We start from the raw sequence: 115,343 nt of genomic DNA on the forward strand, positions 1-115,343 counted from the left end.
GATGGGGAAGATCAGGTCCGAGGCATCACCCTGCACCGGCACACGCACGGTTTCTGCGCCCCAGGCCAGGATCAGGTCGCGGTAGTTCACCGTTTCTTCGCCGATCCACAAGCGTTTGTGGCCCGGATCGATGCCGCTGATGCGGGTGTGGGTGCGCACTTCGGCGTTCAGTTGCTCGGCCATGGCGCCCGGCTCGGCCATGCTCAGGCCGTCGGCGTCTTTGTTTTTGCCAAAGCCTGTGGAGAGCATCGGCTTGGAGTAGGAGCGACCGTCATCGGCGCTGATCAGCAGCAGCGGAGTTTCGCTGTCGAGTTTGCGAAACTCCCGGGCCAGGTTGTAACCGGCAAGGCCCGTACCGACGATGACGACAGGTGCACTCATGTTGCTCTCCATGTAGCTCTCCATGCAGGAAACGATCAGATAGCGATCATTTCGAAATCCGATTTACCCACGCCGCAGTCCGGGCAGAGCCAGTCTTCGGGTACGTCCTGCCAGGCAGTGCCGGGCGCGATGCCGTCATCCGGCCAGCCAAGGGCTTCATCGTAGATCAGGCCGCAGACAATACATTGCCACTTTTTCATTCAGGTACTTCCTCAGGTGTCGGCATTTGCCGGTATGGTTGGGTCGATGTAAAGCTGCCCCTTCCGGCTCAGGGCGTTTTGTACTGATCGGTCGCGATAGATGCAAGCATGATCGACGCTAAGACCGCCCCGCTGAATCAAATTCGCCAACCGACATGGTAAGCTCGCGGCCTCATTTGCTGCCATTCAAGACCTCTGTGCCGCATACAAATTCGATATTTCCTACACTCCAATGGTTGCCCCAGCCCCTGCTGTCGCCTCGCCCTGACGCCTGTGTGCTCGACTGGCTGTTCGACGAAGGGTCCCTGACCCGGCGCCTGACGCGGCTGTCGGATGAGCGTTTCAGCGTGACGCCGCTGTTCGAAGGTTGGCAACCCTTGCGGGCCGACGAATGTGCCGCGCTGGATCTGACCGAGGGCAGCGAAGGCTGGGTACGCGAGGTGTATCTGCGCGGCCATGGCGAGGCCTGGGTGTTTGCCCGCAGTGTGGCGGCGCGTAGCGCGTTGCAGGGCGACGGTTTGCAGATGGACGAGCTGGGCAGTCGTTCCCTGGGCGAGTTGCTGTTTTGCGACCAGGCGTTCCAGCGCCGGGCCATCGAGGTTTGCCATTACCCCGAACAATGGTTGCCGGCTGAGGTGCGCGCCCGTGAACTGTGGGGCCGCCGTTCGCGTTTTGATCGCGGAACGTTGAGTGTGCTGGTGGCGGAAATTTTCCTGCCGCGCCTGTGGACCGTCGCCCGCGCCTATTCGGAGAACTGCTGATGTACGTGCAACTGCTCAAATCCTTGAACCGCCTGAACCCGCGGGCGTGGGACTTCGTGCAACTGACGCGTCTGGACAAGCCCATCGGCATCTATCTGCTGTTATGGCCGACGTTGTGGGCCTTGTGGATTGCCGGCGAAGGTTCGCCGTCCCTGGCCAACATCGTGATTTTCGTGCTTGGCGTGGTTCTGACTCGCGCCGGTGGTTGTGTGATCAACGACTGGGCCGACCGCAAGGTGGACGGCCACGTCAAACGCACCGAACAGCGCCCGCTGGTGAGCGGCAAGATCAGTTCGAAAGAGGCGCTGGTGTTCTTCGCGGTGCTGATGGGCGTGAGCTTCCTGCTGGTGCTGTGCACCAATGCACCGACCATCTTGCTGTCCCTCGGCGGGCTGGCGCTGGCGTTCAGTTACCCGTTCATGAAGCGCTACACCTACTATCCGCAAGTGGTGCTGGGGGCAGCGTTCTCCTGGGGCATGCCGATGGCGTTCACTGCCGAAACCGGGCATTTGCCGGCGGCGGCCTGGCTGCTGTACATCGCCAACCTGCTGTGGACGGTGGGCTATGACACCTATTACGCGATGACTGACCGGGACGATGACTTGCGGATCGGCGTCAAGTCCACGGCCATTCTGTTTGGCGATGCCGACCGCGTGATCATCCTGACGCTGCAGGGCTTGGCCTTGGGTTGTCTGCTGCTGGCCGGGTCGAAATTCCAGTTGGGCGGCTGGTTCCACTTGGGGCTGGTGGCCGCTGCCGGGTGTTTTGCCTGGGAGTTCTGGTACACCCGGAGCAGGGACCGGATGCGCTGCTTCAAGGCGTTTTTGCACAACCATTGGGCCGGTTTGGCGATTTTCGTGGGGATTGTGCTGGATTACGCGTTGCGGTGAGACCGCTGACCCAGCGCTGAACCCACGGTCATGAAAATCTTTGTGGCGGGGAGCTTGCTCCCCGGCCACAAAAGCGTTTTAGCACCGATCAGCTACTTGGGCTTGGCAACCTTCCAGGCACCGCCCATTACGCCGTCACCGGTCTTGTCTCCTTCTTTCTCGTCCTTCACGAAGGTGTACAGCGGCTTGCCGTCGTAGGCCCACTGCGACGACCCGTCGTCGCGCGTAATCACGGTCCATTTACCCATGGGCATGGCAGCGCTTTCAGCCTTGAGCGGTGGCCAGTTCTCGGCACATTTGGCGACGCACGCTGACTTGCCGCCTTGGTCTTTTTCAAAGGTATACAACGTCATGCCCTTGTGGTCGGTCAGCATGCCATCTTTGATCATCGCCGGTTCGTCAGCCGCGTACGCCAGCGCCGGCAGCACCAAGGCAACCGCCAGGCCCAGGGCCTTGATGGATTGGGTAAGGTAAGTCATGGAAACCTTCTTTTGCAGTTGTCAGGAATCGGACTCAAAAGCTTAGTCCAGGATCCTCTACACTGCCGGGTGCCGAAACAAGTGTCACACGACTGCAATAATTCCGTTATCTAATGCGGCGCAAGACAGTTAAATGACAAGAGGATTACCCCATGGTTGGCAGGAGCATTCTGATCGTCGACGACGAAGCGCCCATCCGCGAGATGATCGCCGTTGCGTTGGAGATGGCCGGCTATGACTGCATGGAAGCAGAAAACTCCCAACAGGCCCACGCCATCATCGTCGACCGCAAGCCCGACTTGATTCTGCTGGACTGGATGCTTCCCGGTACGTCTGGCATTGAACTAGCGCGACGCCTCAAGCGCGATGAGCTGACCGGTGATATCCCGATCATCATGCTCACCGCCAAGGGCGAAGAAGACAACAAGATCCAGGGCCTGGAAGTTGGCGCCGACGACTACATCACCAAGCCGTTTTCCCCTCGGGAGCTGGTGGCACGCCTGAAGGCCGTGTTGCGGCGCGCCGGTCCGACCGATGGCGAGGCACCGATTGAAGTCGGCGGCCTGCTGCTGGACCCCATCAGCCACCGAGTGACCATCGACGGCAAACCCGCCGAGATGGGCCCGACCGAATACCGCCTGCTGCAGTTTTTCATGACCCACCAGGAGCGCGCCTATACCCGTGGGCAACTGCTGGACCAGGTCTGGGGCGGTAATGTTTATGTCGAGGAGCGCACCGTGGACGTGCACATTCGTCGCCTGCGCAAAGCCCTCGGCGATGCCTATGAGAATCTGGTACAAACTGTGCGCGGCACCGGTTATCGTTTTTCGACCAAGGCCTGACCCGAGCCCTTACCGCCCGACAAGCTGACAAGGACGCGCGTTCAATTGAATCAAAACTGGCATGGCACCCTGATTCGCCACATGTTGTTGCTAGTGACCGGCTGTCTGGTCGTGGGCCTGATCACCGGCTTCTACGGCTGGAGTCTGGCGGCGGGCCTGGCGCTGTACCTGGCCTGGACGCTCAAGCAATTGCTGCGCATGCATGAGTGGTTGCGCCTGCATAAACCCGACGAGGCCCCGCCTGACGGCTATGGCCTGTGGGGTGAGGTATTCGACAGCATCTATCACCTGCAACGGCGCGACCAGCGCGTGCGTGGCCGCCTGCAAGCGGTGATCGACCGGGTCCAGGAGTCCACTGCGGCGCTCAAGGACGCGGTGATCATGCTCGACAGCGATGGCAACCTGGAATGGTGGAACCGCGCCGCCGAAACCCTGCTGGGCCTCAAGACCCCTCAAGACAGCGGCCAGCCAGTGACCAACCTGGTGCGCCACCCTCGCTTCAAGGAATACTTCGAACAGGAAAACTACGCCGAGCCGCTGGAGATTCCTTCGCCCACCAATGACCGGGTGCGCATTCAGCTGTACCTCACGCGCTACGGCAACAACGAGCACTTGATGCTGGTACGTGACGTGACGCGCATCCATCAGTTGGAACAGATGCGCAAAGACTTCGTCGCCAACGTCTCCCATGAGTTGCGCACGCCGTTGACCGTGATCTGCGGGTATCTGGAAACCCTGCTGGACAATGTCGAGGAAGTGAACCCACGCTGGAGCCGCGCGTTGCAGCAGATGCACCAGCAAAGCGGGCGTATGCAGACCCTGCTCAATGACCTGCTGCTGCTGGCCAAACTTGAAGCCACCGATTACCCCTCGGACAACCAGCCGGTGCCTGTCGACGACTTGCTGCAAATCATTGTTGAGGATGCCCAGGAACTCTCCGGGCCCAAGCAGCAGACCATCACCCTTGAAGCCGACCCTAACGTGCAGCTCAAGGGCAGCGAGGCCGAATTGCGCAGTGCCTTCTCCAATCTGGTGTTCAATGCCGTCAAGTACACGCCGGAACAAGGCCGGATTCACGTTCGCTGGTGGGGCGACGGCCAAGGCGCACACCTGAGCGTGCAGGATTCGGGCATCGGCATCGACAGCAAACACCTGCCGCGCCTGACCGAACGTTTCTACCGCGTCGATTCCAGTCGCAACTCCAATACCGGCGGCACCGGGCTGGGCCTGGCGATCGTCAAGCACGTGTTACTGCGGCATCGCGGGCGCATGGAAATCAGCAGCGTGCCCGGCCATGGCAGTACGTTTACCTGCCATTTTGCCCCGGCGCAGACGGTTCGCGCGCGCCTCACCCGCGCCGCCGATTGAGACCGGCCAGCACTCACCACTAGGCAACGGCCCAGTCAGCCGCTACATTGGCTGACTTGTGCCTGCCTTTTCAGGCACTCATTTCCAATCCTTTCGAATATACGGAACCCGCAAAACTCCATCATGGACCCTTCCCCTGGCTTGTCCCTGGCAACACTCTTCGCCGAATTCGGCATGATTCTTTTTGCTCTGATCCTGGTTCTGCTCAACGGCTTTTTCGTTGCGGCCGAATTTGCCATGGTCAAACTGCGCTCGACCCGGGTCGAGGCCATCGCTGAGAAAAACGGCTGGCGCGGGCATATCCTGCGTACCGTTCACAGCCAGCTCGATGCTTACCTGTCGGCCTGTCAACTGGGTATCACACTGGCCTCCCTGGGCCTGGGCTGGGTCGGTGAGCCGGCGTTCGCCCACGTTCTGGAGCCGCTGCTGGGCGCGGTCGGCGTTGAGTCGCCGGAAGTGATCAAGGGCGTGTCGTTCTTCACCGCGTTCTTCATCATTTCGTACCTGCACATCGTGGTCGGTGAGCTGGCGCCCAAATCCTGGGCGATTCGCAAGCCCGAGCTGCTGTCGCTGTGGACCGCCGTGCCGCTGTACCTGTTCTACTGGGCCATGTACCCGGCGATCTACCTGCTTAACGCCAGCGCCAACGCCATCCTGCGTATCGCCGGCCAAGGCGAACCCGGCCCGCATCACGAGCACCATTACAGCCGTGAAGAACTGAAACTGATCCTGCACTCCAGCCGTGGCCAGGACCCAAGCGACCAGGGCATGCGTGTGCTGGCCTCGGCTGTGGAAATGGGCGAGCTGGAAGTGGTGGACTGGGCCAACTCCCGGGAAGACCTGGTGACGCTGGAGTTCAATGCGCCGCTCAAGGAGATCCTGGCGATGTTCCGTCGCCACAAGTTCAGCCGCTATCCGGTGTACGACAGCGATCGCCAGGAGTTCGTCGGCCTGCTGCACATCAAGGATCTGCTGCTGGAACTGGCGGCCCTGGATCACATTCCCGAGTCGTTCAACCTGGCCGAACTCACCCGCCCACTGGAGCGCGTGTCGCGGCACATGCCGCTCTCGCAGCTGCTGGAGCAGTTCCGCAAGGGCGGCTCGCACTTCGCCCTGGTTGAAGAAGCCGACGGCAACATCATCGGTTACCTGACCATGGAAGACGTGCTCGAAGTGCTGGTGGGCGACATCCAGGACGAACACCGCAAGGCCGAGCGCGGCATCCTGGCCTATCAGCCGGGCAAGCTGCTGGTGCGCGGCGACACGCCGTTGTTCAAGGTCGAGCGCCTGCTGGGCATCGACCTGGACCACATCGAGGCCGAGACCCTCGCCGGGCTGGTCTATGAAACCCTCAAGCGCGTGCCGGAAGAGGAAGAAGTGCTGGAAGTCGAAGGCCTGCGGATCATCATCAAGAAGATGAAAGGACCGAAGATTATTCTGGCGAAGGTGTTGATGCTCGGTTGAGCCCCACCTTTCTACAAGGCATGCACAATCTCTGTGGCGAGGGAGCTTGCTCCCGCTCGGCTGCGAAGCAGTCGTCGCTTTTGGGGCCGCTTCGCGACCCAGCGGGAGCAAGCTCCCTCGCCACAGTAGATCGGCGCCAGCCGCTTACTGCTTGCCCAACGCAAAGTTGGGCAAGTCGCCCACCGGTTGATTGAACTGGTAGGGAATCGACACCAGCCCCAACCCGGTATTGCGCTGCACCACGAAATGCAGGTGCGGACCTGAACTGTTGCCGGTATTGCCAGACAGCGCCAGCGGCGTTCCCACCATCACCCGTTGCCCTTCCCGCACGCTCACCGAGCCTTTTTGCAGGTGCAGGTACACGCCCATGGTCCCGTCATCGTGCAGCACCCGCACGAAGTTGCCCGACGGGTCGGTGCCACGGCCGGTCTGGTGATTTTCCGTCTTGACCACCACGCCGCCGCGCGCCGCGATGATCGGCGTGCCCTCGGGCATGGCGATGTCCATGGCATAACGGTTTTTGGGGCCATAGTGGCTGTATTGACCGTTGGCCCCCTGGCTCAGCCGAAACGGACCACCACGCCACGGCAGCGGGTAGCGATAAGCCTGCGCCGTGCCTGCAGGGTCGCCCAGGGAGTATTCGAACCGCGGGGTATACACCAAAGGCTTTCCGGGGCGCGTGGCCGTGAGCAGCGCCAGACGCAGGTTACTGCGCGCCGGCAGCACCCGCCGGATCGGCCGGCTCGGCGCCCCGCTGACGTTGCGTAGCCCGGCAAAACTCAATTCGATCTCCACCGGCGCGTACAAGTCGTTGCGCACGAACACCGCGTCCGCGCCCTTCTGTTTCTTGATATCGAGAAACACCTGGCGCTCGAGACGTTCGACCATGCGATCACGGAACACGAACACCTGCGCGCCCTTGCTGGGGCGATCGCTGTAGGACACCACGCCATTGGCATCGGTGGATTTGTAGATCGTCATGGCCACGGCCGAGGTGGAGGCCAGGACAAGACCACAGGCAAACAGCAGGGGCAAAAACATGGGCAAAAATTCTGTCGAAATGAAGGCCTGTACAGCAGCCTAGCAGCTGGATGGACCAGCGTAGTCGACGGATGTTTCAAAATGGGTTGGCCGATAGGGCTCTAGTGCCGCTGGTGACCCCATCGCGAGCAGGCTCGCTCCCACACTGGATCTGCTGTGGACACAAATTTTGTGAACAACAGAGATCACTGTGGGAGCGAGCCTGCTCGCGATGACTGACTGAAGGACGCCGCCGAATCAGGCGCCAGGTACGAAGTGCTTCTGCGCTGTACCGCGGGCAATCAGGCGGGAGATGTAGTCGAGCTTCTGTGGGTCTTTATCGACAAAACGGAAGGTCAGTTGCAGCCATTCGCTGTCGGGGGTCTGCTCGTGAGCAACGATGGCGTGCAAGTAACCGTTGAGGCGAGCGGTTTCGGCGTTGTCGCCCTGCTCCATGTCCAGCACGGCGCTTTCCAGCACCTGTGGCAGGGTGTCGGTGCGTTTGACCAGCAGCAGCGCTTCCTTGAGGCTCAGGGCCTTGATCACGCATTGCTGGGTGCCGCTGGAGAGGCGCAACTGGCCCTGACCACGGTTGGCGCCAGCCGGGGCGGTGGAGGCTGAAGGCGCCTTGACCGGCGGGCTGTTGAGCATGCCGCGGGCTGGAGCAGCAACAGCGGCAGGCGCGGCAGCTGCAACGACAGCAGGCTTGGCAAACGGATTGACCGCCGGAGCCGCCGCCGCAACCGGAGCCGCCTTGCCGCCGGTAAGCGCGCTGAGCGAATCATTGCCGAACGCCGAGTTCATCTTGGTCGGAGCGCTGTTCATCAGGGTGTCGAGCTTGCCAACCTTGTGCAGGGCCTGCTTGACCTTGGTCAGCAGTTGCTCGTTGGTGAACGGCTTGCTGACGTAGCCGGAAACGCCGGCCTGGATCGCCTGGACCACGTTTTCCTTGTCGCCGCGGCTGGTGACCATCACAAACGGCATGCCCTTGAGATTGTCCTGCTGGCGGCACCAGGTCAGCAGCTCCAGGCCCGACATTTCCGGCATTTCCCAATCACACAGCACCAGGTCGAACGCCTCACGGGCCAGCAGGGATTGGGCTTTCTTACCGTTCACCGCATCTTCGATGCGGATGCCCGGGAAGTAGTTGCGCAGGCACTTCTTCACCAGGTCACGAATGAACGAAGCGTCGTCCACGACCAACACACTGACCTTACTCATCCAGATACACCTCTAAAAAATCCCGGCAAGCATACCGCTTTTACTGATGGCATATTGCCAAAAAACCTTCAGTCACGCCGGGACTCTTCGTTCGCGGGGTGCTGCTATCGATTAAAAAAGCCGCAAAAAAAAGCCCGACCAGAAGGCCGGGCGCTTTTCTTGGGCAATCTTACTTATCGTCAGTTTCGCCCGGAACATTAGCGGTTTCGGACGAGGTGCCCTCCACTTCGGCCTTCATGCGCTTGAGCCCCAAGTGCCGCACGTCGGTGCCGCGCACCAGGTAGATCACAAGTTCCGAGATGTTGCGCGCATGATCGCCGATACGCTCCAAAGAACGCAGCACCCAGATGATGCTCAGCACCCGGGAGATAGAGCGCGGGTCTTCCATCATGTAGGTCGCCAGCTCACGCAGCGCGGTCTTGTATTCGCGGTCGATGATCTTGTCGTACTGGGCCACCGACAGTGCCAGGTCGGCGTCGAAACGGGCGAAGGCATCCAGTGCGTCGCGCACCATGTTGCGCACCTGGTCGCCAATGTGACGAACTTCGACGTAACCGCGCGGCGCCTCGCCTTCTTCGCACAGCTGAATGGCGCGACGGGCGATCTTGGTGCTTTCGTCGCCGATTCGTTCCAGATCGATCACCGACTTGGAGATGCTGATGATCAGGCGAAGGTCGGAAGCGGCCGGTTGACGACGGGCCAGGATGCGCAGGCACTCTTCGTCGATGTTGCGCTCCATCTGGTTGATCTGGTCGTCGATCTCGCGCACTTGCTGGGCCAGGCCGGAGTCGGCCTCGATCAGCGCGGTCACCGCGTCGTTGACCTGCTTTTCCACCAGCCCGCCCATGGCCAGCAGGTGACTGCGCACCTCCTCGAGCTCGGCATTGAACTGTGCGGAAATGTGGTGAGTAAGGCCTTCCTTCGAAATCATGGTTTTGCTCCGCAAAAGCTGTGAGCTGCAAGCTACAAGCTGCAAGCTGATGTGTGTCGTTACTCGGATCGCTTCTACTTGCCGCTTGCAGCTTGACGCTTGCGGCTCTACGGCTAGCCGTAGCGACCGGTGATGTAGTCTTCGGTCTGCTTCTTGGCCGGGTTGGTAAACAGGGTGTCGGTGTCGCCGAATTCCACCAGTTTGCCCATGTACATGAAGGCGGTGTAGTCGGAAACCCGCGCCGCCTGTTGCATGTTGTGGGTCACGATGACGATGGTGAATTTGGATTTGAGCTCGTAGATCAGCTCTTCGACTTTCAGGGTCGAAATCGGGTCCAGGGCCGAGCAAGGTTCGTCGAGCAACAAGACTTCCGGCTCAACGGCGATGGTACGGGCAATCACCAGACGTTGCTGTTGACCACCGGACAGGCCCAGTGCCGATTCGTGCAGACGATCCTTGACCTCGTCCCACAGCGCCGCGCCCTTGAGCGCCCATTCCACGGCTTCGTCAAGAATGCGCTTTTTGTTGATGCCCTGGATGCGCAGGCCGTAGACCACGTTCTCGTAGATGGTTTTGGGGAACGGGTTAGGCTTCTGGAACACCATGCCCACACGACGACGCAGCTCGGCCACATCTTCGCCCTTGCGGTAGATGTCGTTGCCGTAGAGGTTGATTTCGCCCTCGACGCGGCAGCCGTCCACCAGATCGTTCATACGGTTGAAGGTGCGCAGCAAGGTTGACTTGCCGCAGCCCGACGGACCGATGAACGCGGTGACGCGCTGCTTCGGGATGTTCAGGCTGACGTCGTACAGCGCCTGCTTCTGGCCGTAAAACAGGTTCAGGCCGGGCACTTCGATGGCGACGGTTTCCTGAGCCAGGTCCAGGCTCTGCTTGTCGCGGCCCAGGGCCGACATGTTGATGCCGCGTGCTTGTGTCTCGTGTTGCATGGGAGGCTCCCTGTGCTAACAAATTCGGTTCGGTTGTCTGGGAGCGAGTCTGCTCGCGATTCAGGCAACTCGGTTTGGCTTTAAAACCGAGGTGATGCCATCGCGAGCAGGCTCGCTCCCACAAAAGATCAGTGTGAAATCAGCTATCGAGTGCTTTGTACTTCTCGCGCAGGTGGTTACGGATCCACACCGCCGACAGGTTGAGCGTGGCAATCACCAGCACCAGCAACAGCGCCGTGGCGTATACCAGCGGTCGCGCCGCTTCGACGTTCGGGCTCTGGAAGCCTACGTCATAGATGTGAAAGCCCAGGTGCATGATCTTCTGGTCCAGGTGCAGGTACGGGTAGTTGCCGTCCAGCGGCAGCGACGGGGCCAGTTTCACCACACCTACCAGCATCAATGGCGCCACTTCACCCGCGGCGCGAGCCACCGCGAGGATCATGCCGGTCATCATCGCCGGGCTCGCCATGGGCAGCACGATTTTCCACAATGTCTCAGCCTTGGTCGCGCCCAGGGCCAGGGAGCCTTCGCGCACAGTACGCGGGATACGCGCCAGGCCTTCTTCAGTGGCGACGATCACCACCGGCACCGCCAGCAGCGCCAGGGTCAGGGACGCCCAGAGCAGGCCCGGGGTACCGAATGTCGGTGCCGGCAGGGCTTCGGGGAAGAACAACCGGTCAACCGAACCACCTAACACATAAACGAAGAAGCCCAGGCCGAACACACCGTAGACGATGGCCGGTACGCCCGCCAGGTTGTTCACCGCGATGCGGATCAGGCGGGTCATCGGTCCCTGGCGAGCGTATTCGCGCAGGTACACCGCTGCCAGCACACCGAATGGCGTCACCACCATTGCCATGATCAGGGTCATCATGACGGTGCCGAAAATCGCCGGGAAGATCCCGCCTTCGGTGTTGGCTTCACGAGGATCGTCGCTGAGGAATTCCCAGACCTTGCTGAAATAGAAACCGATCTTGGTGAACGTCCCCATGCCGTTCGGCTGGTAGGCATGCACCACTTTGCCGATCTCGATTTCCAGTTCTTTGCCATTGGCATCGCGGGCGGTCAGGCTGTCGCGGTTGAACTGCGAATGCAGGTCGCCCAGACGCGCTTCGATGTCTTTGTAGCGGGCATCGAGCTCGGCGCGGTCAGCGTCCAGGTCCGCTTGTGCAGCAGCGTCCAGCTTGCCTTCCAGCTCCAGCTTGCGGCCTTTGAGACGAATGCGCTCAAGCCCTGCGTTGATTGCGCCGATGTCGGATTTTTCCAGGGTCTTGAGCTCAGCGGCGAGTTTGTTGACCCGGGCCACGCGAGCTTGCAGTTCCGGCCAGGCCGCTTCGCCTTCGGCGATGACCTTGCCGTTCTCTTTGACGTTGACCAGGTAGCCGTAGAAATTACCCCACTCACGACGCTCGATGGCCATCAGCTCCGGCGGCGTGGTCTGGTTGGTCAGCCAGTCACCGACGATCCAGGTGAAATCCGTGCCGTTGAGGTCCCGGTTGCCGACCTTGATCAACTCGCGGGTCATGAACTCGGGGCCTTCGTCCGGCACCGGCAGGCCAGCGCTTTTCAGACGCTCGCGGGGCACTGATTCCTTCTGCACCACTTCGCCTACAACCAGATGCGCGGGCATGCCCGGCACGTTGTAGCTGGCGTGGATCAGGTCCGCCGGCCAGAAATGGCCCAGACCGCGCACGGCAATCACTGCCAGCAGGCCAATGGTCATGATGACCGCGATGGACACCGCACCACCGCTGATCCAGACGCCGGGGGCGCCGCTCTTGAACCATCCTTTCAGGGAGTTCTGTTTCACAGACTTCTACCTTTCTTAAAGCGACGAATATTTCTTGCGCAGACGCTGACGGATCAGCTCGGCGAGGGTGTTCATGATGAAGGTGAACAGCAGCAGCACCAGCGCCGACAGGAACAGCACGCGGTAATGGCTGCCGCCGACTTCCGACTCAGGCATTTCCACCGCCACGTTGGCCGCCAGGGTGCGCAGACCTTCGAACAGGTTCATTTCCATGACCGGCGTGTTACCGGTGGCCATCAGCACGATCATGGTTTCACCGACCGCACGGCCCATGCCGATCATCAGCGCCGAGAAGATGCCGGGGCTGGCGGTGAGAATCACCACGCGGGTCATGGTCTGCCACGGCGTGGCACCGAGGGCCAGCGAGCCCAGGGTCAGGCCACGCGGCACACTGAACACGGCGTCTTCAGCGATGGAGTAGATGTTCGGGATGACCGCAAAACCCATCGCCAGGCCGACTACCAGGGCGTTGCGCTGGTCGTAGGTGATGCCCAGATCATGGGAGATCCACATGCGCATGTCGCCACCGAAGAACCAGGCTTCCATGTACGGGCTCATGTACAGCGAGAGCCAGCCCACGAACAGGATCACCGGGATCAGCATCGCGCTTTCCCAGCCCTCTGGCACCTTCAGGCGCACGGACTCAGGCAAGCGGCTGAAGACGAAACCGGCCACCAGGATGCCAACGGGCAACAACATCAGCAGGCTGAAGATACCTGGCAGGTGCCCTTCGACGTAGGGCGCCAGGAACAGGCCGGCGAAGAAACCGAGGATCACCGTCGGCATCGCTTCCATCAGTTCGATCACCGGCTTGACCTTGCGGCGCATGCCCGGGGCCATGAAGTACGCGGTGTAGATCGCGGCAGCAATCGCCAGCGGCGCAGCCAGCAGCATCGCGTAGAACGCCGCTTTCAGGGTGCCGAAGGTCAGCGGCGAAAGGCTCATCTTGGGTTCGAAATCGGTGTTGGCCGCAGTCGATTGCCAGACGTATTTAGGCTCGTCGTAGTTTTCGTACCAGACCTTGCCCCACAACGCGCTCCACGAGACTTCCGGGTGCGGGTTATCCAGCAGCAACGGTTGCAACTTGCCGCCTTGCTCCACGATCAGACGGTTGGCCCGAGGTGACATGCCGAACAGGCCCTGGCCGTCGACCACCTGGTCCACCAGCAAGGTGCGGTGAGCGGTACTGTGGAACACGCCGAGTTTGCCGGAAGCGTCCAAGGCCACGAAACCTTTACGCCGTTCCTCGGCGGTGATCTCAACGATCGGCGCAGTGCCCATCTGGAACGTACGAATCTGTTTCAGGCGTTGCTCACCGTCCGCATCGCGGGCCATGAACCACTGAGCCAGGCCACCTGTGGAGTCACCAATGATCAGGGAAATCCCGCCTACCAATTGGGTGCTGGCGGTGACCTGGGCGTCGCCGTTCTCAAGCAGCTTGTAGCGACCGTTGAGGCTCTTTTCCCGCAGGCTGAACACATCGGCCTGGGCACGCCCGTTGACCACATACAGCCATTGCTGACGCGGGTCGACGAAGATGTTTTTGACCGGCTCGGTCATCTGCGGCAGATCGATACGCGTCTGCTCGCTGGTGACTTCACCGGTCATCATGTTTTCTTCGCTGGTGATCGACAGCACCTGCAGTTGCGCGCCCGTGGAACCGGCGAGCAACAGGGTCGAATCAGTGGCGTTGAGCGATACGTGCTCCAGCGGCGCGCCCTGCTCGTTGAGCACAATCGGCGTTTCGCCGTACGGGTACTCGATGGCCGGCGAAATAGTTTTCTTGCCGTCCGGATAGCTGACTTTATAGGTATGACGCACCACCAGTGCCTGGCCGTTGGACAGACCGATCACCACCAGCGGGCTGCCGGGTTGGTCTTCGCCGATGGAGGTCACGCTGGCACCCGCCGGCACCGGCAGGTCGACACGACGCAGCTCTGCCCCGGTGTCTACATCAAAGAACAGCGCCTGGCCCTTGTCGGAAATCCGCATCGCCACCTGGTTCTGCTCTTCGATGGCGATCATCAGCGGTTTGCCGGCGTCCTGCATCCAGGCAGGAGTAATCGAGTCCTTGGAGGTCAGGTCCGCGCCCTGGAACAGCGGGAGGACCACATACGCCAGGAAGAAGAAAATCAGGGTAATGGCCGCCAGCACGGCGAGCCCGCCGACCAGAACGTACCAGCGGGTCAGGCGATCCTTGAGCGCGCGGATGCGGCGCTTGCGTTGCAGTTCAGGCGTATTGAAGTCAATGCGCTTGGGAGGGGAAGTCGTAGTCATTGTGGAATTGGCCAGATCATTCATGCGCACACCCTAGCGATCCTGTATGACAGAAAGATGACAATGCAGTGACGCAACAAATCCGCCGCCCGTGAATACCGGCAGCGGACAGAAATTGGGGTGTGGGGGGCTTGCTCGGGATGGGGTCATCACATTCAAACCTCAATGTTGACTGACCTACCGCTATCGCGAGCTAGCTCGCCCCCACAAAAGCCCGGGTGTGGCCCGGGCTCAGGTATTACTTCTTGGCGACGTTGGAGCCTTCGCCTTCGGACAGACCCAGGTCAGCCAGGGCCTTGGCGGCAACCTTGGCTGGCAGTGGGATGTAGCCGTCCTTGACCACAACTTCCTGACCTTGCTTGGACAGAACCAGCTTCAGGAACTCAGCTTCCAGCGGGGCCAGAGGCTTGTTCGGAGCCTTGTTGATGTAAACGTAGAGGAAACGCGACAGTGGGTACTTGCCGTTCAGGGTGTTTTCTTCGGTGTCTTCGATGAACTCGCCGCCTTCTTTCTTGGCAAGAGCAACGGTTTTCACGCTGGCGGTCTTGTAGCCGATGCCCGAGTAGCCAACGCCGTTGAGCGAGCTGCTGATGGACTGTACAACCGACGCCGAACCAGGCTGTTCATTGACGTTGGACTTGTAGTCGCCTTTGCACAGGGCTTCTTCTTTGAAGTAGCCGTAGGTGCCGGATACCGAGTTACGACCGAACAGCTGGATTGGCTTGTTGGCCAGGTCACCGGTCACGCCCAGGTCACCCCAGGTCTTGACGTCAGCCTTGGCGCCGCACAGGCGGGTCGACGAGAAAATTGCATCGACCTGAGCCATGGTCAGGCCTTTGATCGGGTTGTCCTTGTGTACGAACACAGCCAGGGCGTCCACGGCCACTGGAACAGCAGTAGGCTTGTAACCGTATTTGGTTTCGAAGGCCTGCAGCTCGTTGTCCTTCATCTTGCGGCTCATCGGGCCCAGGTTGGAGGTGCCTTCGGTCAGAGCAGGTGGCGCAGTGGAAGAACCGGCGGCCTGAATCTGGATATTTACGTTCGGGTATTCTTTCTTGTAGTTCTCGGCCCACAGGGTCATCAGGTTGGCCAGAGTATCGGAGCCGACGCTGGACAGGTTGCCCGACACACCGGTGGTCTTGGTGTAGCTCGGGATGGCTGGGTCGACAGCGGCAACCGCGTGGGCGGTCGCAACGCCAGCGGCGACAAAGGTCATTGCCGTCATCAAACGCTTCAGTTTCATGCCTTACTCCTAGCAGATAGGTGTGTTAAGTCGGCCAAGTATCGGTAAGCCGTGTGAACACTCTATGGCTGAAATATGACAATTGGATGAAAGGCCATTATTGAGATTTAAAAGACGATCGAGCAGGCCCAATCGCGAGCAGGCTCGCTCCCACAGGGGATGTGCGGTGAACACAGAATCCAATGTGGGAGCGAGCCTGCTCGCGATGAAGTCAATACAGTCAATAACTGCTTAACGACCTTCCTTCCAGAGATACGCCCCCACCGCAATCCCGATACCGCAGATAACCGCCACGTAATAGGCCGGCCCCATCGGGCTTTCCTTGAGCAGCAGGGTGACGATCATCGGAGTCAGGCCGCCGAAGATTGCATAGGCCAGGTTGTAGGAGAACGATAGGCCGCTGAAGCGCACCACGGCCGGGAACGCCTTGACCATGACATAGGGCACCGCGCCGATGGTGCCCACCAGCAGCCCGCTCAGGGCATAGAGCGGAAACAGCCAGTCGGGGTGGTTGAACAGGCTGTGATAGAAGGTCCAGGAGGTGATCAACAGCAACGCGCTGCCGAACACGAACACTCGTCCGGCACCGAAGCGGTCCGCCAGCACGCCCGAGCCGATGCAGCCAAAGCTCAGGAATACGATCGCCAGGCTGTTGGCCTGCAACGCGGTGGTCGGGCTGAAGTGATACACCGTTTGCAGCACGGTCGGGGTCATCAGGATGATCACGATGATGCCGGCCGACAGCAGCCAGGTCAGCAACATCGAAAGGGCAATGGCGCCACGATGATCACGCAGCACCGCTCGCAGCGGTACTTCCGCAGCCAGGGCCTTGCGCAGTTGCAGCTCGGCGAATATCGGGGTTTCGTGCAGCCAACGGCGCAGGTACACCGAGAACAGGCCGAACACACCCCCCATCAGGAACGGAATCCGCCAGGCGTAATCCGCGACCTCCACCGGCGTATAGATGCTGTTGATGGCCGTGGCCACCAGCGAACCCAGCAAAATCCCCACGGTCAGGCCACACGTCAGCGTGCCGCAGGCGTAGCCGATGTGGCGCGCCGGAACGTGCTCGGAAACGAACACCCAGGCTCCCGGCACCTCACCACCAATGGCCGCGCCCTGGATCACGCGCATCAGCAACAGCAGAATCGGCGCCCACATGCCGATCTGGGCATAGGTCGGCAGCAACCCCATGATGAGGGTCGGCACGGCCATCATGAAAATGCTCAGGGTGAACATTTTCTTGCGTCCCAGCAGGTCACCGAAGTGAGCCATGATGATCCCGCCCAGCGGCCGGGCCAGATAACCGGCGGCAAAAATGCCGAACGTCTGCATCAAGCGCAGCCACTCAGGCATTTCGGCGGGGAAGAACAATTTGCCAACCACGGTGGCGAAGAACACGAAAATGATGAAATCGTAGAACTCCAACGCACCGCCCAAGGCAGAAAGCGACAGGGTCTTGTAATCGTTACGGGTCAACGGACGAGCCGATTGAACGGGTGTCGCCGTGCTCGAAGGCGCAGTGGTCATGGCAAGGGCTTCTCTTATAGTCAGTTCTGCAACCCCGGACAACGGTGGGCAGGCTCGGCACGATAGCAAATTGTTCAAAAAAGCACATAGAGGTGCGTAATTGACAGTCAAAATCGGAACCGGGTGGTCGTCTCGACGTCTATCGCTCGATATACTCGCAACCTTGCAACACTCTGTAAGGGGTTGCTGTGCGAAAACGTCGTTGGCGGCGTAGTAACCTGCCAGCCGGTTTCGCAGAGTTTCCCTTTGGCACGCCTTTACGAAAAACGTGACGAACGCATGTTCGGGCTGAATCGTTTTTTTCAAAGACGGCTATTCACCTGATACATAAGACAGAGTTACGGGTCAGAGGCACCCCCGGCATGATAGAGCTCGAACAGGAAGATCCAATCCCGCAAGGCGACCTGGCCCTGCAAATCACCGCGCTTCCCCGCGAAACCAACGGCTTTGGCGATATTTTCGGCGGCTGGCTGGTTTCCCAGATGGACCTGGCCGGCACGGCCATGGCCAGCAAAGTGGCCGGTGGACGCGTGGCCACCGTGGCGATCGATCGCATGGCGTTTCTGGTGCCGGTGGCCGTGGGTGCCCAGCTGTCTTTTTATACCCAGGCGCTGGAGATCGGCCGCAGTTCGATCCAGATGATGGTCGAGGTCTGGAGTGACGATCCGCTGTCCAGCGAATGGCGCAAGGTCACCGAGGCGGTGTTTGTGTTCGTCGCCATCGATGGCAGTGGCCGTACCCGCTCGGTTCCGCCGCGCGCCCGTTAAACACGGGGGCCGTTTTGCGGTCCATTGCAGTTCATGTTCCTGAGCGAGACTTGCAGTATGCCTACGCCCCATGTCGAAGCCGTCAAACTGGATGAACTGAACGGCTGGCGCATCCGCCACGGTCAGGCCGAGTTGCTGGTGGCCCAGCAAGGCGCGCACATCCTCAGCTATCAGGTCGACGGCCAGCCGCCGCTGATCTGGCTCAACGACCAGGCAACGTTCAAGGCGGGCAAGAGCATCCGTGCCGGGGTGCCGGTGTGCTGGCCGTGGTTCGGTAACCTGACGCGCAACCCCGACAGCGTGCAGGCCATGCGCGTGAGCAACGATCCGGCCACCGCTCACGGCCTGGTGCGGGCCATGGATTGGGAGCTCAAGGGCATCGAAGCCCAGGGCGAGAGCCTGAAAGTGGAATTCGTGCTGCCCTACCCCGAAAACGGCCTCTCGGGCTGGCCCCATCAGGTGGACCTGACGCTGACAATCGTGATGGACGAGCAGTTGCACATCCACCTCACCAGCCATAACCGCGGCAGCGAAACCGTCAGCCTGAGCCAGGCGCTGCACAGTTACTTCGCTGTCAGTGACGTGCGCAACGTGCATGTCGAAGGCGTGGATGGCTTGCGTTATATCGAAACACTGGACGACTGGAATACCGTGACCCAGGCCGGCGACCTGCACTTTGCCGGCGAGACTGATCGCATCTATCTCGATACCCCAGCGAAGCTGAGCATCGTTGACCCGCACTGGGAACGACGCATCGAACTGACCAGCAGCGGTTCACGCTCGGCGGTGATCTGGAACCCCTGGACCGAACGCGCCAAGGCCTTCAGCGACATGGCCGACGATGGCTGGCAGCGCATGCTGTGTATCGAGACGGCGAATGTGATGGACGATGTGGTATCGCTGTTGCCGCAGGCCAGTCATACCCTCGGGGTGAGCATCGGTAGCAAGCCGCTCTAAGCCACACCACAAAACTTTGTGGGAGCGAGCCTGCTCGCGATAGCGGACTGACCGTCAATATCGTTGAGACTGACCCACCGCTTCGCGAGCAGGCTCGCTCCCACATTGGGATTTGTATCAGGCCAGCCGGCCGTTACAGATCCGCCTCCTGCACCACCCTCACCTTTTCCGCTTCCAGCGCGTACGCCGCGCTGGCCAGGTCGTTGTCGACCTTTTCGATCTTCAGCGTGCCGGTCACCCAGAGCGGTGTGTAGATGTCGTCCAGCTTCAAACCCTTGGGATAGCGCACCAGTACCAGTTGATTGGGCGGTGGTGGCGGGACGTGAATGCAGGCGCCGGGGTAAGGCACCAGGAAGAACAGCGTGCTGCGGCCCTTGGCGTCGGACTCCAGCGGCACCGGGTAGCCGCCCAGGCGGATATGCCGGTCGTTCATCGACGCCACGGTCTTGCTCGAATACATGACCGCCGGTAAGCCCTTGCTTTGTTTCAAGCCACCTTTTTCGGTGAAGGTGCCGCTGGCTTCGGGGGTGTTGTGGTCAATCTCGGGCATGGCCTCGAGAGCTTTCTGGTCCGACTTGGGCATCAGTTCGAGCCAGTCGGTTTCCGGCAGTTCGGCGGCGTGGGCCAGGCCGCTGCCCAGCAGAAGGAGGGTCAAGACTAAACGGCGCATGAATGGGCTCGGCAATAAGTAGGAAGTGCGACGCCGGGCATTCTAGCCCTCCCTGCGCGCCAACGCAGAGGGGGCTTTGTCACAGAATCAGTTTCGTTTGATCAGACCGTAGATCACCAGCAACACCACCGCGCCCACCAGGGCACCGATGAAACCGGCGCCTTCGCCAGCCTGGTAGATGCCCAGGGCCTGGCCGCCGTAAGTGGCTGCCAACGAACCGCCGATACCGAGCAGGATGGTCATGATCCAGCCCATGCTGTCATCGCCTGGTTTCAGGAAGCGCGCCAGCAGGCCCACGATCAAGCCGATAAAGATGGTTCCAATGATTCCCATGGCATTTCCCTCTGAGGTAAGTCGCTAGACCAAAGCCCGTTCGGGCTTTGGCACCTAGCCATCAGAGAAGTTAGCCGACCAATGGTTCCACCGACACTGAAGACTATTGTTCGGCGATCAGTGTCTCGACCTTGATGATCTGCTGGGCCAGCGTGGCCCGGTCAGCGCAGCGCAGGTTGGCGTGACCGACCTTGCGCCCGGCCTTGAACGCCTTGCCATAGTGATGCAGGTGGCAATCGGCAATCGCCAGGACTTTCTCGCTGTCCGGCACCTTGCCGATGAAGTTGAGCATCGCGCTTTCGCCGACTTTGGCGGTCGAGCCCAGCGGCAGCCCGGCCACCGCCCGCAGGTGGTTTTCAAACTGGCTGCATTCGGCGCCTTCGGTGGTCCAGTGCCCGGAGTTGTGCACGCGCGGGGCGATTTCATTGGCCTTGAGGCCGCCGTCCACTTCAAAGAACTCGAACGCCATCACGCCGACATAGTCCAGTTGCTTGAGCACACGGCTGGAGTAGTCCTCGGCCAGGGCCTGCAGCGGATGATCGGTGCTGGCAACGGACAGCTTGAGAATGCCGTCCTTGTGGGTGTTGTGCACCAGCGGATAGAAACGGATTTCCCCGTCGCGAGCCCGCACGGCGATCAACGAGACTTCCCCAGTGAACGGTACAAAACCTTCCAGCAGGCAGGCCACGCTGCCCAGCTCGGCGAACGTGCCGGCCACATCCTCAGGATTGCGCAGGACTTTCTGGCCCTTGCCGTCGTAGCCCAGGGTGCGAGTCTTGAGGACCGCCGGCAGACCGATGGAGGCAACGGCGGCCTCCAGGTCGGCCTGGGACTGGATGTCAGCGAACGCGGGTGTAGGGATGCCCAGGTCCTTGAACATGTTCTTTTCGAACCAGCGGTCGCGGGCGATGCGCAAGGCTTCGGCACTCGGGTAGACCGGGACGAACTGGGACAGGAAGGCAACGGTTTCGGCCGGGACGCTCTCGAACTCGAAGGTCACCAGATCGACTTCATCGGCCAGTTGGCGCAGATGGTCCTGATCACCGTAGTCGGCCCGCAGATGTTCACCCAGCGCGCTGGCGCAGGCGTCCGGCGCCGGATCGAGGAAAGCGAAGTTCATTCCCAGCGGCGTTCCCGCCAGGGCCAACATGCGACCCAACTGGCCGCCACCGATTACACCGATCTTCATTCGTCAACCACCTCAGGCAATGCGTGGGTCTGGATTGTCCAGGACGCTGTCTGTCTGCTCAGCACGGAATTTTTTCAGCACGGTATGAAATTGTGGGTGCTTGGCGCCCAGGATGCTCGCCGACAGCAGGGCCGCGTTGATCGCACCGGCCTTGCCGATGGCCAGGGTCGCGACCGGAATGCCGGCCGGCATCTGCACGATCGACAGCAGAGAATCGACGCCCGAGAGCATCGACGACTGCACCGGCACGCCCAGCACCGGCAGGTGAGTCTTGGCCGCACACATGCCTGGCAGGTGGGCCGCGCCACCGGCACCGGCGATGATCACCTCGATGCCACGCGCCTCAGCCTCTTCGGCGTACTGGAACAGCAGGTCCGGGGTGCGGTGGGCGGAGACCACTTTCACCTCGTAAGGGATGCCGAGCTTTTCCAGCATATCGGCGGTGTGGCTAAGGGTGGACCAATCGGACTTGGAGCCCATGATCACGCCAACCAGTGCACTCATCGTCGTGCCTCTTCTCTCTGGGCGCCCGCAGGCGCGTCAAAAAACAACAAGCCACGCAGGAAACCGGCGTGGCTTGTTGTACGAATTATGGCCGATCTGGACCGGCCGAAGGCCGCGCAGTATACCTCAATGAAATAGATAAACAGCCCCTGTCGCGACCATCTGTCATTTGTGGTTAAACGGCGGTTTTATTGACTCTCAGGTCAGCGAAAAAGCACCACAATGCCCCTGTGGGAACGAGCCTGCTCGCGATAGCGGACTGACATTTAACATCATCGTTGCCTGACACACCGCTATCGCGAGCAAGCTCGCTCCGACAGAAGATCTTCGTGGTATCAGGTGCCAGTCACGCCTTGCGCCGCGCCGCCCTCGAGCTTGCGCCACAACAAGCGCACGTTGGCCTTGCGCACCAGCGCGCAGCGGTACAGGCGGATTTCCAGGGGCACGTGCCATTGCGCGCCGCCGCAGACCACCAGTTCGCCCCGGGCCAGTTCGGCACGCACGCTCAGTTGTGGCACCCAGGCGATACCCAGGCCCTCCAGCGCCATGCTTTTGAGGCTGTCGGCCATGGCCGTTTCGTAAACCGTGGTGAAACGCAGGGCCCGCTGGCGCAGCAACTGGTTCACCGAGCGTCCGAGAAATGCACCGGCGCTATAGGCCAGCAAGGGCACGCTGGCCTCGCCTTCAAGGTCGAACAGCGGTTTGCCCTCAGCATCGGCGGCACACACCGGCAGCATTTCGGTCTGGCCCAAGTGCAGCGAGGGGAAAATCTCCGGGTCCATTTGCATGGCCGAATCCGGGTCATAGAAGGCCAGCATCAGATCGCAACCCCCTTCACGCAACGCATGCACGGCGTCGCCGACGTTGGTCGCCACCAGCCGCGTGGCGATGTTCAAGCCTTCGTTGCGCAGTTGTGCGATCCAGCGCGGGAAGAAGCCCAACGCCAGGGAGTGCGCGGCCGCCACTTGCATCACCTCGCCCTGCCCGCCTTCCAGATGGTGCAGATGACGCAGCACTTCACCCAGTTGCTCGACCACGGTACGCGCCGTCACCAGGAACAACTGCCCCGCTGCTGTCAGTTCGATCGGTGTGCGAGAGCGGTTGACCAGGGTCAGCCCCAGCGCCGCTTCGAGGCTGCGGATGCGTCGGCTGAAGGCCGGTTGCGTCACGAAGCGCCGTTCGGCCGCCTGGGAAAAACTGCGAGTCGCGGCCAGGGCACTGAAGTCCTCGAGCCATTTGCTTTCTAGATTCATCACGTCCTCCCAAGGCACGCACCAAAACAGGTCACACGCTCGCCGTACCGTCGGCGTCACACCCGCATTATGCCGAATGTGCATAGGGCAGTGTTTAACAGCATTGGCCCTAATTTTTCTGAAAGCCTAGGATTCACAGCGTTCCGGCTCAGACCGGGTCCTTATCGAGATGATTTCTATCATGTCTTCCGCTGCATCATTCCGCACAGAAAAAGACCTGCTTGGCGTACTTGAAGTACCGGCGCAAGCGTATTACGGCATCCAGACCCTGCGAGCGGTGAACAACTTCCGTCTCTCCGGCGTCCCGATCTCGCATTACCCCAAGCTGGTGGTCGGTCTGGCAATGGTCAAACAGGCCGCCGCTGATGCCAACCGCGAGCTGGGCCAACTCAGCGAAGCCAAGCACGCCGCTATCAGCGAAGCCTGTGCACGACTGATCCGCGGCGATTTCCACGAAGAGTTCGTGGTGGACATGATCCAGGGCGGCGCTGGCACTTCAACCAACATGAATGCCAACGAAGTCATCGCCAACATTGCGTTGGAGGCCATGGGCCACAACAAAGGCGAATACCAGTACCTGCACCCCAACAACGACGTGAACATGGCGCAGTCCACCAACGACGCCTATCCGACCGCGATTCGCCTGGGTCTGCTGTTGGGTCACGACGCGTTGCTGGCCAGCCTCGACAGCCTGATCCAAGCCTTTGCCGCCAAGGGTGAAGAGTTCAGCCACGTCCTGAAAATGGGCCGCACCCAACTGCAGGACGCTGTGCCGATGACCCTCGGCCAGGAATTCCGCGCCTTCGCCACCACCCTGAGCGAAGACCTGGCACGCCTCAAAACCCTGGCGCCTGAACTGCTCACCGAAGTAAACCTGGGCGGCACCGCCATCGGCACCGGCATCAACGCCGATCCGCGCTATCAGGCCCTGGCCGTGCAGCGCCTGGCAACCATCAGCGGACAGCCGCTGGTACCGGCCGCCGACCTGATCGAAGCCACGTCCGACATGGGTGCCTTCGTACTGTTCTCCGGCATGCTCAAGCGCACCGCGGTCAAGCTGTCGAAGATCTGCAACGACCTGCGCCTGCTGTCCAGCGGTCCTCGCACCGGCATCAACGAGATCAACCTGCCGGCTCGCCAGCCAGGCAGCTCGATCATGCCGGGCAAGGTCAACCCGGTAATCCCCGAAGCAGTCAACCAGGTAGCGTTCCAGATCATCGGCAACGACCTGGCCCTGACCATCGCGGCCGAAGGCGGGCAACTGCAATTGAACGTGATGGAGCCGTTGATCGCCTTCAAGATCTTCGACTCGATCCGCCTGCTGCAACGGGCCATGGACATGCTGCGCGAACACTGCATCGTCGGCATCACCGCCAACGAAGCGCGCTGCCGCGAACTGGTCGAGCACTCGATCGGCCTGGTCACCGCCCTGAACCCGTACATCGGCTATGAAAATGCCACCCGTATCGCCCGTGTTGCGCTGGAAAGCGGCCGCGGCGTACTGGAACTGGTGCGCGAAGAAGGCTTGCTCGACGACGCCATGCTCGACGACATCCTGCGCCCCGAAAACATGATTGCTCCGCGTCTCGTCCCGCTGAAGGCGTGATCGACGCAATGACTGCTCACCAGGTCGAGGGACTAGACACCTCTCACCTTTTGAGGGCTTGGGGATTTATTCCCCAAGCCCTTTTTTTTAACTGATAGCTACAAACGCTTAGAGAACCTGTAGGAGCGAGCCTGCTCGCGATAAACGATGACGCGCTGCCGTTTGAAAAAACCGCGTCGCCAACCATCGCGAGCAGGCTCGCTCCCACAAGAACCTGACCGCGAGGCCAGGTGATTCAAAGGTCCGTTTCGTCGCACGCACCACAATCGTGCAGACGGGCGCCGCACTGGTAGGTATAGTGCCGCCCCTCTTCGCGTGAGCGGTCGTCAGAAACGAGACCCCCAACACATGCGAAAACCGAACTAATAACAAACCCGCAATATGGACCGGGACGAAACATCGCCTCACCTGTCGTGCCGCGCGCCGGCCGATGTAACACGATGTTTCCAAATGGCCAGCATTTGCTTAAACAAAAAACAGCGAGGAATACTCATGCTCGAAGTCATCAACGACTTCCTCTCAGGGAAAGTGCTGATCGTGCTCATTGTCGGGCTCGGTAGCTACTTCACGATCCGCTCGCGTTTCGTCCAGTTCCGCCACTTCTTTCACATGTTCGCGGTATTCCGTGACAGCCTCAAAAGCAGCGCCGGCCAGCTCAGTTCCTTCCAGGCCCTGATGCTCAGCCTGGCCGGTCGTGTCGGCGCGGGCAACATCGCCGGTGTCGGCATCGCCGTCACCCTCGGCGGGCCCGGCGCGGTGTTCTGGATGTGGGTGACCGCGCTGGTCGGCATGTCCAGCAGCTTCTTCGAATGTTCCCTCGGCCAGCTCTACAAGCGCTGCGACGCCGAAGGCCAGTTCCGTGGTGGCCCGTCCTATTACATCCAGCACGGCCTGCAGAAGCGCTGGCTGGGCATGATCATGGCGTTCCTGCTGCTGATCACCTTCGGCTTCGCCTTCAACGGCCTGCAAGCCCATGCCGTGACTCACTCGCTGAACAACGCTTTCGGTTTCGACACCACCTACACAGGCATTGGCCTGGCGGTGCTGTTGGGCCTGGTGTTCATCGGTGGGATCAAGCGCATCGCCAAGGTCGCTGACCTGCTGGTGCCGGTCAAAACCCTGGCGTACATCGGCGTCACCCTCTACGTGATCGTGCTGCAGTTCGATCAGGTGCCGGCCATGCTGACCACCATCGTCAAAAGCGCCTTCGGCCTTGACCAGGCCTTTGGCGGCCTGATCGGCAGCGCCATCGTCATGGGCGTCAAGCGTGGCGTGTTCGCCAACGAAGCGGGCCTGGGCAGTGCGCCAAACGTCGCCGCCGTGGCCTCGGTCGAGCACCCGGTGGCTCAGGGTGTGATTCAGGCGTTCAGCGTGTTCCTCGACACCTTTCTGATCTGCACCTGCACCGCGCTGCTGATCCTGCTGTCGGGCTTCTACACCCCGGGCTTCGAAGGTGACGGTATTGCCCTGACCCAGAACTCCCTCGCCGCCGTGGTGGGTGACTGGGGGCGGGTATTCATCTCCGTGGCCCTGTCGCTGTTCGTGTTTACCTCGATCCTCTACAACTACTACCTGGGCGAGAACAACCTGCGCTTCATGGTCGGCGAAAACCGCAAGGTGCTGATCGGCTACCGCACCCTGGTACTGGTGTTGATCTTTTGGGGTGCCATCGAGAACCTCGGCACCGTGTTCGCCTTCGCCGACATCACCATGACCCTGCTGGCGTTCGTGAACCTGATCGCGCTGTTCCTGCTGTTCAAGGTCGGCATGCGCATCCTGCGTGACTACGATGACCAGCGTTCGGCCGGCATCAAGGTTCCGGTTTTCGATTCCAGCAAGTTCCCGGACCTGGATCTGGACCGCAGGGCCTGGCCAGCCAACCCTTCGGCACCGGTAGCCGCGCCTGGAAAGGCTCCGGCAGGCGTGGCCGCCGCGCAACGCTGATCGGTAGGCTGTTGGAAAAACCGGGCGCACCCTCTGCGCCCGGCGTGACACAGCGTAAGGTCGGCGTCATGCTCGACCTTATGTTGTGACAGCCCGATGAGCTGTCGCTTTCGTCCTCGGAGAACACCCATGAATTTCTCGACCTACCCTGCCGCCCAGCACGTCATGGTGCTCTACACCGGTGGCACCATCGGCATGCAGGCCAGCGCCCATGGCCTGGCCCCGGCATCCGGTTTCGAAGCACGGATGCGCGATTACCTGCACAGCCAACCCGAACTCGTCATCCCGCAATGGCGTTTCCGGGAAATGTCGCCGCTGATCGACAGCGCCAATATGACCCCGGCCTACTGGCAGCAACTGCGCGAAGCCGTGGTCGATGCAGTGGATGTACAGGGCTGCGACAGCGTGTTGATCCTGCACGGCACCGATACGCTGGCCTACAGCGCGGCCGCCATGAGCTTCCAGTTACTCGGCCTGCATGCGCGGGTGTGTTTCACCGGCTCCATGTTGCCCGCCGGCGTCACCGACAGCGATGCCTGGGAAAACCTCAGTGGCGCGCTGGTCGCCCTCGGTCAGGGGCTGGCGCCGGGTGTGCATCTGTATTTCCACGGCGAGCTGTTGGCACCGACCCGTTGCGCCAAGGTGCGCAGCTTCGGTCGCCATCCGTTCAAACGCCTGGAGCGTCAGGGCGGTGGTATCAAGGCAACCTCGCTGCCGGCACAGCTCAATTACGACCAGCCCAAGCAACTGGCGAACGTCGCGGCGCTGCCGCTGTTTCCCGGCATCAGCGCCGAAATCCTCGATGGCCTGCTGGGCAGCGGCATCCAGGGCCTCGTGCTGGAATGCTACGGCAGCGGCACCGGCCCGAGCGACAACCCGGCCTTCCTAGCCAGCCTCGAGCGGGCGCGGGACAGCGGCGTGGTGGTCGTGGCCGTGACTCAATGCCATGAAGGTGGCGTCGAGCTGGACGTGTACGAGGCCGGCAGTCGCTTGCGTGGCGTCGGCGTGCTGTCCGGTGGCGGCATGACCCGTGAGGCGGCATTCGGCAAGTTGCAGGCGTTGATTGGCGCTGGGCTGCCGGTGGATGAGGTTCGGCGGCTGGTTGAGCTGGATCTGTGTGGCGAGTTGAGCTGACACCCGGCAAAACCTGTGGGAGCGAGCTTGCTCGCGATGGCTGACTTTCATTCAGCATCAATATTGAATGTTCCACCGCCATCGCGAGCAAGCTCGCTCCCACAGGGGTTCGCTCAAGCCTGGCAATCTTCGTTCGGCATACAACTTGCTCCATCTCCAGCCTCCCCCGGCCGGAAACGAACATGCTTCACTCCCACCTCACCACACTCAACGCCGTCTCCCTGGTACTCAATACCTTCAAGCACGAAGGCCTGCCCAGTGATGCATTGCTGACCGGCAGCGGCATCAGCGCGGCGGATCTGAGCCGGGCCGACACGCGCATCACCACCAATCAGGAGATGCAGGTCTGCGCCAATGCCGTGGCCCTCAAGCGCGACATCGGCCTTGAACTGGGCTTGCGCATGCACGTGTCGTCCTACGGGATGCTGGGGTATGCCCTACTCAGCAGTGCCACTTTGGGTGACGCTTTGCGTTTGGCGCTGCGCTATCCGGCGCTATTGGGAACACTCTTCGACCTGCACTTGGAAGAAGGCCATGAAACGGTCTGGCTCAGCGCCAGCGAATATCGGGAGAACCCCGCCCTGGCGGTGTTCAACGCCGAGTTCTGCATGGTTTCGCTAAAAGTCATCTGCAACGACCTGCTCGGCCAGACACTGCCTCTGCGCGCGGCGCGCTTCGAACATTCGGCGCCCGATTACCAGGCGCGCTACGCAGCGCTCTTCGACTGCCCGGTGCGTTTCGACAGCGTCGACAACGCGTTCGCCTTCGACCGTCACTGGCTGGAACAACCACTGCCCCTGGCCGACCCCATCACCCACCACGCCATGGCCGAACGCTGCCGTCGGCAGAACACCGAGTTCACCGGTCGCCAGGCCTGGCTGGGGCGGATTCGCCAGTTGCTCAGTGCACAATTGAACGCCGCTCCCGGCCTGGAAGGCTTGGCAGAACAGATGAACTGCTCGTCGCGCACCTTGCGTCGTCACCTCAAAAATATGGGCTGCAGCTATCAGGAACTGCTCGACGAACTGCGCTTCGAACGGGCCAAGCAGATGCTGTGCGAGGATAAATTGCCGATCTATCAGATTGCCGAAATGCTCGGCTTCAGCGAAACCGCCAGTTTTCGACATGCCTTTGTGCGCTGGAGTGGGGTGGCGCCGAGTCAGTTCAGGTCCTGAACCTTCGGTAATCGCCGCTTTCACGCACAACACCTATCCCCTGAGGGAGCAAGGCTTGCCCGCGATGGCGTCCGCTCAGACACATCCAGCGCCCTAAAAACTGACGCCAGATAGACCGCAACAACCGGTCTACGACGGCTGCGCCGCCGAGCGGGAGCAAGCTCCCTCGCCACGAATCGCAGAGCGACACGAAGCTCTGTTTACCCACCCGCCGTCACACTTCCACCAACCCACGCAACCCTGCGCAGTTGCCTACAACTACGCCAGAATCCGCCTGCTTGTGCGCCTTGCCCTCACCACCTATCGTCTCCCTGTCGCTGACACCAGCGAACGGGTTTGGCGGCCCGGTTGACGAAAGTTCCTCACGTGAAAGGAGCTTCACTATGTTCAAGATTAAACCAAACCCAGCAGAAGCAGATCCCAACTCCCCCTACTTGGACGGTCTCAACGCAAAAAAGCTCGACGAAGCCTCCAAACGCGCATTGGACTATTACCTGGCGGCCAAACCAGCAAAACCCGCGGAAACCATCCAACCCGGCCAGCTATTCTCCGTCGTAAAAGGCCTCGACAACGAATGCCTGCTGGCCAACCTCAGCGAAACTCTGGCTTCTGCCGACGCGATGGTCAACGAGTTGGCTTTCGATCTGGAAGGCTCGCACCGCCACTTCCTCCTCGGCATCCAGCAACTGATTGAGCTGAGTTCATTGCTGGCGAACCGAGCGCTGGATAACGTCGAGCCACACTAGCCGTTACACCATCAACCCCGTGGCGAGGGAGCTTGCTCCCGCTGGGTGGCGAAGCCGCCCCAAAACAGGCTGACGCATTCTCCAGACAAATCGCATCAGCCGGTTTACGACGGCTACGCCGCCGAGCGGGAGCAAGCTCCCTCGCCACGGACCTCTTACATCCGTTAGACCAGACTGCAATGTGCCGCCGCCATCGCGAGCAAGCTCGCTCCCACAGGGGCTCCATGCCCCAACCCCGCGCGCACCCGCGCCAACAAGGGGCGATTTACGGTCAAACCTTTTGGCCATTTCGATCCCCTTTTGGCCTCTCCTGCCGTTCTCTGAAACGCCGCACGCCGCAAGACTGTGTTCAAACCGACCAGCCTTGCGGAGAACAAAAAAATGCTGACGATCTATTCAGACGATCACCACCTGCACCACGGGCGTTGCGAGTTGATGGACGGGCAATTGATGCCCTGCTTCGAGATGCCGTCCCGGGCCGATCATGTGTTGGAGCGGGTCAAGGCGCGGGGACTGGGGCCGGTGGAGGCGCCGCAGGATTTTGGCCTGGGGCCGATCCAGCGCATCCACAGCGCGGCGTATCTGGAATTTTTCAAAGGTGCTTGGGACCGCTGGGCCAAGTACAACCGCGAGGGCGATTTGTTGCCCTTCACCTGGCCGGCGCGGACCTTTCGCACGGTCATACCCACGAGCCTGCACGGCCAGTTGGGTTATTACAGTTTCGACGCCGGCGCGCCGATCACCGCCGGCACTTGGCAGGCAGCCTACAGCGCCGCGCAAGTCGCCCTCACCGCCCAGGCCGAGATCCAGCGCGGCGCCCGCAGTGCCTTTGCGCTGTGTCGCCCGCCGGGGCACCACGCCGCCGGCGACTTGATGGGCGGCTATTGCTACCTCAACAACGCCGCCATCGCCGCCCAGGCGTTTCTCGACCAGGGCCATAAGAAGGTCGCGATCCTCGATGTCGATTACCACCACGGCAACGGCACCCAGTCGATTTTCTACGAGCGCAGCGACGTGCTGTTCGCTTCGATCCACGGCCACCCGGAAGCCGAGTTTCCATTCTTCCTCGGCTACGCCGACGAGTACGGTGAAGCCGCCGGTGAGGGCTTCAACTTCAACTATCCTTTGCCGGCCGGCTCAGGCTGGGACACCTGGAGCGCCGCGCTGGAGCAGGCCTGCGGGCAAATCCAAGGCTACGACGCCGATGTCATCGTCGTGTCCCTGGGCGTGGACACCTTCAAGGACGACCCGATTTCGCAGTTCAAGCTCGACAGCCCGGATTACCTGGCGATGGGCAAGCGCATCGCCGCGCTCGGCAAACCGACCCTGTTTGTGATGGAAGGCGGCTATGCGGTAGCAGAAATCGGCATCAATGCCGTGAACGTTCTCGAAGGTTTTCAAAGCGCCCAATGAGGAAATAACAGCATGAACAGACTCAAGCGTTTGATGGTTCCCAGCCTGTGCGCCGCGCTGCTGTGCGGCGCTGCCCAGGCCGAAGAGCGCACCCTGCGTGTCTACAACTGGTTCGACTACATCACGCCCAAGGCCCTGGACGATTTCAAGGCGCAGAACAGCCAGGTCAAGCTGGTCTACGACATCTTCGACACCAACGAAGCGCTGGAGGCCAAGCTGCTGACCGGCAATTCCGGCTACGACGTGGTGGTGCCGTCCAACGTGTTCCTGGCCAAGCAGATCGAGGCCGGGGTGTTCCAACCCCTGGACCGCAGCAAACTGCCAAACTGGAACCACCTCGATCCCAAGCTGATGAAGCTGATCGAAGCCAACGACCCCGGCAACAAATTCGCCGTGCCCTACATGTACGGCACCATCCTGATCGGTTTCAATCCGGACAAAATCAAAGCTGCCCTGGGTGACAACGCGCCGGTGGACAGCTGGGACCTGATCTTCAAGGAAGAGAACATCAGCAAGCTCAAGCAGTGCGGCGTGGCGCTGCTCGACTCACCGTCGGAGATCCTGCCCCTGGCCTTGCAGCACCTGGGCCTGGACCCCAACAGCAAGAAGCCGGCGGACTACGCCAAGGCCGAAGCGCTGCTGATGAAGATCCGCCCGCACATCACCTATTTCCACTCGTCCAAGTACATGGCCGACATCGCCAACGGCGATATCTGCGTGGCGGTCGGTTACTCCGGCAGCTTCTCCCAGGCGGCCAACCGCGCCAAGGATGCCAAGAACGGCGTGACCGTGGACATGCGCCTGCCCAAGGAAGGCGCGCCAATCTGGTTCGACATGCTCGCCATCCCTAAAGGGGCGAAAAATCCGGACGACGCCTACACCTTTATCAACTACTTGCTGCAACCGGAGGTGATCGCACCGGTCAGCGATTTTGTCGGCTATCCGAACCCCAACAAGGACGCCACCGAAATGGTCGACCCGGCGATCCGCAGCAACCCCAACCTGTATCCGACCGAGGCGGCGATGGCTACGCTCTACACCTTGCAACCGTTGCCCAGGGACGCCGAGCGCGCGCGGACGCGGGCCTGGACCCGGATCAAATCCGGGCAGTAAGGCACCTGTGGCAAGGGGATTTATTCCCACCCGGGCATAGTGAGGCGGCCTATACATAGTTACCACCTTCCCTGTCTTGTACCTCCCTAGCATGGAATCCCCGAAGCATTCAGCGGCGGGGATTCCACCTATCGCAAGACAGGGAGCGTCAGATGACCAGAACCTCTACAACCACGAACACCACACCTGAAGCCAGCCTCAAGAATGCTGTGCTCAACCAGCTACTCGCAGGGCCTACCTCCCCGGAAGTTGCCGCGGTGCTCCTGCGCAGGGCCCTCAAGAAAATGTATCCGACACTGGACCTCGATCCGCTCAACACAGTCGTTGGTGAGCCTCGCTGGGACATTGTCGACGGCGAAATCCTGGAACTGCCCACCCGTTACGAAACCCTCAGCGATATGGTGGCCGAACGAGTAGGCGTGAGCGATTCGACCATGCTGATTGAAGGCGTGCACTTTTTGACTCAGCTACCGATCAGCACCCCGGAGGTGCATCTGCCGGTACGTATCGAACAGATCGGAGCCCTGATCAACGAACTGGAGCCCGTCATGTTGTCCGCCTGCCAGGAACAGCAACTGGCGTACTGGAACGCTCCAGTGGGCACATCCGGCCCACGCTGGCATGAGCTCTCCAGAACGCTGCGCAAGATCTGGGACGTCAAAGAGGTCAATGGCTGGACCGCGACCGAATGCGACATGGCCAGGCAATTGTTCCTTTACCCCAACCCGGAGGACCGCAAGCAACATGATCGCTACGACACTCACGCGTACCTGATCGACATCGATGAAGTTGACGGGACCAAAGTGAGCCGCCTGAACGAAAATTCGTTGGTGGTACTGATCGGAACCATCGCCAGTAAAGAGGTCATCCTTACGTACTCGCTGCGCGACAGCTATAAAAAATTCGATTCACAGCAGGCGCTGGGGCAATTTCTCCCGACGCAACTGGACACCACGTTCCGCAAGAAAATCCAGTGGCGGCTGTATGAGCCCACCGGCAACATCTTCGATCAAAAGGCCTGCGGCCTGATCGCCATGCAGGTCAAGATCCTCGGTTCCTCCAGCTTTCTGAAAAAAGTTGCATCCATCGAAGACGACCAGCCAGTGACCAGCGGGCTGGACGCAGAAAAAGGTCTTGGCGCGACCTGGTTCGATAAAAAGATCCCCGACTGGCTGCTGGCAGCGTCGATATCCGATCAGATTCTGTTCGCCCAGCACATGAAAAACCTTTCGGCGTTGAGCAGTTCCCATGCCGGCAAGACCTACCTGGACGATATTGCTCCTATCAAGGAGTTTGCGTTGAACGCCCTCAAGAAGCAGATGCAAGCGGACCATGCCGACGCTGCGACACTCGATCCGGAAAAAATCGAGATCCAGATTCGCAGCCTCGTGGCCTGGGGGTCTTTTATCGTTCCGGGCAAATTCGAGACCACCCGGTTCAATCTCGTTGAGCTGGCCTTGCAAAACCTGATTGCACTGCCCCTGGGCAACAAAACCGTCAGGTCCCTCACCGGCAAGGTGTTGCCCACCTGGATGACGACCGACTACATCGAAAGCCTGATCACCAAAATCGATATCGGTCGCGTCTATCCCGATCTGGTGAAGAGCAAACTGCTCGACGATCCGACCGAATCAGCCCGCCGCGAAGAGTTGTACACCTCCCAGTTGCGCATTCAACTGCCCATGCTGGCGCTGGAGGGAAAGATCCGAGGGCGTGGGAACATCGACGAACGGGGTTACCGTTATGTCGCCGCACTGATGGAGCCGGAGGAAGCCGATCGTAAGGTCGACGGACAACCCATCGTCTTGCGCAGGCTGGCCTTCATATCCCAACAGAAACTGATCCCCTCGGAAGACATCGTGACCAACATGTTCGTGATCGGTCCGAAGAATCCAGACGCCGGTCCCTGCCTGCTTTATCGACCGCTGCTTGAGCCGCAGTTGTGCCAGTACCCCTCCTCCAGCAACCTGTTGTATGCGATCAGGCAAATCCCTGAATTGCGCCAATCGGTCCTGGCCTGGCTGCCCGATGAGGTGCGCAGCAATTACAGCCGATACATTTTCTCGGGCCCGCTGCCCTCACCCTGGGTCATCGTTGAGTTTGCGACGGACCCTTTTACATCATGGCTCGATAGCGCCCCCGTCGGTTTGAGCGAAAAAACCCTGGGCCCCGATTTCCTGCCACTGTTGTTCAAGGCCAATGCCAATGCCCTGGTCGAGCTTGCAGACCGGCAATCGGTCTCCAACAGCGAAACCCGCTGGAGTACGTTCAAGCAGGCAGGCTGGCTGATTTTCAACCTGGCCCTGCCTTATCTGGGCGCTGCCGTGGGCACCGCCGTCTGGCTCTGGCAAATTCTGGATGACATTGAAACGCTGATGCAGGACAGCGAACACGCCAACGACCAAGCCACATGGGAGGCATTCGTCGACCTGCTGCTGAACCTGGCCATGGCGATCACCACCCACGCTATCGACCATGCCAGAGAAGGCATACGCAGTCGCAGGGCAGCGGCGCCGGAGGTGTTAGAGGAGCCGGTCAAGCTGGTTAAACCCAAGCTCATTATCGAAAAACTCGCGCCTTCCACCGCTAAGCAACCGCACCCCGAACACTATGAGTCCATCCATTCCAGCGGTGCCTTGACAGGCAAATCGGGAGAGGGTGCCAAGCTCCTTGAGAGTTTCAGTGTCGACGCGCCCGAAACACCAGGGCAGGCCCATACCGAAGGCATGTCCAAAGGGCTCTATCAACGCCAGGGGCGGTGGTACGCCAAAGTGGGAGAAAAATGGTTCAACGTGCTGATGGTGGGCGATAAGGTCTGCGTCGTCGACGGGAAGAATCCCTCGCGCCTGGGCCCTCCCCTGAGGCTGGATGTACACGGCAATTGGCATATCGACATCCGTCTGCGCCTGCGCGGAACGGGCTCAAAAGGTGCGATGGAAAAAGTCATCGCCGACACTCACCGCCGCAGCGTTCAACTGCTGGCCGAACTGAACCGCTTCGAAGAAAAAAAACCGGAGCACCAGGCACTGCTGACAATGAATGCACAAGAATTGAACAGCGCCTCGGGCTCCGCCAAGGAGACCAAGCGCAACGTTTACTTGAGCACCTTGAAAACCCAGCGCGAAAGCTATGAAGAAGCGCTGAACATACTGACGCAATGGCCCGTCTTCCAATCAAGACCCGACGCGCCTAAAGCCAGGCTTGGCTACCTGAACGCACAGATCAACTTCACGTTCGAAGAGATAGACGCGCTGAAAGAGCGGTTTACCCCTGCCCTGAGAACAGCCATGGACATGGCCACCACCGGCGTCGCGGTCGTGGAGCAGCAGCACGTCGATGCAGCCGAAAGCATGATCCGGGTCGGCGAGGACATGAACGAGCGCCTGGATTACATGGAGACCCGTTTTTCCAGGCTCAAGATACTGGGGCGTGAAGGTTTTGAGTTTATCCGGCAGCACCGTGGAAGAATGCCGACCTACAAGAGCGACGGTATTCGTCTTATCCAGTTGGACATGTATCGCCACCTCTGCCTGTCGCTCGACAGCATCAATACAGTGCCCGAAGGTTGGGCGGTCATTAACCAACTGGTTGATAGCGCCACGATCGCCTTCCAAAGCCTGCACGACGCCATCGAGGAACGCAGCGTGATCCGGCTGGATGAGCAAATCGATGCATTTGGCAGTCTCACGGAACAGTTCACCGCCCTTGAAGAACAACTCGAATACGTGGGCACTGAATACAAGGACAGCGCCCGGCCGGCCGAACTCAATCGGCTGAACAAGCAGATCGGCGGCCTGAAAAAACGGGCACTGCAACATTTGGCCCAGGCCCTGGATGAGAGAAGCAACCGGCGCAGCGCGGGCAACCCTTACGAGCCACGCCCCAGGTTCAGGAAGAAGTTCATCAGGGCACGCTTTTGGGGCCTTGTCAGTGGTGAGCCTCGTTTAACGAAAATGCAGGAAGAAACCGATTGGGTCGATGTGAAGAACCCGGTCACGGACAAGATCATCGCCACCTTCCACCGCAAGGGAACCGGTGAGTGGGTGCCCCATGCACTCGCCGACACGCCGCAGATCGTCCCGCCACTGGCAACCAGCCTCGCAAAGGGCCAAGCCCTGATCGATGGGCTGGAGGCGTTCCAGGCGCAGGTCGAGGAGCACATGAATGCGCCAGGCCGATCGCCCACCGGTCTCGGAATGATCCTGAACGCCCATGCAAACAGGATGGAGAAAGTCGGCATTGCAATCAAAAAGGCAGTGGACAGTGCCTCGAACGAAACCGTTGAAGTGTCAGTAAAACAAAAGCGTACCGCCGAAGCCCTGCGCATGGCACTCAAGACGCAAGCGAAGGCCCTGTACGAGGAAGCCTTCGATGCCGTACTGAATGTCATCAAACATCGCCCTCCGACCATGGATGGCGTCATTTGGCTTAAAAGCCGCAACCGTATTTCCATCACCAAACTAAAGAACCGACAAAAAAACAAAGGCCCTCTTCGCGGCTATCTCGACCGGTATGAGATCAGGGACGTGAAGGAAAACAAAACGCTTTGGTTTGCCGATTTCCGTTACTCCACCGACTGGGTCCCCGCCCACGCCTACCTTTCCGGTCGCTTGAAAACACCGGAACAAGTCAGCAAGGGAGCACGCGCCGACGCCACCCAGGATCTCACCCAGCGCCAACTGATCGATCTTTACCGCAGCGAAATTGCGGTGGATCAGGCCAGGGAAGTGTTCTTTCCAAAGCGGCCCTCATAACGGTCAGGGTCTGAATCTGTGGGAGCGGGCTTGCTCGCGAAAGCGGTGGATCAGCCAGCCGCCATGTTGGATGTGCCCACGTCTTCGCGAGCAGGCTCGCTCCCACAGGGATTGTGCCAGGCGCTCAGCCTCCTGTTCTCCAGGCCTTGGCCAGGCTCGCCAGCGCGGTGCCAATCGCTGCTGGCGGGACGGCCGCGAACCCCAGCACCAGCCCGGCTCGCACTGGCGTCGTCGTGGTGGGCAACCAATAGCCACTCAAGCCATTGATTTCGACACCGGCATGGGTCGCTCGGGCTATCAGCTCTTGCTCACGCTCGACGCTGTCCACCGGCACAGTGACGTGCAGGCCCGCCACCACCGTGGGCATGGCGCCAACCCCTGGAACCGCCTTCGGCCAGCCGGCCAGCAGCGCGTCGCGCCTGGCCAGGGCGGCCCGGCGCATACGCCTGATGTGCCGTTGGAAATGCCCGGCGGCCATGAATTCGGCCATCACCGCCTGGGTACTGACTTCAGAGTGGCGTACATCCACCGCACGACGTCGGGCGAAGGCGTCTACCAGGCCGGGTGGCAACACGAGATAACCCAGGCGCAAGGCCGGGAACGCGACTTTGCCGAACGTCCCGACATAAAGAACCCGCCCCTGGCGATCCAGTGCAGCCAGAGGCGCCAGCGGCGCACCGCTGTAGCGATACTCGCCGTCATAGTCATCCTCGACGATCCAGCCATTATTGCGCTCGGCCCAGGTCAGCAGCTCCAAGCGCCGCGCAAGGCTCATGACGACCCCGGTCGGGTACTGATGGGACGGCGTGACATAAGTCAGCCGACAGTGGTTCAACGTACCCAACGCCGCGCAATCCAGACCATCGCCATCGACGGGCACCCCTCTGACCTCGGCACCAGCGACCGAGAACGCATGCCCGGCGGCGCGATAGCCGGGGTTTTCCACAGCCACGACGTCACCCGGGTCCACCAGTAGCTGTGCACAAAGGCTAATGCCCTGCTGAGCTCCGCTGGTGATCACAATTTGTTCAGCTGTGCAGTGCAGGCCTCGGGAGCTGCGCAGATACGCTGCGATAAGACCGCGCAAGCGCGCATCACCTTGGGAATCGCCATAGCACAGTTGCTGCAGATCCGGCTTGCGCCAGAAAGCCGCGTTCAGCTTGGCCCAAACCTCGAAAGGAAACAGATCGAACGCCGGAACACCGACCCGAAATGCCCTTGGCGGACCCAGGGGTGGTTGGGGCAAATGGTGCTTTCCGACCCGTTCCAATGCACCGCTGTGGATAACTTTACTGGATGGACCCACAGGTAAATCCAGCCAATCTGTGGGTAAACCAGTGGATAAGCCTGTTGAAAACCCTGTGGATACTTTTGTGGATATGTTTTTCAGCGGCAGGGCCGTCGACGACAGTTTTGCCACATAAGTGCCGTCACCGACCCGTCCTTCGATGAAACCCTCGGCGTAGAGCTGGTCATAGGCCCGCACCACGCTATTGCGGGAAATCGCCAAGGCCGCCGCCAGATCGCGACTGGCCGGCAGACGCGTACCGCTGGCCAACCGCCCATCCAGCACCCGCATACGCAAAGCCTGGTAAAGCTGGCGACTGAGCCCCTGACGGCGGTCCAGCTCAATGCCGGCGGGGTTGAACGACAGTGGCGGCACGGCATTGTTCATGAGAGTCCTCGCAAATGGACCTATCGAATTGGTCATAAGTGGCTCTTACAACAGACCAATAGCCTGCCTAGGATGCTCGCATTCGCCAAGGAAAATCGTCATGTACAACCCACAAGCCTTTGTCGTCGAAGACCTGCCCCAACTGCATGCCATGATGGGTGATTGCCGCCTGGCTGTATTGATCACTCACGGTGAACACGGCTTGCAGGCCAGTCATTTGCCACTGTTGCTGGACCCGCAACAAGGCCCCAATGGCAGCCTCTACGGCCACATGGCCCGGGCCAATCCACAATGGCATGACCTGGAAGCCGGTGCCGAAGCATTGGTGGTTTTCGCCGGGGCCGACGCCTACGTCAGTCCCGGTTTCTATCCCAGCAAGGCCGAACACGGCAAAGTCGTGCCGACCTGGAACTATCTGGCCGTACACGCCTATGGCCGCGCAGAGGTGTTCAGCGATCCCCATCGCCTGCGTAACCTGGTGGGCGCCCTGACCGATCGTCACGAAGCCGGCCGCGCCCAGCCCTGGAAAATCGATGATGCACCGGCGCAGTACATCGACAGCATGCTCAAGGCCATCGTCGGTTTCACCCTGCCCATCCAGCGCCTGGAAGGCAAACGCAAACTCAGCCAGAACCGCAGCCCCGCGGACATCAGCGGGGTGCGCCAGGGTCTTGCCGCCAGCCTGGACCCGCAGGACCAGGCCCTCGCATACCTGATGCATGACCTATCCTCCAAGGAGTGAACATGAGCCATCCCCAGATCCGCCTCGTCAGCGCTGACGATCACGCCGCCTGGTTGCCGTTGTGGCAGGCCTACCTGCGTTTCTACAACACCGAACTGCCGCAGGCCGTGAGCCAAAGCACCTGGCAACGTCTGCTCGATGACCGCGAACCGACCCACGGCGCCCTCGCCTGGAACGGCGACACGGCGGTAGGCCTGGTGCACTTCATTTATCACCGGTCGAACTGGAGCATCGAAAACTCCTGCTACCTGCAAGACCTGCTGGTGTCAGAGCACAGCCGCGGCACCGGGGTCGGTCGCCAGCTCATCGAATTTGTCTACACCACCGCCAAGGCCGATGGTTGCTGCAAGGTGCATTGGCTGACCCACGAAACCAACGCGACGGCGATCCAGCTCTATGAGCGCATCGCCGAACGCCCGGGTTACATTCAATTTCGCAAAGCCCTGTAAGGAGCGCAGCATGTCGATTTCCCTCGCCGATTGGAAAGGCGCTCCGGCGCCGTCTACGCAGTTGCTCGAAGGGCGCTTCATCCGCCTGGAAAAACTCGATCCGGCGCGTCACGCCGACGGCCTGTGGCAAGCCCTCGAAGGGCCCGGTGCCGACCCGAAACTCTGGGATTACTTGCCCTACGGCCCGTTCAAGGATCGCAGTGCGTTCGATGCGTGGCTGGCCAATCACGCCGCCAACGTCGACCCGTATTTCTTCAGCGTGATCGACCGCGCCAGTGGCGAGGTGCAGGGCATCCTCAGCCTGATGTCGATCGTGCCAGCACAAGGCCGCATCGAGATCGGCCATGTGACCTTCGGCGCGTCGATGCAGCGCTCGCCGAAAAGCACCGAGGCGGTTTATCTGTTGGCCAAGGAATCTTTCGCTCTGGGTTATCGGCGCCTGGAGTGGAAGTGCAACAACGCCAATGCCCGTTCCAAATACGCCGCCGAGCGGCTGGGCTTCACCTTTGAAGGGGTGTTCCGCCAGCATATGGTGGTCAAGGGCCAGAACCGCGACACCGCGTGGTACTCGATGCTGGATTCGGAGTGGCCGGCGATCCGGGCAGGATTCGAGCGCTGGCTGAGTGAGGAGAACCAGAGCGCGGGTGGGCAGGTGCTTGGGTTGGTGGAGTGTCGCTCTTGAATTGTTTCGCCTGACAGTCAGCTATCGCGAGCAGGCTCGCTCCCACAGGAGCCCAGGGCGAATGCAGAATCTGTATTCGCCGCCAATCCCTTGTGGGAGCGAGCCTGCTCGCGATGGCTAGTGGGCAGTCGACACATTCGTCGCCTGCCCACCGTCAAATCACTCCGACTTGCGCTTCACCTCACCAAACTGCTTGAGCGAGTCAGGAGTTACGCCCCGTCGTGCATACTGCCAGGCCCATTGCGGGATGCTCAGATGACTTTCCAGGTACACGGCAAAATCCAGACGGCTATGCCCCAAGCGGTTAGCTGGGAAGTTAAAGTTGTAGAGATAGAGCTGGGCCCGTCGTTGGCCGATGGCGAACAGGGTCTGGATGATTCGATTCGCACGGGCTTCTTCTGCCCCCAGGCTTTCTCTTAATGCCAATCCAAATTCCAGTCCAGTACGCAGCGACCCCGGTCGTCCAAGCGCCTGCCGAATAGTCGCATCGCTAAAATGCGGCCCAATCAGGTCGAGCCAGATCTGCATGGCGTAATCGGCTCGCAGACGCATAAGGTTCCCCACTAAACCCGGGGTATTTAACAAGATGGCCACCCGGTTATTGGACGGCAACTCCCCTGGAGGGCTAAACAATTTCGCGACGGCAGGTACGTCTATGCTCTCAACGTTCTTCCGCGCCCCGCCCAGGAACTTCATGAACGCCATCAAATTAGGTCGATAAACGAGAATGTTTTGCAGGTTCTGATCATTGAACACCTGCATCCAGTCAAGGTCGATGCGTCCCGTACGCTCCAGTTCGGCATAACGGGCGTCTGCATACGCGGCAATGAGTTCAAAGCGCCTGTCGGACAGCGCCGGATTACGGATCCACCTCGCGACGTCACTCACGGACAACATGCCACCGAGGTTGTGAGCGATAACGCGGGATCTCAGGATAATGTTGGCCCGCCGCAGCAGATCAGGGAAACGCCCAAGGGCCGTTCTGAATAAATCAACGGTCCGCTCGACCATGTCGGCATACATGAACTGATCAAACAGCTCAGCATCGTCATCGACGAACTTGTCCCGAACGCGCATCAGCTGGTCTTTTACGTCATCCAGATCATTGCGATCCACGAGATGGGCACCGTCCAGCAGCGTTTCTAGCTCATCCGGGTCCAGATGATCGTGCAGCGCCTCCTCATGCCTGACATAGGCCAGGCTATTGCGGGGATGATGACCGACCAACTGCCGGGCGGTGAGCCCATACTCCAGCATGATGTGGGCCACGTCTTTGGAAACCAGCAGGTACTTGTCACCGAGCAGCCGAAGAATGTTCTGATCATCGACAGGCGGCAGCAGAATGTCCTCGAACAGTTGCTTCATGGTGACTTTTTCCTGCGCGGAAAAAGGGCCGCTGGTGCCTGCCGCCAGATTTGCCGGGGGCCGGGGCGATAACATGCGGCCGACTTCCTGCAGGATCTCAGGAGGTAACTTAGTCCCTGGTGCCGCAGTAATTGCCATACGAACAGTTCTGTTTGCATGCAGGTCCAAGTAATCCAAGGTCGGTTGGAACAAGCGCTGCGGGTTGGGCGTTCCGTAGACGATCCGGGTGAGATCGAGCATCGCCGCATTGTCCAGAAGATTGACCAGCGATGGCGCATTCTCAAAAAGCGCTTGCTGCACTCTGGAGACTGGCGGCGCCACGTATTGACTCAACTCCGGATGTAGATCGACATGATCGGCTGCCGCATCGCGCAGCCCCTGCATCGTGAACGTCTCCTGGGCCTGCCCTTCATTCAACCCAGCCGCCAAGGCCTTGAATAGGCAATCACCATCGGCATCGATATCCACCACGCGCTCACCCAAGAGCAAACTGTAATGGTCATGACCGGTTCGTCTCAAAACGACATCTGTATCTGCTCTATCCGGATGCTCGGCCACCGGATAAATCGTTTCATGTTGCCCCGGGGTAAAACGCACCGACCAGGCACGTTGTGCGGATATTTCATCAATGATCAGCAAGCTGCGGTTTTGTGGCCAGATCGCCAGGCGCGTCATGATTGACGGCACCAGGTCTATGATCCGATTGTTCCAACTGCCCGGCGTGCGTATCGAATTGGAAACAGCGGAAACCGATAGGGCAGGCTTCTTTGACGGGCCCGGTTGGGCAGGCGTCTGCGCCGGCCGTTTGCCGCCGCCCCGGCCAAAGCCCACGGCACGCCACTGCCCATCGGACATGCGCGCCACGGTGCTGCGCATCACCCCACTGGAGCGGATGTCCAGCCCCGTCATCGGGTTGACCAGGGTGGCTTCGGTTGCATCCAGCTTCGTGTGGTCATGCACACGGAACACCGTCCCGTCGGGTTGTCGCACATACACGGGGCGAGCCGTCACACTGCCGGTGGCCACATTGCTGATCGTGGCACGATAAAAGCCTCGCGCGTCCGCGGTCAGCCCACGGATCACCGAGACATCCTTCACCGCATAAGGAGCATAGATCGCCATGTCCAATGGCAACCCGGACAGCGCTTCATCCTGACTCTGGCGCGCGGTCACCGCGCGGAAAAAAGATTGGCCCCGAGAGGGCACGGTGCCTCGGGCAAGACGCGATCCGCCATGGTTCGCTACCGCATGCACAAGCGCCAGAGTCTTCAGGTTCAGCGGAATAGCCCCGGTCCTGTACACCAGCAAGCCGGTCTTGACGGCGCTCTTGAGCATCTGGAAACCCGGCGCCAGGAACATACCGGCCAACTCCATGACAACCTCGATCGCCATCTGCCCGAACCTGCCATAGGTTTGATGACGGACATCGCGGTTACTGTTGGAACGCTGATCGGCATGGGCACTGTGAAAGTTGATGTGCGCCCGGTGGAGGGCTTCAAGAAGATCGCCGGTGATCAACGAACCGCGAATCAGCGGACGCCCCCCCTGTTGCCCCAGCGTGCGTTTTATCTCGGAAGGGTTACGCGTGGAGATACGCGAACGGAAATACGCCTGCCAATCCTCCCGTGACAACAGCTCGGCAACGCCCTCGCTCAGATCGGCAAACTCGTGGAAGTCCTCGCCCTCGGGACTGTCGGGAAAATAAACCCCCACGGTGCCCTTGATATCCGGCCCTTCCTGATCGGAAAACACCAGCACACCATTGATGCTGACCGCATTGCCCATATGGGCGTGTCGGCCGCCGACGGCCATGCTTCCACCCAACATCAGACCGTACACATGCACGCTGCGCCCCATGACGGAGGCGCGGGCCTCTACCGACGGCGAGCTCAGGACAGTGTCCAGCCAGAGGGCGAGTTTCTTCGTTGATTTGGGTGGGTTGGAGGCCTTATCGACCACCATGGCCTTGAACACTGCGTCGCCCTTGAGCGAGGCCTCATAGCCTTTGAATTTCAGATTGGCCAGGTACGCTGTCTGCCAGGCCTTCTTGTAGGCCGGTTTATTCATTTGCTCCCTGAGCATGGCCTCATAACTGCCACCGGCATCGATGCTCGTCACCATCTTGGCCAGTTCGCGCCCGCTCAACGTAATGAAATAGCCGTTGGCCGGGTTGCGGATACGTTCGCCGTCGGAATCGATCAGGTAAGCGCTCAGTACCTCCCTCATTGCATTCGGGTGCTGAGACGGTCGCAGGTTATCCAATAGCAACTGGGTCAGGCTGCTGACACGGGACTGCCCCGGGTTGGCCCTCTTCCCATAGAAAAACGTAACCATGGACAGGTCCGGATCGGGGTCTATGTCCGCGTGCACGACCTTTTGCAGATATTGCCTGATCTTCTGGCGGGTGAACTGCAACAACGTCTGGATATCACTGGCTGCCGATTTATAGGCGGCTTCCAATACCAGCAGCTCCAGACCGCGATAATGCGATTTTTCCGCAGAGGTCGCCGTTTTAAAGAAATCAGGGCGATTGTCTTCAACCAGGGTTTCCTGGCGCGCAGCCAGTGGCCCGGCAAGGGACAGCATGGGCAGGTCCAGCGCATTTTCGACATTCAGGGCAAAGGCAGGCAAGGCGAGTGTTTCGTTTACAGGCGCATTCAGAAACGTTTCCAGCGCGGCACTTTGAAACCGCAGCAGGTCATCTGCGGCGATTTCAAAGGCGTGTCCAGACAATTCAGAGGCGATATCCCGAATCCTGCGTTTTTGTCCCTCATAGACAGGGCTGACCTTGTTGACCAGATCCTTGAAGGAACGGAATTTCTGGATCCCTCCTTCCAGCGAGTACAGGAACAATGCGGACTGATCGGCCCGCTTGATGGTCATTGCAGCGGGCCATTTGCGGGGCGCTGCGGCACCCATGTCGAGCATGACGGCATAAACATGGGGAATGGGCGCCCGCAACAGGCGGTTTCTGTCCGTCATGCGAGGATGGGTCGTGATGAGGTCCAGCAGGCGATCCTCATCGTTCTGCAGGTTGCGCTCACTCAGAGTCAATTGGAGGGCCGGATCCCGATCAGCCTTGTACAGATCGAACAAATACAAGAAGCGCCGGGACAGCAAAAAAGCAAGCGCCGCTTCAGCTGTGGATGGGCTTGGTGTATCGAGCCAGTCCGCTACGTACTTACCCGTGCGAAACGCAAGGAGGTCATCCTGAAACTGCCGCTTGAGACTTTCGTTGGTGGCCGGTTGAGCGACATAGAATGCCGACTCCATGATCGCTGCAGTTTTCCGATCCAATGGGCTGACAAATAGGCTGTCAGCCTCTTCCACCGTATCCGCACGACTGAAGAATCCCACGCCATCGACCGTGTAGGTGGGCCGTGTGTCCGTTGTCAGGCAGCTCAACATGACGTCGGTAAAGCGCTGCGAGGAGATCAACGCACGCTTACCCATCGAGTCGACGCTAAAGTGGTTCACGTAGCAGTGATCCGGGTCCAGGTGCTCAAACGCCGAGGCACGGAATTTCCCTTGCGCAAGCTTTGCCTTGATTCTGCCGACCAGCAGACTCTTGAGTACCGTGTCGAACGTTGGAAGCGCGGCGAGCAACCGGGCCAGCTTCACCTGATTGGCATCCAGAAGCCCCAATTGCCGGAGCTGCTCTTTTTCACGGGCGCCGAGCAGATTGCCGTGAGCATCCACCTCGGTGATGAGGGGCTGTCCAGTGCCCTGATAACCGGGCTCGATGCCGGCTCGCAATTGCTGCAGGACGTCTTGCGAGAGTGCTTTACCGTTGGCCCGCAGTGACGAAAAGTCCAGGGACATCTGACTTCGGTGGGGATAAACCCAGCCCTCTCGCGGGGACAAGGCGGAGGAGGAAGCCCGGCTTTGATGGGCTCTCAGAAAGCCTTGTGTCACGGCGTCCCGCAACGCCACCGCGGCGGTTTTGCGTTCAGCGGCCGAATCAACAGTCTCGACCTCCAGATAAGTGACCTGAACCTGCGCCTCGCCGGTGAGGCCCCATTGGGCTAACCATTGATCGGCAAATGTATGGGGTTGAAATCGGCTCCCGTTGGGTAACAGGCTGATGGGTTTCAAGCGCGCGAAAGAAGGCACGCCACGTTCATTTTCAGAGAAAACAGTCATTTCAGTGTCCGGTTGTGATCAGGGCTGGGACCCTATCGCGCCGTTCGAGCGGAAATGACATACATATGTATGGAGGGGTTAGAGGGTTCGGGGAAAAGCGTAAGTCCAAATGTCAGCAGAATCTCACGACTCCGTGGCGAAGGCGCTTGCTCGCGCTCGGTTGCGCAGCAACCGCAAGTTCTTAGGGCCGCTGCGCAGCCCAGCGCGAGCAAGCTCCCTCGCCATAGAGTTATTACGATGAACCAGGCTCAGACCAGCTTTTGCGCCAGCACCGCAATATGCTCCGGCCCAATCCCGCAGCAGCCGCCCAGATGGCTTGCCCCGCGCTTGCGCCAGTCAGCCGCCCACTGAAGGTACCCTGGTGGATCAAGGTCTTCGCGCAGCGGGTCCAACCCGTCGTTGGCCGTCGCCTCCTTCGGCTGCGGTGGGAACGCGTTGGCGTAGGCTCCAATGTGGATCTTCACCCCCAGACGCTCGAAGGTGTCCCGCGCGGCATCGATTGCTGCGCCGATCACTTCTGGTTGGCTGCAATTGAACAGCAGCGTTTCGACGCCGAGCTCGGCGGCCACTGCCGCCGCGTCCGCCACCGGCTCACCGGAACGCAGGCGCGGCACTTCATCGGTGTCTTCATCTTTCAGGGTGAATGACAGCCAGAACGGCTTGCCGTCCTTCGGCAGCCCGGCGTGGATCGCTCGCGCTTCAACCGTCGAGCTTTGGGTTTCGGCCAACCACAGGTCAACATGAGGCGCCAGGCCTGTCACCAGCGGCGCCAGCAATTCATTGGCACGGCAAGCATCGAACAAATCGGGTCGATAGGAACCGAACAACGGTGGCAGCGACCCGGCAATCCGTACTGATTTGCCTGAGGCCTGTACCGCCCGCTGCGCCAGCTCCCCAGCCAGCGCCGCCAATGCCTGGCCCTCGGCTGCAAAGCGCTCCTCTCCGATGTGAAACGGTACTACGGCGTAGCTGTTGCTGGTAATCACGTTGGCGCCGCTGGCGATGTAGGCCGCGTGTACCGCTTCGACCGCCTGCGGTGCTTCGCTCAAGGCCAACGCCGACCACTCGGGCTGTCGGAACGGGGCGCCCCGGCGTTGCAGTTCGCGGCCCATGCCGCCATCAAGGATGACTATCGTTGCTGCGCCCATATGCGATTCACTCATAAGCTTATGAAAAATACTCACTACCGGAGTCCTTCTTATAACTATTTAATACGCACCCATCGGTTAACCACAACTTATTTTTCAGCCAGGGATCTCTCGTGAAATTTCAACCGCTGCTGGCCCTCGGCCTGACTCTACTGGCCGTTTCGTCACAAGCGCTCGCTGGCGCCACGCTGGATCGCATCGAGCAGAAAAAAGAACTGGTCGGCGTGCTGATGGAAAGCTATCCGCCCTTCTCATTCCTCAACGATCAGAACCAGCTCGACGGTTTTGACGTGGATGTTGCCAAAGCGGTCGCTGAAAAACTGGGCGTGAAGCTGCGCCTGGAAACCCCCTCCTGGGACGTGATTGCCGCCGGGCGCTGGAGCGGGCGCTACGACATCTGCATCTGCTCCATGACGCCAAGCAAGGCCCGCGCCGAGGTGTTCGATTTCCCGGTTCAGTATTACGCTTCGCCAGCGGTGATCGTGGTCAACGCCAAGGACGACAGCATCCATGGCGCCAGTGACCTGAGCGGCAAGAAAGTCGGCCTCACCAGCGCCTCCAGCTACGAGAGCTACCTGAACAAGAACCTGGTGATCGAAGGCGCGGAAGACACCCGTTTGAGCTACCCCTTCGAGGACGTGCAGATCGCCCCGTACGACACCGACAACGTGGCCTTCCAGGATTTGGGGCTGGGTGCCGGGGTGCGGCTGGACGCGGTGCTGACCAATCTGGTGACTGCGCAGCCGCGCCTGAGCGAAGACAAACGCTTCAAACTGGCGGGCGAGGCGCTCTATTCCGAGCCGAACTCGGTGGCCATCGAAAAAGGCGACGCCGAGTGGAACAGCAAGGTGCGTGAAGTGTTCGCCCAGTTGAAACAGGACGGCACCTTGAGCAAGCTTTCCCAAAAATGGATCGGCGCCGACATCAGCCAATGACTTCCTTTCCATCCCCTTCTCGGCCACCGCAACCGGTGGCCGAGTCGCGCCTGAAAAAGATCTTCGGTTTTCGCACACGGTTGTACCTGACCTGGGCAACCATGCTGGTGTTGTTCGCGAGTTTTTTCCTGAGCTTCGACCTGAAATTCTCCATCATCCTGGACAAGCTGCCGAATCTGCTGGGCGTGCACCTGGCACCCAACGGCTTTCTGCAGGGCGCGGCGCTGACGCTGTTTCTATGCCTGTGTTCGATCGTCGCTTCGTCCTTGCTGGGCTTCATCACCGCCCTGGCGCGGCTGTCCAGCAGCGCGGTTGCCTTCGGCATTGCCAGTTTCTACGCGTCGTTCTTTCGCGGCACACCGCTGCTGATCCAGATTCTGCTGATCTACCTCGGGCTGCCACAACTGGGGCTGGTGCCGGGCGCGATTGCCGCCGGGATCATCGCCCTGTCGCTGAACTACGGCGCCTACCTGAGCGAAATCTTCCGCGCCGGCATCCTTGGCGTCCCCCATGGCCAGCGCGAAGCCTCCCTTGCGCTGGGCATGGGTGAAACCGTGATCTTCTGGCGCGTCACCCTGCCCCAGGCCATGCGCACCATCATTCCACCGACCACCAACCAATTCATCTCCATGCTCAAGGACTCGTCCCTGATCTCGGTGATGGGCGTCTGGGAAGTGATGTTCCTGGCGCAATCCTATGGTCGTTCCAGCTACCGCTACATCGAAATGCTCACCACGGCGGCGATCATTTACTGGTTGATGTCCATCGCGTTGGAGCTGATCCAGGCGCGGATGGAGCGGCATTATGGGAAGGCTTATCTCAAGCGCAGCTGACAGGACAGTTCCGAGGATCTTGTAGGGCGACGCTTCAGGTCATGGAAGCCAACGCGACGATCTCTGGATCGCAACACGACCGGCCTACAGATTCCATCTGCTGTGGCTTGCCCAAGGCGCGGCGTTAGCTGGCAGCGTGACCGGGGGTGGAATTTTTAAAGTGCGGACTTCTTTCAAGAGAGGCCGCACTCGATGTCTATCCAACATTTACACCCACCCCAACACCTTGCCCTGGCAATCGCCTTGGCGCTCGGCGGCGCCGATGTTTCGATGGCTCAGCCATCAGCCGATATCCTCACAACCGCCGAGCAACAAGAGCACCTCAAGGCCTTCGCCGAAGCTAAGGATACCAAGCGGCAAAATGCCATCACTTCCCGTAAAGGCGACGCGAAATGGACGGGCAAAAATGACTGGGTCATCATCAGCGCAAACGCAAAATTTCCCGGGATCATTGATGGTGGCGGAGGAAAAAACGTTCTGCGCCTGGACGCCGCCAAGCATCCGATATTGGCTGAAACCCGAAATTTCATGGCTTTGCAGGTTGCGCAAGGCGAATGGCAACACACCGGGAGCTTCGCAGGCTGGGGAGTGATCGAGCCAGACACCACGTTGCTCAATACTGGTCGAATCGACGGGCAGGTAGGGGTTCTCGGCACTCTGGATAACCAGGGCGTGATCGCCAATCGCGTGACTGTCGAGCCAGGTGCCAGCATGACGAACTCCGGCGTGGTCAATGGGCAGGTTCATGTACGCGAGAAGGCCAGCTTCAGCGGCAATGGCACTGTGGAGTTCTTGAGTATCGCGGGCCAGTTGGAAGTCGGCCCCGAAACAGGCGCACCCTCCGTAACTCAGGATTTCTCGTTGGCGGAGACTGCCGAGCTGATCTACGGGGTCAATGCAGATGGTGGTAGCTCCACGATCAACGTTGAAGGCACCGCGCTCCTCAACAACGCGACGCTGACCGTCGCCGGCGTGCCGGGCGAATACATTGAGGCGCGCGAGCACACGGTCATCCGCGCGGGGAAGATCGAAGGAACGTTCGGCACGGTCTCCAGCAATCTGGCCTTCATGACGGCGACGCTGAGCCCCACCGATACGCAAGTCAACCTGACTTACGCGCGCAACGATGTTCCCCTCAAGCAAGCAGCAACTACCGAAAACGGGCAAGAACTTGCGGCCCATATCGAAGCGCTGCAACCGGTCAAACCAGCAGCGCCCGCCCCCATCGACGTGCCTACCGTTGCACTGGCAGCTGGTGCCCGACCAGTGATCGAAGCCCCAGCAATCAAACCCGTCGAGCCACCCAAAATCACCAGCACCGCTCCCAAACCCACCGGCCAATTGCAAACCACCCAGCCAGTCGCAAAACCCAACGCCGCCATCAACGCCTTGCTCGGCAGCGATATGATGACCGCCGCCAGCGCCATCGACCAACTGAGTGGCTACAACACTGCGGATCTGGGCAACGCCACCTTGAGCAGCATCGCGCCGATCAGCAGCGGAATGCTTTCGGCCATGGGCCAGAAAAACCCCGGGAGCGTGCACGCTGACGGTCAAGTCTGGGTCCAGGCCATCGGGAACAGCGGCAGTATCGGCAAACAATTGGGCAGCTATGCCCTGAAACACTCGACAAAAGGTGTGATGCTGGGAACCGACTGGGCCATCAGCCCGGATTGGCGCCTGGGGATAATCGGCGGCAAGACGCAAACCCGGCTGGACGGCCAGCAGTTCGATGGTCGGCTCGACAGTTGGCACCTGGGCGCCTACGCCTTGCGCCAGGACGGGCCATGGGCGCTGCGCCTGGGCGCCGTTTACGGCAATCATGACGGCAGTACCAAGCGTCATGTGCTCTTCAACGGTTTCAGGGATCGCCTCAAAGGTCGCTACGATGCCAATACGCAGCAGGTCTTTGGCCAGCTCGGTTACAACCTGAACATCGGTCACTTCGATATCGAGCCTTATATCGACCTTGGTTACCAACGCTACCAACGCGATCGCTATTCGGAGAACGGTGGCGACGCGGCGTTGCAGTTCAACGGTCAGACCCAGGACTATTTCCACAGCAACCTGGGCCTGCACCTCGCCCGGTCATTCTCTCTTGACCAGGGCATGCGACTGACGCCGCGCTTGAGTCTCGGTTGGAAACATCTCTACGGCGAGACCCGAGGCGCTTCCCGCCAGGGCCTGGCCGGCGCAGGCAAGTCGTATACCGTCGAAGGCGTCGAACTGGACCGTGACAGCCTGCTCTTCGAAACAGGGCTGGACCTGGCCGTTTCGCCCAGGCATACCCTGGGGGTGAGTTATAAGGGTGAAACCGGTCAGGACAACCGTAACGGGGCGTTGATGGGCCAATGGCGAATGATGTTCTGACAGGCAAAAAAAAGGGGAGCACATGCCCCCCCGAGGTTAAACGGTTGTATCGAGGCTGTTAGCTCAGCCTTCGATCTCGATCAGGATCTCGCCCGGATTGACCCGGTCGCCCTTGGCGACATGAATGGCGGTGACCTTGCCGGCGATAGCCGCCTGCACTTCGGTTTCCATCTTCATGGCTTCGGTAATAAGCACCGCTTGGCCGGCCTTCACCACATCGCCCTCCTTGACCAGCACATCGACGATGTTGCCCGGCATGGTGGTGCTGACATGGCCCGGCGCAGTGGCTTGTTTGCGCTTGCTGCTGCCGCCGCCGACAAACTCATTGAGCGGTTCGAACACGACCTCTTCGGGCATGCCATCGATGGACAGGTAGAAGTGACGCTTGCCTTCAGCCTTGACGCCCACGCCGGTGATGTCGACGCGGTAGGTTTCGCCGTGAACATCGATGACGAACTCGGTCGGCACGCCTTCACCACCCGCCGAGCTCACACTGCCCGCCTCAGGGATTGGCAACAGCACTTCCGGGGTCAGGGTGCCGGCTTCGCGTTCTTCGAGGAACTTGCGCCCGATGTCCGGGAACATGGCGTAAGTCAGTACGTCTTCTTCGGATTTGGCCAGTGCGCCGATTTCGCCACGCAGCTTGGTCATTTCCGGCTTGAGCAGGTCGGCCGGACGCACATCGATCACGTCTTCGCTGCCGATGGCCTGACGGCGCAGCTTCTCATTCACCGAACCCGGAGCCTTGCCGTAGCCGCCCTGCAAATAGAGCTTCACTTCGTTGGTGATGGTCTTGTAGCGCTCACCGGCCAGTACGTTGAAGAACGCCTGAGTGCCGACGATCTGCGAGGTCGGGGTCACCAGCGGCGGGAAGCCAAGGTCTTCGCGCACCCGTGGAATCTCTGCCAGCACCTCGTTCATGCGATTCAACGCGCCCTGCTCTTTGAGCTGGTTGGCCAGGTTGGAAATCATCCCGCCCGGCACCTGATTGACCTGGACGCGGGTGTCCACCGCCGTGAACTCGCTTTCGAACTGGTGGTATTTTTTGCGCACCGCATAGAAATACAGGCCGATTTCCTGCAGCAATTCCAGGTTCAGGCCAGTGTCGAACTCGCTGCCCTTAAGGGCCGCAACCATCGACTCGGTGCCCGGATGGCTGGTGCCCCAGGCGAAGCTGGAGATCGCGGTGTCGATGTGATCGGCGCCGTTTTCGATCGCCTTGAGCTGGCACATCGCGGCCAGGCCAGCGGTGTCATGGGAATGGATGAACACCGGCAACGACTGCTCGGTCTTCAATGCCTTCACCAGCTCGCCAGTGGCGTACGGGGTCAGCAAACCGGCCATGTCCTTGATCGCCACCGAGTCGCAACCCATGGCTTCCATTTGCTTGGCCTGGGCTACGAAAGCCTCAATGGTGTGCACCGGGCTGGTGGTGTAGGCGATGGTGCCTTGGGCGTGCTTGCCGGCGGCTTTCACCGCCTCGATGGCGACCCGCAGGTTACGCACGTCGTTCATCGCATCGAAAATACGGAACACATCGATGCCGTTGACCGCAGCCTTGGCCACGAACGCCTTGACCACGTCATCGCTGTAATGGCGATAGCCCAGCAGGTTCTGACCACGCAGCAGCATTTGCAGGCGAGTGTTGGGCAGCGCCGCGCGCAGTTGGCGCAAGCGCTCCCACGGGTCTTCCTTCAGGAAGCGCACGCAGGCGTCGAATGTTGCGCCGCCCCAGACTTCCAGCGACCAATAGCCGACTTTGTCGAGCTTGTCGCAGATCGGCAGCATGTCTTCGGTGCGCATGCGAGTGGCGAGCAGCGATTGGTGAGCGTCGCGCAGGATCGTATCGGTTACGTGAATCTTCTTGGACATTGTTATTTTCCTTACAGGCCTGCGTGGGCGGCAATGGCGGCGGCGATGGCCAGGGCCAGCTCTTCGGGTTTGCGCTTGATCGAGTAGTTGGTCAGCTCAGGATGGCTTTCAACGAAGCTGGTATTGAACTGGCCACTACGGAATTCCGGGTTGCGCAGGATTTCCTGGTAATACGCCGCGGTGGTCTTGACCCCTTGCAGACGCATGTCGTCCAGGGCTCGCAGGCCACGGTCCATTGCTTCTTCCCAGGTCAGCGCCCAGACCACCAGCTTCAGGCACATCGAATCGTAGAAGGGCGGAATGGTGTAGCCGGTATAGATCGCTGTGTCGGTGCGCACGCCCGGGCCGCCGGGGGCGTAGTAGCGGGTGATCTTGCCGAAACTGGGCAGGAAGTTGTTTTTAGGGTCTTCGGCGTTGATCCGAAACTGCAGCGCGAAGCCACGGTGATGAATGTCTTCCTGCTTGACCGACAACGGAAGGCCGGAGGCGATGCGGATCTGTTCACGAACAATGTCGATGCCGGTGATTTCTTCGGTGATGGTGTGTTCCACCTGCACCCGGGTGTTCATCTCCATGAAGTACACCTCGCCCTCGGCGAGCAGGAACTCCACGGTGCCGGCGTTCTCGTAGCCCACAGCCTTGGCGGCGCGCACCGACAGGTCACCAATGTAGGCGCGCTGCTCAGGCGTCAGTTGCGGGCTGGGGGCAATCTCGATCAGCTTCTGGTTGCGACGCTGGATCGAGCAATCACGCTCGAACAGATGCACCACGTTGCCAAAACTGTCACCCAGGATCTGCGCTTCGATGTGCTTGGGATTGACGATGCATTTTTCCAGGAACACTTCCGCCGAACCAAAGGCCTTGGTGGCTTCGGAAATGACCCGCGGGAAAGCCTGTTCGAGCTCTTCGCGGCTGTTGCAACGACGGATACCCCGACCGCCACCACCGGACGTAGCCTTGAGCATCACCGGGTAACCAATGCGGTCGCCTTCGGTCAGGGCCTCTTCGATGCCCGATACGTTGCCTTCGGTGCCCGGCGTGACCGGTACGCCGGCCTTGATCATGCTGCGACGCGCTTCGGTCTTGTCGCCCATGCGGCGAATGACTTCAGCCGACGGACCGATGAATTTGATCCCGCGCTCGGCGCAGATGTCCGCCAGCTCGGCGTTTTCCGAGAGAAAGCCATAACCGGGATGCAACGCATCGCAACCGGTTTCCACGGCCAGGTTCACCAGTTTGCGCGGGTTGAGATAGCCGGCCAGCGGATCGGCGCCGATGCTGTGGGCCTCGTCCGCACGCTTGACATGCAACGCATGACGGTCAGCGTCGGAATAGACCGCGACCGAGCGAATGCCCATCTCGGCGCAAGCGCGCACGATGCGGACGGCAATCTCACCACGGTTGGCGATCAGGATCTTTGTTATCAATTGGAGGTTCCCTTGAGCCGGTGGTACCACGACCTGGAGCTTCAGGTCGACGCGTGACCAGATGTAACAATCGGTCGCAGCACCACACTAGTCCTGGCTGTTGATTAACAAAAATGAATATTTATTGGGTCGTGCATAAGCAAAGACTTATAGTTGACTCATCCGCCCCGCCCGAGAGCCTATAGAAAATGCGTAAGTCATTGATGCGTATGACATTGCGTCAACTGCAGATTTTCAATGAGGTGTGCGACCTGAGGTCCTACAGCCGCGCAGCCGACGAAATGTCTCTCACACAACCGGCCGTTAGCCTACAGATTCGATCACTTGAGGAGCTGATTGGCCAGCCGCTGTTTGAGTACGTTGGCAAAAAACTCTACATGACCGAAGCCGCCGAAGCCCTTCAACGCGCCAGCCGGGACATCTTCGGGCGCCTGGAAAACCTCGACATGCAGTTGTCGGACATGCAGGGCTCGCTGCAAGGCCAATTGAAGCTGGCGGTGGAATCCAGCGCCAAGTACTTCGTGCCGCACCTGTTCGCCGCCTTCAAGCGCCAGCACCCGGAGGTCAACCTGAACCTCACGGTGGTCAACCGCGGCCAAGTGATCCGAAGGCTCTCGGACAACCGCGACGATCTGGTGATCATGTCCATGGTGCCTCAGGACATGGGCCTGGAATTCCTGCCATTTCTCAATAACCCGATCGTCGCTGTGGCGCCGCCCGACCATCCGCTGTGCCACATGGGCCCGTTGCGCTTGCAAGACCTTGAGCCGTATACGCTGCTGCTGCGCGAGCCAGGGTCAGGCACGCGGCTGGCCTGCGAGGAGTATTTCAAGGAGAAACGGGTGCACTTCACCCAGACGCTGGAAGTGGCGTCGGCGGAGGCCCAACGCGAATGCGTTCTCGCAGGGCTGGGCGTGGCGCTGTTGACGCGCCACGCCGTAAGCCGGGAGATGGTGTCCGGCGCTCTCATCGAGTTGCCGGTGGAGGAGCTGCCGCTGTACCGCAGTTGGTGCCTGGTACAAGCCAGGGCGAAACGCTTGTCACCGGTGGCTCACGCCTTCCTGGCGTTCGTTCGCGGCGAGCGTGCTCAGATCATTGGCCTGGTTGAGCGTTTCGACGGGAAGCCGCCGATGTTGCCTGCCAATAGTTGAATTCTGCTGCGTCCGGAAACTCGCTGATTTCGGCCAGCAGCTGGCGCTGCTCACAGCGGTCTTCGATGGCACGACGGAACGCCATGCGGCGCTGGTCTTCCTGCTGACGACGGGTTTTGACGGCGCTGCGTTCTTCGTAGGACTGGGTCATGTCGAGACTCCCAAGACGTATACGGGAGCTTTACGATGAAGGCGCGCGATGACGGTTTGGCGGCGCGAGCGTTACAGAACGATGAATTCGCAGATCCCCTCGCCACAGATGCCCCAACTTCAAGACCAGCGGTCAATCGTCCAGCGCTTTCACCGACTTGGGTGACAACCGCAAGCTGCGCAGGCTGCGTTTCACGCTCTTGAGGTGATTGACCAAACTTGGGCCGCGCGCCATGGCGACGCCCATCGCCAACACATCGATCACCACCAGATGGGCGATGCGCGAGGTCAACGGCGTGTAGATCTCCGTGTCTTCATGCACGTCGATGGCCAAGTTCACCGTGGACAGCTCGGCCAATGGCGTCTGGCTCGGGCACAAGGTGATCAACGAGGCGCCGCTTTCGCGCACCAGGTTGGCGGTGATCAGCAGATCCTTGGAACGGCCCGACTGGGAAATGCAGATCGCCACGTCGGTGGGCTTCAGCGTGACCGCCGACATCGCCTGCATGTGCGGGTCGGAATAAGCCGCGGCCGTCAGCAGTAGCCGGAAGAACTTGTGCTGGGCATCGGCCGCCACCGCGCCCGAAGCACCGAAACCATAAAACTCGACACGCTGGGCCTGGGACATGGCCGTGACGGCTTTTTGCAACGCCACCGGATCAAGCTTCTCGCGAACCTCCATCAGCGTGTGCAGGGTCGTGTCGAAGATTTTCAGGCTGTAGTCGGCGACCGAGTCGTCCTCATGGATCGCAAACTGGCCAAAGCTCGCACCCGCGGCGAGGCTTTGCGCCAGCTTGAGTTTCAGGTCTTGGAAACCCGAACAACCGATGGCTCGGCAGAAACGCACAATGGTCGGTTCGCTGATGCCGACGCTGTGGGCAAGATCGGCCATGGAGCTGTGCATCACGGCCGCAGGATCAAGCAATACGTGATCGGCGACTTTCAGCTCCGACTTGCGTAGCAGATGGCGTGACTGGGCGATGTGTTGCAACAGGTTCAAGGGACTGGACTCTTGTTATTGGCGGAAGCCGGGATGTAGCAAGCTTGTAGTTATACTACAAGAATCGGCTTTTTGCCCGCCCAATCCGTAACTCAATCTCCCGGTTTCATGCCGCATGCACGCCATGTAGCAACGGCGGGCTAGCAATCATCCCGATTAGCCCATAACAGCGCGGCCAACCCTTGTGCTTCAACCGGTCGGCTGATGAGATAGCCCTGAACCTCATCACATTGTTCAGCTTTCAGAAATTCGAGCTGCTCTGGCCGCTCGACGCCTTCGGCCACCACTTTGAGCGACAACCCATGGGCCATTGCAATGATTGCCCGGGTAATGGCTGCGTCTTCGCTACCCTCCGTCAGCCCACGAATGAACGCCTGATCGATTTTCACGTAATCCACAGGGATGCGTTTGAGATAACTCAGAGACGAATAGCCGGTACCAAAGTCATCGATCGCCAGCTTGACCCCGAGGTCGCGCAATTGCTGGAACGTCGCGATGATGTGCTCAACGCTGTCGAGCAACTGGCTTTCAGTCAGTTCCAGTTCCAGGTATTGCGGCGCCAGACCGGTTTCCTCCAGCACTTGCCGAACCAGGCTGACCAGCTTGCCTTGGCGCAACTGATGCACCGACAGGTTGACCGACACCCTGATCGGCGCCAGCCCCTCACGCTGCCATTGGCACGCCTGCCAACAGGCCTGGCGCAACACGAACTCGCCGATCGGCCCGATCAGCCCGGTCTCTTCGGCCAGGCTGATGAAGTCTCCCGGCGGGACTCGGCCCATGACCGGATGATCCCAGCGCACCAATGCCTCGGCGGCGTTCAGACGGCCGGTCGCCAGGCACAGCTTGGGTTGATAGAAAACCTTCAACTGCTGCTCTTCAAGGGCCTTGCGCAGTTGATTCTCCAGTTGCAGGCGCTCCAACGTGCTGGCCTGAAGGCTGTCGGTATAGAACTGGAAATTGTTGCCGCCCAAATGCTTGGCATGTTGCATGGCCATGTTCGCCTGACTGACCAGCGTGGAAATCTCCCGCGCATTGTCGGGCAACATGCTGATGCCGATCGAGGCGCTGACCACCAGTTCGTGGCCCTCGATGGTGAGCGGCAGGCGCAGCTTGGCGGACAATCGGGTTGCCACCCGCGCCAGGCTGGAGAGGTTGCCGTAGGCGTCGAACAGCACCCCGAATTCATCGCCAGACAAGCGGGCGATGGTGTCCGCTTCGGGCAACGCATTGATCAGGCGGCGGGCCATCTTCTGCAACAGTTGGTCAGCAACATCATGGCCGAGGCTATCGTTGAGGAGCTTGAAACGGTCCAGGTCGATATGCAGCAGTGCCAGGCTGCGTCGTCCGCCCTGACGCACCCGCTGGTGGGCTTCGTGCAGGCGCTCACGGAATAACGAGCGGTTCGCCAGCCCGGTGAGTTCGTCGTAATGGGTCAGGTAGCGCATTCGCTCTTCGGACTCGCGCCGGGCCGAAAGATCGGCGAAGAAGCCCACGATATGGCTCACATTTCCCCGAGCATCGCGCACCACGTTCAGTTGCAGCCACTGGGGATACAACTCGCCATTGGCCCGGGCCTCCACCAGTTCACCTTGCCAGGTGCCGTGCTGCTTGAGCGCCTGGCGGATAATCGGGTAGTGCCGGCGGGCATCACGACTGCAGGGCAAATCGACGACATTGCGTCCCAGCATGTCATCGATATTAAAACCGGTGACCCGCGTGAACGCCTGGTTGGCGGCCAGCAGTGCGTAATGCGGGTCAAAAATCACAATGCCTTCGCTGGCGGCCTCGAAAACCGTGGCCGCCAATTGGCGCTGTTGCTCAAGTTCTTTACGGGTGCTGATGTCTCGCCGGGTGCCAACCATGCGCAACACGCGGCCACTCGGGCTGCGCTCCACAGCCCGACCGCGGTCTTCGATCCAGACCCAATGGCCATCGCCGTGACGTACGCGGTATTCGATCTGGTAGTCCTCGCTGCGGCCTTTGAGGTGCTCAACGAGGGCGCGTTTGAGGGCCGGCACGTCTTGAGGATGCAGACGCGGGGTCAGGTGACTGAGCATCGCTGTGATGTACTCAGGCTCCAGGCCGAACAGTTCCTTGAGCTGGGTGTGATGGACTTCGTCGGTTTGCAGGTTCCAATCCCAGAGCCCCAACTCACTGGCCTTGAGCGCCAGGTCAAGACGGGCTTCGCTCTTGCTCAGGGCCTGGCTGGTCGCCTCCAACTCGAGGCTGCGCTGTACCACGCGCGCCTCCAGCCCTACCTGGGCCGACCGCAGTTTTTCCTCGGCGCTGCGGCGTTGTTCGACTTCCCGGCCGAGTGCCTCGTTGAGCTGTGCGCTACGCGCTTGCGCCTGCTGCAAATGCTCGATCAGCGCCTGATTCTGGAACCTTCGCAGCATGCCACTTTGTATCAACCGGTTGACCTGCCAGGCCACCACGCTGAGCGAGACGAGTACGACCAGTCCGAGCCAACCCCATCCGCGCTGGTGCTCATCGCCGCCCCAGAACAGATAACCGATGGCCGGCAACAGGCACGGTAAGGTAAAGGACAAAAACGCCGGAAGGCTCACGGCATAGGCAACGCTGGCTGACAAGGTGGCCGCGCCAATCAGGCCGAATACCCAGGCCTGTTGTTGAAAGCTGTCGGCCGGTACCAGTGCAATACCTGCTCCGGCCAATGTCAGCCCGGTCATCGCCGAGCCGAGCAAAAACATTCGCAACCATATCGGGTGCGCCTGGCGGCTGGGTATCGCCGAATCGAAGGCTGCCACCTGAATGACTCGTAGCGCTACCAGCGAGAGCAACCAGACCAGCCAGACGCTGACCTGAAAATGACGCGAAGGCCCCCACAACAACGCGGCGCAAACCAGGCCGTTGACCAACATGAAAAGCGTGGGCAGCAGCGAACCCTGATACAACAGCCTTGTGCGTTCGACCGCCATTTCCGTGGCGTACTGCTTGCAGATGATCCGTGGCTCCACACAGGGGCCCGCCAGATCGGAATTTAGGGTCATAGGCACTGTTCTTGTTCTTATTCAGCGGAGCATGGAGAACCCGAAACATGCAGCGAGCATACACAAGGCAACGGCCATCCCACACTGCCCAAGCTCATAAAAATGCTGAAAAAGTCGCTATTTCATTGGGTCGCGAGCCCTTCAAGCGAGCCCGGCCAATGCCTGTGGCCCATGACCAACCAGTCATCACCGACCGGTCTTTTATCGGCTGGGGCAAAGCTCGGTTTGCCCGGGCTGCCGCCGCACCCTAGAATGCCCCGATGCGCGATGATCTCTCCCTTCTGCTGAACTCCCTCAACGATGCCCAACGCCAGGCCGTAGCGGCCTCCGTGGGTCGTCAGTTAGTCCTGGCCGGTGCCGGCTCCGGTAAAACCCGGGTGCTGGTGCACCGTATCGCCTGGTTGATCCAGGTCGAGAACGCCTCGCCCCATTCGATCCTGTCGGTGACGTTCACCAACAAGGCCGCTGCCGAGATGCGCCATCGCATCGAGCAACTGATGGGCATCAACCCGGCCGGCATGTGGGTCGGCACCTTCCACGGCCTGGCGCACCGCTTGTTGCGGGCGCATTGGCAGGAAGCCGGCCTGAGCCAGACTTTCCAGATTCTCGACAGCGACGACCAGCAGCGGCTGGTCAAGCGGGTGATCCGTGAGCTGGGCCTGGACGAACAGCGCTGGCCGGCCCGTCAGGCCCAGTGGTTCATCAACGGCCAGAAAGACGAAGGCCTGCGCCCGCAACACATCCAGGCCAGCGGCGATCTGTTCCTGGCGACCATGCGCAGCATCTATGAAGCCTACGAGGCGGCGTGTCAGCGGGCTGGCGTGATCGACTTCTCCGAGCTGCTACTGCGCGCACTGGACCTGTGGCGCGATCATCCAGGACTGCTGGCGCACTATCAGAAGCGCTTCCGGCATGTGCTGGTGGACGAGTTCCAGGACACCAACGCCGTGCAATACGCCTGGTTGCGCCTGCTGGCCAAGGGCGGCGACAGCCTGATGGTGGTGGGCGATGACGACCAGTCGATCTACGGCTGGCGCGGCGCCAAAATCGAGAACATTCATCAGTACTCGGCGGATTTTCCCGACGCCCAAGTGATCCGCCTGGAACAGAACTACCGCTCCACCGCCGGCATTCTCAAGGCCGCCAACGCCCTGATCGCCAACAATACCGGGCGCCTGGGTAAAGAGCTGTGGACCGACAGCGGCGAAGGCGAAGCGATCAACCTCTATGCCGCCTTCAACGAACACGATGAAGCCCGCTACGTGGTGGAAACCATCGAAAGCGCGCTGAAAACCGGGCTGTCCCGCAGCGACATCGCCATCCTGTATCGCTCCAACGCCCAATCCCGGGTATTGGAAGAGGCCCTGTTGCGCGAACGTATCCCGTACCGCATCTATGGCGGCCAGCGCTTCTTCGAGCGCGCCGAAATCAAGAACGCCATGGCCTACCTGCGCCTGCTCGAAGGACGCGGCAACGACGCGGCCCTGGAGCGGGTGATCAACGTCCCGACCCGGGGCATTGGCGAGAAAACCGTCGAAGCGATTCGCGACCACGCGCGCCACAGCCATGTGTCGATGTGGGAAGCCATGCGCCAGTTGGTCACCAACAAGGGCATGACCGGCCGCGCCGCCGGTGCGCTGAAGGCGTTCATGGACCTGATCGACGACCTGGCCACCAAGTGCACGGACATGCCGCTGCATTTGATGACTCAGACCGTTATCGAGCAGTCCGGCCTGATCGCCTACCACGAGGCGGAAAAGGGCGAGAAAGGCCAGGCCCGGGTGGAAAACCTCGAGGAACTGGTCAGCGCCGCACGCAACTTCGAGAACACCGAGGAAGACGAAGAGCTTTCGCCGCTGTCGGCCTTCCTGGGCCACGCCTCTCTGGAGGCCGGCGACACCCAGGCCGACGAGCATGAAGACAGCATCCAGTTGATGACCCTGCACAGTGCCAAGGGCCTGGAATTCCCCTACGTGTTCCTGGTGGGAATGGAAGAAGGCCTGTTCCCGCACAAGATGAGCCTGGAAGAGCCGGGACGCTTGGAAGAGGAACGACGCCTGGCCTACGTTGGCATCACCCGCGCCATGCAGAACCTGGTGTTGACGTACGCCGAGACCCGACGCCTGTACGGCAGCGAAACCTACAACAAGGTGTCGCGCTTCGTCCGTGAAGTGCCCAAAGGCCTGATTCAGGAGGTGCGGCTGTCCAACAGCGTCAGCCGTCCGTTCGGCGGCGGCCAGCAGCAAAGCACCAGCAGTCTGTTTGGCGGCAGCGACATTCCGGAAACCGGCTTCAGTCTCGGCCAGACCGTGCGACATTCGGTGTTCGGCGATGGCGTGATCCTCAACTTCGAAGGCGCCGGCGCCCAGGCCCGGGTTCAGGTGAACTTCAGCGAAGGCAGCAAGTGGCTGATGCTGGGGTATGCCAAGTTGGAAGCGATCTAGGCGTTCTGAAAGCTTTTTATGTGGGAGCGAGCTTGCTCGCGATAGCAGTGGATCAGGCAACATTGACAGTGACTGACCCACCGCGATCGCGAGCAGGCTCGCTCCCACAGGTCGGATTGCTCACGCCTGCTGCCTTTCCGATAGAACTTGTCCCCCTTTCCTACAGCCAAAAGCCAACAAGCCCTCTTGCGCGGCTGAAGCTGAACCTAACCTGTCACGCAAAAGCCCGAAACACTCTGCCGCTAGCCAGCAACAGTTCACCTGTGCAACATGGCGCGCGTGCTATCCACAAATGGGAATGCCCTTATATGAAACGTTTTCTTAGCATCGCCATGGCGTTGTGCATCGGCCTGACGATGGCCATCGACGCCAATGCCGCCAAGCGCTTTGGCGGTGGTAAAAGTTCGGGCGCTGCCCCGACCCACCAGACCAGCCAGATGGCGCCGTCCTCTGCGGCCGGCTCTACCGCGGCTACTGCGGGCGCGGCCGGTGCGGCTGGCGCCGCCACCAAAGCCAGCGGTGCTTCGCGCTGGCTCGGCCCCCTGGCCGGCATCGCCGCCGGTGGCCTGCTCGCCTCCATGTTCATGGGCGACGGCTTCCAGGGCATGCAGATCTTCGACATCCTGATCATGGCGGTCATCGCCTTCCTGGTCTTCCGCTTCATTGCCGCCCGTCGTCGCAAGCAGCAGGAGCAACTGGCTCCGGCCGGTCATGCGCCGATGCAACGTGAGGTGTTCAACCAGCAACCGGCCAGTGGTTCGATCTTCGGCGGTTCGGCAGCACCCGTGGCTGCTCGTCCGGTGATCAACGCGCCAGCCTGGTTCAACGAAGAGCGCTTCATCGAAGCGGCGCGCAACCATTTCATGTCCCTGCAGCAACACTGGGATGCGAACGAAATGGACAAGATCTCTGAGTTCGTGACCCCGCAACTGCTGGAATTCCTCAAGCGCGAGCGGGCCGAACTGGGCGATGGCTTCCAGTCGACCTACATCGACAATCTGCAAGTACAGCTGGACGGTGTCGATGATCGCGCCGACAAGACCATCGCCACCCTGACCTTCAGCGGTGTGTCGAAGGACTCGCGCTTCGACAAAGGCGAAGCGTTCAGCGAAAGCTGGAACATGGAACGTCCCCAGGGCGATGACCAGCCTTGGCTGGTGGCCGGTATCCGCCAGAACGGTTGAACCTCTGCGCGTTTTGCATGTTGAAATAAAAGAACCCCGGCTCAGGCCGGGGTTTTCTATTTCGCGGTTGCATCTATAGCGAGCTACTGTATAAACCGCTCCATATAAACCGCGCCATCGAGAAAGAGGATCCCGGACGTGGAAGAAATCATCGAACAATTGCGTGAAGCCAACGAACCCGTGCCGGTTCCACTGGAGTTACCTGACGAAGACTTGCTGGTGGAGATCGAAGAGCAGCTGTTCATCGATATTCCGTTCGTATTCAGAGAGTTTTTGCTGACGGTCAGCGATGTTGTCTACGGCAGCCTGGAACCCGTGACCGTCACCGATCCGCAGTCCCACACCTATCTGCCAGATGTGGCCGCCAATGCCTGGGATGCCGGTGTCGACCGTAGCCTGATCCCGATCTGCCAGGACGGCGACGACTACTACTGCGTCGAAGAAGACGGGACCGTGGTGTTGTGGCAGGCCGAAGAAGAGCTGATTGCCGAAGAAACCTGGGAATCGGTCTGGCACTGGGCCCGGGACGTCTGGCTGGAAAGCTGATCCGCCGCACGTCCGCCGCCGGTCAATGCCCGGACGATTCCTTGTGATTGTCCAGGGTCTCCAGCAAGGCCACCTGCATCCGCGTATGCAGGCGGACGAACCAGCGCCAGAGCAATGCCGCCACGACCGTGGCCACCACCGCGATCAGTACCAGCAACTTGTTGGTCGGCAGAATACTGGCCGACAAGGCTGCCAAGAGCAGGAAAATCATCAGCAGCGAGAGGATCGGGATCACTTCTGCGATCACTCGACGCACGCGCTGGGTGTGACGGCCGGCCATCTCCGGCTTCACGCCCATTTCCGCCAGCAGCATCGACAACGCCTTGAGCTTGCGATACGCGGCAATCAAAAACGGCAGCGACAACAACAACGCCCCGCCCCAGATCAGTGCTTTGTGCCAACTCGGGTCGCTGATCCAGGCTTGCAGATAGGCCGACATCTGTTCGGCAAAGTAGCCACCGGCGATAAAAATCGCGATGACCAGCGCCAGATTGATGCCCACCTGCAGCAAAATCCGCCGGATCATGGCGGCCACCAGCGCCCCCTCCCCTTGGGGTTGAATGCTGCGAAGCCACTCGCCATACATTCCCAGTACCCTCGACAGCCGTTGTGGCATAACGGCAGCCAGCCTGACCGATAAAGGGTCGGCGGCCCGGATCAGGTACGGGGTCAGCAGAGTGGTCAGTACCGAAACCGCGACCGCTACCGGATAAAGGAAATCGCTGGTGACCTGCAAGGTCATCCCCAGCGATGCGATGATGAAGGAAAATTCGCCGATCTGCGAAAGGCCCATCCCGACTCGCAGCGAGGTCCTCCCGTCGTTGCCGGCAATAAAAGCACCGAGGCCGCAAGAGAGCATCTTGCCCAGCACCACCGCGGCGGTAATCACGGCAATCGGCCAAGCGTATTGGAGCAATATGACCGGATCGAGCATCAGGCCGATGGCGACGAAGAAGATTGCGCTGAACAAGTCGCGTACCGGCTCCACCAACCGTTCGATTTTCAGCAACTGCCGCGACTCGGCCATGATCGCGCCGATCAGAAACGCTCCCAGCACCATGCTGTATTCCAGCTTTACCACCAGCAGGCAAAAGCCGAAACACAGGCCCAGCACGGTGATCAGCAACATCTCGTCGCTGTCGAACTTCGCCACGTAAGCCAGCAGCCTGGGCACCAGCAATATGCCGATCACCAGGGCGACAATCATGAATAACGACAATTTGCCGACCGTGGAGAACACTTCGCCGGAGCTGACCGTCCCGCTGACAGCGATGCTCGACAGCAAGGCGATAATGCCGATGCCCAGGATGTCTTCGACGATCAGGACCCCGAAGATCAGTTGCGCAAAGCGCTCGTTCTTCATCTTCAGATCATTGAGAGCCTTGACGATGATGGTGGTCGAGGAGATGGCCAGGATCGCCCCGAGGAACAACGAGTCCATGGTGTTCCAGTCGAACCAGCGCCCGATTTCGTAGCCGATCCAGATCATCAACACAATTTCGAGAAACGCCGCGATGAACGCCGTGGCGCCCACCTTGAACAACTTGCGCAGGCTGAACTCCAGGCCCAGATAAAACATGAGGAAGATGACCCCCAACTCGGCCAGGGTCTTGATCGTCTCTTCGTCATGGATAAAACCGAAAGGCGGCGTATGCGGGCCGATGATGAAGCCTGCAACGATGTAACCCAGCACCACGGGTTGTTTGAAACGATGAAAGAGTACCGTGACCAGCCCCGCTGCCATCATGATGATCGCCAGGTCTTGAATAAAACTGATGGCATGCATGGTGGGGCTCCCTGTTCAAATGACTCATCACAGAGCTGGACGAGTCCGTTTCCTTTGTAGGAAATACCCTCGCAAGGGGCTTTTGAAGGGTACCACCGCGACTTCCGACAAAAAGACAGTGCAATATATGGAAACAGATCCACCGGAGCGTGACGGCTGCCACAGGCGCAGCGTCCCGATACTGGTAGTTTGAAAACCTTCCAGCACCCGCAGAGGTGCACTCCCGAAATTGCTGCCTTGAACCGTGAGTACGTTATGGAACCCGGAAACGCCCAGCTGTCGATGACGGTGCTGATGACCCCCGATATGGCCAACTTCTCTGGCAATGTGCATGGCGGCACCCTGCTCAAGTACCTCGACGAAGTCGCCTACGCCTGCGCCAGCCGCTACGCCGGGCGCTATGTAGTGACGCTGTCGGTTGACCAGGTGATTTTCCGCGAGCCGATTCATGTCGGCGAGCTGGTGACGTTTCTGGCGTCGGTGAACTACACCGGTAACACGTCAATGGAAGTGGGCATCAAAGTCGTGACCGAAAACATTCGTGAACGCTCGGTGCGCCACACCAACAGCTGCTTCTTCACCATGGTTGCGGTGGACGACCAGCGCAAACCCGCCGCCGTCCCGCCATTGCAACCGCAGAACAGCGAAGAAAAACGCCGTTACGAACAAGCCCAGCAGCGTCGGCAAATTCGCCAGGAGCTGGAGAGGCGCTATCAGGAAATCAAAGCCGACGGCCCTTAACAGATCCGCCCGGCTCGCGCCCACAGGGATTCGCGTTGATCAGAGGCTGATCGGTACAGCTTCGAACCTTACCCTCGGATGGGTGATCCGGTCCTGGGCGCGTACCAGTTCCAACTCGTAACTGGCACACGCCTGGGTTTCCAGCAGTACTTCATGCACGGCTGCGGCAGTGAATTCGAGCGCCGCCACCAGGCTGTCTCCCAGCACCACTCGCGCCAGGAACAGCCCCGAGGTCAGGTCTCCCACCCCCACCGGCTGACGAGGGAATGCGAGTAATGGACGACGCAGGTGCCAGCTACTGTCGGCGGTTACCAACAACATTTCGAAGCTGTCCTCCGGCTTGCCCGGATAGGCCAGGTGTTTGACGAGTATCGCTTTGGGTCCGCGGGTCAGGAGCGCGCGAGCCATGGCCAGGCAGTCCAGCAGCGACTGCGCCTTGCGTCCCGAAAAACTGTCCAGCTCCAGCTGGTTCGGGCACATGATGTCCGCCACACCAGCCGCTTCCTCCAGGAGAAAATCGCTCACCTCGGGCGCCACGATGCAACCCTTCTCCGGATGCCCCATGACCGGATCACACAAATAAATTGCCTTGGGATTGCACGCCTTGATTCGCGCCACGCCCGCCAGAATCGCCTGCCCTTGGGCGGCGCTGCCCAGGTAACCGGACAACACCGCGTCACAATTGCCCAGCTCGCCGATTGCGGCGATCCCCTCTACCAATGCCGGTATCTGCTCAGAGGCAAGCACGTCGCCGGTCCACTGTCCGTACTGAGTGTGATTGGAAAATTGTACGGTGTTGAGCGGCCACACGTTCACCCCCACCCGTTGCATCGGAAAGACTGAAGCGCTGTTACCGGCGTGACCGAAGACCACGTGGGACTGGATGGCAAGCAGATGAGGGGTACGTTTCATGCGGGATGTTTCCGTAAAACGAATGAAATTCAAGCCGCGCAGTATGCGACTAAACGCAACCTGTACGACAGACCGGGGACACAGTTAAGCTGACAGCAACTTGTAGGAGCACTTCGTTCATGCTGACCCTTGGAAATATTTTCGTGCTGATGCTGTTGGCTACCGCCGGCGCCTGGCTGTGGCACAACCATGGTTTGCGCGAACGAGCGTTGGCGAGGGTCATGCAACATTGCGCCAACCTCAAGATCGAGCTGCTGGACGGCAACGTGGCGCTGAAAAAGATTGGGTTCGTCAAAGACGCCAGCGGACGCCGGCGCCTGGCCCGTATTTATAACTTCGAATTCACCGTCACGGGTGAATCGCGCCATTCGGGCACCATTACCCAGTTCGGGGCCCACAGCGCGCAAATCGAGCTGGCGCCTTACCCCATGCCGTTCGAAGAGTCAGCGCCGACACCGATCGAACCGGTCCAGACCAGGCCGAGGGCCGAAGTCATCGAGTTGAGTCAGTGGCGCCAGGAACACAACAAGTGGAAGCCTTGAAGCAAGGCTGACTCACGGGCACCGACAGTTCGCCAGGCCGGCTTGCAGCGCTGCCACGTCTTGAGGCTCATCAAAAATCAATTCGATTCGTGAGTCCTGGCGCCACTCGCTGGCCTGCCACCGCAGCGTCGCGCCCTCCAGCGCATTGGCTGAAACCCAGCCATCGGCGCTGTGGATAACCATCTTCGCCCGCTTCCAGCCCCAGCCTTGCAGCCAGCGCGTCAACGTCGCCGTGTCCAGTCGCTGACTCGGATGCCAGCGCCAGCCAATACTCCAGCCGCCTTCCTGTTGCTGATACAGGCAGATGGGCGATGTCGGGTCGGTCCAGACGGCCGGCATCTGTCCCACGTCCTTGGGTAGATTCACGTTAGCCACAGCCCCGCTTCCGCGAGCCGCAAGACCTGGCAGTCGATCGATCGGCATCACAGCCTGTCGGGTCCAGTACAAGGCAATCTCCGGCAGTTGCGCAATGATGCCCAGGCGTTCGGTTTCGCTCAGGTGCTCGGATTTGTTCAGCACCACCAACCCTGCATCGGCCAGAGTTTGCCGCTGCGCGTCGGGCAACGGCGTGCCATCCACCATCGCTCGGGCATCGAGCACCAACACGCAAGGCTGAACCGCCAGCACGCCGAGCCATGGCGTTTCGTTCAGTTGCCGCATCAACTGCGCCGGATGGCCCAGGCCGGAGGGCTCGATAAACAGTCGATCCGGGCGCGCCTTGCGCAGTAAACGAGCGAGGCCGATCTGAAATGGCGCGCCGTTGACGCAACACAAACAGCCCCCGGCCACTTCGCCCAGTGCGATACCATCGGCAGTCTGGGTCAGCAACGCCGCGTCCAGGCCGATTTGACCAAACTCGTTGATCAGCACCGCCCAGCGCTCATTCGCCGGGCGCTGCGCCAGCAATTGCTTGATCAGGCTGGTCTTGCCAGCCCCCAAAGGGCCTGCGATGACGTGGGTGGGAATGTTCTGCAACATAATCGGCGGCTTTCGAGGGAGGTGAACATGCGGTTGATTGGCTGTTTTTTATTGGCGCTGACGTCGAACCAGGCGCTGGCCCAGGCTTGTGTCGTGCATAGCCAGGCAGAACGGCTCGATGTAAAAGTCTGCCAGCAGAACCGCAATATTCCGCAGAAACTGTTCGCCGACGGCTTCTGCCAGCCAAACCTTGCCGGACAAAAAGTCGAGGTACAGTACGTCGATCAATGCCCTGGCGGCGCGTTTGGCATCTGCAGCAATGCCCAGGTCGCCAATATGCCCTACCGCCAGGATATTCACTATTACGGCGTAGCCACCGATGCGGCCTATTTGCAGCCGTTCTGTGAAGGACAAAGTCAGGGCAACTGGCTCAAACCTTAAGCGAGCCAGTCCAGAGTCAGGATCAATCGCCGCTCCCCCGGCGCCAGCTGCGGCGAGCGATGGATCAGGCCCATGCCCTCATTACCATGCCACTTCTCGCCTTTGAGCAGCGCCACATCGCCACAGGCAAACTGCTGAACCGCATGCGGGTCACCCGGTTCAGCGTCAGGTTGCCCCAGACATCGACGATCCATCACACCTTCCTTTAGCCACTGGCTGCCCACGCCAGCGTACGTGGCGATCAGCCGTACCGGCACATGGTCGACGTGAAAACGCGGGCACATGGCCTTGTCCAGCGTTCGCAGGCGCAGGCCGACACGTTTGGCGCCCAGCAGGCAGGCAAACGCACTGACCAGCCAGGAGACATCGGTGATGAAGCCTTCATAGCCGTGCAGATCGCCAAAGCCTGCGGCGAGACCGTCCAGTGCCGGTTGCGCGTCCTCGTGCGGCAGGTCGAGCACCCGCGATTCGGCCAGAGGCTGATCCATGGAAAGCACCATTGCCGCAAAATCGCTGATGTGCGCCGGCAGTTGACGTTGCCAGACCGCCAGGTTGGTATCGTCGTCCAGAATGTGCGTCAGGATCCGCGGAGTATCGCCCTGAACCTGGCGTACCGGCACTTCCCGCTTCGGACTGGGCGCCAGCATCACGCTGCGGCCTCGTCATGCCAAGGGCCGAACGGATCCGGCAGCAAACGCCAACTGTCGACACCTAGGGCCATTTCCGCGTCACTGAGCAGACAAGCATCCAGCTCGGCGGTCAGTTGCGTGAAGTCGATATTCTGGCCGATGAATACCAGCTCCTGCCGGCAATCACCGGTGGTGGGAAGCCAGTTTTTCAGGATGGCTGCGCTGCTTTCCTCATCTTGCGGCCATTGGCTTTTCGGCACGAACCGCCACCAGCGCCCGGCGAATCCATGTCGCATCAAGCCGCCGGCCTGGGACCAACTGCCCGCTTCCTCATGTTTGCTGGCCAGCCAGAAGAAGCCCTTGGAGCGCAGGAGCTTGCCATTGGTCCACGGACGGTCGATAAAACTGAAAAAACGCTGGGGATGAAACGGCCGGCGCGCCCGGTAAGCTGCCGAAGCGATGCCGTATTCTTCGGTTTCCGGCACGTGCTCACCGCGCAGCTCCTGCAGCCAGCCCGGTGCTTGAGCCGCGCGCTCGAAGTCGAAAAGGCCTGTGTCGAGGATCTTTTCCAGCGGTACTTGGCCCATGACCATGGGAATGATCTGCGCCTGGGCGTTGAGCCGTTCCAGAATCGCGATCAACTCCTCCCGTTCGTGACGGCCAATCAGGTCGATTTTGCTGATCAGAATCACATCGGCGAACTCGATCTGCTCAATCAACAGATCAGTAATGGAACGCTCATCCTCCTCCCCCAGGGTTTCGCCGCGTGAAGCGAGGCTTTCGGCCGCCTGGAAATCCAGCAGGAAATTGACCCCATCGACCACCGTTACCATCGTGTCCAGCCGTGCCACATCGGCCAGGCTGCGGCCTTGTTCATCACGAAAAGTGAAGGTTTCCGCCACCGGCAAGGGTTCGGAAATCCCCGTGGACTCGATCAGCAGATAGTCGAAACGGCCTTCCCTGGCGAGCTGGCCGACTTCTTCCAGCAGGTCTTCACGCAACGTGCAGCAAATGCAGCCGTTACTCATCTCCACCAGCTTCTCTTCAGACCGGCTTAGGGTGACATCTCGCTGGACTTCGCTGCCATCGATGTTGATCTCGCTCATATCGTTGACGATCACCGCGACGCGCAGGTTGTCGCGATTGCGCAGGACGTAATTGAGCAGTGTGCTTTTACCGGCGCCGAGAAATCCGGACAGCACGGTTACAGGGAGACGATTGGGCACCAGGTATATCCTCATCGGGCGGGCCGCGCTGATGCGGTTGAATGCATGTCGCGGCTCTTTTCTTCAGGCTTGGGTTCGGTTCAAGGTCTAAGCCTTTTAATGTTATAGTATAACAACAACATTTAACCAGCCTCTCGGCTCAACCGGTCTGAAGTAAAAACATGCGCAGTTTTCTTAAATTCGTATTCGCAAGCCCGATGCTGCTATTGGCGCTAGATGCTTCAGCCCAGAGCCCTATGTTGGCAAACTGCACTCGCAGCGCGAATTTACTGGCCTGTGTCGATGGGCAAGGTAATGCTTACAGCGTCATGACGGCCGGAAACACCCTGTATCTCCGTGGATTTGAAGTAAATGGCCGCCGCTATTGGGCACAAACCACTAGCCGCTATGGCCAGCTGACGTTCTTTACCGGAATAGCTTCTGACGGAGAGACCTGGGTGGGATACAGTCGGTGCGTCGGCTGGACGACAATCAATCGTTTCTCGAGCTCGGGTGGAAGCACTGGGAAATTTTTATGCGGACGCATAAGCGGTTGCCAGGACGCACCACGCTGATGTTTCACGTGGAACGGTACGAAAAGCCCTCACACCCAGCAAAATGAAACTGCATTCATGAACTAGTGCTCGTCGAACACAATGTTATAGTATAACGTTTGTTGTGTACCTATGACGGACCTTGAATATGAATGCGTTCACTCTGCCGGACGTTGCCGCGCAGGCTTCGCGCCAGGCCTTGCCCCTTGACTGGGTAGGCATGTGCGGCATCGCGGTACCCGTATTGATCGACGGTCAGCGTCTTAACGCGATCGCTGATGCCGGTGTCAGCCTTGACGACGGTGAAGCCCGAGGCATCCATATGTCACGCTTGTACCTGGCGCTGGAGCTGCTCGAAAGCGCAGCGCTGTCTCCCATGCTGTTACGCCGAATCCTCCAGCAATTCCTCGACAGTCACGCCGGTCTGTCCGACGCCGCCTCGCTGAGCATTTGTACCGATCTACTGTTCAAGCGCCCTGCGCTAGTCAGCCCACTGGCTGGCTGGAAGCGCTATCCGGTCAGCATCGAGGCCCACCTGAAAAATGATGTGTTCCACGTGGAACTGACCATTCAGATTGCCTACTCGTCCACCTGCCCTTGCTCGGCCGCGCTCGCTCGTCAGTTAATCCAGCAGCAATTTGTAGACGACTTTGCCAATAAAGCGCTCGAGCACGCCGGAGTCCTGGCCTGGCTAGGCTCATCAAAAGGCATCCTCGCCACGCCTCACAGTCAACGCAGCACGGCCACGGTGAAGCTGAGACTGAACAGCGACGTCGACGAATTGCCGCTGCTGTCGCTCATCAACGAAGCCGAAGCAGCCCTGGGCACGGCCGTACAAACCGCCGTGAAACGGGCAGACGAACAAGCCTTCGCCCTCGCCAATGGTCAAAACCTAATGTTCTGTGAAGACGCCGCGCGGCGGCTGAGCATGGCTTTGAGGCGATCCCCCGATATCGCCTCCCTCGATGTGCGAGTGGTGCACGCCGAAAGTTTGCATGCCCATGACGCTGTGGCACAAAGCCGTTGGGTCAGGGAGGCACTGTGATTCGTTGCCAGTCATTGCGCTGGGGCGCCCCGGGCCACCCCCTCACACCCCCGTTGAACATAGAGCGGCCGGCGGGAAGCCTGACGGCCATCGTCGGAGCCAACGGTGCGGGCAAAAGCAGCCTGCTGAAAGTGCTGGCGGGCCTGCAAAAACCTCTATCCGGCAAAGTCGTGCTGGATGTTCCACGTCGCGGCAGCGTCTCGTTTCTGGCGCAACAGCAACATCTGGATCGGCAATTTCCAATCAGCTTGCAAGAGCTGGTGGCGGCGGGATCCTGGGGTAGCAGACACACGCCAGCGATGCGCCGCCATCGCTTGAAAGCCGTACTGCAAGACTGGGCGTTGGATGGCCTGGAGCATCGCTCGTTGATGGCGTTGTCGGGAGGCGAGCTGCAACGCGCCCTTCTCGCCCGTTTGAGTCTGGCCGAAGCGCCCCTGTTGTTGCTCGACGAACCCCACGCCGCCCTCGACGAGCAAGGCCAGGCGCTACTGTGGAAACACCTTCACGGCTGGCATGCCGAAGGCCGCACCCTGGTGGTGGTTTGTCATGATCTCGCTGCGGTTCGCCAACATATTCCTCATACACTATTGGTCAGCCAGGCCGGTTGCACGCTGGGCCGCAGTGTCGATTTGATTACCCAACAACCCCTCACGCAGGTGGCCTGATGCTCGCGGCCACCCACCTCTGGCAACCCTTTCAGGAATTTGTCTTCATGCGCCGGGCACTGCTGGGCGGCCTGGTATTGGCGTGCAGCACGGCACCGCTTGGGGTGTTTTTGATTCTGCGACGCATGAGCCTGATAGGCGACGCCGTCGCTCATGGCATCTTGCCCGGAGCCGCACTGGGTTTCTGGTTCGCCGGGCTGGGCCTGCCAGCCCTGACGCTGGGCGGACTCGGTGCAGGCTTGAGCATGGCCGGGCTGGCAGCCTGGATTACCCGTCGCACCGGTCTGCGGGAAGACGCCAGCCTTGCGGCGATCTATCCCATTTCCCTGGCCGCCGGTGTGTTGATTCTTGGTATGGCCGGCAAACGCCTGGACTTGCTGCACCTGTTGTTCGGCTCCGCGCTGGCGGTAGATGGCCCGACACTTACCGGCATGCTCTGGGTTTCGGGGGTCAGCCTGCTCGCGATGGCGCTGATTTACCGACCGCTGTTGCTCGACACCCTGGACCCTCTTTTCCTGCAAACCGTCAGCCGGCTGGGCCCTCTGGCCCATGGCGTATTTCTGACCTTGGTCGTACTGAACCTGGTCATCGGCTTCCAGGCCATCGGCGCACTGATGGTGGTCGGTTTGATGATGTTGCCGGCTGCCGCTTCACGATTCTGGAGCCGCCGTTTGCCGGTTCTGATGGGAGTCGCGGCGCTGCTTGGATGTGTGTCGGTGTGGCTCGGACTGCTGTTGTCATTCCACTTCTCGCTACCCAGCGGGCCAGCCATCGTACTGGTGGCGGGCGCGCTGTATCTGCTGTCCGTAGTGTTCGGTCCGGTGCACGGTTTGCTGCGTCGCCCGCCTTTACTCACATCCCAATGAGGTGTTTCCCGATGCGCGTTCTGCTCGTGCTGTTCAGTCTGATGCTGTCCTTATCCACGTCTGCCGCCGAAAAGCTCCAAGTGGTGACCAGCTTCAGCATCCTTGCCGACATGACCCAAGAGGTCGGCGGCGAGCATATCCAGATCACCAACCTGGTGGGGCCGGACGCGGATGCTCACACTTACGAACCCACCCCAGACGACGCCAAGGCGTTGCTCAGCGCCAAACTGATCATCAAGAATGGTCTGGGTTTTGAACCGTGGCTGGATCGCCTGGTCACCAGCACCGAAACCAGCGCACCGGTGATCAGCGCCAGTCGCGGCGTTATTCCTCGTTCGCTGGATGAAGAGGGCGAGACCGTCCCCGACCCGCATGCCTGGCATAACCTGGCAAACGCCGAGCTGTACGTCAGGAACATCACCAAGGCGCTGGAGACCGCCGACCCGGCCCACAGGGCCGACTACGAACGTAACAGCCAGGCGTATCTGAAAAAGATCTATGCGCTGCTCGCCGATGCCAAGGTCAAGCTTGGTGCCTTGCCACCGGGCAATCGCAGGATCGTGACGTCCCACGATGCCTTCGGCTACCTGGGACAGGCCTATGGCATCGAGTTTATCGCGCCACAGGGGTTGTCCACTGAACGGGAGCCCTCGGCCGCCGATGTCGCGGCGCTGATTACCCAGATACGCCAAGCGAAAGTAAAAGCCGTGTTCATGGAGAACATCAAGGACGCGCGCCTGCTCAAGCAGATAGCGGCTGAAAGCGGTGCGCACATCGGCGGCACGCTGTACTCCGATGCGCTGGCGGCCAGCGGACCGGCCAGTACCTTCATCGGATTGTTCGAGTACAACCTGAATACGTTGTACGACGCGTTGCGCCGGCCATGATTTGCAAGCGTCCTTGAACGAACTTTCGTGGGAGCAAAGCTTGCTCGCGACGCGCACGAGCCTTGCTGCCACAGATCAACCAGGTCATGTACGCCAGAGCTGGATTCAAGCCCTCGGCTTGACCGTCCCGCAATCCTGCCCCAGCCACACGGCGCGAGTGTCCAGGCTGCCGTTCTGCTGGATGCCGGTGGCATTGAATGTGCCGTTCACCGCCGTAGTGAATTCCCGATCACTCTGGAATGTTGCCACCCCATTGCCTTGGGCTTTCGGACAACTGAAACGAAACTTCCACTGATTGCCGGTGCGCTCGGTGATCTGCTGCTTGCACCCCGATTGCGGGTCTTGCAGCGGAATGTCATTGGTCTGGACCTGCTCCGGGGTCAGGCATACGCGAATACCCTTGCCACCCATGGTGATGCCCTGCTTTTCCAGCATCGCCCGTTGCTCCGGGGTGATCTGGTTTTGCAGTTGGCCAAGAATCAGTTGCAGGTCCGGCAGATTCTGGTTGTCGACCTTCATATTGCTTGTAGTCAGTTCCCACAACCCTGGTTGAAGCATCTGCGCCTGAGCCGCCACAGAAACCGACAAACCAACCGTCAGGGCCAAACCCAGCAGACAAACTTTCATCACAAGCACTCCAGAGGACAGGTGGCCGTTAGACGTCTCCCACAGGCTTCGGTTCAGGCTCGGCAGGAGTGAATTAATTAGCGACATCCGTCGTGGAACATGGTCTGTTAAGCATTGAAACTTCAGGAGCAAGGCTGCCCCATGGATTACTTCGGCCCGCATGTTTTCGGTTACCTGATCGCACTGCTTCACACTCTGGGTTCCATCGCCGCCGTTCACGCGGTGCTTACGGTGCGCACCGCTCAGGGTTCCATCGCCTGGGCCCTGTCGTTGGTATTTATCCCCTACCTGACATTGATTCCCTACCTGGTTTTCGGCCGGAGCACGTTCGACGGCTATATCAAGGCGCGCCGGCAAGCCAACGAAGAAATGCGCAAAGCGGTTTCCGAGCTGAACTGGCGGCCATGGGTCGAAGAAGCCCTCGCCGCCCGCGCCTCTGAGGCCTACGCCTCGTTACGGGCGATGCCCAAGCTGGGCCGCACGCCGTGCCTGGCGAACAACCAGGTGCGCTTGCTCATCAATGGCTTCGCCACATTCGAGGCGATTTTCGAGGCCATTGAGAGGGCCCGGGAAGCCGTGCTGATTCAGTTTTTCATCATCCACGACGACCGCCTCGGTCAACGTCTAAAAGCGCTGCTCCTGAAGAAAGCCGCCGAAGGTGTTGCGGTGTATCTGCTGTATGACCGCATTGGCAGCCATTCCCTGCCCCACCGCTACGTCCAGGCTTTGCGTGATGGCGGGGTCCATGTCAAAGCCTTCGCCACCCGTAGCGGCTGGCTCAACCGATTCCAGGTCAATTTTCGCAACCATCGCAAAATCGTCGCGGTGGACGGCGTCTTGGGTTTCGTTGGCGGCCATAACGTGGGCGATGAGTACATGGGTGAAAAGCCGCCCTTGGCGCCATGGCGCGACACCCATGTGGAAGTACGCGGGCCCGTCGTGGCGAGCATGCAAGAGTCGTTTGCTGAAGACTGGTTCTGGGCGGCCCGCTCATTGCCGCCGCTCATCCTGCCGGACGCGTACCCGGATGATGGCGTACTCTGCCAGTTGCTGGCCAGCGGCCCGGCCGACGCGTACGAAACCTGTTCACTGTTTTTTGTCGAAGCGATCCATGCGGCCAGCGAACGTGTCTGGATCACCACGCCGTACTTCATTCCTGATGAAGCGGTATTCGCTGCGTTGCGCCTGGCGGTATTGCGCGGGGTAGACGTGCGCATCTTGCTGCCCTCACGCCCGGACCATAAGGTCGTCTACGCGGCGTCGAGCCTGTACGCGTTCGAAGCCGTACGGGCCGGCGTGCGGGTGTTTCGTTATGAGCCGGGCTTCCTGCACCAGAAAGTCGTGCTGATTGACCGGGAAATCAGCGCCATCGGCAGCGCCAACCTGGACAATCGTTCGTTCCGGCTCAACTTCGAGGTGATGCTACTGACCGTGGATATTTCGTTCGCCGCCCAGGTCGAGCAGATGCTCGAGGACGACTTCGCCCAAGCGCTGGAAATAGACAAACAGGAAAGCCGGGAGACCCACCGCCTGCAGAAGATCGGCATGCGGATCGCCCGGCTTATTTCCCCGATACTCTAAGTGGCACACATCTGATCAAGGGGTATAGATGTCGTCGCGAGTCCAAGGCAATTCATGGCTGCCATCGGCGTGCGTCTTCACCGCCAGGATCTGGTGCAGGTTGATCCACCCCTTGGCGAATGCGTAGGCGCATCCGGCCAGATAAAGCCGCCAGATCCGCAGCGCTTGCTCCGGCACTTCTTTGGCGGCGGCCTCAAGGTTATCTTCCAGCCGCTCACTCCAATGATCGAGCGTGCGGGCGTAATGCATGCGCAGGCTTTCCACATCGACAATCTCCAACCCCGCTTCGCTGATCTGGGCGGAAATCATCGACAGGTGCGGCAGCTCGCCATTTGGGAACACATACTTCTCAATGAACTCGCCCGCGCCACGTCCGACCGGGCGACCGTCAGTGTGCTTGGCGGTGATGCCATGATTCATCACCAAGCCACCCTCGCGAACCGCGCCGAAAAGCGTTTTGCAGTACTGCTGGAGATTGGCATGACCGACATGCTCGAACATGCCGACGCTGACCACCTTGTCGAAGCGACCGTCCTGGGGCAGGTCCCGATAGTCGAGCAACTGCAACTCCACTTGATCCTCCAGCCCCTGCGCCTTGACCCGTTCCCGAGCGAGGGTCAGTTGCGCCTGGCTGAGCGTAATGCCGAAGACCCTGGCGCCGAATTCCCGGGCAGCGTAACGGGCCAAACCACCCCATCCGCACCCCACATCCAGCAGATAATCACCGGGTTGCAGACGCAGTTTGCGACACAGATGGCGGAATTTGGCTTGCTGGGCTTGTTCGAGGGTTTCGCTACCGGTCTCGAAATAGGCACAGGAATAAGCCATGTCGCTGTCGAGCCACAGCTGATAGAACGCGTTGGAAAGGTCGTAATGATAGGAAATCGCTTTGGCGTCGGTTTCCTTGTCATGAACTGAACGCACGGGTTGATTCGCGCCATCGTCTTCCATCAGCGCCTGACTCAGTTCATCACAGACGCGAATGACTTCGTTGATCGAACCTTCGAGTTCCAGCTTGCCTTCTACAAACGCCGCACCCAGCGCGTTCAGACTGGGGTGGGTGAATTGCGCGACCATTTGTGGGTCCTTGACCACGATCGTGACGCTGGGGTCGGCACCCAACGTAAACTCATGGCCGTCCCAGAGCCGCAGCCGAAGCGGTAAATGCAGATTCTGTAAGGCCGGTGGAAGTTGCGCGAGCATGAGATATCCCCCTTGTTTCAGACGACTGAAATGAGGGTAGACCATCCTAGAAAAATAGCAGGCTATCGAATTTATAGCCTTTTTCTATCGCCTTCCACATCTACTGTTCTAACCAGTAACTCCCTGAAGGGGTACACCCTCTGCGTAGCTGACTATGAGTATGGCCTACAGTTCGCCGAAATTCCCGTTTGGTCGAGGGTCTCGATTTTCAACAACGGTTCCTGAAACCGCAAAAGACGCCCGGCATTACCCAAGACCAGCAACGTGCTCACGTTATGCAGCAATGCCGCGATCATCGCCCCCGCCGCGCCGAGCCAACCGAATGCGGCGAAAGCGATGATCGCCAGCGTCCAACCCAACCCGATGATCACGTTGACCTGCAACGTGCGCCTGCATCGACGACTCAGGCGCACGCAGGTGCCGAGGCGGCGCAGATCACTGCCGATCAATACAATGTCCGCCGACGCAAGCGCGATGTCCGAGCCACCCGCCCCCATCGCTATGCCCACTACTCCGGCCTTGAGCGCCAGGGAATCATTGATGCCATCCCCCACCACCATGGGTCGCAAGCCGTGGTCGATCTCGGCCATGACCCGTTTAAGTTTGTCTTCAGGCAAAGCGTGAGCCTGCACTTCGCCAATACCGATTTCCCGCGCCAGTCTGTTGGCTACGCTCTGGCGGTCCCCGGTCAGCAACAACTGGCGCCCCAGGCCCAGCGCCCGCAACTCAGCCATGGCCTGGCGCGCTTCCGGCTTGGTGCTGTCGGCCAACAACAGCCAGGCGATGAACGTTCCACCCAAGGCCAGGCCGGCAATAGGTCCGTCATGGTCAGGGATCGGCGAAGTCTCGATCCCCAACCGGGCGAACAACTCAGCCCGACCAAGAGCCGCCTCACCTTGGTCGGTCATCGCCACCACACCCAACCCTTGGTGTTCGTGGATTTCGGTCAGCGGCAGATATTTTTCCGGCGCCACCAACCCAGCCAACGCACGACTGACCGGATGGCTGCTGGCCGAACCGAGGCTGGCGGCCAATGGCAGCAGAAAGGATTCATGCTCGCGGACGCTGTCGATGGATTGCAGGCGAAGGATGCCGTGGGTAAGCGTGCCCGTTTTGTCGACGACCAGCGAGGTCAGGTCCGCCAGTTCCTCCAGGAAGGCCGCACTACGGATCAGGATTCCATGACGCGCCGCGACTGCGATGCCGGCAACCGCCGTCGCCGGAGCTGACAGGACCAGTGCGCAAGGACACGCTGCCACCAACACCGCCAGCATCGCCTGGGCGTCGTTTGTAACGAACCAGGTCACCGCCGCCAACAGCAACACCAGCACCAGATAGCTGGCGGCGTACCGTTCAAGCAACCGGGTGATGGGCGGTTTGGAACGCTCGGCGTTTTGCATCAGGGCAATGACTCTGCCCAGCGTCGACTCATCCCCCGTGCGAGTCACTTCCAGGCGTAGCAGGCCATCGAGGTTGATCGCGCCCCCAAAGACCTCAGTGCCCACCACCGCCTCCAACGGCACCGCCTCACCCGTAATGGGCGCGGTGTCGAGACTGGCCTGGCCAGACAGGACCCGGCCATCTACCGGCACCCGATCACCGGCGCGCACTTCCACCACATCGCCGGGCCGGAGCGTGGCGTTGTCGACTTCGATTATCGAGCCGTCGGCCTGAACCTTGCGCCCCTGGCTTCGGGTCAGTTGAGCGAGGGCATCGATGGCTTCCTGGGAACCGAGGACGCTGCGCTCCTCCAGCACGTGACCGAAGGTCATGATGATCGGCAACAGCGCAGCCGTCAGCAAATCCCCCGTGGCCCAAGCGCCGAGCATGGCCAGGGCAATCAGTTGATCGGTGACGCCATGCAGGCTCGGATATCGCAAGCTGTACCAGGCCGAACGCATCACCGGTACAGCCACCAACACGGAGGCCGCCCCCCACAGTAGTTGGCTGACAGCGTTCTGCTCCGGCGCCCACCCGTGCCATACCAGACCCAACGCGAGCAGACCGAGGGCAATCATCGCCAGCGTCAGTTGCCGCGCAACCGTACGCTGTTCGCTGGAAGACAACATGGGCGCGGTGAGGGTCTCGGCGTTCATTGCTCAGCTCCCTGAATGATCAGGCGGGAATCGTCTTGCGGATCGACCGTTGTCACCGAACCGGCCTGGCGAAGAATGCCGGGTATACGTTCGCGATAAAGGCGCAGCAACATCTGAGGATCGCTCTCCTGAGTCTTCGCCAGGCTGAGGACCGTGGCAGTGTCAGCCGAGGCTTTGGCGAGCCGTTCAGTGGCCTGAGCATGGGCAATCTGAAGGGCACGATCGGCGTCCTCGCGGGCGGTCTGGGTCAGTTTCTCGGCTTCGGTGCGGGCGTTTGCCACGGCTTGGTCCGCCTGCTGGCTAGCGGTCAGTACCGCATTGAACGCACTCACCGCAGCGCCCGGAAGGCTCGATTGCACATCGACGCGCACCACCTCGATCCCTAGCCCCTGCCCTGTCGCGGCAAGATCGGCCAAGCGTCGATTGATGCCCTGGAGCAGATCACTGCGCAAGCGTTCACGGCGCTCGGCCGCCTGGTTATCGCGGCCGATCAATTCGGGACGAGCCACGAGAATCGTATCCAGGTCCCGTGCTGCAGTAAGGCTTATGGCGCTGCGGGTGACCAATCGGTCCAGCGCCGGCAACACATGCTCGCCCTGTACAACGAAGGCATAGGGCTCGCTGACTTTGTAGAACACCCGCACATCCAGCTGCACCACTCCCGCGTCACCGGTCAATAGATAGCCAGAACCGGCCAGCGCATCGCTGACCGGTGAGGCAAAACTGGCGACGCGGTCAGCCTGCAAAGCCGCATCCGAACGCAGCAAGTTTTCCACCCGCCGCTCCAGGACCCGATCCGCCGCCGGCAGCAAGATCACGTGTTCCACCGGACGAGGCCAAGCAAGCAAAAGGCCGGCATTCTGGACTCGATCCAGGGCGCCGAAACGCAGGATCACTGCACGACTCTGCGGATCAATCTGTCGCACATTTGAAAATGCCCAGGCCAGCGCGGCTAAAACCGTGACGGCATAGAGCGCCAGAAAGGCTAGCCGTCCGGCCTGAATCCACGGACTGGACGCATTTGTTCCACGTGGAACCAAACTCATGGCCGTGTTCCACCTAAACGTTCCACGGATGGAGGGCCCTCTACCAAGGCGCGAAACGGTGCGGCGTCGGTGCGCAAAATCAGTTTCGTACCCGGGGAAACAATTGTTCCCAAGGTGTCCAGAGAGCGCAGAAGGTTGTAGAGCTGGGGGGACCCGGCGTATGCCTTGCTATAGATCCCGGCAGCTTCAACACGGGACTGCGCCTCGATCTCAGCCGCTTTCACCTTTGCATCGGCCTGAAGAATCCTCGCATCACGCTCTGCGGCAGAACGAATCTGCGCCGCTTCACGCTTGCCAATGGCGGTGCGCTCAGTAGCAATGGTTTCACGCTCAGCGCGCATGCGGTCCACCGTCGCAGCCAGCGTCACCGACGGTAAGGTCAAGCGCTCGATGCCAACTTGCAGCACCCGAACGCCGTAGGTGCTGAGCAATTGTTGATCAATCTGCTGCCGCAACTGAGCTTCGAAATCGGCGATGCGCACTTGGCTGGCATCGGTGTTGACCAGGCTGGCCAAATCAAAACTGGCGGCGGTGGTTTCCAAGGCTGAACCAACGAACGTGCGAATCTGCCGTGCAGCTTCATCCGGTTGATTCTGCACCGCACGCATAAAGCGCTGAACGTTTTGCGGGTCACCCTGCACCTGCCACGCGACGTAGGCCTGAACAATGATCCGCAATCCGTCGCGGGTACCCACGTCCTGCAGCCCGCTGGAGGTGGTGCGTAATCGCAGGTCCACCGGGATCGCCGCTTCGAACGGTGCCGGCCAGCGCCAGTTCAAACCCGGTTGCAGCAGCACCCGCGCCGGATTGCCGAAACGGGTAATGACCGTCGCCTCTCCCGAGCGCACTTGCACCAGGCTGGCGGCAGCGATAGCAAACGCCACCAGCAGCGCCGCCCAGCCCATCCGGCCCCAAGGAAACGGGCCGGCCACATGTGGATCGTCATGATGGTGATGATGCCCATGGTGATGGTGGTGGCCGGCATGAGCGTGACCGGGATGATCATGGTGATCATGTGAAGAAGACTGGCTCAATGGGCAGCTCCTGGCTGGACCGGGTTAGGCGGCGACGCGGGATCCGCCGGCAGCGTGAACGTACGCAAATCGAGGGTGGGTGCGTTGCTCCCAGCCCCCAGGCGATGATCGAGAATCAGCAGCTTTGCATTGCCAAGTCCCTGGCTTAGCTGGCTGAGATATTGCTCCAGCACAAAAGCATGGCCAGCCGTTGCGTAGGCTTGGCGTTCGGCGTTGAAGCGCAAGTCGGCGGCTTGGGCGGTCGCATTGATTTCTCGGGCGGTGGCTTGAGCCTGGTCATGGACGATGCTGGCTTGCAACTGCGCCTGGTTAGTCTGCTGCGCTGCGGCACCACGCTCCCGGGCGATCAGGGCCTGGGCGCCAATCTGCGCCGCTTGCACGCCGTGATAGGCATTGGCGGCGCCGGCCGGCGGATGAATCGCTTCGACCACCGTTGCCAGAATTTCCACACCGCTGTCGAGCCTCTGCAAGTCAGCCTGTACTGCACGGCCGATTTCATCCGCCAGACTGACCCGATCGACACCCAGCAAACCATCGAGCGTCCGCGAGGCGAACTCATGCACCAGAACGCGGCTGGCGGTGCTGCCGATCAGCGCGGGCACATCGGCACTGTTGTAGGTGGCCGCCAGTGCCGCCGCGTCGGTAAGGCCGATGCGATAAATGAAACGTACGTCCATATTGACGATCTGGAAGCTCTGCTGGTCGGCTCGGCGGCTGGCAATGACTTGGGATTTTTCGTTCACATGACTGGCGTCCCACAATCGATTGGCAGCCGCGGGTGCCGGTCCTTCCGCTGAATCAGCCTCGGTAACCATCCGGTTGCCGCCGACGCTGGTGGCCAGTTCATGCACGACGCCGTTCTCGACGTTCAACACCCTGCCCAACGGCCACGGCAAGCCGACTTGCAGGCCAGGGCCGAATACTTCCACCGGTTTACCAAAACGCTCGTAGATGCCCCGCCCTTGCAACGCAACCTCATGCACGCCGGTCAGCAGCCACCCCACCAAGGACACTAGCGCCAGCACCGGCAAAAAGGCGCGACGCATGTAGTTGAACGCCCAGATCTGACGCAAGTCGATACCGAAATGACTGTGCAGCTCATGTTGCAGCGCCGACAACGGCTGTGGCGGCCAGCGCAGCAACTCGGCGATGACACTTCGGCCCAGCAATGATGGCTCCAGGGAATCCCGGCGCGGGCTGAACAACGACAGCAATGCGCGCAGTAACAATTCCGCCGCCACCAGAGCCGGCAGCACCCCCATCAGCACGGCCAGGCGCACCGGCCAGATGGACGTTTGTGCGGCGAACAGCACGCACAAGGCGCCCAGCACCAGTACGACAATCGCCACCCGGGTCAGCTGAGCCAGCGCCTGGGCCTCCGGCCATTGCTGAGGGGATTGCTGGACCCACTGACGCTCCAATACCAACAACCCGAACGCCAGCAGCAAAGAGAGCACCGCTCCCACACTGGCCGACACGCCGAGCTCGGTCGCAGGTAATTCCAGGTTCCAGGTTTGCTCCAGACTGAACAGCACCAGGAGTGCCCAACCGAGCAGCCACAATGTGGGGCCGCCGATGTGCTTGAGCAGGGCGATCCAACGGACACTGATTCGATCCAGCAGGCGCTCATACCAGCCATGGTCATCCACTGGCGGGGTTTCAGAAACCGGGATATCCATAACCGGCATCAGCGCCATGCCCCGCCACTGGGTGATCCACCAGGCCGATTGCAGACCCGCCACCAGCACCCATACTCCGGCACTTTGACTGACCAGCAGCGGCGGCCACATCGACTGCGGCGAGAACAACCCGATGAAAAACGCCACCACCAGACCCAGGCTCGCTACGCCACCCAACCCGAAGGCGATCCGCCTCAAGCGACGCCCCTGAAAGAGCGCCTGCTGGAACCGCGGCAACTGGGCTACCTCTGCCCCCTCGACATCAAGATCGATTTGCATACCACCCCGACGCGGCTCTGTTACATATCGTTACCTTATAACGACTCTTGTGAAATTTATGTTTGAGCACCTTCTTGCAAATTCTCGACCCTGGCCCTTGACCGAGATATTCGAGAACGCACATATTACGATCATAATTTTTCTCAAGCAGAGCGGGAGAAGCGCCATGAGCAACTACGACGTGATCATTCTGGGCGGTGGCCCCGGTGGGTATAACGCGGCGATTCGCGCCGGACAGTTGGGCTTGAAGGCCGCCTGTGTCGAGGGCCGAGCCACCTTGGGCGGCACCTGCCTGAACGTCGGTTGCATGCCCTCCAAAGCATTGCTCCACGCCTCGGAGCTGTACGAAGCGGCCATGGGAACGCCATTCGCCAATCTGGGCATCGAAGTCAGCCCCACCCTCAACCTCGCTCAAATGATGAAGCAGAAGGACGAGAGCGTGGCAGGCCTGACCAAGGGTATCGAGTTCCTGTTTCGCAAGAACAAGGTCGAATGGATCAAGGGCTGGGGCCACATCGACGGGCCCGGCAAAGTGACGGTCACTGGTGAAGACGGCGGCAAGACCACACTGAGCGCCAAGGACATCGTCATCGCCACCGGTTCCGAGCCCACTCCCCTGCCGGGTGTGGCGATCGATAACCAGCGCATCCTCGACTCCACCGGTGCATTGTCCTTGAGTGAAGTGCCGCGTCATCTGGTGGTGATCGGCGCAGGCGTCATCGGCCTCGAACTAGGTTCGGTCTGGCGGCGCCTGGGCGCTGAGGTCACGGTGGTGGAATACCTCGATCGCGTCTGTCCTGGCGTGGATGGCGAGGCCGGCAAGACCTTGCAACGGGCCCTGGGCAAACAAGGCATCCAGTTCAAACTGAGTTCCAAAGTCACCGGCGCCACGTCTTCGGCCAGCGGCGTGCAATTGCAGGTTGAGCCTGCAGCGGGCGGCGAGACGCAGCTCTTGGATGCAGATTATGTGCTGGTCGCCATTGGCCGTCGGCCGTATACCCAGGGGCTGGGGCTTGAGAACGTCGGCCTCAGCACCGACAAACGCGGCCTGCTCGCCAACAAGGGCCACCGCACCGAAGCGCCCGGCGTGTGGGTGATCGGCGACGTGACATCCGGTCCGATGCTGGCCCACAAGGCGGAAGACGAGGCCATGGCCTGCATCGAACAGATCGTCGGCAAGGCCGGCGAGGTCAACTATGATCTGATCCCCAACGTTATCTACACCCGTCCAGAACTGGCCAGCGTCGGCAAGACCGAAGAACAGCTCAAGGCTGAAGGCCGCGCCTACAAGGTCGGGAAGTTTCCGTTCACGGCCAACAGCCGGGCCAAGATCAACCACGAGACCGAAGGTTTCGCCAAAGTACTGGCCGATGAACGGACCGATGAAATCCTCGGCGTACACCTGGTGGGGCCAAGCGTCAGCGAGATGATCGGGGAATACTGCGTCGCCATGGAGTTCAGCGCCTCAGCCCAGGACATCGCGCTGACTTGCCATCCGCACCCTACCCGCTCGGAAGCCTTGCGCCAGGCGGCGATGAATGTGGAAGGGATGGCGACACAGATGTAATGCGTGAACTTATCCACAACACGCGGGGAGCAAGGCTTGCTCCCCGCGTATCTGGATGTCTACAAAGCTTAACGAGCCGAAATCCGGGCCTTGCGCTGGCGACGGCTGATCAATCCCAGCCCCAGCGCCACCACCAGCAGGCCACCGGCTATTTGCAGCCAAACCTTATAGGGCCGCAACACCGAACGAATCGGCTCCAGCGCCTGGGTCACGTAGCGTTTGTCCGCGTTGCCAAATTCAGGATAAGGGCAGTGGCGGCCAAAATCCCAGGCCCACTCCACGTAAGGGCCGTGCTGCACATAACGTTGATACAACGCACGTTGCTCCGCCAGGCTGGAGTTGTACCCCACCGCGGCGCACAGCACCGCCGCAAACGCATGGCTGGTATGGGGCAGGTTATCGGCCGCCTGGCTCGCCAACGCCGTGGCGACAAAACGATAGTGATAACGCGCGTCCGGTTGCGCGGCGCTGGCCTGCTGGCGTTGCCACTCGCCTTCGCTGATCAGCGGTCCAACCTTCAGGTCGGCGGGTTCAAGGCTGTAGTTGCCGCCAAAGGTGGCGTAGTCCGGCGCCATCTCGTAACCGAGCAGTTCCATACCATGGGTACGCGCGAACCAGGATGCATTGAAATACGCCTCGGCCCGTCGAGTGGGCCACCACCTGGACTCGGCCTCCTGGCGCAACTGCCCATACGCTCGGGCCTGGTTCTGTAGCTCGACGTTGTCGAAGTAGTCCGGCGCCTCGTCGTAGCGTCCTTCTCGCAGCAAGCGGCGCCCCAGCAGATTGCGCAGGTTCGCGGCCACCGGCAGTTGCACGTAATTGTCGCGATCCTGCTGGCTCAACGGCGGCACCGCCGGGACTTGAGCATCGACGTACTGCTTGAGTTCGTCGACGGTCAGCACCCGCTCAGCGACCGTAGCGGCGTCATACCAATAAATGCTCTGGCTGCGGTAGAGCTGATCGAAGGCTTGAAGGTAATCGCCCCGTTGCAAGGCCAGGATCGCGCTTTCGCCTTCGACCCGACACTTGGGTTGCACGGACTCGTAATTCCAATCCGGCGTGCGTCGCTCGCCCCACGACTCGTCTTTGGGAAACGCCTGGGCGGCTTTGGCATAGGCCGCCGCCGCGGCGCCTTTGTCACCCTCGCGCACCGCCAGTTTGGCCCGCAGCCACCAGGCCAGCCCGCTATCCCCGGCCTTTTCCAGGAACGCCTTGGCGGCGGCATAATCGCCTTGCTGATAATTCACCGCCGCCAGACGATCGGCATTATCGAGACTGTCACGGGTGCTGGCTTGCAGCAACTTGACCAGCCGCTTCTCGCCGGCCGGTTGCTCACCGAATGACCAACCGATACGGCTGAGCAACGAAGCGGTGAGCAGTTGCTGCACTGCTTTGCCTTTGAGCTGGCGCATCAACTGCTCGTCCGGCAGCTCGCTCAGGTCACCGACCAATTGTTTCAACGAACTGTAGCCAACCTCGGAGCCCAGCAGGTTCTGGCTGGCGTAGAGTTCAATGGCACTGTTCCAATCGTCACGGGTGTAGGCAACCCGGGCTTCTTCGCCGAGGCTGGCGACACCCAGCTCCAGCGGGTCGCTGAAGCCACTGATGCTCAACTGACGAGCCTGACGGAACGCCTCTTGAGCCTGCTCCAGCAATACGGCCGGTTCACCGTTGCCCGCCTCGCTGCTCATGGCGAACAAGGCTCGTCCCAGGGAATACGCGGCCCATGTGCTGCGCAACCGGCGCTCTTGCGATGGCAACGCGAGCAACTGACGGAACGAATCGACCGCCAGCGCATGCTCGCCGGCGTTGAAGGCTGTCGCGCCGATCGCGTACAACCGCAGTTCGGCAGGCAGATTCGCCGCTTCGGTGGTGACCTGCTGAACGTCGGTCAGCGCCCGCACCCGCTCCACCACCGCTTGCTGCGGCGGGGTCAGGCCAAGCCGTTCGGCCTTGTTGCGTTGTTCGACGTAGGCAGGCACATCACCATAACGCTGATCCGGGTTGGCCGTCGCATCGGTGGCCGACTTGAGCCCGGCTATGGCGTGGCCGAGGCGACTGATCTCGAAGCGAAAGCTGCCTTCGGGCAAATCCGCCAGCGATTGGCTGCGGTTATCCAGCAGGCGCATCGGGAAATCCGGTCCGCAGGCCAGCACCTGGCCCAACGGCAGGCTGAGGCTCAGACAGAGCAGACGACTGGGCCACTTACGGGTGGACATTGAAACCTCCTTGGTCAATTTTCGTACAGCGCGCCCAGCCAACGGCACGCTGGGCGCCGGCGGCCAGGCGGCCTTCCTGAATGCGGGTGAAGGTAAGCAGTCCGGGAGTTTGTTGCAACGTGTACCCCGCCAGCGCATCGGCACCGTCGCAGGCACCAACGACCAAGGTCAGGCGTTGCGGCCAGGGACTGTCGAGATTGCCCTGGTTAACCAACGCAATATCGTAAAGCCCGTCCTGTTCACGCACACGCAAGGCCAACCGACTGTCCAGGCGTTCCCCCCGCGCAACGGCACCGAGGGTGGTCAAGCTCCAGGCACGTCGGTCATCCGCCAGCGGCAGGCGAAACCAGATCAGCCCGGCCAGATGTGTCGGCGGGTCGGCCCGCAGTTCTGCCACCAGCCCGGCCACTTGCTGCGGGTCGGCCAGCAGCTCACGACGCTCGCCGCCTTGATCGATCGGCACTTCGCTTTCAACCACCGGCACACCACTGTCCTGAGTCAACAGCGCCATGCCGTAGGCTGGCAGGGCCAGATAGAACGGTCGCGTGGTAACACCGCTCCAGCGTTCGGCCCAGCGCAAAGCCTGTTTCGGGTCGAACAGCCCCTGCCGGGGATCACTGACCGCGTGGACCTGCAACACGCTGCTGTCCACCGTCCGCAGCAGCCCTGGCAACGCAGGGCTGTCGAGCCAGGCAGGTAATGCCGTGATGCTCAGCCCCAGCGTGGCGGGCAGGGCTTGCCGCAAGCGGTTCAAAAATGCGCCATAGGCAGGCAGTCGCGCACTACCGGCGTCGTGGTCGATCTCGATCCCTACTGGGGCCAGGCCTTGCGCTTGCCAGTCGCTCAGCAGCTGCTGGATCTGCGCGATCACATCGTCCTGATCCAGAAATTTGAGCTGACCGTCCAGGCGTATCACTGCGATCAGCGGTCGACCGTCAGCCTTGAGCAGTTGCGCATCGATCCGCGCGCGGCTCCAACCGGCCCGGGGAAAGGCCTGCAAGGCAAGAATGCGCAGGCTGGAAAAATCCTTATGGCTTTGTTGGAGCGCCAGCACGTGGGCCGGCGTCCACTGGCGCTGCCAGACATAGAGTTGGTGATCGAGAACCGGGGGCGGGGACTGTTCGCAGCCGCTTAACAGCACTGCGGCAAGGATCAGCGATAGCCGGAAAAGAAAAGCCATGGAGTTTCAGCACCCAAAAAAGGCTGGCAGATTAACCCCTCCCGCGCCAGCCACAAATGAATTCATCCTCAGTCCCTGTCATCCAGGCTTGCGCGCAATAATCACCTGACTCTTGGCCACCACCGCGTCCAGTGCCTGCTTGATCTGCGCGCCGCGTGGCGAATTGAGCACCGCTTGCCAGGTGTCTGCCCAATGGTTGAGCAACGGGTGGTCGGCATTGCTGAAATCGACTTTCGCTTCCCAGAACAACAGCATCCACATCGACCAGTAGAAACCGTACTGGCTGTGGCTCAGCACCTCCAGGCCGGCCTCGCTGACCATCGCCTTGAACTGCTCTTCACTGATGATGCGAATGTGGTTGGGCTTCTGGAAATACTCCGGCGCGGCGATGTCCTTTTGCAGGTCTTCGGAGCTGGGGTGCGGCACGCTCAACAGGTACAGCGCGCCGGGCCGGCCGACCCGGACCAGCTCGGCGAGAAACTGCGCCGGGTCGTCAACATGCTCAATGACTTCCGTGGACACCACGCGGGTGACCGTCCCATCGGCAATGGGCAGCGGGTTGCAGTCGGTCACATGGCATTCGACGTCACGCGCCGGAGTGTCGCTCAAGCGCTGGCAGGTGGCCTCGACCTTGGCCGCGTCGATGTCGGCGATGATGATCTTCGCCCCGCGCATGCCACAAAAATGCACGTTGCCACCGTCGCCGCAGCCAACGTCCAGCAATGTGTCCTCAGGCGCAACCGGGAAACCGCTGAACAGCTCTCCGGTTTGCTGATTGAACCAGCCGCTGAGCATCGCATCGTGCAGCCCGAGCATATAGGGATCGACCTTGTCGGCCGTTGGCGTTGCGGGCGTACCCGTGGTGAGTTTCTTCAAAAGGCTCAGCATGAAGGGGCTCCAGAGACGGGAAGGACGGGACGGGCGGCACGCAGGCGTTCAACCAGTTGAGCTCCGCGCTGGCGCATGGGCATTTCAACCATCCGGTAGTTGAGTTCGCTCAACAGCCCGATCAGCGTCAAGGCACAGGCAAGGGCCAGCCAAGGATCACTCGCCACGTCCGGCGACCCCAACGGGGCGAAACGAAACCACAGCTCGCGCAGCAGGAAAAACACCGGGATGTGGATCAGATAGATCCCGTAGGAGCGGCTGCCAACCCAGGTCAACGCGGTTTTCAACGGGCTGCGCGGCAGCAGATAGTCCCGGTCATAGGAGGCCACCCATACCAGCACGGCACTGAGCAGCGCGATGACCCCAAGACGGTAGAACGACAGATTGAAGTGTTCAGTGGCAATCCACGCCATCACGCCCCCCAAAACGACGATCAGCAACATCCCCGCTCCGGGCCAGCGCAGCCACCTGGGCTCGAACCGCCCGTACCCGTGCCGCAAGCTCCAGATCGACAGCAGCACGCCGAGGGCCAGGGCGTCGGTGCGGATCACCGAGAGCCATACCGCACGCCAGGTGAAAAACTGTACCAGCACCACCGCCAGCAACACCCAGACCAGATACCGGCGCGAGACGAACACCAGCAGCGGCAGAATCAAATAGAACTGCTCTTCCAGCGAGAGCGTCCAGTAAACAAAGCTCGCACCATATTCATACCGCATGAATGCATCGGCAAAACGCAAATTGGCGAATTGCAGAAAACCGGCCAGGGTCGCCTGTACGTTGGCTTGCACACTGCCAAACGCACCGGAACGATTAAAAAACAACGCAGCCAGCAGCATCAGCAGCAACCAGAGCCACGCCGACGGCAGCAGGCGAAACGCCCGGCGAATCCAGAATTCCCGGGCGGTGGCCCAGAACTGCCGAGAATTGTCACAACCGCGCAGTTGCGGGATCAGACTGCGGCCAATGACAAAGCCCGATATCGCGAAGAACAGATCCACGCCCCACCATAGTTGGAAGCTACCGGAAAGAGCCGACAGACGCGGCCATCCGCCGGGAAACGGCATGCCTTGTACGTGATGGAACAGCACACCCATCACCGCAACGGCGCGCAACAACTCGATGTCCATGATTCGCTTGCTGCTCATGCTGAGCTCCGGGTGGCAGGATCAGGTTTGCGGGCAATGATGACCTGGCTCTTGGGCATGAATTGATCGAGGACCTGCTTGATCACCAGGCCATCGGGTCGTGTCAGCACGCCCTGCCAGAGAGTCGCCCAGCTCTCCATCAGCGGCGGGTAAGGCGCCTGGATCCGGTCACGCACCGCCCCCTCGAGGGCTCGTCCGGCCGCGCGTTCACTGGCCCAGAAAAAAATCATTCCCATGACCCAGAAAAAGCCGCTGGCCTGGCGATGCTCGATGACCAGCCCCGCGTCCTCCACCAATGCAGCGAATCGTTCGGCACTGAAAATCTGCACATGGTTGGGAGACTGGAAGTAACCCGGCGGTGCGATGCCCTGCTGTAAATGCTCGCCCACCGGGGCCGGCACGCTGAGCAGGTACTGCGCCCCTGGCCGGCCCATGCGCACCAGTTCGGCCAAGAACGGCTCGGGTTGGTCGACATGCTCGAGCACTTCCATGCACACGATTTTGTCAGCGCAGCCATCGGCCAGCGGCAGCGGCAGGCTATTGCTGACCAGACCCAGAAACGGCGCGCGGGTCTGGGCCTCGACCTGACGGGCCAGGCTGCGCACCTTGTCGTGCTCGCTGTCGGTAAAAATCACTGAAGCGCCTTGGCGTACTGCAAACAAGGTCGCCACGCCCTCCCCGCAACCAACGTCCAACAAGGTGTCCTGGGCGGTGATAGCAAAGCCTTTGAGCAGCTCGCCGCTGTCGTTGAGAAACCAGCCGTCGAGCATTGCATCGTAGAGGCCCACGTCACGGGGCGACACGGCGCCAGTCGATGGCGGCGCGGCAGGTACGACGGGCGGCCTGAGCCACGCCAGCAACCGCCCGATCATGGCTGCTGCGCGTTCCGGCGACGCTCCAATACCTGTTCAAAAAACACCCGCAGACGCTGCTCGGCGTTGGCCTGGCTGCAGAACGTTTCCAGACTGCGCACGGCATGGGCCGACATGCGGCGATAACGCTCGGGGTCGTTTTTGGCCGCGTCGTAGCTGGCGCGATAGGCCGAGCACAGCGAGTCCCAATCGGTGACATAGCGCAGGGTTCGAAACGCTGCACGCGGGTCATGGGGCCAGGCAGTCAGTTCCTCGGAGCACTCGACGACGAAGGCATTGTCGCGGTCGATGTAATCAGCCATCGCCGTATTCAAGGGTGCAATTGCCGGCCGACCGCAGGACATGAACTCCATCAGGGGCAAGCACTGGCCTTCGCCGTAAGAGCAGTTGACCACATAGCGAGTGGCCTCCACCAACCGCTCATAGTCCGCGTCCGCCAGGTAACCGTGGATCAGCACGATGCGGCAGCGGTATGACTGGTTCTTGTAGACATGGTGCAGCATGTCGTTGAGTGCGGCAGTGACGTCGTGGTGGGTCAGCTTGAGTACCAGCGTTGCGTCAGGAACGTCGCGGAACGTCGCGCAAAATGCGCTGATCATGTCCTTCCAGTTCTTGCGTCCATCGTAAGGGTTGAAGACCGACGTATACACCACTCCGTCCAGAAGCAGCTCGCAATCCTGGGCCGGAGCATCAAAAACCAGCGCCGTACCGGCCTGGTGCGCTGGCGGGCCGTAGGGCCGCAAGTCGACGGTGCGGCTGTCGATCAACAGCCCGCGCAACTGCAGTCGCATGTGATCGACCGTAGGTCGCTGGGCCAGCATCGCACCGCGCGTGTAAAACCGGTCCCATACCGGAGCGGCAATGGCGACGATGGGGAAGTCCGCTCCCATTACCTCCCGCACGGCGTGGACGGTGAAGCTGGAATGGGTAATCGCCATGCCGGTCGCGCCAAGGACCACCCGCCAGTCGTGCCGCGGCTCACCCTGCCAGCTTTCGGTCGGGATGGTGCTGAACTCCCAGGCGAAGACGGGAATCGTCGGGCAGGCGTAGTGGGCATCTGTGCGATGGGGCGGGGAAAAGGACAGGAAGACACAATCCTCGCCGCGCCCCAGGCAATCGGCATATAGCTGATCGACTTCTTCTTCCGGCCGGGTCACTTCAATGACGTGTCCCAGCCGCTCCAGTACCGGGCGAAACTCCTTGAGCACGAAGTAATAGCTGTATTCGGGTTTGCCGAGGTTCGCCAGAATGTTGCTCTGATTGGTTTCCGAATAAACGATGATCAGCATGATGTGGAACTCACCTGGGCCAGCAGCGGCGCATTCTCGGCACGGCCTTGCGGGGCCAGGAAATCCACCAGGCGCTGCTGCACCGGGGTAAAACCACAATAGCGACGCATGCGCTCATTCGCCGCCACCGCCATGGCCTGGTAGGCCTGCGGCTGATGCCGGGCCATGGCGTAGCTCTGTTGGTAAGCAAGTTTCAGCGATCCCCAGTCGGGCCGATGGCGCAGGGTGCGGTACAAAATGCGCGAATCTTCCGGCCAGATGGTGGGTTCATGGCTGGATTTGACGATAAAGGCCACCTCGCTATCGATGTAGTCACGCATCGCCGTGTGGTCCGGCGCGATGGCCGGGCGCGCGCAAGACATGAACTCCATCAGCGGCAGGCACAAGCCTTCGCAGCGCGAAGCATTGACGTAAAAACTCGCCGCACCGTACAACCGGGCGAATTGCTCGTCCTCCAGATAGCCATGCATCACCACTACCCGACAGCTGAACGGCGATAGCTGGGACAGCAGCGTGAGCAACTCGACGTAGTAGGTCGACAGGTCGTTCTGGGTCATTTTCAGCACCAGCGTGGCGTCCTCGACGTCCCGCAGCGCCCAACAAAATGCCGTGATCAAGTGATGCCAGTTCTTGCGACCGTCATCGGGGTTGAACACGCTGACATACACCACCCCGCTGACTTGGGTTTCCACCATCAGACTGGTGTCCGGTAGAGCCGCCTGGGGGTGTTCCGGTGGCGCCGGTTCTGGGATCGGTTCGACAACATCTGGCACCGGCGCCGCCGGCCCTCTTACAACCCGGCTCACCGAAACCCGCACCGGCACTGGCACCAAGTCGCGAACCGCTTCGCGATACCAGCACAACAGATTGTGCTTGATCAGCCACAACGGCCCTTGATCAGCCTTGCCGGTTACGGCGCGCAGCACTTCGCGCAGGTAATGTCGGGAGATGAAAACGCGGCGCCGCCACGTCAGGGCCGGTGGTTCGACGAGCGCTTGCACCGGCGCCTCTTCGATCAGCGGAGCAATCAAGCCATCTGCCGACAGCCCAAGGGGACGGCTGTCGATGATGCAGCCCTTGATCTGCAAGACCGTGCCCGGATTGACCGGTGTGATGGGATATTGCTCACGAACCGCAGCGAAGCGTTCCCACAGTGGCGTGGGCAAGACCAGCACCGGGAAATCCTCGCCCAACGTACGACGGATCGCCTCGGCCGTGTGGCTGGACAGGGTAATCACCCGGCCATGGCGCGCCAGCGTGCGGCTCCAGTCATGGCGCAGGTCGTCGTCCCAGTGCTCGGCCGGAATCGAATCGAATTCCCAGGCCACCACGCAGACCATGGGGCATAGCAGATCGACGGGCGTCTTGTGGGGAGGTGAAAACGAGAGAAACAGACAGTCCTGCCCCGCCTGCTGCAACGTTTGATAAAGCGGATCGACCTCGGCGACCGATGACACCACATGCACCCGGCCCAGGCTTTCCAGCACGGGGCGATAAGCCTTGAGCACGAAGTAATAACTGTACTCAGGGCGGCCGAGGCTCTGGCTGATGGAGTGATCGTTTACGTCCGAGTAAAGAATGAAATTCATGGCATCCCATCATGGAGCGGCCATCCCGGCGACTCCATCTCATGACGGTCGACTCACGAACCGGCCCGGCCAGGAGGCCTTTGCTCGTCGATTGTCTGCGTACCCGTCTCGTTCTTGTTTTTAGTGGCCCTTGCCCCGTGGTTCGACTTGAAATCGACATCGCAGGGGTCGTGACAAGGGGCATTCTAACCACATCAACCAAGGGTTCGTGAACAGGCGAATGAGAATAAACCGGCTATAAATATGAGAACTGACCGGTCACGATTTACATGGTTGAAATTGCTTCGAAATTGGCACAGATTGGCAACCAAACAACTACAACAAACGCTTCATCTGGGCTGACTTTCGAATAGGTTTCTCCGAACTTACGGAAATATCCTACTCAGATCCGCACCAGACGAAGTTTGCATCGAGAGGGCTGGTGCTTGAAAAAACGTCTGTTCGTAACAGGCCTCGGCGGTTTCGTAGGACGCCACATCAAATCTCGCCTGGATGCCCCCAATTCCAGTTGGCAGGTGATGTCCGTCCCAAGCCGTTATGACCTGACAGACGGTAGATCCCTGGAAGGTCTCTGGCCCGAGATCCCCGATGCCGTGATCCACCTGGCAGGCCAGACATTCGTTCCCGAAGCCTTTCGCGATCCGGCCCGCACCCTGCAAATCAACCTGCTTGGCACCTTGAATCTTCTCCAGGCCCTCAAGGCCCGGGGGTTCACCGGAAAATTTCTGTATGTCAGCTCTGGTGATGTGTATGGCCAGGTCAATGAAACCCAGCTCCCCATTACCGAACTGCACGCCCCTGCCCCGCGCAACCCCTATGCCGTAAGCAAGCTGTCAGCCGAACTGCTGAGCCTGCAATGGGGCATGAGCGAAGGCTGGCCGGTGCTGGTAGCCCGTCCTTTCAACCACATCGGCACCGGTCAGAAAGACAGTTTCGTCATCGCCAGCGCGGCCCGGCAGATCAGCCGCATCAAGCTGGGCCTGCAATCGGCCCAGCTGCAAGTGGGCGATATCGATGTCACCCGCGACTTTCTTGACGTAGGCGATGTGATTTCAGCCTACCTGGCGTTGCTGGAACACGGCGCGCCTGGGCAGACCTACAACATCTGCTCGGGTCACGAGCAAAGCATTCGCAGCCTGATCGAACAATTGGGCGACATCGCCCAGGTCGATGTGCAATTGATCCAGGACCCTGCGCGTCTTCGCCGCGCAGAACAGCGTCGCGTCTGCGGTAGCCCTGCCAAGCTACGCCAGGCCACGGGATGGACGCCTGAAACAACAACACAACAATCCTTGCGGGCGATCCTGTCCGACTGGGAGATACGGGTACAACAAGAATGAAAAGTGCATTGATCACAGGGATCACCGGCCAGGACGGCGCGTATCTGGCCAAGTTGCTGCTCGACAAGGGTTACAAAGTCCATGGCCTGGTGGCCCGGCGAAGCAGCGATTCGCGCTGGCGGCTACGCGAGACCGGGATCGAGAACGACATTGTTTACCTGGACGGCGACATGGCCGATGCCTGCTCGGTACAACGCGCCGTGATCAAGTCTGCGCCGGACGAGGTGTATAACCTGGCCGCGCAGAGTTTCGTCGCCGCTTCCTGGAACCAGCCGGTGACCACGGGAATCGTCGATGGCCTCGGGGTGACCCACCTGCTCGAAGGCATTCGCCAGTTCAGCCCTCAAACCCGTTTCTACCAGGCGTCCACCAGCGAAATGTTTGGCCTTATCCAGGCCGAGCAGCAGGATGAGCACACCCCGTTCTACCCACGCAGCCCCTATGGCGTGGCGAAACTGTACGGCCACTGGATCACCGTCAATTACCGCGAAAGCTTCGGTCTGCACGCCAGCAGCGGCATTCTTTTCAATCATGAATCGCCCCTGCGCGGCATCGAATTCGTGACGCGCAAGGTCACCGACGCCGCTGCGCGCATCAAGCAAGGCAAACAGCAGGAGTTACGCCTGGGCAATATCGACACCAAGCGCGACTGGGGCTTTGCCGGCGATTATGTCGAAGCCATGTGGCTGATGTTGCAACAGGACAAACCCGACGATTACGTGGTTGCCACAGGCGTGACCACCACTGTGCGTGAGATGTGCAGGATCGCCTTCGAGCATGTGGGCCTGGACTACCGTGACTTCGTGAAGATCGACCCGGCGTTTTTCCGCCCGGCTGAGGTGGACGTGTTGCTCGGCAACCCGGCCAAGGCCCAACGGGTTCTTGGCTGGAAACCCCGGACCGACCTCGACACCCTGATTCGCATGATGATGGATGCGGACATGAAACGCGTCGCCAAGGAGTAGGCCATGCTGATTCCCATGATTCTCTCCGGCGGTGCCGGCACGAGGTTGTGGCCGATGTCCCGCGAGGGCCATCCCAAACCCTTCATGATCCTGCCTGACGGCCAGTCGCTGCTGAGCAAGACCTACCGACGCGCCGCCGGGTTGTTCGACGGCCGCGGCGACATCGTTACCGTGACCAATCGCGAGTATTACTTTCAGAGCCGCGACCACTACCAAAGCGCCCATCTGGCACGCCATCGCGGCCATTTCGTACTTGAACCGACAGGCCGCAACACCGCGCCGGCCATCGCCACGGCGACGCTCGCGGTACAAGCACTGCACGGTGACGATGCCATCCTGATGGTGATGCCCGCAGACCACCTGATCCAGAACGAGGCGGCCTTCAAGGCTAGCGTGGAGCATGCCACGCAACTGGCCAAAAGCGGTTACCTGGTGACCTTCGGCGTACTGCCCACGACACCGGAAACCGGCTTCGGCTATATAGAACGGGGCAAACCCCTGGATACCCAGGGCGCTGCCAAGGTCGTACGCTTCGTCGAAAAACCCGACCTGCAAACCGCAACACACTATCTGGAAAGCGGCCGTTTCCTGTGGAACTCGGGCATGTTCTGTTTTTCAGTCAAAACCCTGTTGGCGGAATTGCAGAACCACGCCCCGGCGTTGCTGGAACAGGCTCGCGCCTGCATAGCCGCGAGCACGGCCGTGGAGACATCAGGTTGCGTGCAACAGGAACTGTCCGCCGCGCATTTTTCCGAAATGCCGGACATCTCCATCGACTACGCCTTGATGGAGCGCTCCAGTAATGTGGTGGTGGTCCCTGCCGCATTCGATTGGAGCGACATCGGCTCCTGGAGTGCCGTCGCCGATCTGGTGCCCGCCGATGCACAGAACAACCGCGTCAGCGGTGAGGCGTTGTTCATCGACAGCCAGAACAACTATGTCCAGAGTGAGGGACGGTTGGTGGCCGCGCTCGGTGTGGAAAACCTGATCATCATCGATACCGCCGACGCCATCCTCGTCGCCCATTCCGACCGGGCCCAGGATGTACGCCGCGTCGCGCGCCAGCTCAAGGACAAGGAACACGAATCCTATCGCCTGCATCGCACGGTCAGCCGTCCATGGGGCAGCTACACCGTGCTGGAACAGGGCCCGCGCTTCAAGATCAAGCGCATCGTGGTCAAGCCAGGCGCAGCGCTGTCCCTGCAAATGCATCATCACCGCAACGAACATTGGGTGGTCGTCGAAGGCATGGCCAAGGTCACCAACAATGGCTCTGAAGCTCATCTGGTGGCCAAGAACGAATCGACGTTCATCCCCGCCGGGCACCGCCATCGGCTGGAGAACCCCGGCGTCATCGACCTGGTGATCATCGAAGTCCAGAGCGGTGAGTACCTGGGAGAAGATGACATCGTGCGCTTCGAGGATCACTACGGCAGGGCCGTCTGATGTTGCTGACCTTGCACCGTGCACTGTGGAGCTACCGCGGTTTTGTCCTCGGCAGCGTCAAGCGCGAATTCCAGGCGCGCTATCGCAACTCTTTGTTCGGCGCGTTGTGGACCGTGCTCAACCCGCTGTCGATGATCCTCGTCTACACCGTGATTTTTTCCCACATCATGCGCGCCCGCCTGCCGGGGGTGGACGATGGCATGGCCTACAGCGTCTACCTCTGCGCCGGGCTGCTGACCTGGGGGTTCTTCGCCGAGATCACGACCCGCAGTCAGGGCATGTTTCTGGAAAACGCCAATCTGCTGAAGAAGATCAGCTTTCCCAGGATCTGCCTGCCGGTGATTGTGCTGTTCAACGCCGGGATCAACTTCGCGATCATCCTCGGCCTTTTTCTCGGTTTCCTGTTGATCACCGGCCGCTGGCCAGGGATGACGTTGCTGGCGCTGGTGCCATTGCTGGCCCTGCAGGTGATGTTCGCCGCCGGGCTGAGCATGTTGCTGGGGATTCTCAATGTGTTCTTTCGCGATGTCGGGCAACTGTTCGGCATTTGCCTGCAATTCTGGTTCTGGCTGACGCCCATTGTTTACCCGATGACCATCCTTCCGCCGTCGATCCAGCAACTGCTGGCCCTCAACCCCATGACAGCGCTGATGCAGAGTTACCAGAATCTGTTTCTCTACAACCAGTGGCCGGTCTGGAGTTCGCTGACACCGCTGTTGGTCATCGGCCTACTGATGTGCGTCACCGGTTTGCGGATGTTTCGACGCCGCGGCGGTGAAATGGTGGATGAACTCTGATGGGGCATTTACGCGTCAGTGGCCTGGGCAAGGCCTACAAGCAGTATCCGAACCGCTGGAGCCGGTTGTTCGAATGGCTGATTCCCTTTTCCCGCCCGCGTCATCAATTGCACTGGGTCCTGCAGGGCGTCGATTTCGAGATCCAGCCCGGTGAAGCCGTCGGCATCGTCGGGGTCAACGGCGCGGGCAAAAGCACGTTGCTCAAAATGATCACCGGCACCACGCAACCCACCTGCGGCCACATTCAATTGCGTGGCCGCGTCGCGGCGTTGCTGGAGCTGGGCATGGGGTTCCACCCGGACTTCACCGGCCGCCAGAACGCTTTCATGGCCGGGCAGTTGCTGGGCATGCAGGTGGAGGAAATCGAATCATTGATGCCGCAGATCGAAGGTTTTGCCGAAATCGGCGCGGCCATCGACCAGCCGGTACGCACCTATTCCAGTGGCATGCAAATGCGCCTGGCCTTCAGCGTCGCCACGGCCCGCCGCCCGGATATCCTGATCGTCGATGAAGCCCTGTCGGTGGGTGACGCCTACTTCCAGCATAAAAGCTTTGAGCGCATCCGCAGTTTTCGCAAGGCCGGTACGACGCTGCTGATCGTGTCCCACGACCGCTCGGCGATTCAGTCGATCTGCGACACCGCCATCCTGCTGGAGCACGGGCGCATGGCCATGCGCGGCAAGCCGGAAGAGGTGATGGATTATTACAACGCGATGCTGGCCCAGCGCGAGGGCCAGATCGTCCGCCAGGAAATGCTCGCCAACGGCCAGGTACGTACCATCTCCGGCACCGGCGAGGCCGGCATTGTTGATGTACAGCTGTTGAACAGTCAGGGCCAGCCGGTGGAAGTGGCCGAAATCGGCCAGCCGATGGTGTTGCAGGTGCGGGTCGAAATCCGCCAGGACATCGAGCGGCTGGTGCTGGGTTTCCTGATCAAGGACCGCCTCGGCCAGCCCATGTACGGCATCAACACCCATCGCCAGGATAAAGCCGTGACCGACCTCAAGGCCGGCGAACACGTCACCTTCCGTTTCAGTTTCGACATGCGCCTGGGCAAGGGCAATTACTCTGTCGCGCTGAGCCTGTCCCGACTGGATTCGCACCTGGACCGCAACTTCGAATGGCGCGACTACGGGCTGGTGTTCCACGTCATCAACAATCGCCAGGAAGATTTCGTTGGCTGTTCGTGGCTGCAGGCCCGCACCAGCATCCAGCGCACCGCATTACCAGCGGCCGAGGAACTGACGCAAAAGGAATTGCCATGACCCGCCTGCTGGTGGACTGCACCTATGTGTACGATCATCCGAATGACAATTCCGGAATCCAGCGGGTGGTGCGCAACGTTATCCGCGAGCTGCCGACCATAAATCAGGAGTGCGAATGCATTCCCGTGGTGATGCTGCAAGGTAAGTTGTACGAAGTTAAAAGTCTGGCTCCTCTGCCCACAAAGGGGCTGGATCTGGTCGGCTTGCGAGCAGGGCTGGAACAGTTCGCCAACCTGTTATGGCTCAGACAGCGGACCCTCGAGCGGCGACGCCCATTCAACCAGTCAGTTTGGGCTCGTCGCCTGTTGTACGTCGGCTGCCGGTTGTTCGCTCTGGGGTGCCTGAGCATTCCGATCCGAGTACTCGATCGCCTCCTCAAACGCCAGCAAGTCCCGACACGTAGCGTACCGCTGGAGCATAGAGCCGGTGACCAACTGGTGTTGCTCGACTCCTCCTGGCACTCAGGCTTCTTCCCCTTGGCCGAAAAGCTCAAGCGTGAGGGCGTCGGGATCATCTCGGTGGTCTACGACCTGATTCCCCTGACCCATCCACAGTTCTGCGACGCCGGGCTGGTCAAGGTGTTCAACCATTGGTTCGACTGGATCGCCCGCACCGCCGATGGCTACATCGCGATCTCCACCACCATCCGAGACCAGCTTCGCGAGGAAATGGTACGGCGTATTGGCGAGCAACAGGTACGTGAACGTTGGTTCGACTATTTCCACTTGGGCAGCGAACTGGATTTGGTGGATGCCACCAGCGCCATCGACAGCAAACTGCTGCGAGTATTCACGCAGCCCGAGCCAGTGTTCCTGATGGTCAGCACCATCGAACCACGCAAGAACCACGCTTACCTGCTCGATGCGTTCGAACGCGCCTGGGCTGCCGGCTCAAAGGCAAGGTTATGCATCGTCGGAAAAATAGGCTGGAAATGTGAGGACTTGATCGAGCGCATAAGGCGTCACCCGCAACTCAACAGCCGCCTGTTTATGTTCAACAATCTTTCGGACCATAGCCTGGAACACGCTTACCAACATGCCACTGCGCTGGTGTTCCCCTCCTACGTTGAAGGCTTTGGTCTGCCGCTGGTGGAGGCCATGCAGCGCGGCTTGCCGGCGATGGGCAGCGACATTGAGGTATTTCGGGAAATCGGCGGTGAATTCATGGCCTATTTCAATCTCGAAGATCCCCAGAGCCTGGCAGACCTGGTGACCGGCATGGAAAACAGCGGGGTTTTCCCGGCCAGTCGTCCCCTCGATCAATGGCAATGGCTGAGCTGGCGCCAGGCCAGTGCGCAATTGGTGGAGCGAATCGAGCGACACATTGATGAAGTGATCCTCGACAGGGAAACAGCATGCGAATAGCTCTGAACGCCCGGATCCTCCAGGCGCCACGCACAGGCATCGGCCAATACGTGGCGGAACTGGCCACTGCCCTGGCCCAGGAGCCGGATGTACAGCTGTCATTGTTCCATGGCTGGGGCTGGAGCTCGCAGTTGCCGCAAGCGGCCACGCCTGGTTACTCGCGGCTTACACCTTTGCTGCGCCAGGTACCGGGGGCCTATCGGGCGCGGCGCTGGCTGGAACAGAAACGCTTCGATCAGGGCCGTTCCCGTGCCATCGACCTGTATCACGAACCGAGCCTGTGGCCCCTGGCCTTCGAAGGGCCGACGGTGATGACGCTGCATGACCTGACGCACCTGCGCTACCCCGAGACGCAACCACCGGCACGACTGAGGGAAATCGAGCGTCGGCTCAGCCGTGCGGTAGAGCAGTCGCAGCTGATTCTGACGGACTCGCAGTTCATCGCCGATGAAGCCCGAGAACACTTCGGCCTTTGCGCGGAACGCTTGAGAGTCGCCCCGCTGGGGGCTGCTGCACGTTTCCATCCACGCGAACCCGAAGCCATCGATGGGGTTCTCAAAGCCCATGGGCTGGAAGCGGGCCGATATTTTCTGTGTGTCGGCACCCTGGAGCCACGCAAGAACCTGTCGCTGGCCCTGCGCGCCCACGCCAGGCTACCCGAATCCGTCCGTCAGACGTTCCCTTTGTTCATCGTAGGAATGAGCGGATGGCAGCGCGCACAACTCAGCGACGAGTTGAAAAATGCCCTGGCCGGAGGCCATGTTTGTCTCGCGGGCTACTTGCCCGACGAACAGGTTGCCCAGCTATTGGCAGGGGCACGTGCACTGATTTTTCCGTCGCGCTATGAAGGCTTTGGCCTGCCGGTGCTCGAAGCCATGGCCAGCGGCACCCCGGTGATTACCACCCGCTGCTCGGCGATGCCGGAAGTGGCCGGGGCGGCCGGCAATTATTGCGACCCCGACGATCCCCAAGGCATGCGCGAAGCCATGGGCCGGTTGATCGAAGATCGCCTGCATTGGCAGGCGTGTCGTGAAGCCGGGTTGCAACAAGCAGCGCTTTTTTCCTGGCAACGGTGTGCAAAGGTGACCGCCCAGGCGTATCGCCAGGTTCTGGGAGGTTGAATGCGAGTCCTGCACTTTTACAAAACCTATCTGCCTGACTCCATGGGCGGTATCGAACAGGTTATTTTCCAGCTGTGCGACAGCAGTGACCGATTGGGCATCGATAACACCGTGCTGACGCTGAGCAACGATCCGGCGCCGGGTCCGATCAGCATCCGACAGCATAAGGTTCATCAGGCCCGGATGGACTTCCAACTGGCCTCCACCGGGTTTTCCTACAGTGTTTTCAAGAAATTCCGCGAGCTGGCTGCCGAAGCAGACGTAATCAACTACCACTTCCCCTGGCCATTCATGGACCTGGTGCATTTTTGCAGCGCACTGAAAAAACCCTATGTGGTCACCTACCATTCGGACATCGTGCGTCAGCGGCACCTGCTGAAACTGTATCGCCCCCTGATGCGACGCTTCTTGAACGGCGCGGATCGCATCGTCGCGGCATCACCTAACTATGTGCATACCAGCGACGTGCTCAAGGAGTACCGCGATAAGACCCAGGTCATTACCTATGGCTTGAACAAAGCCAGTTATCCACAGCGTGACGCTGAACGCATCGCACAGTGGAAAGCGAAACTGGGCGAGCGCTTCTTTCTGTTCGTGGGGGTGATGCGTTATTACAAGGGCCTGCACATTCTGCTCGACGCCCTCAAAGGCGTGGATTATCCGGTGGTCATCGTCGGTGCAGGCCCGCTGGAGAAAGAACTGCATGCCCAGGCACAGGCGCTGGGCCTGCGCAACCTGCACTTCCTCGGACGCCTGGGCGATGAAGACAAGGTGGCATTGCTGGAGCTGAGCTACGCCATCGTGTTCCCCTCACACCTGCGCTCTGAAGCGTTTGGCATCTCCCTGCTCGAAGGCGCGATGTATGGTAAACCGATGATTTCCAGCGAGATCGGCACCGGCACCAGCTACATCAATATCCACAATGAAACCGGCCTGGTGGTGCCCCCCAGCAACCCCGAAGCTTTCCGGGAAGCGATGCGTACCCTGTGGGACAACCCGGCACAGGCCAGGGAAATGGGCATCAGGGCCGAAGAGCGTTACCGGCAGTTGTTCACCTCCGAGGAGATGGGCCGCAAATGGCTGCAACTGTATGAGGCGTTGCTGGAGCAAAAGGCGCTTTCCTACGCGTAACATTCGCCGATGAGGCGAGTGGATAAATCCCCTCGCCTCAAGATGGCTCAGTGCATTTTCAGGCGTGCTGTTGCAACCCGGCAACCGTACGCGGCATACCGACGAACCCGGGCAAGGCCTCGATCCGCCCCAGCCATGCACGTACGTGGGGGTAGTCTTCCAGCGACACATTGCCCTCCGGGGCATGGGCGATGTAGCTGTAGCCGGCAACATCGGCAATCGTCGCAACGTCACCTGTCAGATACGCGCTGCTGCTCAAGTGCTGATCAATGACTTTGAGCAGGCTGTGGGAACGGGCGATCACCTCCTCTGCGTTGTAAGGCGCGCCGAACACCGTAATCAATCGCGCCGCGGCCGGCCCTGCATGGAGCGGCCCGGCCGCCACCGACAACCAGCGCTGTACCCGAGCGGCGCCGACCGGATCCGTTGGCAACCAGCGACCCTTGCCATACTTGCTTGCCAGGTACACCAGGATGGCGTTGGAATCGGCCAGCACCATACCGTCATCGTCAATGACCGGCACTTGGCCAAAGGCATTAATGGCCAGGAAATCTGCCTGTTTTTGTTCGCCTTTGGCCAGGTCAACAAAAACCACCTCGACGGGCAACCCGAGCAAGGAAAGCATCAACTGAACGCGATGCGCGTGGCCGGAAAGCGGAAAGTGATAAAGCTTGATGGGATTCATGGTCGACTCCGTTGCAAGTGACGCCATCAGCAGAACGGCGTCGATGGGGTCATCTTCCGCTTCGACTGAAGACTAGAGAATCACCCGAATATGCAATCCATTGTTTCAAACAGCGAAACAATGTCTCAGCCTTTCAAGGCCGGGTGCTCACGCAATGCACGGACGGTAAAGTCAACAAAACTGCGTACTCGCGCCGGCGCTTTGCGTCCACCTTGGTACACCACATGGATCGGCAGGGGCGGCAGTTCGAAGTCAGCCAGAACGATCTCCAGTTCCCCGTTGGCAACGTTGCCCGCCACCTGATAAGACAAGACCCGAGTCAACCCCAACCCCTGACAGGCCGCCGTGATTGCGGCCTGGTTGGCCGTGACCACCAGTCTCGGCGCGGGTCGCACAGAGAGCGGTTGCCCTGTGTCGATGAACGTCCAGTTTCTGATCTGACCGGTGGCCGATGAGGCGACTACCGGCATGTGCTCCAGATCCTGCGGGTGTGCGGGTCGGCCATGGCGAGCGAAGAGATCGGGGGAACCGCAAACCACCCGTCGTACTTCACCCACACCCACGGCGTGCTGACTGCTGTCGGGCAACTCGCCAATGCGTATGGCAATGTCGATGCCCTCCTCGACCATGCTGACGATACGGTCCAGCAATAAGGCATTGATGCCGACCTCGGGGAATTGCTGCAGGTAATCGACCAGCACCGGCGTGACAAACAACTGACCAAACAGCACCGGGGCGGTAATCGTCAATTGCCCGCGGGGCTGGGCGTGACTGCCGACCGCTGAATCCTCGGCTTCCTGCAAATCCGCCAGAATTCGGCGGCAGTCCTCGAGAAAGCGCTGGCCCGCTTCGCTCAGGTATACGTTGCGGGTGGTGCGCACCAGCAAGGGCGTACCGATACGCTGCTCCAACGCCGCCACGGCGCGTGTGACGCTGGCCGCCGACAGGCCCAGGCGTCGCGCAGCCGCCGAGAAACCGGAGTCCTGGGCCACGGCGACAAAAACCTGCATTTCCTGAAACCTGTCCATTCATCCCCCAATGAGAAACCTTGATACAAGTTGGCTGCGCACCTCAAATCAGCGCCGCACCGCCATTGTAGGGGGCTGCGCCAGCGAACCACAGCGCAACGCGATCGGGCATCGGCACATCGACCCGGTCAATTGCGACTATGCTTGGTACCATCGAGCATACTTTCATGACAATTTAATGACTCGAACCATGGCGTAGGTCTTGTGGACACGGGCTTGCTCGCAAGCCCGTGTCCACAAGATGCGTGCCTGACTGGCGTCCATCGGAAGGCCCCTTTTTGTGAATGTTTTTTACCGCGGCTTCACGCACCCCCTTGCCCCCCTCATCGCCCTGGCCGGATGTGTATTAATCATCCCAATGGGCCTGCGCCTCTCGCTGGGATGGTCCGATCCGCTGGGCTATCTGTCTGACCTGGGCATGGGCGGGTTGCTGATCGTGCTGCTTTACCGTCGTCCCTGGTGGGTGGCATTACCCATTTTGCTGATCTGGAGCATGCTGACGCTGGCCAGCATCGAACTGGTCAGTGCTGTCGGGCGCATGCCCACCCCATCGGACCTGCATTACCTGACCGACCCGCAATTCGTCGAAAACTCCACCAGCGGCGGCTTCGCCCATCCCTGGCTGGCAGGGGTGCAACTGGTTGCGTTGATGGTCTGGCTGATCGTCCAATGGCCCCGCCGGTTGTATATGGCGCCTCGCTTGCCGCGCCACGCCTGGGCGCTGCCGGTAGTGCTTTTGCTGAGCCACAGTGTGGTGCAAACCTGGCGACCCAGTGAGGCAGACCAATGGAACCTGTTCAATCTTCCCCACCAACTCGTCACGGCGGCCGTTGCCGCCGGGCAGGATCGAACCCAGCTATGGCTTGAAGATGACACAGTGGTTCAAGCCCCGCCCATGGAGGGTCTTACCCGGCTCGATCTTGAAGGTCAGAAAATCCTGCCTGCACCGGGCCGGGCCCGCAACGTCCTGATCATCACCCTGGAAGGCGTTCCCGGCGCCTACGTGGGCGTCAACCGTCAGGCCCTGAAAAGCAGCTATCAGGAGGACCTGATGCCGCACCTCAGTGCCTGGGCCAAGCGCGGCATGAATACACCCGATTACGTCCTGCACAATCATCAGACCATTCGTGGCCTGTATTCGATGCTGTGTGGCGACTACGACAAATTCGACGACGGCACGCCCAAAGGCGTCGAGATGTTGAACCTGAGCCGGCGCAACCAGGCCTGCCTGCCGGCCCAGTTGCGCCGCAACGGGTTCTCCACGCACTTCCTGCAAGGTGCGGGCCTGCGGTTCATGGCCAAGGACCGGATCATGCCGCACATCGGCTTCGACACCACTCTGGGCATGGACTGGTTCACCAAACCTGCCTACCTGGAATTCCCTTGGGGCAAGGACGACAAGACATTCTTCGAGGGCGCGCTGGATTACGTCGGGCAACTGCAAAAGGCAAAGAAGCCCTGGATGCTTACGCTGCTGACGGTGGGCACGCACCAGCCCTACTCAGCGCCGGATGACTACCTGCAACGCTACGACACCACCAAGCAGGCGGCCGTCGGTTACCTGGATGACGCACTGGACAGCTTCATGTCGGGGCTGGAACGCCAAGGCGTGCTGAAAGACACCCTGGTGATCATCACCTCGGACGAATCCCACGGCATCGACGATGTACGCCTGGCGTCATCCTGGGGTTTCAACCTGACATTGGCGCCGGAGCCATTGCCCCGGGTCAAGTCGGGGGTCTACGGTCATGTGGACCTGAGCGCCTCGGTCCTCGATTACTTCGGTTTCAAAGTGCCCAAGTCATTGTCCGGTCGCTCGTTGTTCCGGGACTACGCAACGGGCCGGGAAATCATGTCGTTCACCAATGGCAAGCTGCGCTACCACGATGGCAAGAGCACTTTCACCGAATGCGATTTCCTGCAGCGCTGCCGCTATTACACCAGCGAAGGTTTCATCACGGAGCGCGCCACTTACGGCGGGCAATACAGCGGTCAACGGGCCAGGTTGATCAGCGCGCGGGCCACGGCCCTGGACCGCACCCTGCTCCATACACCGCTCAACCAGCATTATCAGTTTGGTAGCGCCGATCAAATCCCGCTTCCGGCCCAAATCACCAACGACTGGACCGACAACCTGATCGGTGCCCAATACCTGGAGATGCCCAAGGGCTCACAGACCCGCGTCAGCCTGACCATCCGCGCCCTGGGTCCGGACAATGCGGCCTATATTTCCCTCAAGGCCAAAGAGTTCGAGCAGGATGTAGCGATCGACCTGCCGACGGAAGTGGCGGTGACGCCCGAACAGCCGCTGGTGATGAACATCCGTTTCGATAACCCGCAACCCCGCAAGGCCTTCTCTTTCCATCTGCTGGGGCACGGGGTGGGCGCCATCGAAATCAGTGACTTCAGTGTCGTGACCGAACTGCCGGAGCAGACAGAACCCTCGGATTACCTGAACCTCGTCCAGGAAGACAGTGACGCCCAGTCCAGTTGAATGACATCGCGCAGCCAATGACCTACGCTGCGCCTTACATCGTCCTGGGCTGAATTGATCAATGAAGCAGGCTAATCCAGCAACCCATGCAGCTTGGCGTACTGCAACAGCATGATGGTCTTGCCGTCGCAGATATCCCCGGTTTCGATCATGCCCAGCGCCTTGTCGAGAGACATCTCCAACACTTCGATCTCCTCGCCCTCGGCTTCCAGCCCGCCGCCCTCATGCTGTTTATCTTCGTCGAAGTATTCGCCGACGAAAAAATGCAGGCGTTCTGTCACCGACCCTGGGCTCATGAATGCCTCGAACACCTTGCGTACATCCTGGACGATATAGCCGGTTTCCTCTTGGGTTTCCTTGCGGATGCAGGTGTGCGGGTCGTCGTTATCCAGCAGGCCGGCACAGGTTTCGATCAACAGACCATCGTGGTCATTGACGAAGGCCGGGAAGCGGAACTGCCGGGTCAGCACCACGGTTTGCTTGGCCTTGCTGTACAGCAGGATGGTCGCGCCGTTGCCCCGATCGTAGGTCTCGCGGGCCAGTTCGCGCCACTGGCCATCGCGGCCGAGGTAGTCGTAGGTGGTTTTGCGCAGCACGTACCAGTTGTCCGAGAGCACTTCGACTTTCTTGATGCGCACGCGATCTTTGGTGCTTATCTGAGTCATTCAGCCGTTCCATGTCCAGTGTCTGAAAGCGGCAGAGTGGCCGTAAAGGCCGACGGCCTGCCATGATTGAGGCAGGCTAGCAGAGGCAGGATCGATCACTCCAGCCCGGTGGCAAACACCTTGCCGGGGTTCATCAACCCGGTCGGATCCAGCGTGTGCTTGATGGCACGCATCAACTCGATCTCCAGCGGATCCTTGAAATGAGCCGCCGCGTCCGGCTTGGCTTGCCCCAGGCCATGTTCGGCACTGATGCTGCCATTGAAAGCGCTCGTCATCTGGTAGATGACCTGCATGATCGCTTGTTCCTGGGCCTTGAACGGGGCATCGGCATGGCCCAGCGGCTTGCTGATGTTGTAGTGCAGGTTGCCATCACCCATGTGACCGTAGGAAACAATGCGTACGCCGGGAAACGCCTGTTGCAAGGCGCTATCGGTACGCTCGATGAACGCCGGAATCTGGCTGACGGGCACGCTGATGTCATGCTTGAGGCTTGGACCTTCATGATTCTGCGCCTCGGAAATACCTTCGCGCAGAGCCCACAATGCCGCAGCCTGAGTCTGGTTGCTGGCGATCACGGCATCAATCACCCACCCGGCCTCAAATGCATGGCCCAGGCCACTTTCAAGCAACAGGTCCAAAGGTGCGTCGGGCACCGTGTCGCGCAATTCGATCAGGGCGTACCACGGGTGCCGCCCTTGCAAGTGGTCACAGCAACCGGCCACATGATCCAGGACGAACTCCAGGCTCTGGCGCGACATCATCTCAAAGCCCGTCAGACGGTCGGCGCACAGGCTGCGAACATGCCCGATCAGGTCCACCGCGGCCTGCGGCGTGGGCAGTGCGACCCAAGCGGTGGCCGTGCTATGGGTGGCCGGAAACAACTTGAGTACCGCCGCCGTGATAATCCCAAGCGTACCTTCCGAGCCAATGAATAGATGCTTGAGGTCGTAGCCGGTGTTGTCTTTGCGCAAACCTCGCAAGCCGTGCCAGACACGTCCATCCGGCAATACCACCTCAAGCCCAAGGGTCAGCTCGCGCATGTTGCCGTAACGCAGCACGGCCGTGCCGCCGGCATTGGTGGCCAGATTGCCGCCCACCGTGCAACTGCCTTCGGCCCCCAGTGACAGCGGGAACAAGCGACCGGCCTGGCTGGCGGCTTCTTGCAACTGCTGCAGAATCACCCCGGCCTCGACCGTTATGGTTTCATTGGCCAGGTCGATTTCGCGGATGCGCTTCATCCGGGTCAACGACAGCACCACCTGACGACCAGACGAATCCGGGATCGAGCCGCCACACAACCCGGTATTTCCGCCCTGCGGCACCAAGGCAACCCCGGCGTCATGGCAAAGCCGCACCACCGCCGCCACTTCTTCGGTTGTGGCCGGGCGCACCACCAGTGCGGCCCGGCCTTGGTAAGCGTTACGCCAGTCAGTCAGGTAGCTGTGCATAAGTTCAGGATCACGCACCAGCCCCGCCGCGCCGACCACTTGCTCGACGCTTTGGATCAACGTCTCCCAGGCCATCGGGTCGAGATCGGCCGAAGAGAGAGAATTGGGGTTTTGCATGACTGTCTCCGGCGTTTGAATTCGGCTGCTGCAGCGCACATCGTGCGTTGCAGCAGTGGAAGCGACCGATTGAGATGAACTAGCTGCGCATCAGCTCAATGGCGGCACTTTTCTTGTGACGGATCACCGTCACCAGGTGCCAGGAGACAGACGCCGCTGCGAGGGCCAGGAAGACCGCTGAGATCGGCGTGGTGAGGAAACCACTGAAGTTGCCATCCGAGAGCATCAGACCGCGCCGCAGGTTGGTTTCAGCCATAGGGCCGAGGATGAAGCCAATGATGAACGGCGCAATCGGCAGTCCACCTTTGACGAAGCCATAGCCCATCAGGCCGAACAGCAGCACCGCCCAGACGTCGAAGATGCGGCTGTTGAGGCCGAACGCACCGACTACGCAGAGCACCAGGATGATCGGTAACAGAATGTGCTTGGGCACCGCCAGCAACTTGATGAAGATGCGCAGTCCGTAGAACTCCAGCACCAACATCAGCAACGAAGCCAGAATCAGCGCGGCAAAGATGGTGTAGACCAGCGATCCCTGACTGATGAACAACAGCGGGCCAGGCTGGATGCCGTGAATCATGAAGCCGCCAAGCATCACCGCCGTGGTGGTGTCTCCGGGAATACCCAGGGTCAGCAGCGGGATCATCGCACCGCCAATACCGGCGTTGTTCGCGGTTTCGCTGGCAACCACGCCCTCGATGGAGCCTTTACCGAATTCTTCCGGGTGCTTTGAGCGCTTTTTTGCCGCGATGTAGGAAACAATGTTCGAGGTACCAGCGCCGATGCCCGGCAGGATCCCGATGCCCAGGCCGATGAACGCCGAGCGGGTCGCGTTCGGCAATTGGCTTATGAACTCCTTGATGGAAAAACCAAACCCTTTCACGCCCTTCATGCTGATGTTCTGTGGCTTGGCACGGTGGCTTGAGCGGGCGCTCTCGGCGAATTTCAGCACTTCGGAGACCGCAAACATGCCGATCATGACGGTCAGCATGGCGAAGCCACCGTTAAGACTCGGCAGGTCGAACGTGAAACGCCGAATGGCGTCGACCGGGGCGATCCCGACGGTTGAAAAGGCAAAGCCCAAGGCGCCGGCGAACAGCCCTTTGACCAGCGAACCGGTAGACAGTGTGGCAATCAGAGTCAGCGAAAAAACGGCAATGGAGAAATATTCATGGGGACCGAAACTCAGGGCCACGTCCGCCAGGATCGGGGCGATAAACATCAACGCCGCAATGCTGAAAATCGTGCCCAGGAACGAGAACACCACGCCAATGCCCAGGGCTTTGACGCCCAGGCCCTTTTTCATCATCGGCGAACCATCGAACGTCGTGGCGATGGAGGCCGGCGTGCCCGGTATGTTGAGCAATATCGCTGAAATCAGCCCCCCCGAGGTGGCGCCGACAAACAGAGCAACCAGCAGTGACAGACCCGTGGCCGGGCCCATCGAATAGGTCAGCGGCAAGCACAGGGCGATGGCCATGGTGGCCGAAAGGCCGGGCACCGCACCAAAGACGATCCCCACTGCAACGCCGAGGGTGATCAGGACAAATACGTAGGGCGAGAATACGGCACCGAAGCCTTGTTGCAGGAGCTCAATCATCACCGTCCCCTAGAAATCCAATAGACCGGTGGGCAGCATCAAATCGAAGCCCTCACGGAAGATCACAAAAATCAACGCTGCTGAAACGACCGCGATCACGGCATACAGCCCGTGCTTGACCTTCTGATCCGCGGGGGTCAACACGATGAATTGGGCGTAGAGGTAAAGCGTGGTCATGATCACGAAACCGACAACTTCCAGCAGCGCGGTGAAGAGCGTCACCAGGGCGATGGATTTGATAACCGTCGGGTAATCGATCGATTCAGCGGCTTCGGCCGGCTCGACAGGCTCGGCACGTTGCTGGGGCAGTTTTCTCCAGGCCAGCAACTGCAACACGCCCAACAGGCACAGCGCGCCGGAAAGAATCCAGGGCACAAAAGCGGCGTCGACAAAACCGCGACGCGGCAGATTCGCGGTCAACAACATGTACGCCACACCAGCACCGAGCATCGCCAGGCCGGCGAACAATTCATTTCTTTTGTAGGTATCCATACAGGATCCTCTTTCACTTGAAGGGCCGAGCAAAGGGGCGCTGGCCAATTCGGTAAGCGCCCCATCCTGTTTCCCAGGATTTACTTGGCTTTACGCATTTCGTCCTTGAACTGCATGAAGTCGTCACGGGTCTTGGTCAGCGTAGCAATGGCTTCTTCGGTGCCCTGGAAGCTGACAGGCTGCTTGAAGGACTTCTTGAGCTCTTCAGCGTATTCAGGTTCTTCGGTGATTTTCTTCATGGTGTCAGCCATTTTCTTGACGATGGCCGGGTCTGTGCCTTTCGGGAAAGCGACGATGTAAGGCTTGTCCAGGACCAGGTCCACGCCTTGCTCCTTGAACGTCTTGACGTCACCCAGCAGCGGGTTGCGCTCTGCGTTAGGCTGCCCCAGAGCGGTCATCTTGCCGCTGGCAATGTAGTCCTGAACCGAACCATAGCTGATAGCACCCAGGTCAATGCGTTTGCCCAGCAAGGCCACCACTTTTTCCGAAACGGTGCCGCTGTCGACCATCTTCAGTTTGACGCCGGCGAGCTTCTCGAACATCAAGCCTTGCAGGTGCGAGAAGTTACCCATCTCGGTGCCGTAGGTGATGGTGCCTGGCTTGGCCTTGGCCTGTGAAATCAACTGATCGAGGGTGTCGATGCCCGAGCTTTTGGCAGAGACGAACACAGCGCCTTTATCAACGCCCGCGATGCAGGAGACATCGAATGCATCGAAGCGATCTTCGGACAACCCTGCCACTTCGTTAACGATCATCTGACCGGTGTGGGTGAACAGAATGGTGTTGCCATCTGGCGCCGCGCTCTTGACCGCGTCGGCAGCGATGGTGCCGCCCCCGCCGGCCATGTTGGTGACGACCATGGACTTACCGGTCACTTTGGTGAAGTACTTGGCCATCATCCGTGCGTTGAAGTCGGTATCGCCGCCGGCGTTGGCAATGACCACCACCTGCACCGGACGTGTCGGCCAGTCGCTCGCATCAGCGGCAACGGCCGCTCCGGCGGTAAGGCTCAAGAAGGAAGCGACGAGAGAGGCGCATAGTGTTTTTCTCATTATTGTTCTCCAGAGATGCTGCCGTAAAAGGTGTTGGTAGGGAGTTGGGTATGGGTGTCGCGAGGATGAATCGGGCGTATTGCCAACCCGCGCGCAGTGGCAAAGCCGTACTGGGGCGCAGCAGGAAGCGAACGATGCAAGGAATTTGGTTGAGTCGAACAAGTATGGCTGTCTGGAAAGCCATGGCCCGCTTGGCTGGGATGCATAAGCGAGAAGAGATGCGCCCTTCTACGGTTATGCAGAAAGGGCAGAGAGCGATGCTGATGAGCCGTCGGAGCGAATGGCATAGCAGGGCCTGCGTCGATTTTATTATTTTATGTCATACGTTGTCGTACGACTTGGCCGATTATCGTCACCTAAAATAATTTTTGTCAACGCGGATATTCGTTGAATCGGTGAGAGAGGGAAGACGTGGCCTCATGTTTACGCTCATGAGGAGAAATGCGGGGGTGACGATCAGACGAGCGGCGATCAGCGGTGCCGCTCAGGATCCGGGTTCTGGATGGCAGCAACCGGTGACGCCAGGGTGCAGAGGAGACGAAACCACCTCCGCGACCCCGGCTGCCAAGGCTTACTCCACTGTCACGGACTTGGCCAGGTTTCGTGGCTGGTCGACGTCAGTGCCCTTGAGTACGGCGACATAGTACGACAACAACTGCAGCGGGATCGTGTAGAGGATCGGCGACAGGATGTCGTGGATGTGCGGCATGTGCACCACGTGAGTACCTTCACCATTGGTCATGCCGGCCTTCTCGTCAGCAAAGACAATCAGCTGGCCGCCACGGGCGCGCAC

95 protein-coding genes (2 of these 95 cut by a window edge) are annotated in these 115,343 nt (G+C 60.4%); 44 read left to right on the forward strand and 51 right to left on the reverse strand.

Features of this window, described 5'->3' with window-relative positions:
- Positions 1-381, reverse strand: the 5' portion of a protein-coding gene (locus QOM08_RS27690; RefSeq protein WP_316912363.1) for an NAD(P)/FAD-dependent oxidoreductase. It extends 768 nt beyond the left edge of the window; the window shows 381 of its 1,149 coding nt (coding positions 1-381); its start codon is at positions 379-381; its stop codon lies beyond the left edge, outside the window.
- Positions 382-416: 35 nt separating this feature from the next.
- A complete protein-coding gene (locus QOM08_RS27695; RefSeq protein WP_047226732.1) occupies positions 417-581 on the reverse strand; it encodes a rubredoxin in 165 nt (54 codons plus the stop codon).
- A gap of 197 nt (positions 582-778) precedes the next feature.
- On the opposite strand from QOM08_RS27695, the gene QOM08_RS27700 reads away from it, so the two are divergent.
- Together QOM08_RS27700 and ubiA are read left to right on the forward strand one after the other, a co-directional pair.
- The gene (locus QOM08_RS27700) at positions 779-1,342 is read left to right on the forward strand and encodes a chorismate--pyruvate lyase family protein (RefSeq protein WP_188251871.1); all 564 of its coding nucleotides are present in this window, start codon (positions 779-781) and stop codon (positions 1,340-1,342) included.
- Entirely contained in the window at positions 1,342-2,232 is an 891-nt protein-coding gene (ubiA, locus tag QOM08_RS27705; protein ID WP_047226731.1) for a 4-hydroxybenzoate octaprenyltransferase, read from the forward strand. The genes QOM08_RS27700 and ubiA overlap by 1 nt, the downstream gene beginning before the upstream one ends.
- 92 nt (positions 2,233-2,324) lie before the next feature.
- Here ubiA and QOM08_RS27710 read toward each other — a convergent pair whose 3' ends face one another.
- The gene (locus QOM08_RS27710) at positions 2,325-2,711 is read right to left on the reverse strand and encodes a hypothetical protein (protein ID WP_076383212.1); all 387 of its coding nucleotides are present in this window, start codon (positions 2,709-2,711) and stop codon (positions 2,325-2,327) included.
- A gap of 152 nt (positions 2,712-2,863) precedes the next feature.
- Here QOM08_RS27710 and phoB point away from each other — a divergent pair, with 152 nt between their 5' ends.
- The 3 genes from phoB to QOM08_RS27725 all read left to right on the forward strand — a co-directional run bounded on the left by phoB (position 2,864) and on the right by QOM08_RS27725 (position 6,385).
- Positions 2,864-3,553: a phosphate regulon transcriptional regulator PhoB gene (gene phoB / locus QOM08_RS27715; RefSeq protein ID WP_003177195.1), complete on the forward strand. Its 690-nt coding sequence runs from the start codon at positions 2,864-2,866 to the stop codon at positions 3,551-3,553.
- 81 nt (positions 3,554-3,634) lie between these two features.
- Positions 3,635-4,921 carry a phosphate regulon sensor histidine kinase PhoR gene (phoR, locus tag QOM08_RS27720; RefSeq protein ID WP_230682609.1) on the forward strand — a complete coding sequence of 429 codons (1,287 nt, stop codon included), beginning with the start codon at positions 3,635-3,637 and terminating at the stop codon, positions 4,919-4,921.
- Between the two features lie 123 nt (positions 4,922-5,044).
- The gene (locus QOM08_RS27725; protein WP_047226728.1) at positions 5,045-6,385 is read left to right on the forward strand and encodes a hemolysin family protein; all 1,341 of its coding nucleotides are present in this window, start codon (positions 5,045-5,047) and stop codon (positions 6,383-6,385) included.
- A 144-nt stretch (positions 6,386-6,529) separates the two neighbouring features.
- Here the strand turns inward: QOM08_RS27725 and QOM08_RS27730 are convergent, their stop codons facing one another.
- The 8 genes from QOM08_RS27730 to QOM08_RS27765 all read right to left on the reverse strand — a co-directional run bounded on the left by QOM08_RS27730 (position 6,530) and on the right by QOM08_RS27765 (position 17,364).
- Positions 6,530-7,426 carry a peptidoglycan DD-metalloendopeptidase family protein gene (locus QOM08_RS27730; RefSeq protein WP_047226727.1) on the reverse strand — a complete coding sequence of 299 codons (897 nt, stop codon included), beginning with the start codon at positions 7,424-7,426 and terminating at the stop codon, positions 6,530-6,532.
- Between the two features lie 237 nt (positions 7,427-7,663).
- Positions 7,664-8,626, reverse strand: coding sequence for a response regulator (locus tag QOM08_RS27735; protein WP_047226726.1), 963 nt, complete (start codon positions 8,624-8,626; stop codon positions 7,664-7,666).
- A 169-nt stretch (positions 8,627-8,795) separates the two neighbouring features.
- Positions 8,796-9,557, reverse strand: coding sequence for a phosphate signaling complex protein PhoU (phoU, locus tag QOM08_RS27740; RefSeq protein WP_047226725.1), 762 nt, complete (start codon positions 9,555-9,557; stop codon positions 8,796-8,798).
- Between the two features lie 113 nt (positions 9,558-9,670).
- Positions 9,671-10,504 (reverse strand): phosphate ABC transporter ATP-binding protein PstB, encoded by an 834-nt coding sequence (gene pstB / locus QOM08_RS27745; protein WP_047226724.1) that lies wholly within the window; start codon positions 10,502-10,504, stop codon positions 9,671-9,673.
- Positions 10,505-10,643: 139 nt separating this feature from the next.
- Complete coding sequence (gene pstA, locus QOM08_RS27750) at positions 10,644-12,314, reverse strand: phosphate ABC transporter permease PstA (RefSeq protein WP_047226723.1); 1,671 nt, start codon at positions 12,312-12,314, stop codon at positions 10,644-10,646.
- Between the two features lie 15 nt (positions 12,315-12,329).
- Positions 12,330-14,363, reverse strand: coding sequence for an ABC transporter permease subunit (locus tag QOM08_RS27755; RefSeq protein ID WP_171061290.1), 2,034 nt, complete (start codon positions 14,361-14,363; stop codon positions 12,330-12,332).
- A 466-nt stretch (positions 14,364-14,829) separates the two neighbouring features.
- Positions 14,830-15,834: a phosphate ABC transporter substrate-binding protein PstS family protein gene (locus QOM08_RS27760; protein ID WP_047226721.1), complete on the reverse strand. Its 1,005-nt coding sequence runs from the start codon at positions 15,832-15,834 to the stop codon at positions 14,830-14,832.
- Positions 15,835-16,065: 231 nt separating this feature from the next.
- Entirely contained in the window at positions 16,066-17,364 is a 1,299-nt protein-coding gene (locus QOM08_RS27765) for an MFS transporter (protein ID WP_047226720.1), read from the reverse strand.
- 362 nt (positions 17,365-17,726) lie between these two features.
- Between QOM08_RS27765 and QOM08_RS27770 the strand changes: the two genes are divergently transcribed.
- Both QOM08_RS27770 and QOM08_RS27775 read left to right on the forward strand, forming a co-directional pair.
- Positions 17,727-18,131, forward strand: a complete 405-nt coding sequence (locus QOM08_RS27770) for an acyl-CoA thioesterase (protein ID WP_003177184.1) — start codon at positions 17,727-17,729, stop codon at positions 18,129-18,131.
- A gap of 57 nt (positions 18,132-18,188) precedes the next feature.
- Entirely contained in the window at positions 18,189-19,088 is a 900-nt protein-coding gene (locus tag QOM08_RS27775) for a D-hexose-6-phosphate mutarotase (protein WP_316912364.1), read from the forward strand.
- 133 nt (positions 19,089-19,221) lie between these two features.
- On the opposite strand, the gene QOM08_RS27780 is transcribed toward QOM08_RS27775, so the two are convergent.
- The 5 genes from QOM08_RS27780 to QOM08_RS27800 all read right to left on the reverse strand — a co-directional run bounded on the left by QOM08_RS27780 (position 19,222) and on the right by QOM08_RS27800 (position 23,037).
- Positions 19,222-19,758: a DUF3299 domain-containing protein gene (locus tag QOM08_RS27780; RefSeq protein WP_076383207.1), complete on the reverse strand. Its 537-nt coding sequence runs from the start codon at positions 19,756-19,758 to the stop codon at positions 19,222-19,224.
- Between the two features lie 87 nt (positions 19,759-19,845).
- On the reverse strand, positions 19,846-20,091 hold the full coding sequence (locus QOM08_RS27785) for a GlsB/YeaQ/YmgE family stress response membrane protein (RefSeq protein ID WP_039593587.1): 246 nt from the start codon (positions 20,089-20,091) through the stop codon (positions 19,846-19,848).
- A 103-nt stretch (positions 20,092-20,194) separates the two neighbouring features.
- Positions 20,195-21,280, reverse strand: coding sequence for a 5-(carboxyamino)imidazole ribonucleotide synthase (locus QOM08_RS27790; RefSeq protein WP_047226717.1), 1,086 nt, complete (start codon positions 21,278-21,280; stop codon positions 20,195-20,197).
- A gap of 12 nt (positions 21,281-21,292) precedes the next feature.
- The gene (gene purE / locus QOM08_RS27795; protein ID WP_003196369.1) at positions 21,293-21,784 is read right to left on the reverse strand and encodes a 5-(carboxyamino)imidazole ribonucleotide mutase; all 492 of its coding nucleotides are present in this window, start codon (positions 21,782-21,784) and stop codon (positions 21,293-21,295) included.
- 335 nt (positions 21,785-22,119) lie between these two features.
- Positions 22,120-23,037 carry a LysR substrate-binding domain-containing protein gene (locus tag QOM08_RS27800; RefSeq protein WP_047226716.1) on the reverse strand — a complete coding sequence of 306 codons (918 nt, stop codon included), beginning with the start codon at positions 23,035-23,037 and terminating at the stop codon, positions 22,120-22,122.
- Between the two features lie 181 nt (positions 23,038-23,218).
- On the opposite strand from QOM08_RS27800, the gene aspA reads away from it, so the two are divergent.
- From aspA to QOM08_RS27840, 8 genes are all read left to right on the forward strand, one after another.
- Positions 23,219-24,643, forward strand: a complete 1,425-nt coding sequence (aspA, locus tag QOM08_RS27805) for an aspartate ammonia-lyase (RefSeq protein WP_025216214.1) — start codon at positions 23,219-23,221, stop codon at positions 24,641-24,643.
- Positions 24,644-25,135: 492 nt separating this feature from the next.
- Positions 25,136-26,587, forward strand: a complete 1,452-nt coding sequence (locus QOM08_RS27810) for an alanine/glycine:cation symporter family protein (protein ID WP_188251873.1) — start codon at positions 25,136-25,138, stop codon at positions 26,585-26,587.
- A gap of 129 nt (positions 26,588-26,716) precedes the next feature.
- On the forward strand, positions 26,717-27,721 hold the full coding sequence (locus tag QOM08_RS27815; protein WP_139048659.1) for an asparaginase: 1,005 nt from the start codon (positions 26,717-26,719) through the stop codon (positions 27,719-27,721).
- Positions 27,722-27,903: 182 nt separating this feature from the next.
- Complete coding sequence (locus QOM08_RS27820; RefSeq protein WP_188251874.1) at positions 27,904-28,896, forward strand: AraC family transcriptional regulator; 993 nt, start codon at positions 27,904-27,906, stop codon at positions 28,894-28,896.
- 383 nt (positions 28,897-29,279) lie between these two features.
- The gene (locus QOM08_RS27825; protein WP_310663024.1) at positions 29,280-29,642 is read left to right on the forward strand and encodes a DUF6124 family protein; all 363 of its coding nucleotides are present in this window, start codon (positions 29,280-29,282) and stop codon (positions 29,640-29,642) included.
- 381 nt (positions 29,643-30,023) lie between these two features.
- The gene (locus QOM08_RS27830; protein WP_188251876.1) at positions 30,024-31,055 is read left to right on the forward strand and encodes a histone deacetylase family protein; all 1,032 of its coding nucleotides are present in this window, start codon (positions 30,024-30,026) and stop codon (positions 31,053-31,055) included.
- Between the two features lie 12 nt (positions 31,056-31,067).
- On the forward strand, positions 31,068-32,168 hold the full coding sequence (locus tag QOM08_RS27835) for a polyamine ABC transporter substrate-binding protein (protein WP_316912365.1): 1,101 nt from the start codon (positions 31,068-31,070) through the stop codon (positions 32,166-32,168).
- 152 nt (positions 32,169-32,320) lie between these two features.
- The gene (locus QOM08_RS27840; RefSeq protein ID WP_316912366.1) at positions 32,321-36,922 is read left to right on the forward strand and encodes a dermonecrotic toxin domain-containing protein; all 4,602 of its coding nucleotides are present in this window, start codon (positions 32,321-32,323) and stop codon (positions 36,920-36,922) included.
- 124 nt (positions 36,923-37,046) lie between these two features.
- On the opposite strand, the gene QOM08_RS27845 is transcribed toward QOM08_RS27840, so the two are convergent.
- Positions 37,047-38,597 (reverse strand): PLP-dependent aminotransferase family protein, encoded by a 1,551-nt coding sequence (locus tag QOM08_RS27845; RefSeq protein WP_316912367.1) that lies wholly within the window; start codon positions 38,595-38,597, stop codon positions 37,047-37,049.
- A 100-nt stretch (positions 38,598-38,697) separates the two neighbouring features.
- On the opposite strand from QOM08_RS27845, the gene QOM08_RS27850 reads away from it, so the two are divergent.
- From QOM08_RS27850 to QOM08_RS27860, 3 genes are read left to right on the forward strand one after another with little or no spacing between them, the layout of a single operon-like run.
- Positions 38,698-39,339 (forward strand): FMN-binding negative transcriptional regulator, encoded by a 642-nt coding sequence (locus tag QOM08_RS27850; protein WP_316912368.1) that lies wholly within the window; start codon positions 38,698-38,700, stop codon positions 39,337-39,339.
- A 2-nt stretch (positions 39,340-39,341) separates the two neighbouring features.
- The gene (locus QOM08_RS27855; protein ID WP_188251881.1) at positions 39,342-39,788 is read left to right on the forward strand and encodes a GNAT family N-acetyltransferase; all 447 of its coding nucleotides are present in this window, start codon (positions 39,342-39,344) and stop codon (positions 39,786-39,788) included.
- Between the two features lie 10 nt (positions 39,789-39,798).
- A complete protein-coding gene (locus QOM08_RS27860; protein ID WP_281459697.1) occupies positions 39,799-40,470 on the forward strand; it encodes a GNAT family N-acetyltransferase in 672 nt (223 codons plus the stop codon).
- A 159-nt stretch (positions 40,471-40,629) separates the two neighbouring features.
- On the opposite strand, the gene QOM08_RS27865 is transcribed toward QOM08_RS27860, so the two are convergent.
- The gene (locus QOM08_RS27865; RefSeq protein WP_316912369.1) at positions 40,630-45,978 is read right to left on the reverse strand and encodes a dermonecrotic toxin domain-containing protein; all 5,349 of its coding nucleotides are present in this window, start codon (positions 45,976-45,978) and stop codon (positions 40,630-40,632) included.
- 248 nt (positions 45,979-46,226) lie between these two features.
- Positions 46,227-47,126, reverse strand: coding sequence for a homocysteine S-methyltransferase family protein (locus QOM08_RS27870; protein WP_047226704.1), 900 nt, complete (start codon positions 47,124-47,126; stop codon positions 46,227-46,229).
- Between the two features lie 113 nt (positions 47,127-47,239).
- Here QOM08_RS27870 and QOM08_RS27875 point away from each other — a divergent pair, with 113 nt between their 5' ends.
- Positions 47,240-48,061 (forward strand): ABC transporter substrate-binding protein, encoded by an 822-nt coding sequence (locus QOM08_RS27875; RefSeq protein WP_047226703.1) that lies wholly within the window; start codon positions 47,240-47,242, stop codon positions 48,059-48,061.
- On the forward strand, positions 48,058-48,894 hold the full coding sequence (locus QOM08_RS27880) for an amino acid ABC transporter permease (RefSeq protein WP_188251885.1): 837 nt from the start codon (positions 48,058-48,060) through the stop codon (positions 48,892-48,894). Before QOM08_RS27875 ends, QOM08_RS27880 begins: the two co-directional genes overlap by 4 nt.
- A gap of 282 nt (positions 48,895-49,176) precedes the next feature.
- Here QOM08_RS27880 and QOM08_RS27885 read toward each other — a convergent pair whose 3' ends face one another.
- Complete coding sequence (locus tag QOM08_RS27885) at positions 49,177-49,641, reverse strand: hypothetical protein (protein ID WP_310663031.1); 465 nt, start codon at positions 49,639-49,641, stop codon at positions 49,177-49,179.
- Between QOM08_RS27885 and QOM08_RS27890 the strand changes: the two genes are divergently transcribed.
- On the forward strand, positions 49,606-51,264 hold the full coding sequence (locus tag QOM08_RS27890; protein WP_316912370.1) for an autotransporter domain-containing protein: 1,659 nt from the start codon (positions 49,606-49,608) through the stop codon (positions 51,262-51,264). The two genes, QOM08_RS27885 and QOM08_RS27890, sit on opposite strands and share 36 nt — an antisense overlap.
- A gap of 63 nt (positions 51,265-51,327) precedes the next feature.
- On the opposite strand, the gene oadA is transcribed toward QOM08_RS27890, so the two are convergent.
- Both oadA and QOM08_RS27900 read right to left on the reverse strand, forming a co-directional pair.
- Positions 51,328-53,136, reverse strand: coding sequence for a sodium-extruding oxaloacetate decarboxylase subunit alpha (gene oadA / locus QOM08_RS27895; protein WP_047226700.1), 1,809 nt, complete (start codon positions 53,134-53,136; stop codon positions 51,328-51,330).
- Between the two features lie 11 nt (positions 53,137-53,147).
- Positions 53,148-54,563, reverse strand: a complete 1,416-nt coding sequence (locus tag QOM08_RS27900; protein WP_047226699.1) for an acetyl-CoA carboxylase biotin carboxylase subunit — start codon at positions 54,561-54,563, stop codon at positions 53,148-53,150.
- A 188-nt stretch (positions 54,564-54,751) separates the two neighbouring features.
- On the opposite strand from QOM08_RS27900, the gene QOM08_RS27905 reads away from it, so the two are divergent.
- The gene (locus QOM08_RS27905; RefSeq protein ID WP_047226698.1) at positions 54,752-55,714 is read left to right on the forward strand and encodes a LysR family transcriptional regulator; all 963 of its coding nucleotides are present in this window, start codon (positions 54,752-54,754) and stop codon (positions 55,712-55,714) included.
- On the opposite strand, the gene QOM08_RS27910 is transcribed toward QOM08_RS27905, so the two are convergent.
- From QOM08_RS27910 to QOM08_RS27920, 3 genes are all read right to left on the reverse strand, one after another.
- A complete protein-coding gene (locus QOM08_RS27910) occupies positions 55,656-55,865 on the reverse strand; it encodes a PA3496 family putative envelope integrity protein (RefSeq protein ID WP_047226697.1) in 210 nt (69 codons plus the stop codon). The genes QOM08_RS27905 and QOM08_RS27910 overlap by 59 nt on opposite strands.
- A gap of 132 nt (positions 55,866-55,997) precedes the next feature.
- Positions 55,998-56,864 (reverse strand): transcriptional regulator HexR, encoded by an 867-nt coding sequence (gene hexR / locus QOM08_RS27915; RefSeq protein WP_003187110.1) that lies wholly within the window; start codon positions 56,862-56,864, stop codon positions 55,998-56,000.
- Between the two features lie 140 nt (positions 56,865-57,004).
- Positions 57,005-59,878: a putative bifunctional diguanylate cyclase/phosphodiesterase gene (locus QOM08_RS27920; RefSeq protein WP_316912371.1), complete on the reverse strand. Its 2,874-nt coding sequence runs from the start codon at positions 59,876-59,878 to the stop codon at positions 57,005-57,007.
- 260 nt (positions 59,879-60,138) lie between these two features.
- Between QOM08_RS27920 and uvrD the strand changes: the two genes are divergently transcribed.
- The 3 genes from uvrD (at position 60,139) to QOM08_RS27935 (ending at position 64,052) form a co-directional block, all read left to right on the forward strand.
- Positions 60,139-62,322 (forward strand): DNA helicase II, encoded by a 2,184-nt coding sequence (uvrD, locus tag QOM08_RS27925; RefSeq protein WP_316912372.1) that lies wholly within the window; start codon positions 60,139-60,141, stop codon positions 62,320-62,322.
- A gap of 308 nt (positions 62,323-62,630) precedes the next feature.
- Positions 62,631-63,506 carry a Tim44 domain-containing protein gene (locus tag QOM08_RS27930; RefSeq protein WP_047226694.1) on the forward strand — a complete coding sequence of 292 codons (876 nt, stop codon included), beginning with the start codon at positions 62,631-62,633 and terminating at the stop codon, positions 63,504-63,506.
- A gap of 138 nt (positions 63,507-63,644) precedes the next feature.
- The gene (locus QOM08_RS27935) at positions 63,645-64,052 is read left to right on the forward strand and encodes an SMI1/KNR4 family protein (RefSeq protein ID WP_003187120.1); all 408 of its coding nucleotides are present in this window, start codon (positions 63,645-63,647) and stop codon (positions 64,050-64,052) included.
- Between the two features lie 22 nt (positions 64,053-64,074).
- Here QOM08_RS27935 and QOM08_RS27940 read toward each other — a convergent pair whose 3' ends face one another.
- Positions 64,075-65,838 (reverse strand): cation:proton antiporter, encoded by a 1,764-nt coding sequence (locus tag QOM08_RS27940; RefSeq protein ID WP_139048673.1) that lies wholly within the window; start codon positions 65,836-65,838, stop codon positions 64,075-64,077.
- Positions 65,839-66,093: 255 nt separating this feature from the next.
- Between QOM08_RS27940 and QOM08_RS27945 the strand changes: the two genes are divergently transcribed.
- Positions 66,094-66,579 (forward strand): acyl-CoA thioesterase, encoded by a 486-nt coding sequence (locus QOM08_RS27945; protein ID WP_047226692.1) that lies wholly within the window; start codon positions 66,094-66,096, stop codon positions 66,577-66,579.
- 39 nt (positions 66,580-66,618) lie between these two features.
- On the opposite strand, the gene pdxY is transcribed toward QOM08_RS27945, so the two are convergent.
- On the reverse strand, positions 66,619-67,491 hold the full coding sequence (gene pdxY / locus QOM08_RS27950) for a pyridoxal kinase PdxY (protein ID WP_139048674.1): 873 nt from the start codon (positions 67,489-67,491) through the stop codon (positions 66,619-66,621).
- A gap of 119 nt (positions 67,492-67,610) precedes the next feature.
- Here pdxY and QOM08_RS27955 point away from each other — a divergent pair, with 119 nt between their 5' ends.
- Positions 67,611-68,033, forward strand: a complete 423-nt coding sequence (locus tag QOM08_RS27955; RefSeq protein WP_047226690.1) for a DUF3301 domain-containing protein — start codon at positions 67,611-67,613, stop codon at positions 68,031-68,033.
- Between the two features lie 12 nt (positions 68,034-68,045).
- On the opposite strand, the gene QOM08_RS27960 is transcribed toward QOM08_RS27955, so the two are convergent.
- On the reverse strand, positions 68,046-69,011 hold the full coding sequence (locus QOM08_RS27960; protein ID WP_316912373.1) for a CobW-like GTP-binding protein: 966 nt from the start codon (positions 69,009-69,011) through the stop codon (positions 68,046-68,048).
- 27 nt (positions 69,012-69,038) lie between these two features.
- Here QOM08_RS27960 and QOM08_RS27965 point away from each other — a divergent pair, with 27 nt between their 5' ends.
- The gene (locus QOM08_RS27965; protein ID WP_316912374.1) at positions 69,039-69,392 is read left to right on the forward strand and encodes an NADH:ubiquinone oxidoreductase; all 354 of its coding nucleotides are present in this window, start codon (positions 69,039-69,041) and stop codon (positions 69,390-69,392) included.
- Here the strand turns inward: QOM08_RS27965 and QOM08_RS27970 are convergent.
- Both QOM08_RS27970 and zigA read right to left on the reverse strand, forming a co-directional pair.
- Complete coding sequence (locus QOM08_RS27970) at positions 69,389-70,039, reverse strand: DUF1826 domain-containing protein (protein WP_316912375.1); 651 nt, start codon at positions 70,037-70,039, stop codon at positions 69,389-69,391. The two genes, QOM08_RS27965 and QOM08_RS27970, sit on opposite strands and share 4 nt — an antisense overlap.
- Positions 70,039-71,247, reverse strand: coding sequence for a zinc metallochaperone GTPase ZigA (gene zigA, locus QOM08_RS27975; protein ID WP_188251890.1), 1,209 nt, complete (start codon positions 71,245-71,247; stop codon positions 70,039-70,041). Before zigA ends, QOM08_RS27970 begins: the two co-directional genes overlap by 1 nt.
- 161 nt (positions 71,248-71,408) lie before the next feature.
- Here zigA and QOM08_RS27980 point away from each other — a divergent pair, with 161 nt between their 5' ends.
- From QOM08_RS27980 to QOM08_RS28000, 5 genes are all read left to right on the forward strand, one after another.
- Positions 71,409-71,801 carry a glutamine synthetase gene (locus QOM08_RS27980; protein WP_316912376.1) on the forward strand — a complete coding sequence of 131 codons (393 nt, stop codon included), beginning with the start codon at positions 71,409-71,411 and terminating at the stop codon, positions 71,799-71,801.
- 127 nt (positions 71,802-71,928) lie between these two features.
- Entirely contained in the window at positions 71,929-72,825 is an 897-nt protein-coding gene (gene folE2, locus QOM08_RS27985) for a GTP cyclohydrolase FolE2 (protein WP_047226685.1), read from the forward strand.
- Positions 72,822-73,490 (forward strand): metal ABC transporter ATP-binding protein, encoded by a 669-nt coding sequence (locus QOM08_RS27990; RefSeq protein ID WP_047226684.1) that lies wholly within the window; start codon positions 72,822-72,824, stop codon positions 73,488-73,490. Before folE2 ends, QOM08_RS27990 begins: the two co-directional genes overlap by 4 nt.
- A complete protein-coding gene (locus QOM08_RS27995; protein WP_316912377.1) occupies positions 73,490-74,356 on the forward strand; it encodes a metal ABC transporter permease in 867 nt (288 codons plus the stop codon). Before QOM08_RS27990 ends, QOM08_RS27995 begins: the two co-directional genes overlap by 1 nt.
- A gap of 11 nt (positions 74,357-74,367) precedes the next feature.
- A complete protein-coding gene (locus QOM08_RS28000; protein ID WP_316912378.1) occupies positions 74,368-75,243 on the forward strand; it encodes a metal ABC transporter substrate-binding protein in 876 nt (291 codons plus the stop codon).
- Positions 75,244-75,348: 105 nt separating this feature from the next.
- On the opposite strand, the gene QOM08_RS28005 is transcribed toward QOM08_RS28000, so the two are convergent.
- A complete protein-coding gene (locus tag QOM08_RS28005; RefSeq protein ID WP_139048682.1) occupies positions 75,349-75,870 on the reverse strand; it encodes a DUF3617 domain-containing protein in 522 nt (173 codons plus the stop codon).
- A 141-nt stretch (positions 75,871-76,011) separates the two neighbouring features.
- On the opposite strand from QOM08_RS28005, the gene cls reads away from it, so the two are divergent.
- On the forward strand, positions 76,012-77,451 hold the full coding sequence (gene cls, locus QOM08_RS28010; protein WP_316912379.1) for a cardiolipin synthase: 1,440 nt from the start codon (positions 76,012-76,014) through the stop codon (positions 77,449-77,451).
- A 15-nt stretch (positions 77,452-77,466) separates the two neighbouring features.
- On the opposite strand, the gene cfaB is transcribed toward cls, so the two are convergent.
- The 5 genes from cfaB to QOM08_RS28035 form a co-directional block, all read right to left on the reverse strand.
- On the reverse strand, positions 77,467-78,654 hold the full coding sequence (gene cfaB, locus QOM08_RS28015; RefSeq protein ID WP_047226679.1) for a C17 cyclopropane fatty acid synthase CfaB: 1,188 nt from the start codon (positions 78,652-78,654) through the stop codon (positions 77,467-77,469).
- Positions 78,655-78,806: 152 nt separating this feature from the next.
- Positions 78,807-80,750: a cation-translocating P-type ATPase gene (locus tag QOM08_RS28020; protein ID WP_316912380.1), complete on the reverse strand. Its 1,944-nt coding sequence runs from the start codon at positions 80,748-80,750 to the stop codon at positions 78,807-78,809.
- Positions 80,747-81,796, reverse strand: a complete 1,050-nt coding sequence (locus tag QOM08_RS28025; RefSeq protein WP_316912381.1) for a protease modulator HflK — start codon at positions 81,794-81,796, stop codon at positions 80,747-80,749. The genes QOM08_RS28020 and QOM08_RS28025 overlap by 4 nt, the downstream gene beginning before the upstream one ends.
- Positions 81,793-82,830 carry a protease modulator HflC gene (locus QOM08_RS28030; protein ID WP_310663033.1) on the reverse strand — a complete coding sequence of 346 codons (1,038 nt, stop codon included), beginning with the start codon at positions 82,828-82,830 and terminating at the stop codon, positions 81,793-81,795. Before QOM08_RS28030 ends, QOM08_RS28025 begins: the two co-directional genes overlap by 4 nt.
- Positions 82,827-84,788: a protease modulator HflK gene (locus QOM08_RS28035; protein WP_316912382.1), complete on the reverse strand. Its 1,962-nt coding sequence runs from the start codon at positions 84,786-84,788 to the stop codon at positions 82,827-82,829. The genes QOM08_RS28030 and QOM08_RS28035 overlap by 4 nt, the downstream gene beginning before the upstream one ends.
- A 166-nt stretch (positions 84,789-84,954) precedes the next feature.
- Between QOM08_RS28035 and lpdA the strand changes: the two genes are divergently transcribed.
- A complete protein-coding gene (lpdA, locus tag QOM08_RS28040) occupies positions 84,955-86,355 on the forward strand; it encodes a dihydrolipoyl dehydrogenase (protein ID WP_076383184.1) in 1,401 nt (466 codons plus the stop codon).
- Positions 86,356-86,423: 68 nt separating this feature from the next.
- Here lpdA and QOM08_RS28045 read toward each other — a convergent pair whose 3' ends face one another.
- The 7 genes from QOM08_RS28045 to QOM08_RS28075 form a co-directional block, all read right to left on the reverse strand.
- Complete coding sequence (locus tag QOM08_RS28045) at positions 86,424-88,574, reverse strand: hypothetical protein (RefSeq protein ID WP_316912383.1); 2,151 nt, start codon at positions 88,572-88,574, stop codon at positions 86,424-86,426.
- A complete protein-coding gene (locus QOM08_RS28050; RefSeq protein ID WP_316912384.1) occupies positions 88,561-89,754 on the reverse strand; it encodes a DUF3142 domain-containing protein in 1,194 nt (397 codons plus the stop codon). The genes QOM08_RS28045 and QOM08_RS28050 overlap by 14 nt, the downstream gene beginning before the upstream one ends.
- Before the next feature lie 78 nt (positions 89,755-89,832).
- Positions 89,833-90,642 (reverse strand): class I SAM-dependent methyltransferase, encoded by an 810-nt coding sequence (locus tag QOM08_RS28055; RefSeq protein ID WP_316912385.1) that lies wholly within the window; start codon positions 90,640-90,642, stop codon positions 89,833-89,835.
- Entirely contained in the window at positions 90,636-91,790 is a 1,155-nt protein-coding gene (locus QOM08_RS28060) for an acyltransferase family protein (protein WP_188251902.1), read from the reverse strand. The genes QOM08_RS28055 and QOM08_RS28060 overlap by 7 nt, the downstream gene beginning before the upstream one ends.
- Positions 91,787-92,662: a class I SAM-dependent methyltransferase gene (locus QOM08_RS28065; protein ID WP_316912386.1), complete on the reverse strand. Its 876-nt coding sequence runs from the start codon at positions 92,660-92,662 to the stop codon at positions 91,787-91,789. Before QOM08_RS28065 ends, QOM08_RS28060 begins: the two co-directional genes overlap by 4 nt.
- A complete protein-coding gene (locus QOM08_RS28070; protein ID WP_139048691.1) occupies positions 92,659-93,951 on the reverse strand; it encodes a glycosyltransferase in 1,293 nt (430 codons plus the stop codon). Before QOM08_RS28070 ends, QOM08_RS28065 begins: the two co-directional genes overlap by 4 nt.
- The gene (locus QOM08_RS28075) at positions 93,945-95,540 is read right to left on the reverse strand and encodes a glycosyltransferase (RefSeq protein ID WP_316912387.1); all 1,596 of its coding nucleotides are present in this window, start codon (positions 95,538-95,540) and stop codon (positions 93,945-93,947) included. Before QOM08_RS28075 ends, QOM08_RS28070 begins: the two co-directional genes overlap by 7 nt.
- Before the next feature lie 425 nt (positions 95,541-95,965).
- Here QOM08_RS28075 and QOM08_RS28080 point away from each other — a divergent pair, with 425 nt between their 5' ends.
- Genes QOM08_RS28080 through QOM08_RS28115 form a run of 8 tightly spaced genes read left to right on the forward strand, consistent with a single transcriptional unit; the run spans position 95,966 to position 104,969 of the window.
- Complete coding sequence (locus QOM08_RS28080; protein WP_316912388.1) at positions 95,966-96,880, forward strand: GDP-mannose 4,6-dehydratase; 915 nt, start codon at positions 95,966-95,968, stop codon at positions 96,878-96,880.
- Positions 96,877-97,845 carry a GDP-mannose 4,6-dehydratase gene (gmd, locus tag QOM08_RS28085; protein ID WP_047226665.1) on the forward strand — a complete coding sequence of 323 codons (969 nt, stop codon included), beginning with the start codon at positions 96,877-96,879 and terminating at the stop codon, positions 97,843-97,845. The genes QOM08_RS28080 and gmd overlap by 4 nt, the downstream gene beginning before the upstream one ends.
- Positions 97,846-97,848: 3 nt before the next feature.
- A complete protein-coding gene (locus tag QOM08_RS28090) occupies positions 97,849-99,291 on the forward strand; it encodes a mannose-1-phosphate guanylyltransferase/mannose-6-phosphate isomerase (protein ID WP_316912389.1) in 1,443 nt (480 codons plus the stop codon).
- A complete protein-coding gene (locus QOM08_RS28095; RefSeq protein WP_316912390.1) occupies positions 99,291-100,088 on the forward strand; it encodes an ABC transporter permease in 798 nt (265 codons plus the stop codon). The genes QOM08_RS28090 and QOM08_RS28095 overlap by 1 nt, the downstream gene beginning before the upstream one ends.
- The gene (locus QOM08_RS28100) at positions 100,088-101,353 is read left to right on the forward strand and encodes an ABC transporter ATP-binding protein (RefSeq protein WP_188251908.1); all 1,266 of its coding nucleotides are present in this window, start codon (positions 100,088-100,090) and stop codon (positions 101,351-101,353) included. The genes QOM08_RS28095 and QOM08_RS28100 overlap by 1 nt, the downstream gene beginning before the upstream one ends.
- Positions 101,350-102,717, forward strand: coding sequence for a glycosyltransferase family 4 protein (locus tag QOM08_RS28105; protein WP_139048695.1), 1,368 nt, complete (start codon positions 101,350-101,352; stop codon positions 102,715-102,717). Before QOM08_RS28100 ends, QOM08_RS28105 begins: the two co-directional genes overlap by 4 nt.
- A complete protein-coding gene (locus tag QOM08_RS28110) occupies positions 102,708-103,838 on the forward strand; it encodes a glycosyltransferase family 1 protein (protein WP_316912391.1) in 1,131 nt (376 codons plus the stop codon). Before QOM08_RS28105 ends, QOM08_RS28110 begins: the two co-directional genes overlap by 10 nt.
- A complete protein-coding gene (locus QOM08_RS28115) occupies positions 103,839-104,969 on the forward strand; it encodes a glycosyltransferase family 4 protein (protein WP_076383172.1) in 1,131 nt (376 codons plus the stop codon). It abuts the gene before it with no gap.
- A 58-nt stretch (positions 104,970-105,027) separates the two neighbouring features.
- Here QOM08_RS28115 and QOM08_RS28120 read toward each other — a convergent pair whose 3' ends face one another.
- Together QOM08_RS28120 and QOM08_RS28125 are read right to left on the reverse strand one after the other, a co-directional pair.
- Positions 105,028-105,654: a glutathione S-transferase family protein gene (locus QOM08_RS28120; RefSeq protein ID WP_139048698.1), complete on the reverse strand. Its 627-nt coding sequence runs from the start codon at positions 105,652-105,654 to the stop codon at positions 105,028-105,030.
- A 125-nt stretch (positions 105,655-105,779) separates the two neighbouring features.
- Positions 105,780-106,682 carry a LysR family transcriptional regulator gene (locus QOM08_RS28125; RefSeq protein WP_316912392.1) on the reverse strand — a complete coding sequence of 301 codons (903 nt, stop codon included), beginning with the start codon at positions 106,680-106,682 and terminating at the stop codon, positions 105,780-105,782.
- Positions 106,683-106,962: 280 nt separating this feature from the next.
- Here QOM08_RS28125 and QOM08_RS28130 point away from each other — a divergent pair, with 280 nt between their 5' ends.
- On the forward strand, positions 106,963-109,176 hold the full coding sequence (locus QOM08_RS28130) for an LTA synthase family protein (protein WP_316912393.1): 2,214 nt from the start codon (positions 106,963-106,965) through the stop codon (positions 109,174-109,176).
- A gap of 71 nt (positions 109,177-109,247) precedes the next feature.
- Here the strand turns inward: QOM08_RS28130 and nudK are convergent, their stop codons facing one another.
- The 6 genes from nudK to glmS form a co-directional block, all read right to left on the reverse strand.
- Positions 109,248-109,841: a GDP-mannose pyrophosphatase NudK gene (nudK, locus tag QOM08_RS28135; RefSeq protein WP_047226655.1), complete on the reverse strand. Its 594-nt coding sequence runs from the start codon at positions 109,839-109,841 to the stop codon at positions 109,248-109,250.
- A gap of 95 nt (positions 109,842-109,936) precedes the next feature.
- On the reverse strand, positions 109,937-111,364 hold the full coding sequence (locus QOM08_RS28140) for an FAD-binding oxidoreductase (RefSeq protein WP_316913257.1): 1,428 nt from the start codon (positions 111,362-111,364) through the stop codon (positions 109,937-109,939).
- Positions 111,365-111,485: 121 nt separating this feature from the next.
- A complete protein-coding gene (locus QOM08_RS28145; protein WP_047226654.1) occupies positions 111,486-113,006 on the reverse strand; it encodes a tripartite tricarboxylate transporter permease in 1,521 nt (506 codons plus the stop codon).
- 9 nt (positions 113,007-113,015) lie between these two features.
- A complete protein-coding gene (locus QOM08_RS28150) occupies positions 113,016-113,498 on the reverse strand; it encodes a tripartite tricarboxylate transporter TctB family protein (RefSeq protein WP_107323169.1) in 483 nt (160 codons plus the stop codon).
- A gap of 80 nt (positions 113,499-113,578) precedes the next feature.
- Positions 113,579-114,550, reverse strand: coding sequence for a tripartite tricarboxylate transporter substrate binding protein (locus QOM08_RS28155; protein ID WP_047226652.1), 972 nt, complete (start codon positions 114,548-114,550; stop codon positions 113,579-113,581).
- A gap of 571 nt (positions 114,551-115,121) precedes the next feature.
- A protein-coding gene (gene glmS / locus QOM08_RS28160; RefSeq protein ID WP_107323171.1) for a glutamine--fructose-6-phosphate transaminase (isomerizing) crosses the window boundary here: on the reverse strand, positions 115,122-115,343 show its end. 1,611 nt of this gene lie beyond the right edge of the window; 222 of the gene's 1,833 nt are visible here — the last part of the coding sequence; the start codon falls outside the window, past its right edge — the gene reads right to left on this strand; the stop codon is at positions 115,122-115,124.

The organism is Pseudomonas sp. P105, from assembly GCF_032614175.1.
Classification (GTDB): Bacteria; Pseudomonadota; Gammaproteobacteria; order Pseudomonadales; family Pseudomonadaceae; genus Aquipseudomonas; species Aquipseudomonas rhizophila.

Bases quoted from the DNA above. Each gene is read 5' to 3' on its own strand.
- QOM08_RS28145 (WP_047226654.1), bottom strand. From the start codon at position 113,006: ATGATTGAGCTCCTGCAACAAGGCTTCGGTGCCGTATTCTCGCCCTAC.
- QOM08_RS28100 (WP_188251908.1), top strand. From the start codon at position 100,088: ATGGGGCATTTACGCGTCAGTGGCCTGGGCAAGGCCTACAAGCAGTAT.
- QOM08_RS27850 (WP_316912368.1), top strand. From the start codon at position 38,698: ATGTACAACCCACAAGCCTTTGTCGTCGAAGACCTGCCCCAACTGCAT.
- cls (WP_316912379.1), top strand. From the start codon at position 76,012: ATGGATTACTTCGGCCCGCATGTTTTCGGTTACCTGATCGCACTGCTT.
- purE (WP_003196369.1), bottom strand. From the start codon at position 21,784: ATGAGTGCACTGGTTGGCGTGATCATGGGCTCCAAGTCCGATTGGTCC.
- QOM08_RS27905 (WP_047226698.1), top strand. From the start codon at position 54,752: ATGCGTAAGTCATTGATGCGTATGACATTGCGTCAACTGCAGATTTTC.
- QOM08_RS27695 (WP_047226732.1), bottom strand. From the start codon at position 581: ATGAAAAAGTGGCAATGTATTGTCTGCGGCCTGATCTACGATGAAGCC.
- oadA (WP_047226700.1), bottom strand. From the start codon at position 53,136: ATGTCCAAGAAGATTCACGTAACCGATACGATCCTGCGCGACGCTCAC.
- QOM08_RS27870 (WP_047226704.1), bottom strand. From the start codon at position 47,126: ATGGGCGCAGCAACGATAGTCATCCTTGATGGCGGCATGGGCCGCGAA.
- QOM08_RS27730 (WP_047226727.1), bottom strand. From the start codon at position 7,426: ATGTTTTTGCCCCTGCTGTTTGCCTGTGGTCTTGTCCTGGCCTCCACC.
- QOM08_RS28155 (WP_047226652.1), bottom strand. From the start codon at position 114,550: ATGAGAAAAACACTATGCGCCTCTCTCGTCGCTTCCTTCTTGAGCCTT.
- QOM08_RS27790 (WP_047226717.1), bottom strand. From the start codon at position 21,280: ATGAAGATCGGTGTAATCGGTGGCGGCCAGTTGGGTCGCATGTTGGCC.
- ubiA (WP_047226731.1), top strand. From the start codon at position 1,342: ATGTACGTGCAACTGCTCAAATCCTTGAACCGCCTGAACCCGCGGGCG.
- folE2 (WP_047226685.1), top strand. From the start codon at position 71,929: ATGAATGCGTTCACTCTGCCGGACGTTGCCGCGCAGGCTTCGCGCCAG.
- QOM08_RS27780 (WP_076383207.1), bottom strand. From the start codon at position 19,758: ATGCGCCGTTTAGTCTTGACCCTCCTTCTGCTGGGCAGCGGCCTGGCC.
- lpdA (WP_076383184.1), top strand. From the start codon at position 84,955: ATGAGCAACTACGACGTGATCATTCTGGGCGGTGGCCCCGGTGGGTAT.
- QOM08_RS28125 (WP_316912392.1), bottom strand. From the start codon at position 106,682: ATGGACAGGTTTCAGGAAATGCAGGTTTTTGTCGCCGTGGCCCAGGAC.
- QOM08_RS27755 (WP_171061290.1), bottom strand. From the start codon at position 14,363: ATGCAGGACGCCGGCAAACCGCTGATGATCGCCATCGAAGAGCAGAAC.
- QOM08_RS28020 (WP_316912380.1), bottom strand. From the start codon at position 80,750: ATGAACGCCGAGACCCTCACCGCGCCCATGTTGTCTTCCAGCGAACAG.
- QOM08_RS27960 (WP_316912373.1), bottom strand. From the start codon at position 69,011: ATGTTGCAGAACATTCCCACCCACGTCATCGCAGGCCCTTTGGGGGCT.
- QOM08_RS28000 (WP_316912378.1), top strand. From the start codon at position 74,368: ATGCGCGTTCTGCTCGTGCTGTTCAGTCTGATGCTGTCCTTATCCACG.
- gmd (WP_047226665.1), top strand. From the start codon at position 96,877: ATGAAAAGTGCATTGATCACAGGGATCACCGGCCAGGACGGCGCGTAT.
- QOM08_RS28090 (WP_316912389.1), top strand. From the start codon at position 97,849: ATGCTGATTCCCATGATTCTCTCCGGCGGTGCCGGCACGAGGTTGTGG.
- pstB (WP_047226724.1), bottom strand. From the start codon at position 10,504: ATGCAACACGAGACACAAGCACGCGGCATCAACATGTCGGCCCTGGGC.
- QOM08_RS27765 (WP_047226720.1), bottom strand. From the start codon at position 17,364: ATGACCACTGCGCCTTCGAGCACGGCGACACCCGTTCAATCGGCTCGT.
- QOM08_RS28120 (WP_139048698.1), bottom strand. From the start codon at position 105,654: ATGAATCCCATCAAGCTTTATCACTTTCCGCTTTCCGGCCACGCGCAT.
- QOM08_RS27835 (WP_316912365.1), top strand. From the start codon at position 31,068: ATGAACAGACTCAAGCGTTTGATGGTTCCCAGCCTGTGCGCCGCGCTG.
- QOM08_RS28055 (WP_316912385.1), bottom strand. From the start codon at position 90,642: ATGCTGAGCCTTTTGAAGAAACTCACCACGGGTACGCCCGCAACGCCA.
- QOM08_RS27880 (WP_188251885.1), top strand. From the start codon at position 48,058: ATGACTTCCTTTCCATCCCCTTCTCGGCCACCGCAACCGGTGGCCGAG.
- QOM08_RS27710 (WP_076383212.1), bottom strand. From the start codon at position 2,711: ATGACTTACCTTACCCAATCCATCAAGGCCCTGGGCCTGGCGGTTGCC.
- QOM08_RS27820 (WP_188251874.1), top strand. From the start codon at position 27,904: ATGCTTCACTCCCACCTCACCACACTCAACGCCGTCTCCCTGGTACTC.
- QOM08_RS27865 (WP_316912369.1), bottom strand. From the start codon at position 45,978: ATGACTGTTTTCTCTGAAAATGAACGTGGCGTGCCTTCTTTCGCGCGC.
- phoU (WP_047226725.1), bottom strand. From the start codon at position 9,557: ATGATTTCGAAGGAAGGCCTTACTCACCACATTTCCGCACAGTTCAAT.
- QOM08_RS27885 (WP_310663031.1), bottom strand. From the start codon at position 49,641: ATGAACCTGCCCATTGACCACGCCGGAGTTCGTCATGCTGGCACCTGG.
- QOM08_RS28095 (WP_316912390.1), top strand. From the start codon at position 99,291: ATGTTGCTGACCTTGCACCGTGCACTGTGGAGCTACCGCGGTTTTGTC.
- QOM08_RS28025 (WP_316912381.1), bottom strand. From the start codon at position 81,796: ATGAGTTTGGTTCCACGTGGAACAAATGCGTCCAGTCCGTGGATTCAG.
- QOM08_RS27930 (WP_047226694.1), top strand. From the start codon at position 62,631: ATGAAACGTTTTCTTAGCATCGCCATGGCGTTGTGCATCGGCCTGACG.
- QOM08_RS27810 (WP_188251873.1), top strand. From the start codon at position 25,136: ATGCTCGAAGTCATCAACGACTTCCTCTCAGGGAAAGTGCTGATCGTG.
- QOM08_RS27910 (WP_047226697.1), bottom strand. From the start codon at position 55,865: ATGACCCAGTCCTACGAAGAACGCAGCGCCGTCAAAACCCGTCGTCAG.
- QOM08_RS27855 (WP_188251881.1), top strand. From the start codon at position 39,342: ATGAGCCATCCCCAGATCCGCCTCGTCAGCGCTGACGATCACGCCGCC.
- QOM08_RS27800 (WP_047226716.1), bottom strand. From the start codon at position 23,037: ATGAATCTAGAAAGCAAATGGCTCGAGGACTTCAGTGCCCTGGCCGCG.
- QOM08_RS28110 (WP_316912391.1), top strand. From the start codon at position 102,708: ATGCGAATAGCTCTGAACGCCCGGATCCTCCAGGCGCCACGCACAGGC.
- pdxY (WP_139048674.1), bottom strand. From the start codon at position 67,491: ATGAAACGTACCCCTCATCTGCTTGCCATCCAGTCCCACGTGGTCTTC.
- QOM08_RS27785 (WP_039593587.1), bottom strand. From the start codon at position 20,091: ATGGGAATCATTGGAACCATCTTTATCGGCTTGATCGTGGGCCTGCTG.
- QOM08_RS28060 (WP_188251902.1), bottom strand. From the start codon at position 91,790: ATGAGCAGCAAGCGAATCATGGACATCGAGTTGTTGCGCGCCGTTGCG.
- QOM08_RS27920 (WP_316912371.1), bottom strand. From the start codon at position 59,878: ATGACCCTAAATTCCGATCTGGCGGGCCCCTGTGTGGAGCCACGGATC.
- QOM08_RS28005 (WP_139048682.1), bottom strand. From the start codon at position 75,870: ATGAAAGTTTGTCTGCTGGGTTTGGCCCTGACGGTTGGTTTGTCGGTT.
- QOM08_RS28035 (WP_316912382.1), bottom strand. From the start codon at position 84,788: ATGCAAATCGATCTTGATGTCGAGGGGGCAGAGGTAGCCCAGTTGCCG.
- QOM08_RS27890 (WP_316912370.1), top strand. From the start codon at position 49,606: ATGACGAACTCCGGCGTGGTCAATGGGCAGGTTCATGTACGCGAGAAG.
- QOM08_RS27980 (WP_316912376.1), top strand. From the start codon at position 71,409: ATGCGCAGTTTTCTTAAATTCGTATTCGCAAGCCCGATGCTGCTATTG.
- phoB (WP_003177195.1), top strand. From the start codon at position 2,864: ATGGTTGGCAGGAGCATTCTGATCGTCGACGACGAAGCGCCCATCCGC.
- aspA (WP_025216214.1), top strand. From the start codon at position 23,219: ATGTCTTCCGCTGCATCATTCCGCACAGAAAAAGACCTGCTTGGCGTA.
- QOM08_RS27995 (WP_316912377.1), top strand. From the start codon at position 73,490: ATGCTCGCGGCCACCCACCTCTGGCAACCCTTTCAGGAATTTGTCTTC.
- QOM08_RS27845 (WP_316912367.1), bottom strand. From the start codon at position 38,597: ATGAACAATGCCGTGCCGCCACTGTCGTTCAACCCCGCCGGCATTGAG.
- QOM08_RS28105 (WP_139048695.1), top strand. From the start codon at position 101,350: ATGACCCGCCTGCTGGTGGACTGCACCTATGTGTACGATCATCCGAAT.
- QOM08_RS27770 (WP_003177184.1), top strand. From the start codon at position 17,727: ATGATAGAGCTCGAACAGGAAGATCCAATCCCGCAAGGCGACCTGGCC.
- cfaB (WP_047226679.1), bottom strand. From the start codon at position 78,654: ATGCTCGCGCAACTTCCACCGGCCTTACAGAATCTGCATTTACCGCTT.
- QOM08_RS27760 (WP_047226721.1), bottom strand. From the start codon at position 15,834: ATGAAACTGAAGCGTTTGATGACGGCAATGACCTTTGTCGCCGCTGGC.
- QOM08_RS27825 (WP_310663024.1), top strand. From the start codon at position 29,280: ATGTTCAAGATTAAACCAAACCCAGCAGAAGCAGATCCCAACTCCCCC.
- QOM08_RS27940 (WP_139048673.1), bottom strand. From the start codon at position 65,838: ATGCATGCCATCAGTTTTATTCAAGACCTGGCGATCATCATGATGGCA.
- QOM08_RS27815 (WP_139048659.1), top strand. From the start codon at position 26,717: ATGAATTTCTCGACCTACCCTGCCGCCCAGCACGTCATGGTGCTCTAC.
- QOM08_RS28075 (WP_316912387.1), bottom strand. From the start codon at position 95,540: ATGAATTTCATTCTTTACTCGGACGTAAACGATCACTCCATCAGCCAG.
- QOM08_RS27735 (WP_047226726.1), bottom strand. From the start codon at position 8,626: ATGAGTAAGGTCAGTGTGTTGGTCGTGGACGACGCTTCGTTCATTCGT.
- phoR (WP_230682609.1), top strand. From the start codon at position 3,635: ATGTTGTTGCTAGTGACCGGCTGTCTGGTCGTGGGCCTGATCACCGGC.
- QOM08_RS27860 (WP_281459697.1), top strand. From the start codon at position 39,799: ATGTCGATTTCCCTCGCCGATTGGAAAGGCGCTCCGGCGCCGTCTACG.
- QOM08_RS28150 (WP_107323169.1), bottom strand. From the start codon at position 113,498: ATGGATACCTACAAAAGAAATGAATTGTTCGCCGGCCTGGCGATGCTC.
- QOM08_RS27955 (WP_047226690.1), top strand. From the start codon at position 67,611: ATGCTGACCCTTGGAAATATTTTCGTGCTGATGCTGTTGGCTACCGCC.
- QOM08_RS28070 (WP_139048691.1), bottom strand. From the start codon at position 93,951: ATGCTGATCATCGTTTATTCGGAAACCAATCAGAGCAACATTCTGGCG.
- QOM08_RS27945 (WP_047226692.1), top strand. From the start codon at position 66,094: ATGGAACCCGGAAACGCCCAGCTGTCGATGACGGTGCTGATGACCCCC.
- QOM08_RS28140 (WP_316913257.1), bottom strand. From the start codon at position 111,364: ATGGCCTGGGAGACGTTGATCCAAAGCGTCGAGCAAGTGGTCGGCGCG.
- QOM08_RS27775 (WP_316912364.1), top strand. From the start codon at position 18,189: ATGCCTACGCCCCATGTCGAAGCCGTCAAACTGGATGAACTGAACGGC.
- QOM08_RS27830 (WP_188251876.1), top strand. From the start codon at position 30,024: ATGCTGACGATCTATTCAGACGATCACCACCTGCACCACGGGCGTTGC.
- QOM08_RS27965 (WP_316912374.1), top strand. From the start codon at position 69,039: ATGCGGTTGATTGGCTGTTTTTTATTGGCGCTGACGTCGAACCAGGCG.
- QOM08_RS27725 (WP_047226728.1), top strand. From the start codon at position 5,045: ATGGACCCTTCCCCTGGCTTGTCCCTGGCAACACTCTTCGCCGAATTC.
- nudK (WP_047226655.1), bottom strand. From the start codon at position 109,841: ATGACTCAGATAAGCACCAAAGATCGCGTGCGCATCAAGAAAGTCGAA.
- QOM08_RS28065 (WP_316912386.1), bottom strand. From the start codon at position 92,662: ATGATCGGGCGGTTGCTGGCGTGGCTCAGGCCGCCCGTCGTACCTGCC.
- QOM08_RS27970 (WP_316912375.1), bottom strand. From the start codon at position 70,039: ATGCTGGCGCCCAGTCCGAAGCGGGAAGTGCCGGTACGCCAGGTTCAG.
- uvrD (WP_316912372.1), top strand. From the start codon at position 60,139: ATGCGCGATGATCTCTCCCTTCTGCTGAACTCCCTCAACGATGCCCAA.
- QOM08_RS28050 (WP_316912384.1), bottom strand. From the start codon at position 89,754: ATGGCTTTTCTTTTCCGGCTATCGCTGATCCTTGCCGCAGTGCTGTTA.
- QOM08_RS27840 (WP_316912366.1), top strand. From the start codon at position 32,321: ATGACCAGAACCTCTACAACCACGAACACCACACCTGAAGCCAGCCTC.
- QOM08_RS28045 (WP_316912383.1), bottom strand. From the start codon at position 88,574: ATGTCCACCCGTAAGTGGCCCAGTCGTCTGCTCTGTCTGAGCCTCAGC.
- QOM08_RS28115 (WP_076383172.1), top strand. From the start codon at position 103,839: ATGCGAGTCCTGCACTTTTACAAAACCTATCTGCCTGACTCCATGGGC.